Annotated in this window: 120 protein-coding genes and 2 riboswitches (2 of these 122 only partly in view); of the genes, 42 read left to right on the top strand and 78 right to left on the bottom strand. The window is 38.0% G+C overall.

All coding sequences use genetic code 11. The annotated features are described in order from the left end of the window. Positions 1–308 carry the start of a DeoR/GlpR family DNA-binding transcription regulator gene (locus MHB65_RS06500; protein WP_009370726.1) on the bottom strand. The gene continues 451 nt to the left of window position 1, outside the view, so 308 of the gene's 759 nt are visible here — the first part of the coding sequence; it begins with the start codon at positions 306–308; its stop codon lies beyond the left edge, outside the window. A gap of 941 nt (positions 309–1,249) precedes the next feature. Here MHB65_RS06500 and MHB65_RS06495 point away from each other — a divergent pair. The 5 genes from MHB65_RS06495 (at position 1,250) to fba (ending at position 7,533) form a co-directional block, all read left to right on the top strand. Next, a complete protein-coding gene (locus MHB65_RS06495; protein ID WP_205442153.1) occupies positions 1,250–2,707 on the top strand; it encodes a CoA-acylating methylmalonate-semialdehyde dehydrogenase in 1,458 nt (485 codons plus the stop codon). 93 nt (positions 2,708–2,800) lie between these two features. Further along, a complete protein-coding gene (gene iolB, locus MHB65_RS06490; protein ID WP_342442814.1) occupies positions 2,801–3,619 on the top strand; it encodes a 5-deoxy-glucuronate isomerase in 819 nt (272 codons plus the stop codon). Positions 3,620–3,660: 41 nt separating this feature from the next. Then, entirely contained in the window at positions 3,661–4,641 is a 981-nt protein-coding gene (iolC, locus tag MHB65_RS06485) for a 5-dehydro-2-deoxygluconokinase (protein ID WP_205442149.1), read from the top strand. Positions 4,642–4,716: 75 nt separating this feature from the next. Next, positions 4,717–6,630 (top strand): 3D-(3,5/4)-trihydroxycyclohexane-1,2-dione acylhydrolase (decyclizing), encoded by a 1,914-nt coding sequence (iolD, locus tag MHB65_RS06480; protein WP_342442813.1) that lies wholly within the window; start codon positions 4,717–4,719, stop codon positions 6,628–6,630. A gap of 45 nt (positions 6,631–6,675) precedes the next feature. Beyond that, positions 6,676–7,533, top strand: coding sequence for a class II fructose-1,6-bisphosphate aldolase (fba, locus tag MHB65_RS06475; RefSeq protein WP_004232236.1), 858 nt, complete (start codon positions 6,676–6,678; stop codon positions 7,531–7,533). 87 nt (positions 7,534–7,620) lie between these two features. Here fba and MHB65_RS06470 read toward each other — a convergent pair whose 3' ends face one another. Then, complete coding sequence (locus MHB65_RS06470) at positions 7,621–8,484, bottom strand: AraC family transcriptional regulator (RefSeq protein WP_342442812.1); 864 nt, start codon at positions 8,482–8,484, stop codon at positions 7,621–7,623. A gap of 278 nt (positions 8,485–8,762) precedes the next feature. Here MHB65_RS06470 and MHB65_RS06465 point away from each other — a divergent pair, with 278 nt between their 5' ends. Together MHB65_RS06465 and MHB65_RS06460 are read left to right on the top strand one after the other, a co-directional pair. Next, on the top strand, positions 8,763–9,998 hold the full coding sequence (locus MHB65_RS06465) for an MFS transporter (protein ID WP_342442811.1): 1,236 nt from the start codon (positions 8,763–8,765) through the stop codon (positions 9,996–9,998). A 25-nt stretch (positions 9,999–10,023) separates the two neighbouring features. Next, positions 10,024–11,430, top strand: a complete 1,407-nt coding sequence (locus MHB65_RS06460; protein ID WP_342442810.1) for a M20 family metallopeptidase — start codon at positions 10,024–10,026, stop codon at positions 11,428–11,430. A gap of 613 nt (positions 11,431–12,043) precedes the next feature. Here the strand turns inward: MHB65_RS06460 and MHB65_RS06455 are convergent. Beyond that, positions 12,044–13,339 carry an ArsR family transcriptional regulator gene (locus tag MHB65_RS06455; RefSeq protein ID WP_342442809.1) on the bottom strand — a complete coding sequence of 432 codons (1,296 nt, stop codon included), beginning with the start codon at positions 13,337–13,339 and terminating at the stop codon, positions 12,044–12,046. A 132-nt stretch (positions 13,340–13,471) separates the two neighbouring features. Here MHB65_RS06455 and MHB65_RS06450 point away from each other — a divergent pair, with 132 nt between their 5' ends. Continuing rightward, positions 13,472–13,855 carry an NUDIX hydrolase gene (locus MHB65_RS06450; protein ID WP_342442808.1) on the top strand — a complete coding sequence of 128 codons (384 nt, stop codon included), beginning with the start codon at positions 13,472–13,474 and terminating at the stop codon, positions 13,853–13,855. Between the two features lie 48 nt (positions 13,856–13,903). On the opposite strand, the gene MHB65_RS06445 is transcribed toward MHB65_RS06450, so the two are convergent. Together MHB65_RS06445 and glnA (MHB65_RS06440) are read right to left on the bottom strand one after the other, a co-directional pair. After that, positions 13,904–14,089, bottom strand: a complete 186-nt coding sequence (locus MHB65_RS06445; protein ID WP_205442142.1) for a hypothetical protein — start codon at positions 14,087–14,089, stop codon at positions 13,904–13,906. An 88-nt stretch (positions 14,090–14,177) separates the two neighbouring features. Next, complete coding sequence (glnA, locus tag MHB65_RS06440) at positions 14,178–15,512, bottom strand: type I glutamate--ammonia ligase (RefSeq protein WP_205442140.1); 1,335 nt, start codon at positions 15,510–15,512, stop codon at positions 14,178–14,180. A gap of 584 nt (positions 15,513–16,096) precedes the next feature. Here glnA (MHB65_RS06440) and MHB65_RS06435 point away from each other — a divergent pair. From MHB65_RS06435 to MHB65_RS06420, 4 genes are read left to right on the top strand one after another with little or no spacing between them, the layout of a single operon-like run. Then, positions 16,097–17,227: a SpoIIE family protein phosphatase gene (locus MHB65_RS06435; protein WP_342442807.1), complete on the top strand. Its 1,131-nt coding sequence runs from the start codon at positions 16,097–16,099 to the stop codon at positions 17,225–17,227. A gap of 6 nt (positions 17,228–17,233) precedes the next feature. Beyond that, a complete protein-coding gene (locus MHB65_RS06430) occupies positions 17,234–17,653 on the top strand; it encodes an ATP-binding protein (RefSeq protein ID WP_342442806.1) in 420 nt (139 codons plus the stop codon). Between the two features lie 29 nt (positions 17,654–17,682). Then, positions 17,683–19,380, top strand: coding sequence for a methyl-accepting chemotaxis protein (locus tag MHB65_RS06425; protein WP_342442805.1), 1,698 nt, complete (start codon positions 17,683–17,685; stop codon positions 19,378–19,380). A gap of 38 nt (positions 19,381–19,418) precedes the next feature. Continuing rightward, positions 19,419–19,805 (top strand): STAS domain-containing protein, encoded by a 387-nt coding sequence (locus MHB65_RS06420; protein WP_342442804.1) that lies wholly within the window; start codon positions 19,419–19,421, stop codon positions 19,803–19,805. Between the two features lie 54 nt (positions 19,806–19,859). On the opposite strand, the gene MHB65_RS06415 is transcribed toward MHB65_RS06420, so the two are convergent. The 14 genes from MHB65_RS06415 to MHB65_RS06350 all read right to left on the bottom strand — a co-directional run bounded on the left by MHB65_RS06415 (position 19,860) and on the right by MHB65_RS06350 (position 34,996). Then, complete coding sequence (locus MHB65_RS06415; RefSeq protein WP_342442803.1) at positions 19,860–21,206, bottom strand: sodium-dependent transporter; 1,347 nt, start codon at positions 21,204–21,206, stop codon at positions 19,860–19,862. Between the two features lie 241 nt (positions 21,207–21,447). Next, positions 21,448–22,035, bottom strand: coding sequence for an ECF transporter S component (locus MHB65_RS06410; protein ID WP_205442133.1), 588 nt, complete (start codon positions 22,033–22,035; stop codon positions 21,448–21,450). Positions 22,036–22,253: 218 nt separating this feature from the next. After that, positions 22,254–22,440, bottom strand: a riboswitch (FMN riboswitch). Positions 22,441–22,577: 137 nt separating this feature from the next. Next, positions 22,578–23,864, bottom strand: a complete 1,287-nt coding sequence (locus MHB65_RS06405) for an RNA polymerase subunit sigma (protein ID WP_342442802.1) — start codon at positions 23,862–23,864, stop codon at positions 22,578–22,580. Next, positions 23,861–24,415 (bottom strand): RNA polymerase sigma factor SigX, encoded by a 555-nt coding sequence (gene sigX / locus MHB65_RS06400; RefSeq protein ID WP_081011069.1) that lies wholly within the window; start codon positions 24,413–24,415, stop codon positions 23,861–23,863. The genes MHB65_RS06405 and sigX overlap by 4 nt, the downstream gene beginning before the upstream one ends. A 57-nt stretch (positions 24,416–24,472) precedes the next feature. Next, positions 24,473–26,248 (bottom strand): ATP-binding protein, encoded by a 1,776-nt coding sequence (locus MHB65_RS06395; RefSeq protein ID WP_342442801.1) that lies wholly within the window; start codon positions 26,246–26,248, stop codon positions 24,473–24,475. Further along, on the bottom strand, positions 26,241–26,957 hold the full coding sequence (locus tag MHB65_RS06390; RefSeq protein ID WP_004232215.1) for a response regulator transcription factor: 717 nt from the start codon (positions 26,955–26,957) through the stop codon (positions 26,241–26,243). The genes MHB65_RS06395 and MHB65_RS06390 overlap by 8 nt, the downstream gene beginning before the upstream one ends. Before the next feature lie 115 nt (positions 26,958–27,072). After that, entirely contained in the window at positions 27,073–28,254 is a 1,182-nt protein-coding gene (ccsB, locus tag MHB65_RS06385) for a c-type cytochrome biogenesis protein CcsB (protein WP_342442800.1), read from the bottom strand. Further along, on the bottom strand, positions 28,251–29,927 hold the full coding sequence (locus tag MHB65_RS06380; protein ID WP_342442799.1) for a cytochrome c biogenesis protein ResB: 1,677 nt from the start codon (positions 29,925–29,927) through the stop codon (positions 28,251–28,253). Before MHB65_RS06380 ends, ccsB begins: the two co-directional genes overlap by 4 nt. A 6-nt stretch (positions 29,928–29,933) precedes the next feature. Further along, positions 29,934–30,473, bottom strand: coding sequence for a thiol-disulfide oxidoreductase ResA (resA, locus tag MHB65_RS06375; RefSeq protein WP_342442798.1), 540 nt, complete (start codon positions 30,471–30,473; stop codon positions 29,934–29,936). Between the two features lie 302 nt (positions 30,474–30,775). Beyond that, positions 30,776–31,507: a pseudouridine synthase gene (locus MHB65_RS06370; protein WP_342442797.1), complete on the bottom strand. Its 732-nt coding sequence runs from the start codon at positions 31,505–31,507 to the stop codon at positions 30,776–30,778. 301 nt (positions 31,508–31,808) lie between these two features. Beyond that, positions 31,809–32,381, bottom strand: coding sequence for a hypothetical protein (locus tag MHB65_RS06365; protein ID WP_342442796.1), 573 nt, complete (start codon positions 32,379–32,381; stop codon positions 31,809–31,811). A gap of 119 nt (positions 32,382–32,500) precedes the next feature. Continuing rightward, on the bottom strand, positions 32,501–33,571 hold the full coding sequence (locus MHB65_RS06360; protein ID WP_342442795.1) for a serine hydrolase: 1,071 nt from the start codon (positions 33,569–33,571) through the stop codon (positions 32,501–32,503). An 80-nt stretch (positions 33,572–33,651) separates the two neighbouring features. Further along, entirely contained in the window at positions 33,652–34,245 is a 594-nt protein-coding gene (scpB, locus tag MHB65_RS06355) for an SMC-Scp complex subunit ScpB (protein WP_342442794.1), read from the bottom strand. After that, entirely contained in the window at positions 34,217–34,996 is a 780-nt protein-coding gene (locus tag MHB65_RS06350) for a segregation/condensation protein A (protein WP_205442126.1), read from the bottom strand. The genes scpB and MHB65_RS06350 overlap by 29 nt, the downstream gene beginning before the upstream one ends. A 55-nt stretch (positions 34,997–35,051) precedes the next feature. Here MHB65_RS06350 and MHB65_RS06345 point away from each other — a divergent pair, with 55 nt between their 5' ends. After that, complete coding sequence (locus MHB65_RS06345; RefSeq protein ID WP_205442125.1) at positions 35,052–35,558, top strand: DUF309 domain-containing protein; 507 nt, start codon at positions 35,052–35,054, stop codon at positions 35,556–35,558. Here MHB65_RS06345 and MHB65_RS06340 read toward each other — a convergent pair. From MHB65_RS06340 to MHB65_RS06285, 12 genes are all read right to left on the bottom strand, one after another. After that, positions 35,555–35,926, bottom strand: a complete 372-nt coding sequence (locus MHB65_RS06340) for a GNAT family N-acetyltransferase (RefSeq protein WP_342442793.1) — start codon at positions 35,924–35,926, stop codon at positions 35,555–35,557. The genes MHB65_RS06345 and MHB65_RS06340 overlap by 4 nt on opposite strands. Positions 35,927–36,125: 199 nt before the next feature. Then, positions 36,126–37,445, bottom strand: a complete 1,320-nt coding sequence (lysA, locus tag MHB65_RS06335; RefSeq protein ID WP_342442792.1) for a diaminopimelate decarboxylase — start codon at positions 37,443–37,445, stop codon at positions 36,126–36,128. A 224-nt stretch (positions 37,446–37,669) separates the two neighbouring features. Beyond that, positions 37,670–39,118, bottom strand: a complete 1,449-nt coding sequence (locus tag MHB65_RS06330; protein ID WP_205442122.1) for a spore germination protein — start codon at positions 39,116–39,118, stop codon at positions 37,670–37,672. A 15-nt stretch (positions 39,119–39,133) separates the two neighbouring features. Then, positions 39,134–39,925, bottom strand: coding sequence for an RNA polymerase sporulation sigma factor SigF (gene sigF, locus MHB65_RS06325; protein ID WP_009370709.1), 792 nt, complete (start codon positions 39,923–39,925; stop codon positions 39,134–39,136). A 10-nt stretch (positions 39,926–39,935) separates the two neighbouring features. Next, positions 39,936–40,376, bottom strand: a complete 441-nt coding sequence (spoIIAB, locus tag MHB65_RS06320; RefSeq protein ID WP_205442121.1) for an anti-sigma F factor — start codon at positions 40,374–40,376, stop codon at positions 39,936–39,938. Continuing rightward, complete coding sequence (gene spoIIAA / locus MHB65_RS06315; RefSeq protein WP_004232181.1) at positions 40,369–40,722, bottom strand: anti-sigma F factor antagonist; 354 nt, start codon at positions 40,720–40,722, stop codon at positions 40,369–40,371. The genes spoIIAB and spoIIAA overlap by 8 nt, the downstream gene beginning before the upstream one ends. Positions 40,723–40,960: 238 nt before the next feature. Then, positions 40,961–42,211 carry a thymidine phosphorylase gene (locus MHB65_RS06310; RefSeq protein WP_342442791.1) on the bottom strand — a complete coding sequence of 417 codons (1,251 nt, stop codon included), beginning with the start codon at positions 42,209–42,211 and terminating at the stop codon, positions 40,961–40,963. A 15-nt stretch (positions 42,212–42,226) separates the two neighbouring features. Continuing rightward, positions 42,227–43,408, bottom strand: a complete 1,182-nt coding sequence (gene deoB, locus MHB65_RS06305) for a phosphopentomutase (protein WP_342442790.1) — start codon at positions 43,406–43,408, stop codon at positions 42,227–42,229. A gap of 98 nt (positions 43,409–43,506) precedes the next feature. Then, positions 43,507–44,409 carry a site-specific tyrosine recombinase XerD gene (xerD, locus tag MHB65_RS06300; RefSeq protein WP_205442118.1) on the bottom strand — a complete coding sequence of 301 codons (903 nt, stop codon included), beginning with the start codon at positions 44,407–44,409 and terminating at the stop codon, positions 43,507–43,509. 177 nt (positions 44,410–44,586) lie between these two features. Beyond that, entirely contained in the window at positions 44,587–45,051 is a 465-nt protein-coding gene (locus MHB65_RS06295; RefSeq protein ID WP_004232171.1) for a Fur family transcriptional regulator, read from the bottom strand. A 122-nt stretch (positions 45,052–45,173) separates the two neighbouring features. After that, a complete protein-coding gene (locus MHB65_RS06290; RefSeq protein WP_205442117.1) occupies positions 45,174–45,686 on the bottom strand; it encodes a hypothetical protein in 513 nt (170 codons plus the stop codon). Positions 45,687–45,739: 53 nt separating this feature from the next. Further along, positions 45,740–46,297 carry an NUDIX hydrolase gene (locus MHB65_RS06285; protein ID WP_342442789.1) on the bottom strand — a complete coding sequence of 186 codons (558 nt, stop codon included), beginning with the start codon at positions 46,295–46,297 and terminating at the stop codon, positions 45,740–45,742. Between the two features lie 76 nt (positions 46,298–46,373). Between MHB65_RS06285 and MHB65_RS06280 the strand changes: the two genes are divergently transcribed. Further along, a complete protein-coding gene (locus tag MHB65_RS06280) occupies positions 46,374–47,273 on the top strand; it encodes an aldo/keto reductase (protein ID WP_342442788.1) in 900 nt (299 codons plus the stop codon). Continuing rightward, on the top strand, positions 47,270–47,749 hold the full coding sequence (locus MHB65_RS06275) for a VanZ family protein (RefSeq protein ID WP_342442787.1): 480 nt from the start codon (positions 47,270–47,272) through the stop codon (positions 47,747–47,749). The genes MHB65_RS06280 and MHB65_RS06275 overlap by 4 nt, the downstream gene beginning before the upstream one ends. Before the next feature lie 436 nt (positions 47,750–48,185). On the opposite strand, the gene MHB65_RS06270 is transcribed toward MHB65_RS06275, so the two are convergent. The 3 genes from MHB65_RS06270 to MHB65_RS06260 form a co-directional block, all read right to left on the bottom strand. After that, entirely contained in the window at positions 48,186–48,692 is a 507-nt protein-coding gene (locus MHB65_RS06270; RefSeq protein WP_342442786.1) for a GNAT family N-acetyltransferase, read from the bottom strand. A gap of 179 nt (positions 48,693–48,871) precedes the next feature. Then, a complete protein-coding gene (locus tag MHB65_RS06265) occupies positions 48,872–49,138 on the bottom strand; it encodes a YqkE family protein (protein WP_342442785.1) in 267 nt (88 codons plus the stop codon). A gap of 23 nt (positions 49,139–49,161) precedes the next feature. After that, positions 49,162–50,346, bottom strand: a complete 1,185-nt coding sequence (locus tag MHB65_RS06260) for an acetyl-CoA C-acetyltransferase (RefSeq protein WP_205442110.1) — start codon at positions 50,344–50,346, stop codon at positions 49,162–49,164. A 207-nt stretch (positions 50,347–50,553) separates the two neighbouring features. Here MHB65_RS06260 and MHB65_RS06255 point away from each other — a divergent pair, with 207 nt between their 5' ends. Beyond that, positions 50,554–51,525 carry an alpha/beta hydrolase gene (locus MHB65_RS06255; RefSeq protein WP_342443700.1) on the top strand — a complete coding sequence of 324 codons (972 nt, stop codon included), beginning with the start codon at positions 50,554–50,556 and terminating at the stop codon, positions 51,523–51,525. A gap of 49 nt (positions 51,526–51,574) precedes the next feature. Here the strand turns inward: MHB65_RS06255 and MHB65_RS06250 are convergent, their stop codons facing one another. From MHB65_RS06250 to sirA, 3 genes are all read right to left on the bottom strand, one after another. Next, a complete protein-coding gene (locus MHB65_RS06250) occupies positions 51,575–52,045 on the bottom strand; it encodes an S-ribosylhomocysteine lyase (protein WP_205442109.1) in 471 nt (156 codons plus the stop codon). A 145-nt stretch (positions 52,046–52,190) separates the two neighbouring features. Beyond that, positions 52,191–52,409, bottom strand: coding sequence for a YneF family protein (locus tag MHB65_RS06245; protein ID WP_342442784.1), 219 nt, complete (start codon positions 52,407–52,409; stop codon positions 52,191–52,193). A 99-nt stretch (positions 52,410–52,508) separates the two neighbouring features. Continuing rightward, positions 52,509–52,934: a sporulation inhibitor of replication protein SirA gene (sirA, locus tag MHB65_RS06240; protein ID WP_243456062.1), complete on the bottom strand. Its 426-nt coding sequence runs from the start codon at positions 52,932–52,934 to the stop codon at positions 52,509–52,511. Between the two features lie 340 nt (positions 52,935–53,274). On the opposite strand from sirA, the gene MHB65_RS06235 reads away from it, so the two are divergent. The 7 genes from MHB65_RS06235 (at position 53,275) to MHB65_RS06205 (ending at position 58,841) form a co-directional block, all read left to right on the top strand. Beyond that, a complete protein-coding gene (locus MHB65_RS06235; protein WP_205442107.1) occupies positions 53,275–53,631 on the top strand; it encodes an ABC transporter permease in 357 nt (118 codons plus the stop codon). 15 nt (positions 53,632–53,646) lie between these two features. Beyond that, a complete protein-coding gene (locus MHB65_RS06230; protein ID WP_342442783.1) occupies positions 53,647–54,285 on the top strand; it encodes a PspA/IM30 family protein in 639 nt (212 codons plus the stop codon). Positions 54,286–54,510: 225 nt separating this feature from the next. Then, the gene (locus MHB65_RS06225; protein WP_342442782.1) at positions 54,511–55,626 is read left to right on the top strand and encodes an alpha/beta hydrolase; all 1,116 of its coding nucleotides are present in this window, start codon (positions 54,511–54,513) and stop codon (positions 55,624–55,626) included. Positions 55,627–55,689: 63 nt separating this feature from the next. Continuing rightward, on the top strand, positions 55,690–56,373 hold the full coding sequence (liaF, locus tag MHB65_RS06220; RefSeq protein ID WP_342442781.1) for a cell wall-active antibiotics response protein LiaF: 684 nt from the start codon (positions 55,690–55,692) through the stop codon (positions 56,371–56,373). Next, positions 56,370–57,410 (top strand): sensor histidine kinase, encoded by a 1,041-nt coding sequence (locus tag MHB65_RS06215; RefSeq protein ID WP_342442780.1) that lies wholly within the window; start codon positions 56,370–56,372, stop codon positions 57,408–57,410. The genes liaF and MHB65_RS06215 overlap by 4 nt, the downstream gene beginning before the upstream one ends. Further along, the gene (locus MHB65_RS06210; protein ID WP_009370700.1) at positions 57,385–58,017 is read left to right on the top strand and encodes a response regulator transcription factor; all 633 of its coding nucleotides are present in this window, start codon (positions 57,385–57,387) and stop codon (positions 58,015–58,017) included. Before MHB65_RS06215 ends, MHB65_RS06210 begins: the two co-directional genes overlap by 26 nt. Positions 58,018–58,499: 482 nt before the next feature. Further along, entirely contained in the window at positions 58,500–58,841 is a 342-nt protein-coding gene (locus MHB65_RS06205) for a hypothetical protein (RefSeq protein ID WP_259419255.1), read from the top strand. A 237-nt stretch (positions 58,842–59,078) separates the two neighbouring features. Here MHB65_RS06205 and glpX read toward each other — a convergent pair whose 3' ends face one another. The 6 genes from glpX to MHB65_RS06175 all read right to left on the bottom strand — a co-directional run bounded on the left by glpX (position 59,079) and on the right by MHB65_RS06175 (position 64,867). Further along, positions 59,079–60,044, bottom strand: a complete 966-nt coding sequence (gene glpX, locus MHB65_RS06200; protein ID WP_259419256.1) for a class II fructose-bisphosphatase — start codon at positions 60,042–60,044, stop codon at positions 59,079–59,081. Positions 60,045–60,140: 96 nt separating this feature from the next. Next, positions 60,141–60,791, bottom strand: a complete 651-nt coding sequence (gene dhaL, locus MHB65_RS06195; RefSeq protein WP_259419257.1) for a dihydroxyacetone kinase subunit DhaL — start codon at positions 60,789–60,791, stop codon at positions 60,141–60,143. Positions 60,792–60,803: 12 nt separating this feature from the next. Further along, positions 60,804–61,805, bottom strand: a complete 1,002-nt coding sequence (locus MHB65_RS06190; RefSeq protein ID WP_342442779.1) for a dihydroxyacetone kinase subunit DhaK — start codon at positions 61,803–61,805, stop codon at positions 60,804–60,806. Next, positions 61,805–62,275, bottom strand: a complete 471-nt coding sequence (locus MHB65_RS06185; protein ID WP_259419259.1) for an RpiB/LacA/LacB family sugar-phosphate isomerase — start codon at positions 62,273–62,275, stop codon at positions 61,805–61,807. The genes MHB65_RS06190 and MHB65_RS06185 overlap by 1 nt, the downstream gene beginning before the upstream one ends. A gap of 168 nt (positions 62,276–62,443) precedes the next feature. Continuing rightward, positions 62,444–63,715 carry an MFS transporter gene (locus MHB65_RS06180; RefSeq protein ID WP_259419260.1) on the bottom strand — a complete coding sequence of 424 codons (1,272 nt, stop codon included), beginning with the start codon at positions 63,713–63,715 and terminating at the stop codon, positions 62,444–62,446. A 30-nt stretch (positions 63,716–63,745) separates the two neighbouring features. Beyond that, on the bottom strand, positions 63,746–64,867 hold the full coding sequence (locus MHB65_RS06175) for an alcohol dehydrogenase catalytic domain-containing protein (protein WP_259419261.1): 1,122 nt from the start codon (positions 64,865–64,867) through the stop codon (positions 63,746–63,748). A gap of 688 nt (positions 64,868–65,555) precedes the next feature. Here MHB65_RS06175 and MHB65_RS06170 point away from each other — a divergent pair. After that, the gene (locus tag MHB65_RS06170; RefSeq protein ID WP_259419262.1) at positions 65,556–66,335 is read left to right on the top strand and encodes a DeoR/GlpR family DNA-binding transcription regulator; all 780 of its coding nucleotides are present in this window, start codon (positions 65,556–65,558) and stop codon (positions 66,333–66,335) included. 17 nt (positions 66,336–66,352) lie between these two features. Further along, the gene (locus MHB65_RS06165) at positions 66,353–67,120 is read left to right on the top strand and encodes a GolD/DthD family dehydrogenase (protein WP_259419263.1); all 768 of its coding nucleotides are present in this window, start codon (positions 66,353–66,355) and stop codon (positions 67,118–67,120) included. 120 nt (positions 67,121–67,240) lie between these two features. On the opposite strand, the gene tkt is transcribed toward MHB65_RS06165, so the two are convergent. Continuing rightward, entirely contained in the window at positions 67,241–69,241 is a 2,001-nt protein-coding gene (gene tkt, locus MHB65_RS06160) for a transketolase (RefSeq protein ID WP_342442778.1), read from the bottom strand. A 126-nt stretch (positions 69,242–69,367) separates the two neighbouring features. Continuing rightward, the gene (locus tag MHB65_RS06155; protein WP_004232132.1) at positions 69,368–69,601 is read right to left on the bottom strand and encodes a DUF896 domain-containing protein; all 234 of its coding nucleotides are present in this window, start codon (positions 69,599–69,601) and stop codon (positions 69,368–69,370) included. Between the two features lie 187 nt (positions 69,602–69,788). On the opposite strand from MHB65_RS06155, the gene MHB65_RS06150 reads away from it, so the two are divergent. The 4 genes from MHB65_RS06150 to def all read left to right on the top strand — a co-directional run bounded on the left by MHB65_RS06150 (position 69,789) and on the right by def (position 71,896). Then, positions 69,789–70,322, top strand: coding sequence for a GNAT family protein (locus MHB65_RS06150; protein WP_342442777.1), 534 nt, complete (start codon positions 69,789–69,791; stop codon positions 70,320–70,322). 1 nt (position 70,323) lies between these two features. Then, on the top strand, positions 70,324–70,857 hold the full coding sequence (locus MHB65_RS06145; protein WP_131519512.1) for a DJ-1/PfpI family protein: 534 nt from the start codon (positions 70,324–70,326) through the stop codon (positions 70,855–70,857). Between the two features lie 279 nt (positions 70,858–71,136). Further along, positions 71,137–71,328 carry a helix-turn-helix transcriptional regulator gene (locus MHB65_RS06140; protein ID WP_066036592.1) on the top strand — a complete coding sequence of 64 codons (192 nt, stop codon included), beginning with the start codon at positions 71,137–71,139 and terminating at the stop codon, positions 71,326–71,328. Continuing rightward, positions 71,321–71,896, top strand: coding sequence for a peptide deformylase (def, locus tag MHB65_RS06135; protein WP_131519511.1), 576 nt, complete (start codon positions 71,321–71,323; stop codon positions 71,894–71,896). The genes MHB65_RS06140 and def overlap by 8 nt, the downstream gene beginning before the upstream one ends. Positions 71,897–71,926: 30 nt before the next feature. On the opposite strand, the gene MHB65_RS06130 is transcribed toward def, so the two are convergent. Together MHB65_RS06130 and MHB65_RS06125 are read right to left on the bottom strand one after the other, a co-directional pair. Then, entirely contained in the window at positions 71,927–72,592 is a 666-nt protein-coding gene (locus tag MHB65_RS06130) for a recombinase family protein (protein ID WP_004232122.1), read from the bottom strand. Next, positions 72,589–72,903: a LysM peptidoglycan-binding domain-containing protein gene (locus MHB65_RS06125; RefSeq protein ID WP_066036589.1), complete on the bottom strand. Its 315-nt coding sequence runs from the start codon at positions 72,901–72,903 to the stop codon at positions 72,589–72,591. The genes MHB65_RS06130 and MHB65_RS06125 overlap by 4 nt, the downstream gene beginning before the upstream one ends. A 166-nt stretch (positions 72,904–73,069) precedes the next feature. On the opposite strand from MHB65_RS06125, the gene lexA reads away from it, so the two are divergent. After that, positions 73,070–73,687 carry a transcriptional repressor LexA gene (gene lexA / locus MHB65_RS06120; protein WP_004232118.1) on the top strand — a complete coding sequence of 206 codons (618 nt, stop codon included), beginning with the start codon at positions 73,070–73,072 and terminating at the stop codon, positions 73,685–73,687. Between the two features lie 107 nt (positions 73,688–73,794). On the opposite strand, the gene MHB65_RS06115 is transcribed toward lexA, so the two are convergent. The 10 genes from MHB65_RS06115 to MHB65_RS06070 form a co-directional block, all read right to left on the bottom strand. Next, positions 73,795–74,517: a gamma-glutamyl-gamma-aminobutyrate hydrolase family protein gene (locus MHB65_RS06115; RefSeq protein ID WP_342442776.1), complete on the bottom strand. Its 723-nt coding sequence runs from the start codon at positions 74,515–74,517 to the stop codon at positions 73,795–73,797. Between the two features lie 33 nt (positions 74,518–74,550). Further along, on the bottom strand, positions 74,551–75,303 hold the full coding sequence (locus MHB65_RS06110; RefSeq protein ID WP_342442775.1) for a prepilin peptidase: 753 nt from the start codon (positions 75,301–75,303) through the stop codon (positions 74,551–74,553). Between the two features lie 65 nt (positions 75,304–75,368). Beyond that, a complete protein-coding gene (locus tag MHB65_RS06105) occupies positions 75,369–76,061 on the bottom strand; it encodes a hypothetical protein (protein WP_342442774.1) in 693 nt (230 codons plus the stop codon). Next, on the bottom strand, positions 76,058–76,651 hold the full coding sequence (locus tag MHB65_RS06100) for a hypothetical protein (RefSeq protein WP_205442093.1): 594 nt from the start codon (positions 76,649–76,651) through the stop codon (positions 76,058–76,060). The genes MHB65_RS06105 and MHB65_RS06100 overlap by 4 nt, the downstream gene beginning before the upstream one ends. Next, complete coding sequence (pilM, locus tag MHB65_RS06095) at positions 76,651–77,625, bottom strand: pilus assembly protein PilM (RefSeq protein ID WP_205442092.1); 975 nt, start codon at positions 77,623–77,625, stop codon at positions 76,651–76,653. Before pilM ends, MHB65_RS06100 begins: the two co-directional genes overlap by 1 nt. Positions 77,626–77,755: 130 nt before the next feature. Further along, positions 77,756–78,235 carry a prepilin-type N-terminal cleavage/methylation domain-containing protein gene (locus MHB65_RS06090; RefSeq protein WP_342442773.1) on the bottom strand — a complete coding sequence of 160 codons (480 nt, stop codon included), beginning with the start codon at positions 78,233–78,235 and terminating at the stop codon, positions 77,756–77,758. A gap of 92 nt (positions 78,236–78,327) precedes the next feature. After that, entirely contained in the window at positions 78,328–79,533 is a 1,206-nt protein-coding gene (locus tag MHB65_RS06085; RefSeq protein WP_036080216.1) for a type II secretion system F family protein, read from the bottom strand. After that, positions 79,530–80,576 (bottom strand): type IV pilus twitching motility protein PilT, encoded by a 1,047-nt coding sequence (locus MHB65_RS06080; protein WP_016991992.1) that lies wholly within the window; start codon positions 80,574–80,576, stop codon positions 79,530–79,532. The genes MHB65_RS06085 and MHB65_RS06080 overlap by 4 nt, the downstream gene beginning before the upstream one ends. An 11-nt stretch (positions 80,577–80,587) precedes the next feature. Next, positions 80,588–82,252, bottom strand: a complete 1,665-nt coding sequence (locus MHB65_RS06075; protein WP_342443699.1) for a GspE/PulE family protein — start codon at positions 82,250–82,252, stop codon at positions 80,588–80,590. Positions 82,253–82,275: 23 nt separating this feature from the next. Further along, positions 82,276–83,607 carry a G5 domain-containing protein gene (locus MHB65_RS06070; protein WP_342442772.1) on the bottom strand — a complete coding sequence of 444 codons (1,332 nt, stop codon included), beginning with the start codon at positions 83,605–83,607 and terminating at the stop codon, positions 82,276–82,278. A gap of 570 nt (positions 83,608–84,177) precedes the next feature. On the opposite strand from MHB65_RS06070, the gene MHB65_RS06065 reads away from it, so the two are divergent. From MHB65_RS06065 to MHB65_RS06055, 3 genes are read left to right on the top strand one after another with little or no spacing between them, the layout of a single operon-like run. Continuing rightward, complete coding sequence (locus tag MHB65_RS06065) at positions 84,178–84,642, top strand: prepilin-type N-terminal cleavage/methylation domain-containing protein (protein WP_342442771.1); 465 nt, start codon at positions 84,178–84,180, stop codon at positions 84,640–84,642. A 1-nt stretch (position 84,643) separates the two neighbouring features. Continuing rightward, on the top strand, positions 84,644–85,078 hold the full coding sequence (locus tag MHB65_RS06060; RefSeq protein ID WP_342442770.1) for a prepilin-type N-terminal cleavage/methylation domain-containing protein: 435 nt from the start codon (positions 84,644–84,646) through the stop codon (positions 85,076–85,078). Beyond that, entirely contained in the window at positions 85,078–86,748 is a 1,671-nt protein-coding gene (locus MHB65_RS06055) for a pilus assembly PilX N-terminal domain-containing protein (protein WP_342442769.1), read from the top strand. Before MHB65_RS06060 ends, MHB65_RS06055 begins: the two co-directional genes overlap by 1 nt. A gap of 201 nt (positions 86,749–86,949) precedes the next feature. Here the strand turns inward: MHB65_RS06055 and MHB65_RS06050 are convergent, their stop codons facing one another. Next, positions 86,950–89,037, bottom strand: coding sequence for a DUF2339 domain-containing protein (locus MHB65_RS06050; protein WP_342442768.1), 2,088 nt, complete (start codon positions 89,035–89,037; stop codon positions 86,950–86,952). An 81-nt stretch (positions 89,038–89,118) separates the two neighbouring features. Beyond that, positions 89,119–89,370: a phage holin gene (locus tag MHB65_RS06045; protein ID WP_016991985.1), complete on the bottom strand. Its 252-nt coding sequence runs from the start codon at positions 89,368–89,370 to the stop codon at positions 89,119–89,121. Positions 89,371–89,608: 238 nt separating this feature from the next. On the opposite strand from MHB65_RS06045, the gene MHB65_RS06040 reads away from it, so the two are divergent. The 5 genes from MHB65_RS06040 (at position 89,609) to MHB65_RS06020 (ending at position 93,403) form a co-directional block, all read left to right on the top strand. Next, positions 89,609–90,610, top strand: coding sequence for an acyltransferase family protein (locus MHB65_RS06040; protein WP_342442767.1), 1,002 nt, complete (start codon positions 89,609–89,611; stop codon positions 90,608–90,610). A gap of 116 nt (positions 90,611–90,726) precedes the next feature. Next, positions 90,727–91,089, top strand: a complete 363-nt coding sequence (locus MHB65_RS06035) for a GntR family transcriptional regulator (RefSeq protein ID WP_342442766.1) — start codon at positions 90,727–90,729, stop codon at positions 91,087–91,089. After that, positions 91,090–91,953, top strand: coding sequence for an ABC transporter ATP-binding protein (locus tag MHB65_RS06030; RefSeq protein WP_342442765.1), 864 nt, complete (start codon positions 91,090–91,092; stop codon positions 91,951–91,953). Continuing rightward, a complete protein-coding gene (locus MHB65_RS06025; RefSeq protein ID WP_342442764.1) occupies positions 91,950–92,645 on the top strand; it encodes a hypothetical protein in 696 nt (231 codons plus the stop codon). The genes MHB65_RS06030 and MHB65_RS06025 overlap by 4 nt, the downstream gene beginning before the upstream one ends. 26 nt (positions 92,646–92,671) lie before the next feature. Beyond that, positions 92,672–93,403 (top strand): CPBP family intramembrane glutamic endopeptidase, encoded by a 732-nt coding sequence (locus tag MHB65_RS06020; RefSeq protein ID WP_342442763.1) that lies wholly within the window; start codon positions 92,672–92,674, stop codon positions 93,401–93,403. A gap of 15 nt (positions 93,404–93,418) precedes the next feature. Here MHB65_RS06020 and MHB65_RS06015 read toward each other — a convergent pair whose 3' ends face one another. The 3 genes from MHB65_RS06015 to MHB65_RS06005 all read right to left on the bottom strand — a co-directional run bounded on the left by MHB65_RS06015 (position 93,419) and on the right by MHB65_RS06005 (position 96,444). Further along, positions 93,419–94,774, bottom strand: coding sequence for a YjiH family protein (locus MHB65_RS06015; RefSeq protein WP_205442078.1), 1,356 nt, complete (start codon positions 94,772–94,774; stop codon positions 93,419–93,421). A 423-nt stretch (positions 94,775–95,197) separates the two neighbouring features. Beyond that, complete coding sequence (locus MHB65_RS06010; RefSeq protein ID WP_342442762.1) at positions 95,198–95,506, bottom strand: monooxygenase; 309 nt, start codon at positions 95,504–95,506, stop codon at positions 95,198–95,200. A gap of 14 nt (positions 95,507–95,520) precedes the next feature. Next, complete coding sequence (locus MHB65_RS06005) at positions 95,521–96,444, bottom strand: DsbA family protein (protein ID WP_342442761.1); 924 nt, start codon at positions 96,442–96,444, stop codon at positions 95,521–95,523. Positions 96,445–96,612: 168 nt separating this feature from the next. Between MHB65_RS06005 and MHB65_RS06000 the strand changes: the two genes are divergently transcribed. Then, a complete protein-coding gene (locus MHB65_RS06000) occupies positions 96,613–97,185 on the top strand; it encodes a TetR/AcrR family transcriptional regulator (RefSeq protein WP_342442760.1) in 573 nt (190 codons plus the stop codon). A 142-nt stretch (positions 97,186–97,327) separates the two neighbouring features. On the opposite strand, the gene MHB65_RS05995 is transcribed toward MHB65_RS06000, so the two are convergent. From MHB65_RS05995 to MHB65_RS05975, 5 genes are all read right to left on the bottom strand, one after another. Beyond that, the gene (locus tag MHB65_RS05995; RefSeq protein ID WP_342442759.1) at positions 97,328–98,095 is read right to left on the bottom strand and encodes an IucA/IucC family C-terminal-domain containing protein; all 768 of its coding nucleotides are present in this window, start codon (positions 98,093–98,095) and stop codon (positions 97,328–97,330) included. Continuing rightward, positions 98,092–98,919, bottom strand: coding sequence for an ABC transporter ATP-binding protein (locus MHB65_RS05990; RefSeq protein WP_205442072.1), 828 nt, complete (start codon positions 98,917–98,919; stop codon positions 98,092–98,094). Before MHB65_RS05990 ends, MHB65_RS05995 begins: the two co-directional genes overlap by 4 nt. A 48-nt stretch (positions 98,920–98,967) precedes the next feature. Next, complete coding sequence (locus MHB65_RS05985; protein WP_205442071.1) at positions 98,968–100,008, bottom strand: iron ABC transporter permease; 1,041 nt, start codon at positions 100,006–100,008, stop codon at positions 98,968–98,970. Further along, positions 100,001–101,017 (bottom strand): iron ABC transporter permease, encoded by a 1,017-nt coding sequence (locus MHB65_RS05980; protein ID WP_342442758.1) that lies wholly within the window; start codon positions 101,015–101,017, stop codon positions 100,001–100,003. Before MHB65_RS05980 ends, MHB65_RS05985 begins: the two co-directional genes overlap by 8 nt. A 133-nt stretch (positions 101,018–101,150) precedes the next feature. Next, positions 101,151–102,161: an iron-siderophore ABC transporter substrate-binding protein gene (locus tag MHB65_RS05975; protein WP_342442757.1), complete on the bottom strand. Its 1,011-nt coding sequence runs from the start codon at positions 102,159–102,161 to the stop codon at positions 101,151–101,153. A gap of 640 nt (positions 102,162–102,801) precedes the next feature. On the opposite strand from MHB65_RS05975, the gene MHB65_RS05970 reads away from it, so the two are divergent. Next, positions 102,802–103,107 (top strand): CotD family spore coat protein, encoded by a 306-nt coding sequence (locus MHB65_RS05970; protein ID WP_016991980.1) that lies wholly within the window; start codon positions 102,802–102,804, stop codon positions 103,105–103,107. Between the two features lie 100 nt (positions 103,108–103,207). Here MHB65_RS05970 and glnA (MHB65_RS05965) read toward each other — a convergent pair whose 3' ends face one another. The 3 genes from glnA (MHB65_RS05965) to MHB65_RS05955 form a co-directional block, all read right to left on the bottom strand. Then, positions 103,208–104,542: a type I glutamate--ammonia ligase gene (glnA, locus tag MHB65_RS05965; protein WP_205442068.1), complete on the bottom strand. Its 1,335-nt coding sequence runs from the start codon at positions 104,540–104,542 to the stop codon at positions 103,208–103,210. Positions 104,543–104,597: 55 nt separating this feature from the next. Continuing rightward, positions 104,598–104,975: a MerR family transcriptional regulator gene (locus MHB65_RS05960; protein ID WP_004225812.1), complete on the bottom strand. Its 378-nt coding sequence runs from the start codon at positions 104,973–104,975 to the stop codon at positions 104,598–104,600. Positions 104,976–105,129: 154 nt separating this feature from the next. Then, positions 105,130–106,383, bottom strand: a complete 1,254-nt coding sequence (locus tag MHB65_RS05955) for a methionine gamma-lyase family protein (protein WP_342442756.1) — start codon at positions 106,381–106,383, stop codon at positions 105,130–105,132. A gap of 343 nt (positions 106,384–106,726) precedes the next feature. Between MHB65_RS05955 and MHB65_RS05950 the strand changes: the two genes are divergently transcribed. Then, the gene (locus MHB65_RS05950) at positions 106,727–107,332 is read left to right on the top strand and encodes a trimeric intracellular cation channel family protein (RefSeq protein WP_205442065.1); all 606 of its coding nucleotides are present in this window, start codon (positions 106,727–106,729) and stop codon (positions 107,330–107,332) included. A 51-nt stretch (positions 107,333–107,383) separates the two neighbouring features. On the opposite strand, the gene cobT is transcribed toward MHB65_RS05950, so the two are convergent. Together cobT and MHB65_RS05940 are read right to left on the bottom strand one after the other, a co-directional pair. Further along, complete coding sequence (cobT, locus tag MHB65_RS05945) at positions 107,384–108,439, bottom strand: nicotinate-nucleotide--dimethylbenzimidazole phosphoribosyltransferase (RefSeq protein ID WP_342442755.1); 1,056 nt, start codon at positions 108,437–108,439, stop codon at positions 107,384–107,386. Between the two features lie 87 nt (positions 108,440–108,526). Beyond that, positions 108,527–108,703: riboswitch (cobalamin riboswitch) on the bottom strand. A gap of 84 nt (positions 108,704–108,787) precedes the next feature. After that, entirely contained in the window at positions 108,788–109,642 is an 855-nt protein-coding gene (locus MHB65_RS05940) for a DMT family transporter (protein ID WP_342442754.1), read from the bottom strand. A 258-nt stretch (positions 109,643–109,900) separates the two neighbouring features. On the opposite strand from MHB65_RS05940, the gene MHB65_RS05935 reads away from it, so the two are divergent. Continuing rightward, positions 109,901–110,302: a hypothetical protein gene (locus tag MHB65_RS05935; RefSeq protein WP_342442753.1), complete on the top strand. Its 402-nt coding sequence runs from the start codon at positions 109,901–109,903 to the stop codon at positions 110,300–110,302. 240 nt (positions 110,303–110,542) lie between these two features. Here the strand turns inward: MHB65_RS05935 and MHB65_RS05930 are convergent, their stop codons facing one another. The 6 genes from MHB65_RS05930 to glpK all read right to left on the bottom strand — a co-directional run. After that, positions 110,543–110,845 (bottom strand): rhodanese-like domain-containing protein, encoded by a 303-nt coding sequence (locus MHB65_RS05930; RefSeq protein WP_009371183.1) that lies wholly within the window; start codon positions 110,843–110,845, stop codon positions 110,543–110,545. Positions 110,846–110,941: 96 nt separating this feature from the next. After that, positions 110,942–111,172, bottom strand: coding sequence for an RNA chaperone Hfq (gene hfq / locus MHB65_RS05925; RefSeq protein ID WP_205442062.1), 231 nt, complete (start codon positions 111,170–111,172; stop codon positions 110,942–110,944). A 97-nt stretch (positions 111,173–111,269) separates the two neighbouring features. Further along, a complete protein-coding gene (gene miaA / locus MHB65_RS05920; RefSeq protein WP_342442752.1) occupies positions 111,270–112,172 on the bottom strand; it encodes a tRNA (adenosine(37)-N6)-dimethylallyltransferase MiaA in 903 nt (300 codons plus the stop codon). Further along, positions 112,159–113,076 carry an alpha/beta fold hydrolase gene (locus MHB65_RS05915; protein ID WP_342442751.1) on the bottom strand — a complete coding sequence of 306 codons (918 nt, stop codon included), beginning with the start codon at positions 113,074–113,076 and terminating at the stop codon, positions 112,159–112,161. The genes miaA and MHB65_RS05915 overlap by 14 nt, the downstream gene beginning before the upstream one ends. Positions 113,077–113,079: 3 nt before the next feature. Then, positions 113,080–114,726, bottom strand: a complete 1,647-nt coding sequence (locus MHB65_RS05910) for a glycerol-3-phosphate dehydrogenase/oxidase (protein WP_342442750.1) — start codon at positions 114,724–114,726, stop codon at positions 113,080–113,082. 18 nt (positions 114,727–114,744) lie between these two features. Beyond that, positions 114,745–115,343, bottom strand: the 3' portion of a protein-coding gene (gene glpK, locus MHB65_RS05905; protein ID WP_342442749.1) for a glycerol kinase GlpK. 895 nt of this gene lie beyond the right edge of the window; 599 of the gene's 1,494 nt are visible here — the last part of the coding sequence; the start codon falls outside the window, past its right edge; it ends in the stop codon at positions 114,745–114,747.

Here is a 115,343-nt window from a genome sequence, read left to right as displayed (position 1 = left end):
AGTGTTGTTGTACCAGAATCAATAAAAATAATATCGTTATCCTCCACAAATTGTGCTGCCAGCTGCGCTAATTGTTTCTTTTCATGAAGTTTTTTCACCTTACGATCTTGATAAGGCACCGTTTGAGAATTAGAAATCGATACACCTCCATGTATTTTGGTAATTTTTTCAGTTGCAGCTAACTCTTGAATATCGCGTCGAATGGTGTTTTTGGAAACATTAAATACTTCCACTAGCTCATCGATTGATGCAGATTCTTGTTGCCTAACATAGTCTAAAATCGCCTTTATCCTTTGTGACTTCATCATAGGGCATTCTCCTCTTTTATATATTATTTACTACCAAAATGCACTCATTTGTTTACCAATTTCTAATACCTTTAGTAGCTTTTATTATTTTACATACTATATCATAGAATAAAATTGACAATCATCTATATTTTTATTTCTTTTCTCCAAATAGCCTATTATTATGCAGTTATGTTCTAGATGCACTTTCTGTATCTATTAAATTTTTTACAACTCACTGCTATCAAATATATCCAAAACATATCCAAATCGTTCAATTACCTCCCCTTTAAAAATCTCTAATCCTCTATTAATTATTAAAGTTTACCACAATATAATCAAATTTAACCCAAAATATATCATTAAGTAATCATTTTATTGTTAACTTTTTGAATTTTATATGCTATACTCGTCTCAAGAAACAAGAAAACTGAATTTAAAGTCAATAATAAATATTCTGTTTTATCTTGATTCGCTAGATGCAATGATTATTGTTTGCCTCTTAGAATGTAGTAAGGGAGTGGGGAAATACCTTTAGTTAAAACAAAAAGCGAACTTAAGTAGCGTTAAGACAACTTTGAGATGTAACAATCACGTTAGTTTAAAAGCATTTCAAGATCATAGAACATCCAATATCAAATTGTTACACAACACGATCCTACTAAAATGGTTATTGACGATATGGACTTGAATTAAACGAAATGATAAAGTCGTTATCTTTACCATCATCGTACACATAAGATGGGAGAGAATTCCATCTATTATTTATTAACATCAGCACTCAAGGTTAATAGTGTCATTTACTCAAAAATGTAATGATAACTTTTGTTACTATTGGTGCAGGTAAATGGCACATCGATTTTGAAAAAGTGCTGTTTTTAAATGATGTACGATGATTGAAATATTTTAAAACATTCTATATAAAAAATACTAATTTTTTTGAATAAGAGGAGGTCCTTATCATGTCAAGAAAACTGAAAAACTTTATTAATGGTGAATGGATAGAAAGTAGAACAGATAAATATGAAAATGTATACAATCCAGCAACGAAAGAAGTATTAGCACAAGTACCACTTTCCACTTCAGAAGATTTTGAAGAAGCTGTTCAAAAAGCACAAGAAGCACAAAAAAATTGGGGGAAAACACCTGTTGTACGTCGTGCGCGTATTTTGTTCAAATACCATAACTTATTACAAGAACATCAAGAAGAACTTGCTACTTTAATCACAAAAGAAAATGGTAAAAGTTATACAGAAGCGCTTGGTGAAGTTGGTCGTGGTATTGAAAATGTAGAATTTGCAGCAGGTGCTCCTACTTTAATGATGGGTGATTCTCTTGCAACAATCGCTTCTGATATCGAGGCAACAAATTATCGTTACCCTATCGGTGTAGTTGGCGGTATTGCACCATTTAACTTCCCAATGATGGTTCCATGTTGGATGTTCCCAATGGCAATCGCACTTGGTAATGCATTTATTTTAAAACCATCTGAAAAAACGCCATTACTTGCTGAAAGATTAGCACAACTATTAGATGAGGCTGGTTTACCAAAAGGTGTATTTAGCATTGTTCATGGTGCTCATGATGTTGTAAATGGTATTTTAGATCATCCAGTTGTGAAAGCTGTATCATTTGTTGGTTCTAAGCCAGTTGGTGAATATGTTTATAAACGTGCAAGCCAAAACTTAAAGCGTGTACAAGCTTTAACAGGTGCAAAAAACCATACAACTGTACTAGCTGACGCAGATTTAGATTTAACTACAAAAGAAATTATTAGTGCTGCATTCGGTTCTGCTGGTGAACGTTGTATGGCTTGTGCAGTTGTTACTGTAGAAGAATCAGTCGCTGACGAGCTAATAGCTAGACTAAAAAAAGCAGCTGATGAAATTACAATGGGTAATGGTTTAGATGATGGTATCTTCCTAGGTCCTGTTATCCGAGAAGAAGCGAAGCAGCGTACATTAAATTACATTGAAAAAGGTATTGCTGAAGGAGCAAAGCTTCTACGTGATGGACGTGGTGAACAAAATGAAGACGGCTACTTCTTAGGTCCTACAATATTCGAAAATGTGACACAAGATATGACGATTTGGAAAGAGGAAATTTTCGCACCAGTGCTATCAATCGTACGTGTGAAAAACTTAAAAGAAGCCGTTGAATATGCTAACCAATCAGAATTCGCTAACGGAGCATGTCTATTTACGACAAGTGCATTATCTGTTCGTTACTTCCGTGAAAATATTGATGCAGGTATGTTGGGTATCAACCTAGGCGTACCAGCGCCAATGGCATTTTTCCCGTTCTCCGGTTGGAAGTCTTCATTCTACGGAACTTTACATGCAAACGGAAAAGACGGAGTAGATTTCTATACGCGTAAAAAAGTAGTAACTGCTCGTTACAACGAACCCGATTTTTCATAAATGAAACAAAAAAAGAAGGGAAGTCTCTCCCACTTCCCTTCTTTTTTCTACAGGTTAATTGGAAACCCTTTCTAAATAGGAGGAAGACGATAAATGAGTCAATTACTTAGAAAACCTGACAATAAAATAATTGCTGAAGGTGTAACTTTAGTGCATGAGGTAACAAAAGAAAACTCTGAATTAGTATATGTTGGTTTTAAAATGCTAGATTTAGAGCCACACGCAGTTTATAAAGAAACATTAACGGATTTAGAACTATGTATTGTAGCTTTAACTGGAAAAATCACTGTAACAGATGGCCAAGACAGCTATAAAGAAATTGGAACACGTCAATCTGTTTTTGAAAGAATACCAACAGATAGTGTTTATATTTCACATAATAAATCATTGAAAATCACAGCGAACACAAAAGCACGCGTCGCTCTTTGCTATGCCCCATCTGATCAAGAATTACCTACAAAATTCATTAAAGCATCTGATAATGGTATCGAAAATCGCGGTAAATACAATAATAAACGTTTAGTTCATAATATTTTACCTGATTCAACTCCATCAGCAAATAGCTTGCTTGTTGTAGAAGTAATTACAGAAACAGCTAATTGGTCAAGCTACCCTCCCCATAAACATGATCAAGACAATTTGCCAGAAGAATCATTTTTAGAAGAAAGCTATTACCACGAAATCAATCCACAGCAAGGTTTTATTTTTCAACGTGTTTACACTGATGACCGTTCATTAGATGAAACAATGGCTGTGGAAAACGGGGATGTGGTCCTTGTGCCAAAAGGTTATCACCCTGTAGGAGTTCCTGATGGTTATACTTCTTATTACTTAAATGTTATGGCTGGTCCAACTCGTATTTGGAAATTCAATAATGATAAAGATCATGAATGGATTATTCACCGTCCATAAAACTGTATTATTTATTTCATCTAATAAAAGGAGAGACCCCAATGGTACTGATATTTAATCAAAATAGAGAATTTGATATTATTGCAATTGGCCGTGCCTGTATCGACTTAAATGCAAACGAATACAATCGCCCAATGGAAGAAACGATGACTTTTACAAAATACGTTGGCGGTTCACCCGCCAATATCGCAATTGGTAGTAGTAAACTTGGCTTGAAGGCTGGATTTATTGGTAAAATCCCGCAAGATCAACATGGTCGTTTTATTAAACAATATATGAGTGAAAAAGGTGTGGACACTTCCAATATGGTGTTTGACACAGAGGGCCGTAAAGCAGGTTTAGCTTTCACAGAAATTCTTAGCCCTAGTGAATGTAGCATATTAATGTATCGTGATCATGTAGCGGACTTATATTTAGAGCCTTCTGAAGTAAACGAAGATTACATTAAAAAGACCAAAATTTTACTTGTTTCAGGTACAGCTCTTGCACTTAGCCCTTCTCGTGAAGCGGTATTCAAAGCAATTAGCTTAGCTAAAAAACATGCTGTTAAAGTTGTTTTCGAATTAGATTATCGTCCTTACACTTGGCATTCACAAGAAGAAACTTCCATTTACTATTCCTTAGTAGCGCAGCTTTCAAATGTTGTGATTGGTACTCGTGATGAGTACGATGTAATGGAGAATTTAGCTACACCAGGTAACAATGATGACACCGTAAAACATTTATTTGCACATGATGCAGAATTAGTTGTCATTAAACATGGTGTTGATGGCTCTTACGCTTACGAACCAAACGGAGCCACATATCATGGTCAAGCTTATAAAACCCAAGTATTAAAAACATTCGGTGCTGGTGATTCATATGCATCTGCTTTCTTATATGCCGTCGTTAACGGAAAAGATTATGAAACCGCCCTAAAGTATGGTAGTGCTTCCGCTTCAATAGTCGTTAGTAAGCATAGTTCATCTGAAGCCATGCCAACAGTACAAGACATTGAAGATCTTATTAAAGATCGTTCTTAATTAAACTAGTATGCCTCAGAGTAGTAGATTGTCATCTTTATTTGCTTATTAATTTTAGAAAGAAGGTTTTAATATATGAAAGAAAAGATTCGTCTAACAACAGGGCAAGCACTAGTAAAGTTTTTGAAACAGCAATATATCCATATTGATGGAAAAGAATTTCGATTCGTAGATGGAATCTTTAACATTTTTGGGCACGGCAATGTTTTAGGAATCGGACAAGCATTAGAACAATATGGGGAAGATTTAAAAATTTATCAAGGAAAAAATGAGCAGGGCATGGCACATGCAGCTATTGCCTTCAGTAAACAAAAGCTGCGTCAACAAATTTACGCAGTGACTACTTCTGTAGGCCCTGGTTCTGCAAACCTTGCAGCAGCAGCTGGAACAGCGTTAGCAAATAATATCCCTGTACTCTTTCTTCCTGGTGATGTTTTCTCCAGTAGACAGCCAAATCCTGTTTTACAACAAATAGAACATGAGCACAGTGCAGATATTTCTACTAATGATGCATTACGCGCTGTTTCCCGCTATTGGGATCGTGTTACACGACCAGAACAATTGATGTCTAGCTTAATTCGTGCATTTGAAGTAATGACAAATCCAGCAACTGCAGGCCCAGCAACTATTTGTATTGGACAGGACGTAGAAGGTGAAGCATTCGATTACGATGAAGCATTCTTTAAAAAGCGAGTCCATTATTTAGATCGTAAAGCACCAGTAGCACGTGAAAAACAAGGTGCCCTCGAGCTTATTAAAAAAAGTAAACGACCAGTCTTTGTAATTGGAGGCGGCGCTAAATATTCCGAAGCTCAAGAAGTATTAGCGCGTATATCCGAAAAATGCCATATCCCCTTAGTTGAAACACAGGCTGGTAAATCGACTATTGCTGCAAATTTCGCTAATAACCTAGGTGGCTTAGGTGTTACAGGTACTCTAGCAGCAAACAAAGCTGCCAAAGAAGCTGATCTAATTATTGGCCTAGGGACCCGTTACACAGATTTTACGACAGCATCAAAAACGGCATTTGATTTTGATAACGCTAAGTTTTTAAACATTAACATTAATCGTTTTCAAGCTTATAAATTAGATGCCTTCCAAGTTGTAGCAGATGTTCGCGCAACACTTGAACTGTTAGAGGCAGAATTACATGATTACCAATCCACTTTCGGCACACGAATTGTGGAATTAAAAGAAGAATGGACGAAAGAACGCAATCGCCTAAGTAATGTGACATATACACGTGAAGGTTTTGATCCAGAAATTAAAAACCATTTCTCACAATCTACTATTAATGAGTATGCTGATGCATTAAATACGACATTCGCTCAAACTACTGCATTATGCACGATCAACGATGCGATTGATGATGCTGCCATCGTGGTGACAGCTGCCGGCTCTTTACCAGGTGACATGCAACGCATTTGGAATCCTAAGTCAGCAAATACTTATAACGTGGAGTATGGGTACTCTTGCATGGGCTATGAAATTGCAGGTGCATTAGGTGCTAAACTAGCAGAACCTACCAAAGAAGTTTATGCAATGGTTGGTGATGGCAGTTTCCTTTTACTCCATTCAGAACTTGTAACCGCTTTGCAATACAATAAAAAAATTAATGTAATGTTATTCGATAACTCTGGCTTTGGCTGCATTAATAACTTACAAATGGGCCATGGTAGCGGTAGCTTCTTTACTGAATTCCGTACAGCTAATAATCAAATATTAAATATTGATTATGCAAAGGTCGCAGAAGGATATGGCGCAAAGGTTTATCGTGCTAACACGGTAGAAGAATTGAAATTCGCAATCGAAGATGCTAAAGAGCAAACTGTTTCCACGTTAATTGAAATGAAGGTATTACCAAAAACAATGACAGATGGCTACGAATCTTGGTGGAATGTTGGTGTAGCTGAAGTATCAAACAATGAAAAGATTCAAAAAGCTTATGAAGAAAACCAACATCATCGTGAAGCAGCACAACAATACTAATTTTTCAAAATAAATAATAGTTTTTTAGAAGACGAGGTGAATGTTATGGGATTTGTCACATTAAAGGATTTATTGCCACAGGCAAAAAAAAACCATTATGCTATTGGACAATTTAACATTAATAGTTTCCAATGGATAGAAGCCATATTACGTGCTGCTGAACAACAAAAATCACCTGTAATTTTAGCATCATCAGATCGAATCGTTGATTATCTCGGTGGTTTTAAATTAATCTCTGCTACAGCCGATAGAATGATAAAAGAGATGAACATTACAGTACCCGTAGCCCTCCATTTAGATCATGGTTTTACAGTTGAACGATGCATGGAAGCCATTGATGCAGGCTATAGTTCTGTTATGTACGATGGCTCTAAGCTTCCCTTAAAGGATAATATCACTACAACTCGTGAAGTTGTCGATTATGCCAAAAGGTATAACGTTTCAGTAGAGGCAGAAATCGGTTCTGTCGGTGGAACAGAAGATGGTGTTACTTCAGGTATTAAGTATGCAGATCCAAACGAATGCTATCAGTTAGTTGAATCGACAAATATCGATGTACTAGCAGCTGCATTAGGCTCAGTTCACGGACCTTATCAAGGCGAACCACAGCTTGCCTTTGATTTAATGAAAGAAATTTCTGAACATCTAAACGATATTCCTTTATCTTTACATGGCGGCTCCGGTATTCCTGAGCATCAAATTATTCAAACGATTGAATATGGCCATGCTAAAATAAACGTAAATACTGAATGTAATCAAGCATGGGCTCAAGCTATTCGTGAAATACTTACAAATAATCAAAATTTATATAACCCACCAGATATTTTAAAGACAGGTATGGATGCTATCGAAAGAGTTGTGTTTGAAAAGATACAATTATTTAATTCATTTAATAAAGCTTAGCATCTTGTATTGAACTATATTCCATAAAGCATCATTACAACAAAAATGGATTTGGTCAACTATTCGTTGACCAAATCCATTTCATCTTTACTTTATTGGAATCCAAATTTCTGAGTATGAATCAGGGCTGTAGGCGTCCTCTTCAGGGTAAACCTCAAGCTCCGCTGTTCCTGCTGGTTCGTATGGATTGGATGGGAACCACTCTGAATAAATTTGTTTCCACGTATTTTGCATCGCATCTGGCATAGGGCCATGTACCTCAAAGATAACCCATTTGGATGGAGGTACTTCCATTGTTAAGAGATCTTCTCCTACTTCTCCTACATGATCAGCAGCAATCCAATAATCAATGAAGCCTTTTTGTCCCTGGCTTGTATTTGGTACACAAACACCTAGTACGCCATTGATAGTGCCATTATTTAATTGATATAACTGATGGTCAAAGCCACTTTGATTCACTTCATGCCAAAATAGAGGGATTTCCCGTGTATTCTCTCCATTTTGACAGTTGTACGTTCTTTTTACACCAACAATTTGAAACTTGTCTTTTTCTACAATTTTATACTTCATTGGTTCTGCTCCCTTCAAGCTTACCTGTATCACCAGGCGATTGTATGATTGTAATGGTCCTTGCTTCTTTCTTGCTTCACTGGGCGTTACATAATGCTGTTTACGAAACGCTTTGGTAAAGGCTTCAGGAGTTTCATAGCCGTATTTGTAGGCGAGATCGATTATTTTTTGTTCCGTACCCATTAATTCTTGTGCAGCTAATGTTAATCTTCTTCGACGTAGATAATCTGCAATAGACATATCTGTTAAAATGGCAAATGTTCGTTGAAAATGAAAGACCGATGAATTAACCTCCTGTGCAATCTGTTCAATCGTAATATCCTCTAATAAATGATCCTCCATAAAATTAATGGCCTTTTGAATCGACTCAATCCAACTCATTGCTCTCACTCCTTGATCCCATCATAAAATAGATATTGCTGTATAACCTGTCTTTTTATGCTAACTTTGGACAGGTTATAAGGGAAGTATTTTTTATGGACTACTCTCCTTGCTTAATTTCGTCCTTTATATACACTTTTTTCTCTTTCTCCTCTAAATTTCATTGTACTCGAAATCAAAATATATTGAAAAATAACAATAATGTATTTATAATAACGGACAAGACCTTTATTGTCCTTAAATAAAAATAAAGAGTCTTAAAAAGGAGGAAGAATTGAATGAATGATTTACATACGCAACTGAGTGTTGGCAAACGAAATTTTATCTTTTCACTACTATTTCTAGCATGGCTAGTCGATTCATTAACATTGTTCGGCATGAATGTGGCCATCATCCCCATCAGTAAAGAATTGCATTTAACACAAACACAAAGCGGGATGGTCATCAGTAGCTTTTGGCTAAGCAGTGCACTGATGACATTGCTAGCAGGTTGGGCATCTGATAAGTTTGGCTCAAGGAAAATAATTGTTATTGCTGTATTCATGATTTCCCTCTTCTCCCTACTGACTGGGATGATTGGCTCTTTTATGGCTATTTTAGCTATTCGTTTTATTCTCGGTCTTGGTGATGGTGGTTTGCCGACAGGTAGTGGTGTTGCCATTACGGAAATTTTCAAAAAGGATGTTCGTGCACGAGCTAAATCGATGCTACTAGCAGCTCAATTAATTGGTGGCGTTCTTGCTTTATATTTGGCTGGTTTAATTGCTGATACTTGGGGCTGGCGCGCAATGTTTTACATCATTGGTGGTGTAGGCTTAATTGTCACTCTTTTATTATTTAAGTTTTACAATCCACCAAAGCTTGTCAAACAACAGGCAACAGCAGCAGAAACTTCGGATGGTCGTCCAATGAAAGAGCTCTATAAAAGTTCATTTTTATGGGTTCTTGTCGTGATGTACTTTTGCTCAAGTACAGTCCATTGGGGATTCTCCTCTTGGCTACCCTCCTATTTGGAACAAACTCGGAATTTAAATTTACGAGAAGTAGGATCACTTGCTATGATTCCACAGGCTTGTGGATTAATCGCAGCTATTATCACAGGGTTTTTAATCGACAAGGCACTGGCCGGAAAAGAAAAAGTAATTGTTTTTGTTGGTGCCATTGTTTCGGGCCTATGCTTGTATATGATGTTCAATGCATCAAGTATTCAGTTAGCTATTTCCTATCAAAGTATCTTTTCAATCGGTGATGCAGCCATCTCAATGGCAATCTTAGCCATTCCACTTAAGTATGTTTCTCAAAAAATCATAGGCTCGTTTTTAGGTATGATGTATTTCGCTAGTGGTATGGCAGGTTTTATTGCACCAACAGCCATGGGTGCCCTTATTGATGGTTTTGGTGGTTCATTCCAAGCAGCATTCTTCTTCCTGATCGGCGCCCTAGTCATCGTTGTAATTTGTGCGGTAATCTATAGAATCCCATCAAAGAATAGTAGTTTAATTGATCATGCTTAAAAAAGAAAGGTAAGGGTGAGTTTATTTGACTAAACATAGTAGACTATCTCAAATTATTGAAGAAAAACGAGAAAAATTAATTGAAGTGAGCAATCAAATTTGGCAGTATGCTGAAACAGGATTTGAAGAGTTTAAATCTGCTGAACTATTATGCAAGGCACTAGTGGATGAAGGATTTGAAGTGGATAAAGGTGTTGCCCAAATTGAAACCGCCTTCATGGGAACTTGCGGTAGCGGCAAACCTATCATCGCATTTCTTGGAGAATTCGATGCGCTTACTGGCTTAAGTCAAAGTGGTGGTATCGCACTGCCGAATCCACAACAAGTAGGAGGCAACGGTCATGGCTGCGGACACAATTTATTAGGTACAGGTTCACTTGCTGCTGCTATTGCATTACGTGATTACATGCAAGAGCACAATATCAAAGGGACTGTTCGCTATTATGGTTGTCCTGGCGAAGAAATTGGCGGTGGTAAGACCTTTATGGCAAGAGAGGGCGTTTTTGATGATGTCGATATTGCTTTGACTTGGCATCCAGGAACAACGAATAATATCATGTCGGTTGCTACACTTGCTTGTTACGAAGTATATTTTAAATTTAAAGGCAAAAGCGCCCATGCAGCTGCTAGCCCACACTTAGGGAGAAGTGCTCTTGATGCTGTGGAGCTGATGAATATCGGAGTAAACTATTTACGGGAGCATATCATTCCAGAAGCACGGGTCCATTATGCCCTTACAAATACAGGCGGTTCTTCTCCAAATGTTGTACAAGCAGAGGCAGAAGTATTGTATTTTGTAAGAGCCCCAAGAGTTTCTCAAACGGAGGATATCTACCAACGTATTTGTGATATTGCAAGAGGTGCTGCTCTGATGACAGGTACTGAGGTAGACATTGATCTAGCCTCAGCTCTTTCTAATGTGATACCTAATACAACATTAGAACAGGTTATGCATGAAAACTTCGTCAAATTAGGTGTACCTTCTTATACAGATGAGGAACTACAATTTGCAAGGGCTATTCGTGAAACATTATCGGAAGAGGAAAAAAAGGTGGATGTGCAAAGAAATCGTGAATTAGCTGGAAAAGATATGGCGGATGTCATTGACCCATTCAAGCCAGATGAATTTATGGCTGGGTCTACAGATGTTGGTGATGTTAGCTGGCTTGTTCCAACTGCACAATGTATGACGGCATGTGAACCACTTGGAACCCCTCTTCATACATGGCAAATTGTAGCGACAGGAACAACTTCCTTAGCACATAAAGGCATGCTTCACGCAGGTAAAATTATGGCTTCCACAGCACTGGATGTTCTTCTACAACCAGCATTAATTGAACAAGCGAAGGCAGAATTAATTGAACGTCGAGCTGGTGAGGTGTACACTTCCCCACTCCCATCAGACGTCAAGCAATACAAAATTCGCTCGTAGCATAAAAGAGAGTCCGTATTATGGACTCTCTTTTCATGTTGTTGAAAAAAGATGATGTCAACGGCAGAAAAAGCAACTTTGCAAGGTGAGGGGTTGATTTCCGTTCCGCCAGCGTCCTTTCCAGGGGGCGTCCGAGGAGCCGCTTCACTCACTTTCGTTCGCTCCAGGGTCTCCTCTGTGACGCTAAATCCCCTAGGAGTGACGCTGGCTCCACTCCAATCAACCATGTGCAGAAGTGTCTTTTCCTTATCTTTCATACTAGCCGTAGCGATCAAAATAGCCCATGATTTGTATAATTAGATAGGCTCTTATTTTCAATGTAGTGACAACACCCCTTCATAAAGAGTAGTGAACACCTTCACTTTATTTGAAAACCTTTGCTAAAAAGGTAACACTTTTGTGGGTTGGAGTGGAAGGCTACTTGACTCCCGTGGGATAGCGAGACAGGCGAGCCCCTGCACGGAGCGGTAGCGGAGGAAGCGGCTCGGCGCTCGCCCACAGGAAAGCAAGTAGCCTGCAACGGAAACCATTTTCACCTTTCACAAAAATTCTATTGATGGTTTTGTTTTTCAACAATATGAAATGAGAGTCCATGTAATTATGGACTCTCTTATTAGAATGGAGAAATTTTATAAACCTTCCGTGGACGTCCGCGTGTGTGGGGTTTTTCCTCTGCAACTACTTCAGCGAATCCTTTTTCCTCAAGGGTTGTTAATATTCGGCGTGCACTTCGAGCTGGTATTTGCATATATTTAGCTAGCTCATTAGCATTCAGCTCATCACTTGCTAATTTTTTCAATGATGACTTTAACTTATTTAATGTCATCACACTTAAGGAGGTTTCTTGACTTAAAGCCTCTAATTCTTCTGAGGTATAGGAATATGTAAGTTGTTCAGGCTTTCCAAGGGGTCCAGCGATTTTTTTATCATCAAAACAAACCATCCATGATCCCTTACCACAGTCCTTTGCATGCAATAAGGCATTTCCAGCGTTAATTTCTGCGTCATATACTGTTTGACCAATTCCAATTCCACAAGTCATGGCCTCTTGATCTAGTTGTGTGAAATCTTCTATATCAGGTATTTGGCTAAAATTCTTCGTGATGTCCTCCATTAAACCTCTCGTCGTGAAAATCACATAACGCCCAAATCTTGTAGATTTAATGGAACCATGAATGCTTTTTGTATATGTTAGCAAATGCTCCATAATCTTCAGTTCCATTCTAAACAACTCATCTGTAGAAAAATTATTTTTTGCGATTCCTGAAAAAGGATCAATTTCGATAATTTGCACAGCAATTTGCGTCGCCTTATAACGTAACATTTCATATGTTCGTAGCATATTCGTAATAACGGCTTCTACTGCCATTGAGGATGGGAACAGTCGATAGGTTGGAACACCTAGCTGTTGTAGCTCATGATGAATGGGATGACCTGTAATGGCCGCCTTTGTTTGGCCACTTTCCCAAAGCTTAAAATGGTAGTGTACAAGCTCATTTAAGGAGATCGTCTCAGATTCCACAAATTTAGGCTTCACTTCGATTCCTGCCTCCACCAAAGCTTGCTCCCATGCATCACTATTACCAGCATCATAGCTAATCTCATTCACTTCGATTTTGTGTTCATACAATACCCTTAACACCGTTTTATATAAGGAAGATCCTTTATACATAACATAAAAAATGGGTGTCTTTAGCTGATTCCAACTTTGCACAATATCATAGGTGATTGGCCCTGTACACAGCCACATATCCATTTCTTCTTGCAATAGAGGTGTCACTTTTTCATCTAAATCCGCTTCTGCGAGACATTCTATCGAGGTACATATAAACTCTGGCCAATTTTTCAAGACCGCTTCGACAAATTCAATTGAGTCTGAAGGGCCAAGAAGACCTAACCGTATTTTCAAGTACACCCCTCCTCTGTTCAATTAACATGATAATTTTATTATAGCAAAAGTATATAGAATTTTTCAGAAATCCATCTGTTTTTTACAATTACATACTTCATAGGTAAAAATAGATAAAAAGGGGTTTTACTTGTGAAATGGCAAGGTGCTGCCGCTATTTGTTTGAACAAAGACAATCAATTATTAATGGTTTTGCAAGGGAATAAGGATGAAGAAAAAACATGGGCTGTTCCATCAGGTGGTAAAGAGGCAACGGAAGATTTTAGGGCTTGCTGTATTCGAGAGGTTTATGAAGAAACAGGCTATATCGTAACGATTCTTAAAGAAATTCATCATAAGCAGAATGAAATTGTGGAGGTATATTACTTTGAAACTGTCCTGGCTGGCGGACAAATGCTAATTCAAGATCCTGACGAATTAATTTATGACATCGCATGGAAATCTAAGGACGAAGTTGCCCGATTACCATTAACCTTTCTAGAAGATCGAGTCTTTCTATTATCTTTATTTATTTGAATAAAAAAAGTCACGTCTCATCGACATGACCCCATCTTGTTAAATGTTCTAATCATTTTGCTGATAAATAATTAAAGCAGAATGGATGACTGTCTGTTCTCCAATAAAGAGCGTATTGTATTTGATATCAAGTATTAAAAAGCCTTTTAAATCTACTAAAGCCCGGTTAATATCAAGTTCAAATTGCACAATATCATTGTTTTGAATTGTCACAACTTGAGTTATTTGTGTCATTGCCCACACTCCTTTAATCTTATGATAGAGCAAAAAGAAGTTCATGTCACATAAAAAAGTTGGGGCAAAAAACAGCCCCAACTTTTTTTTAGTACATCTTTAAATACTCCTCACGCTCCCAATTATGGACACGTGTGCGATATTTATTCCATTCAATCTCTTTTGCAGCTGTAAATTTATCGTAAATATGGTCACCCAGTGCATCACGAACAATGGCATCCATCTCTAATTCGATTAGCGCAAATTCCAATGAGGATGGTAAACTGTCAATCCCATTCAACTCCCGCTCCGCTGCTGTCATTTTATAAATATTACGATCTACCGCAGCTGGTGGCGTTAAATCTTTACGTATGCCATCTAGTCCAGATGCTAGAATAACAGCCATTGCTAAATACGGGTTTGCTGCTGGATCAACTGAACGCAATTCAATCCGTGTAGATAGTCCACGTGCTGCTGGAATACGAATTAGTGGTGAGCGGTTTTGAGCTGACCATGCTACATAGCAAGGTGCCTCATAGCCAGGTACTAATCGTTTATAGGAATTGACAAGTGGATTCGTGATAGCCGTAAAGCCATGCACATGCTTCATGATCCCTGCCATAAAGCTACGTGCGGTTGCACTTAATTGTAAGTCAGCATGTTCATCGTAGAAGGCGTTTTTATCACCTTCAAATAACGATAAGTTAAAATGCATTCCTGACCCATTGACCCCAAACAGTGGCTTTGGCATAAATGTTGCGTGGAGGCCATGCTGTGCAGCAATGGTTTTTACGACTAGTTTAAATGTTTGAATATTATCACATGCCTCAATGGCACTGGCATACTTAAAGTCAATTTCATGCTGGCCAGGTGCTACTTCATGATGAGAAGCTTCAATTTCAAAGCCCATTCCCTCTAACTCTAAAACGATGTCACGACGACAGTTCTCCCCCAAATCAGTTGGCGCTAAATCAAAATAGCCCCCACTATCATTTAATTCCAGTGTTGGGTGTCCCTTTTCGTCCAGCTTGAACAGGAAAAACTCAGGCTCTGGTCCTAAATTAAACGAAGTAAAGCCTAGCTCCTCCATTTCCTTTAATACACGTTTTAAATTGGAGCGTGGGTCTCCTTCAAACGGTGTACCATCTGGTCTCGCAATATCACAAATAAAGCGAGCTACTTTCCCTTTTTCAGCAGTCCAAGGAAAAATTACGAAGGTATCGATATCGGGCTTTAAATACATATCTGATTCTTCAATACGTACAAAGCCCTCGATTGAAGAGCCATCAAACATGACTTTATTATCTAACGCTTTCTCTAATTGACTGACAGGCACTTCCACATTTTTAATTGTTCCTAATATATCTGTAAATTGTAGGCGAATAAATTTCACATTTTCTTCCTTCACTCGGCGTACAATATCTTCTTTTGTATAATGTTTCATTCTTCACCACTCCAATGTAATTTTAGTTAACACGTTTTTTATTACTGTTCTTAAAATACATTAAAAATGGAGAATACGCAATATGTATGTAAGGTTTTATAACATGCATATTATCGAATATATTAATCCCTTTTTTAGATTAATTTTTTTATCACATTTCCTTCTAAAATAGCGTTCTTTCATCTTAAATAAAGGACAAAATTACTACTTTCTACAAAAGGTCTTTAGTCTTACAAAAATCCTTTGTCTGTCTAATGATTGGACAGTTTATTTGCATGATTAGGAGCGAAGCGTTTTCTACATCTTCATGCAGCAAATGCATATAACACAAGAACATTGCTAAAAACATAACCTTAGAACACTCTTCATGAGCTTGGATGTCAAAAACCCTATTGATTAAGTTTTACTTTATATCACAAAAGCCTTGTATAATGCCATATTTATTGGTAAATTTATAGCAAATTAGAATTTTAATTTATTCATATTATAAGTAAATACGGAGTATATATTATGGTTAGAAATCATTATGTTGGCTTCCAGGAAATATTTAGTTATAGATACATAAGGCGGTGAATTGAGTAGGCATGTCAGTATTAATTATTGGCAGCGTAAGTAATGATGTGCTGCGTCTGCAAAAATATTTTCATCGTATCGGCATCCCAAATATTCATTGCTTTTCAACAACGGAAGCAGCAATGAATTATTTAGTAGATTCATCTTTGAAAGATGAGCTAGAATTAATCGTACTCGACACTAAAATGACACTCAGAAATTGCGAGGAAATTTGTCAGCACATTCATGTACTTAAAAATTGGATAGAAATCCCTATCCTTCTATCTACTACCTACGAAAAAACCATAACAATTGATAGGGTATTTGAAGCTGGTATTTTCGACTTTATTTTAAAACCTTTTGATTTCACTCAATTTAAGACTCGTATTCAAGTAGCCTTAAAATATCAGAGGGAAGCCACGCTTCGAAAGCAGCAGGAAAGTATGATTCAAAAAGATTTGTTTGTTGCAAAAAAATTCCAAAAGAATGCACTATCTCCCCCATTAAATCTTGAGCATATACAGGTTGATGGTCTTTATGTAACATCCAATACACTAGGAGGTGACATGTACTGCTGGTTTAAAATTAATGAACATTTAACCGCCATTCTTCTGTATGATGCAATGGGGCATGGTATCGCTGCATCACTCGTTACTATGTCTATTAGATCCTTATTAAAAGGAATGATTACGAAGTTAATTGATCCAGTAGCAGTAATTCAAGAACTTAACCGCCAAATATACGAGCTATTTTCTGATGATATGGACCGTTTTTTAATGACGGCAATCTACATACTTCTAGATACAAAAAACGGAACTTTGCACTATGTGAATGCGGCTCATCCTTCTGGTTTTTTATTTGGAAAATATGGAGAAACAGTCTTCCTCCCAGCGAATACGCCTATCCTCGGACTATTCCCTACTATTCAAATAAATAAAAAAACAATACCTTTATCAGGCTGGCACCGCATTATTCTTTATACGGATGGATTATTAACATTAAACGAGCAAAATTCAATTGATATGGACTTTTTCTACAGTTATGCTTCACAGGATAATAGCTATGCACTACAAAAGTTTTCTCAAAAATACAATTTATTTGATAATGATTACAGTGATGACATCACAGTCGTTTCAATAACAATTACATTAAAGGGTAGGTGATTGAAGATGGAATTCACACTCAATGTAAATCCTGATACACAAGCTATAGCCTTTATTGATCAAGTAATGGAGAATTATACAGAGTTATATAATCTACCTTATAAACGAGAATTACGATTTGTTGTACATGAATTAGTCATCAATGCCGTAGAGGCTATGGGGAAAATTGACACACCCTCTCAAAAGGAGATCCAAATACTTGTAACGCAATCATACGAAGAAATAAAAATAACAGTCACTGATGAAGCAAAAGGTATTGCCGAAAATGACTGGGACAAAGTTCTTCAATTCGATTTAGACGAACTTGATTATTCTGATCGTGGACGCGGTTTATTTTTTGTCAAAAATATGGTCGACCATATTTGGTTTGAAAATATTTCAGAAACAAAATTTTTAGTTGGTATTTCAAAAAAGATTCATATATAAAGTAAACGTAAAATTGGGGGCGTGTTTTAATGAAGTTATCTATACGAAAAAAAATGAATCTGCTTATATTTGGTTGTATTATCTTACTTACTTCCCTTTTAGCAGGAGTCAATTTTTTTGTTGCCAAGAACAATCTATTAGAAAGTGCTGATACAAAGCTTCTATCAGATATACAGGTAAGCTATGAATATTTAGACGCTAAATATCCTGGAGAATGGTCCATTAAAAACAACCAACTCTATAAGGGCGATATCAATATGGTAGAAAATTTTGAGGCAGCTGATAAAGTTGGAGAACTCACAAACGGGAATGCTGTATCCATCTTTCAAAACGATACTCGTATAAGTACCAATATAGTGGATAACGGTCAACGCGCTTTAAATACAAAGGTTTCTGACGAGGTTGCTACTGTTGTGCTAGGAGAAAAAAAGCGCTTTATCGGTTCTGCCAATGTCTTAGGAAGTTTACATCAAGCAGCCTATGATCCTATAGTAAATAGCCAAGGGGAGGTTATCGGCGTATGGGCAACCGCTGTCCCTACCGCTCCTTATATAAGCATTGCCACAAAATCAGCACTGGAGAATGTAGCCATTTCCTTAGTGATTGCCATTGTGATGATTGGAGGAATTAGTTGGTTCTTACAAAAACAAATTGTTAATCCGATTAATATTCTAAGTACAAATGCCAAGGAGCTAGCAGAGCTAAACTTAAATGTTAAACTGTTAAACCCGAAAGGCAAAGATGAAATCGCTGAACTAGCACGCGCATTTAGTAGTATGAAAAATCATTTAACAGAGACGATAACGATTGTGGCTGGCAGCGCACATCAAATCGCAAAGTCGTCACACACTTTAGCAGAATCATCCCATCAAACAAGTGAAGCATCTAACCAAATCGCATTGACAATGAATGAAATTGCTGTTGGTACTACGACTCAATCCGACCAGGCTGAACGAATCGTTTCCATGATGCAAAAAACGATTGAGGAAGTATCAAAGAGCTTACAAAAGGCCGAAATCACTTTAAATAGCGCTATTGAATCAACTCATATCGCACGTAAAGGAGAAGAAGCCATCAATGAAGCGATAATGCATTTAGGTGATGTAACGAAAACTGTGTCTTATGCAACTGATTCTATCCAGAAGTTAGGCAAGCGCTCTGAAGAAATTGGTGGTATTATTACCGTTATCACAGGCATTGCTGAGCAAACGAATCTGTTGGCACTCAATGCAGCCATCGAAGCAGCACGAGCAGGTGATCAAGGAAAAGGCTTTGCTGTCGTTGCATCAGAGGTTCGTCAGCTAGCAGAACAGTCAAGTTTAGCAGCAGGTCAAATTACAAATCTCATTAATGATATCCAGGCCGAAACTTCTGTGACGGTAAGGACGATGGAAAGCAATCTATTGGCGGTCGAGGAGCAAGTAACAATCATTAATAAAGGTGGAAGTGCCTTAAAAGAAATCGTGGAGAAAGTTGTCGAAACAGAAGAAGGTGTCGAACAAATGAAGGTTGCATTTACACATGTTAACGACAACTCCTTAGGTGTGCAACAAGCTATCCAAGATATTTCACGTATTATCGAAGACGCTGCAGCAGCTACAGAGGAGATTGCCGCGACTTCTGAAGAGCAATATGCGACAGTTGCAGAAATTACACAAAGTTCAGATGAGCTATCATCAATTGCTGATAATTTACAAAATGAAGTTAATAAATTTAAGTTTGAATAAATCCCCAAACAAGTAAAGAAAAATGGAGGCGCTATAGGATGAATCAGAAGAACATTGCAATGAATATTGACACAAAGGCTGATTATATTGTGATTGCGTTTACTGGCGATTTAGAATACGGGATAATCGAAGATATAAAGTCAGAGCTGCAAACACTTAGCTTGGACACAAAACACGGATACATTATCGATATGCAAAGGGTTACAAATATTGATAGCACTGGATTCGGTATGATCGTCAATTTCGCTAAGAAGGTGTCTGTAAAAGATAAAAAAATTGCCATTATTGTCGTCGATGATTTCATTCGCAACTTATTCGCTATTTCACAGGTTGATAAAGTATTCCCTATTGCCAAAAGCGAAGAACAAGCAAAGAAAATTATTAAAGAAGATTGGCTAGGAGAGCTATCACTTAACGAGTATTAATCCTTGTCATACTAAAAAAAGGTGTATTCCTGTTAGATGGAATACACCTTTTCTTTAATATTGCAGTAGCATATTAACAAACACGACAAGAATGATAATCGGTACGACAACTAACATTAACATACGATATGATGAATAATAGCCTTGTCCCATTTGACTACCCATTAACAATTCTCTTTTCACAAATTCTTTATCCACTACATGGGCAATAAAGATAGCAATGAATAAATTTCCTAATGGAAGCATGATGTTTGACACTAGAAAATCGGTTGCATCAAAAATACTTTTCTCAAAAATCGTTACATCCGATAGAACACTAGAAGAAAGTGCTGCTGGAATAGCTGCAATAAATACGACTATACCAAGTAAAAGTGTCCACATTGGACGGGATTTCTGACTATGTTCCATAAATGCCGCGACAATAATTTCATATAAACTAAATGATGACGTTAATGTGGCAAATAAAAATAGTAATAAAAACATCGCTAAAAATACTTCACCGAATGGCATTTGACTGAAAGCTGTTGGTAGCACCATAAATAGCAAGCCTGGACCCGCTGCTGGCTCTAAATCAAAAGCGAACACAACAGGGAAAATCGCTAATCCTGCTAAAAATGAGACTAGCACAGTTAACAGCACAACAGAACCTGCTGAATTTGGCAGACTTACATCCTTTTTTAGATAGGAACTATATGTAACAAGACAAGAGAATCCCACTGCTAACCCAAAGAACGATTGCCCCAGCGCTTCTAATAATGCCTTTCCAGTAATATTTGAGAAATCAGGCCATAAGAAGAATTTTACGCCCTCCATTGCCCCATCCAATGTAACAGCACGCACAACAAGGACAATGAACATTATAAAGAGTAGCGGCATCATCCATTTATTGGCCTTTTCGATCCCATTTTGTACACCTAACGAAATCACAAGTACATTGGCTAATGTAAACAATACTAAACCAACTAGCGTAATCCAAGGCGTACCTATAATTTTTCCAAATAGTTCAGCAGGATCTACTGCTGGATCGATTACAGCGCCAGCAACACCGAGCCCGCTATAAATAAAGATCCAACCTCCAACTACACTATAAAAAGTTAATAATAAAAAACAACCTAGTACACCCATTCGACCAATCCAAGCCCAGCTTGGCTTTGTCGGAGCAATTTTTTTATATGCCGTTACAGCCTCCGATTGTGTACCACGCCCCAAAACATACTCGGACAATAGCATTGGTAACCCTATTAACAAGGTAAATAACACAAAGATTAGGAAAAACGCTCCCCCACCACTTTGTCCCGTTACATAGGGTAGTTTCCAAATTGCCCCTAGTCCAATTGCAGCACCCGCTGATGCTAGAATAAATCCTAATTTACTAGACCACTGTCCCTTTTGTTCACTCATCTCTTCAAACTCCTCAAACATTCTAAACTCTTCCCTATTTTACATGAAAATATAGCTTTCGACTAGGTCATAATGATAAAGTACTAGATAGCTTGCTTACTCCATTACTTTTTTCTATGTTTATCCGTTAGTTTTGCCTTTCTTTCCGTTCCTTTTAGTAATTTATCCGTTACACCTTAAACCCTATCCATCATTCCTTCAACAAAAAACCTCGGGTATATTCACCCGAGGTTAGCGTATATTATTTTGATATATAGATAGAACGCTGACGGTCGATCCATTTGCGCATTGTTGTAAATAAAAACGCCATAATAGCCGTTAATAAAATACCTTTCACAATGTTAAATGGTAAAATCCCAGCGACAATCATTTTATAAAGTGAGTCACCTACAACAGGTTCCATTCCTAAGAAGTATGTGTACATTGGTAAAAATACTACATAGTTTAAAATACTCATGCCTACTGCCATAACGACTGTACCTGTTGCTAAACCTCCAACAAGACCAGCAATTGTTTTAAAGCGATTAAAAATAAAGCTTACTGGTAAAATAAATAAAATGCCTGTTGTAAAGTTAGCAATATGACCTACTGGCACACCTGTTGGCGTTCCTGAGAAAATCCAATCCAATACATTTTTAAATAACTCTACTAAAATACCAGCTACAGGCCCCATTGTGATGGCTGCTATTAATGCAGGCATATCACTAAAGTCCACTTCCAAAAATGCTGGGAACGGCGGAATCGGGAAATTAAAAAGCATTAATAAAAACGAAATACTGCTCAGCATACCAATCGTAATAAACGATTGAAGTTTAACATTCTTCTTCATAGAAAACTCTCTCCTCTTTGCTGATTCAATCTCGCAAGAAGAAAGGTGACGATCTTTCAATTGTTAGCATGAAAAAACCCTTATGCATGAAAAAGCACAAGGGAGAAAGGCATGACGAATAAGCGTCAATATAAACTATTTTTTGAGCACTGTTTAAAAAGCTCTACAAAAAAGCGCTCGGCTATAGTTCACTTCATAACAATGAATGACGATCGTACCTCCATCTTCTCCCATCCAGACTTTAACTGTCGGCCTTGGAATCACACCAAGTCAGCCATGCAAATAAATTTGCACAGGTCGCGGGCTGAAGAGTGTAGCATAAACCATTCGAGTTAATGAAAAACATTAACGGTTTACCACTCTATTACCGCCGGTCGGGATTTTCACCCTGCCCCGAAGATGAATCATATTATTTTATACTACAACCTTACTATAATTAATTATCAAGAAAAAGTAAATAGTTCTGCTTAAAAAAATCCGATTAGATTTGTATGTATTATAAAAATGGAGCATTCCATGCTACAGGAATGCTCCATTTTTGACTAAGGCATATATTGTTTATTTGGCCCCACAGGCTTTGGCAAATACGTTTTCAAATCGAATCCTTCCCAGCTTTCTTGGACCACATTATCTAAGCGTAATTGTTGGCCAAAGCCAGCAGCAGTTAACATCATGGCCTCAATCAATTGCGTGGCGCGGATTGGCTCCATCGATGCTAAATCTAAGGGGATATCAAATGTAACGACGACACCTTCCGCTTCCTCTTTCACGGTATAAGTCACGTTTTCAGGAACAACTGTTACATAAACATCATCATTTTTGTTTTTCATGAGTGTAAGTGCCTCTGTAACATTTGCAAATGTTTGACGGAAATCTGGTGACAGATATTCCGCACCATTACCATCTTGGTATAAATAATAATTAAAATGTTTGGCGTTTGTTAATGACATAGCTTGGCTTGGCTCGCCCTCTTGAGAAAACTCATAAGGTGTGCCATCTTCATTTTGAATCTCCACTTCCGTATATTCAGAATCTGAGAATGTATCTTCCAAAGTTCCTTTATACTCATTGACGGTAGCTGAAGCAACATCATAGTCATTGTCCTTTGGTAAAACGTGGACAAGCTTGTCTTCCTTCTCCTTCAGTTCACCTTTAAAAGGATGATAATCTGTAAACCCTTTGGCTTCTTCATCAATTTGAGGAGCGTATTTCTCATACATCTGTAGAGTAGAAGGTTTTTCTGTTCCAAAATCAGTTGCTACACGCTCATTTGGTATCACATATGTCATTGGCACACTTTCCGCATCACGTCCTGCTAAACCAATACGGAAAACGACAGCATCTTTCACATCTTCCTCATAGACAGATGACCGTAAAGATAACATGCGCTCATGCTCCGATACAATACTGGATTGAAGCGCTTCATCCTGCGTAGCAGCGTCTTTAGCAGAACGATCTTCCTGTAAAGTAGCGTAATTAGCCGTTTCTGGAGTACTAGCTAGATCTTTTTGGCTAGCATCATTATTCATGAACATGGAGCCAACGAGTACCGTTAGCGCGAAAACTGCTGCTACACTCGTAAAAATCGGCATTCTTCGGAACTTAAATCGTGATGGTCGTTCATCTTGGATCAAAGGTTTACTTTCTTGTTGTGCTTCTTCATTCTCTATAGGTTGTTGTATCGCTTCTTGAAGGTGACTATTATCCTGCAAGCGAGCATCTGCCATTAACCGATTTAATATTTCTTCTTTTGAACGGTGGTCAGAAAGCTTAGGGGCATTGTTCAATACATATTCAAGCTGTTCATCATCAAATGGCTTATGCGTCATTGCCGTTTCGCCTCCTGTTCTCTAATCGGCTGTAGCTGTTGCCTTAAAAATTTAATGGCTCGATGCTGGGTCGTTTTTACCTTAGCTTCTGTCCAATCTAGTATTTGCGCTGTTTCTGCGATCGATAAGTCCTGAAAATAGCGCATTATAATGACCATTTTTTGGTCGCCTGTACAGTTTTCAAGTGCTGATTCTACCTGCATAAATTCATCACTGGCCTGTAGCATATCTTCCGGTGATGGTGTGGTTGAATGGAGCTGTTCCGTTTCCCAGTCAAAGAAATCATGTGAATGCTTTTGGCGTACAGCTTGCTTTCTAAAATGATCAATCGCTACATTTTTGGCAATAGCAAATAGCCATGTTTTCTCACTACTATTCCCTGCAAATTGATCATATGAGCGCAACACTCGTACATAAACTTCATGTGCTAAATCTTCGGCAAGTGTACGGTTTTTTACTAAATATATTAAAAACTGAAACACGTCTTGGTGATATGCATCGTATAGTCGATGGAACACGGAGTCATTCAAAGCACTCCACCCCCGTTCTATAATATTTGTCGTCTTACATTCATAGAAGTTACAGCCAATTAATAGCAATACATGTTATTAATCGAACGGTAAATAAAACGTGAAGGTCGTACCCTCTTTCAGCACACTGTCTACCATAATATTACCTGAGTGTGCCTTCACAATATTTCTAGCAATGGCTAAGCCGAGACCAGTTCCGCCTTTGGAACGGGTACGTGCCTTATCGGCTTTGTAAAAGCGTTCAAAGACATATGGTAAGTCATCCTGAGGAATGCCATGCCCTGTATCTTGAACAGATATTTTAGCAAATGTCGGCTCCTGCTCGATTTTTACAGTCACAGACCCTTCATCTGTATGTCTAAGTGCATTATCGACTAAATTTGTAAGCACTTGTTCAATCCGATCCTCATCAATATTAATCATGGCCTCGTCATTAAATTCACTGTCAAATTGCAGACGAACGTGCTTTTCCTTTGCTACCTGAGCAAATTTTTGTGTAATACGCTCGAATGTCGAATTGATCGGTAATTCATCTTTATAAAGCGTCATATGCCCTGATTCCATGCGTGCCAAATCTAATAGATCTGTCACAAGGCGACCCATTCGCTTCGATTCATCATAAATGATTTTGGTAATCTCATTACGCTCTTCCTGATCCTGAATAAAATCATCGTCCATTAATGCTTCAGAGTAACCTTGTAGCATAGCAATCGGTGTCCTTAGTTCGTGAGAGACATTGGCTATAAAATCGGATCTTAGTTTTTCTAAGCGATGTTGTTCAGTCATATCACGAATAACAGCCACAGCCCCACGTATCATTTCACCACTATAGAGAGGACTAATCGTAAATGTGTAGTAGTTGCCGTCCATTTCAATTTCCTCTTCTAGTTTATCCTCAAACATCAGCACATGATCAAGCATATGATACAGCTCTGGAGGGATAGGCTTTGCACTTTGCGAGCCTTTATTCACAAACCACTTTTGCATTAAACGTTCTGCTGGTGGGTTACTTAATAATATTGTACGATCACGGTTAAAGGTAATCACTGCATCTGTCATAGAAGTCAAAATATTCGAAAGCTGTTCGTTTTCTTGATTAATAACCTCTAAATTATGCTTTAATTGACGGCCCATTTGATTGAAGGCAACGGCAAGTTGACCAATTTCGTCATTTTGCGTTGTAGGCATTTTCGCTTCAAAATTCCCTTTCGCGATTTCAAAAGCCAACTCACGCATTTTTCTTAATGGCGAAGTAATACGTGAAGAAAGGAAAAATGCGAAGAATGTCGTCAGCACAAATGCTATGAAGGCAGCTAAAAAGACAATTTTCGTTGTTTCCTTAGACGTTTTATGTAGCGCATCTGGGCTTTGATAGATGAAGACAGCTCCATGTACTGTATTTTCAACATTTAGGGGGAAACCAAGTACGACATACGATTCCATCTTTTCTTGATCAGTAGAAGAAGGCATCATCATTTCTTTAATAATGGGTTCATCTGATTGAAACACTTCATGAAAAGATTTATTGGCTAAAATAGTATCTTGTATTTCTTTTTTGTTGACACCCTCCTGCATTGCAAAGGATACTTCAACATGGCTTATCGCAATCAATGCATTGGTCCCTGTAGGTAAAATATCTTTTAATAATTCCGAAGTAGATTCTGCTGTTTCATTGTCATCTACTATACTTGCCACTGTTGCAGCTGTCTGACGCAATGAAATTTCTGCTTGCTGCATATGATAATTTTGAAGAAATTCAAGCATTAATACCGTGAAAACAAATAATACAAATGAAACGAGAAGCAATATGGTTACCCATAGCTTCCCGACAACACTATTCCATATTCTATTCATTGACAACCTCAAATTTGTATCCAACGCCCCAAACTGTCACAATCATTTTAGCAGCGTTTTCAGAAACTCGGTTGAGCTTTTCACGTAACCGTTTTACGTGTGTATCCACTGTACGTAAATCACCAAAGAAGTCATAATGCCATACTTCTTTTAGTAGTTGTTCACGGTCAAATACTTTGTCTGGCGATTTCGCTAAGAAATACAGTAATTCATACTCTTTTGGTGTTAAATTGACCTCAATCCCCTCTGCTGTTACACGGTGTGCATCGTGATCAATCATTAAATGCTGGAACACCACCAAATCTTTTGAAGAGGATGCATTCGTCGTTGGTGAGAAAGCTTGTGAACGGCGTAAAATAGCCTTCACACGTAAAACAACCTCACGAGGACTAAATGGTTTTACAATATAGTCATCTGCGCCAAGCTCAAAGCCTTGTACACGATTCGCTTCTTCGCCTTTTGCAGTTAATAAAATAATCGGTGTTGCTGCGCGTTCTCGAATTTCCGCACACACTTCTAGCCCATCTTTTTCAGGCATCATAATATCAAGTAAAATACAGTGATACTCTTTTTCTAAAGATTTCTCGATCGCTTGTTCACCATTTTCTGCCTCGTCAACAAGGTATCCTTCTCGCTCTAGATACATTTTTAATAAGCGGCGAATACGATCCTCGTCGTCTACTACTAATACTGAAATATTTTCTGACACTTTCACGATCCCTCTCTTCCAATCTTTCTCTACCTTCTATTGTACATGCTGTGACACATATTGAAAAGAAAAGAAAGCCTCTTCGCTACAGCGAAAAGGCTTGTTGTTTCACAGGTTACGCGTAGGAGTGTAAACCTGCAAGGATTAAGTTAACAGCAATTAGGTTGAATAAAATAATCCCGAAACCAATTAATGCTAACCAAGCAGATTTTCGACCTTCCCAGCCTTTTGATAAACGTAAATGCAGGAATGCTGCATAGAATAACCATGTAATAAGAGCCCATACTTCTTTTGGATCCCAACCCCAGAATCGACTCCAAGCAATTTGTGCCCAAATCATCGCAAAGATTAAAGCACCTAGGGAGAATACAGGGAAACCAATCAACACTGAACGATAACCAATTTCATCAAGTAATTGTAAATTGACACGTTTAACTAGTGGTTGGAAAATGGCACTAATTCGACGGCGAGCGATTAAACGAATTAATAAATACAAAATAGATCCTATCATTAATGACCAAACAACAGTTGTTAATTTTTTAGCATTAATTAATGCTGGCATTTCTACTAATGGTGACATGCCATGTTCTTCAACCACTTCATATTCATTCATACCGAAAATCGGAGGTAAATTGTAAATAATTTTACGAGTAGTTCCTTCTTTATCCACATAATTATAGCTAGACTCATAATCCATAGCACTAAATGTAGATGTTACCGCAACAAACCCAATAACTACTACAAGACAGTACATCACGGCCTCTAACCAAAAACGTTGTTTAGAACGCTTCGTTAAATCTACTACTTTTAATAAGTAAATAAGTCCTGCCACAGCACTAATAGCTAAAATAGATTGCCCTAATGCTGCTGTAATAACGTGAATCGTTAACCAATAACTTTGTAACGACGGCACTAATGGACTTACTTCTTTCGGGAACATTGCTGCATAAGCGATAATTAAAAGTGCTACAGGCAATGCCACTAATCCAAGTGCAGTCAAACGATAAATAAAATAAATTAAGATAAACGCACCGACAATGAACATACCAAAGGCAGTCGTAAATTCAAACATATTACTTACTGGCGCATGTCCAGTATAGATCCAACGCGTAATAAAATAGCCAAGCTGTGATAGGAAACCAATAATGGTAACCACAATGGCAAGCTGGCCCCATTTGCCAGTATTCTTACCAGTAGCATTAGCTTGCTTAATTGAACCACCAAATAATAATGTCGCAACTAAATAAGCAATAAACGCTACAAATAATAAGTTTCCACTTATATCAATCAAACTCATAAGGTGTTGTCACCTTCCTTTTCTTTAATGCCACCATTTGTGGACTCTTCGCCAGCCTCATCTTTCTCTAACTGATCTGTATACGGAGGCAATGCAGCAAATGTTGTGACAGCATCTAAATCCTTTTTCATGCTGAACATATTTTTGTTGACATGGGCAGCCATTAACACACGGCCGTCTGGTTCCACTTGCAGCCATAAACGACGATGATTCCAATAAGAGCCAATCGCAACACCGATCATAAAGATGACACCCCCAACAAACAGAATAGGGATGGTACTATCTTTACGTACCGTAATACCTGACATGTCACGCATTTCTGCACTAGCAAACTTCATTCTGTATTTATTTTCACCAAGTGGTTCTAAAGGAGGTTGCATAATTTCAACAAAGCTTACTTCTCCTTCTGGTGTTTCTGGTGTTGTCATTTTAAATAAAAACGCGGGATTATTTGGAATTGATGTTTTTGTTTGTGGCTCACCATTTTCAAACCCATCAAAATCTGGTGTATACACTAGTATTTGAACGGATGAACCATTGCCTAAATCATATTCTTTTTTAGGGTTTGTTAAATCAATCTCTACCTTACCTAATGATTTCTCCGTCGTCTTATTAATTAATTCAAAATTCATTTGTTTTAATTCATTTAGACGATAATCCATCTGGTAAAGAGCAAAGCCATCTTCTTTCAAAGGGTGGTTTACACGAATGGAATAGTCTTTTACTTTTTCTAGATTTTCCGTATCCCCTGGTAATGCGTCTTTAGGCTGCTTGTACAGTGTAATATCGGTCTGGAAGTTTTTAGCTACTACATTCACACCCTGTTTAACTTGCTCTCCTTGAGGTGTATTATCATGTGTTTCTAAAATAAAGTCACGGTTTTCAATGAAATAACCTTCCATCCCACTGATCGCTCGTGTTTCACCTTCACGCACCCATATCGATTCATCCACATAGAATCCTGGGATTAGACGTAGCATGACCCCACCTAAAAAAATGATGAGACCTACATGGTTTATGTACGGGCCGTAACGAGAGAAGCGTCCTTTTTCAGCTAAGAGAGCGCTACCATCTCGACGAACAGAATACTTCATCTCAGTCATTTTTTGAGCCACTTTATCAAGCGTTTCATCCGCACTCGCCGTCACTTGTCCTTCTGCAACAATGCGCTGACGCTTCATAAAGCTTTCATGTCTTTTAACACGTTGATTCTTTAATGATTTATAAAGCGGAATGCCTCGGTCAAGACTTGCCACAATAATCGATACTGCCAGCATACCAACTAAAATTTGGAACCACCATGAGCTATATAAATCTGAAAGCCCCAACGTATAATAGATTTTTCCGAATGTACCATATACGTCTGCGTAATAAGCTCCTTTCTCCATATCAGAAGCTTTTACGTAAAACTCTTGCGGTAGTAATGTTCCGATTGAAGCAGCAATTAATGTGATAATAATTAAGGATATACCTACTTTAACACTCGAGAAGAAATTCCATATTTTATCGATGAAAGATTTGTTATATGTTTTGGAGCGAATGGCCATACCATCATAGCGCATATCAACAACCTTATTTTGTTTTTCTTCTTCGGTTAAAGGACGACCACATTTCTCACAAAGCTTCGTGCCGTATGGATTACTATGACCACAAGCACAAATGATTTTTTCCATCGTCATTTACTCCTTATCTGGCTTCACTAATTCCATGTACGAAGCAATATTTTCCTCCGTCATTTCACCTGTAATAATTTTGGCTACTTTGCCTTCTGGATCAACTAGCACTGTTGCAGGTAATTGACCTACATTATAAGCAGTCATCACACTTTTTGTTTTGTCGATAACTACAGGAAATGACAACTCATATCGATCGACAAAATTCTGTACTTCAAAATCTGTTTGAGCAATATTGACCGCTAATGTTTGTACACCCTGATCTTTATACTCTTGATACTGATTGTCCATCGCAGGCATTTCCTTCTCACAAGGCTTACACCAAGTTCCCCAGAAGTTTAAAAATACCCCTTGTCCTTTATAATCCGACAATTTATGCTTTTCACCGTTTAAATCTACTAACGTGAAGTCAGGTGCTTTAGAGCCCACTGCTACTAACTCTACTTTTTCCTTTGTTGCTGTTCCATATACTGTGTACCCGATTGCCAATGCTAACACAGCTAAAATGACCGTTCGCAGTACAAGACGTTTTTTCTTTTTCTCCAAGTTAATAAACCCCCTATCAATTACGGCTTGCGTATGCTTCTACATAATGAAGATACAAATAGAACTTTTTCATGCTCTATACGTCTATAAGTATGTAAAAACTTCTTTCACACTGACGTCAACAATACCGAATTAAATGTGTTACAGCTATAGTAGGTGTACTATTCTCACCTATTATAGCAAAATGATACAAAAACACTTAGCTATTAATTATGAATGATTTATGAACGATTTCACCACAAAGAAAGTGTAAACATCCAAATACCTCTTGTGGTATCCACACTTTCTTCTGGCAAATTTCATTAATCCAGCTTTCCTGTCTCTGCTAACACACGTAGTTGCTTGACTTCATGCTTTGTTAATTCACGGTATTCTCCTGGAGAAAGGCCGAATAAATCTAAAAAAGCAAAGCGTTCACGTTTTAATTTGACAACGGGTGTCCCAATCGCTTCGAACATACGACGAACTTGGCGATTACGGCCTTCATGAATCGTGATTTCACAAATGGCTTTGCCAGCTTTTTCGTCAAAGGATGTCATACTTACCTTAGCTGGTGCTGTCTTACCATCCTCTAATTTGATCCCTCGTTGAAGCTTTTTAAGCCCTTCAATTGTTGGCACACCTTTGACACGAGCGATATATGTTTTGTCAATTTTAAACTTCGGATGTGTCAACATATAGGAAAATTCTCCATCATTTGTCAATAGCAATAATCCAGATGTATCATAATCAAGACGACCAACTGGGAAAATACGTTGCGGAATATGATGAAATAAATCTGTGACAGTTTTGCGTCCTTTATCATCTGTTACAGCAGAAATTGTTCCACGTGGTTTGTAAAGTAAGTAATATACCTTATCTTCTTTTTCTAATTTCACACCTTCTACTTCAATTGTATCGGAATTAGATACCTTTGTTCCCAACTCACGAACAACTACACCGTTTACTTTAACTTTGCCTTCTAAAATCAATTGCTCTGCCTTGCGCCTTGAGGCAACACCTGCATAGGCAATGACCTTTTGTAATCTTTCCATTTTTTCACCTCTAGTTTTCTTTCACAATAACACTTTCTTCATCATTCGATTTCGATCCAATGAATAGGGTTATTTTTTCCCGCTAATCTGTGAAAATTATGTCATACTTTTAGACATTATTAAAGAAAAACAAATTTCACATTTTTTATTTGAGTATTCCAACTAATTTCGCATTAGCTAATTTCTTAACATTTGAACCTGCATTTTGTTTTGTTTACTAGCAGTATACTCAGTTAGCAATAATGTGAATCGATTGTAAAATCTTTATTTTAACAACAAAAAAGCTACCATTCGGCAGCTTTTATTTGTATACATTTTCAATTGTTAGGCCACGTTGGTTTAACTCATTGGCTATATAGTTTTTAGCCAGCATCATGTTGCCTGCCAAAGATTCTTCAATTGTGGAACCATCTTGAAATTTAAAAACCAGATGATCAGGCTTTGTCACACCACTTTTTTCTAGATTCACTTGCTCCACTTTCACAACTTCTTCCCACCCGACAAAATCAGCTTTTAAACTAAAAATTGGACTCCTATAGATACCGTTTGAATCTATCAATTTATAGGTATTAAAGCTTAATGCGATGAAACCTAAAGCAATTAATAAGGAAGCAGACACTAGACCACGTTGAATATTCTTGCTTTTTTTCGTTTCAGGTATGATCAAATAATTGATTAGTAGTACAAGAGCCATGACAAATAAAGAGGCCATAAAGATAATATAAGCATTAAAATAAGGTGCAAAATAATAAAATTCTTTTGGTCGATATAGCATCTCTTGAATTGGATATAGTAGAATGACAGGGACAATTAAACTTGATAAGAATAAGACAATTATTAGCCCAAATTGAATTTGTCTACCTTTACTTTCCATGGAAGCATTCCTCAATTTCCTCACCCCTTTTTTCGAAAATTAAGAATTCAACCTTCATTATCATTTTACCAAATTTAACATCAATTAATCAAATAATGTAAAAAATCAGCAAATCGTTTTTAACGATCCGCTGATTCAACTTTTACTGGCATTGCATAAATACGTTCTTCGCCTATAAAGATCGACAAGACTGCTTCTTGACGTTTTCTTGAAACATGTAATACTTGCCGAACTTGTTCTTTTTCCTCTTTATTTAATTGTAGGCGAACGGGCTCTTGTAAACGAATAGCCAACTTTTTATTGACATTGTATTTACCCTTCTTCACTACTGTTTCAAGACGATAATCTTGCCATATTTTATTGGATAAGCCTCGATGTACATTCCAATCATCGGATGCATTTAATGTGACAACAATGCAGGTTTGCCCGTCCTTTTGAAAGGCCGTTGCAAGTGTTCGTCCAGCAACCTTGGTAAAGCCCGTTTTTCCAGCAAAAGCAGTACCAGTGGCTGACTTTAAGGAACTAACAGGTTGCTCTGTCTCATCATCTATATCTGCCGCCATTCCCGAACCTTCTCTTAATAAACGGTGTTTATTTTCCCATAGCATTCCGTTTACTGTATTCGCCCGGTAAAGAATCGTTGAAGCAATTTTCTCAAACGTTTTATTTTGCAAAGCAAGTCTTAACATCTCAGCAGTATCTCTCGCTGACGATAAATGCTCATCATGATGGAGACCAGATGGATTCATAAAGACGGTATTGGTAAGACCTGCAATAACGGCTCTTTCATTCATTAATTTGACAAAGCCCTCTACAGAACCCCCTACATGTTCGGCTAAAGCTGTGGCAGCATCATTGCCTGACCGTAGCATTAAGCCATACAATAACGTTTCGACTGTTACCGTTTCACCAGCCTGTAGGTAAATAGAACTTCCCTCAGCCATAGCAGCCTTTGGGGATATAACGACTTCATCCTGCAAGTCACTATTTTCGATTGCCACAAGTGCTGTCCAAATTTTTGTTAGGCTAGCAATAGGTAATCGTTCATCGCTATTGGACCCTATTAAAACCCGACCTGTATCGCCATCCAAAACAGCATAGCCGCTTCCTCCTCTTGCAAAGCTAGTTTGAGGAAGCATTACCATGAACACAATGATCATGAACAGTGTTAAACGAAATAACCGAAGCAACGAGCCACTCCTTATTCAATGTGATAGGAAATTATAGATTTAAATTTATGTTGAAGGCTACACATTATACCTAATTACCATTATTTTGCCCCGCTAAAAGTCTCTTGGAACTTCGTCATAAATAAATCTGTTTCTTGTTCTGTATCAACAAGGTCCTCATCAGGTAGAGGAGGCATTTCTTCTATATTATTTAAGCCAAAATAATGTAAAAACTCTTTTGTTGTTCCATATAAGATGGCACGTCCAGTTCCTTCTGACCGTCCTACCTCTTTAATTAAGCCTCGTGAAACTAACGTTTGGATTGGTCGTTCACACTTGACGCCACGCAAATCTTCTATCGCTACACGGGTAATGGGCTGTTTGTATGCAACTATCGCTAACACTTCGAGGGAGGCTTGAGATAAGGATTGTGAGGTTGGATTTTCTACTAATCTTTGAATTGTATCGGCAAACTCAGATTTTGTAATGAGCTGATAGACGCCTGCAATTTCTTTCACCGTAATTCCTCTTGCTAAATCTTCTTCATAGGTTTCTCTCAATGTATTCATTGTTTGCAGAATCAACTCTTCCTGCTCTCCTAAAAGTTGTGATAGTTGTTTAATCGTTAAGCCATCATCTCCCACAACAAATAATAAGGCTTCAATTCTACTCTGTAACATCAATGTTTTCGTCATCTTCCCATTCCTCCTTCTGTAAGGTAACCGTTAATTCTTCAAAGTTACCATCTTGCTCTACGATGACGATCTGACGTTTCATCAGTTCAAGAAGGGATACAAACGTCAGAATAAGTGTTGGCTTATCTTCATAGGGAAAAAGCTCGAAAAATGATGCACGTCCACCTGTTAATCGTAAAGAATCCACAACAGAACGCATTTGATCTTTTACTGATCGTTCCTGCCTTGCTACAGTTGTTTTTAATGGTTTCTTTAATTTTTTACGACGCATCAATTTTTGAAATGCGCCAAGCATATCATAGATATTCACATTCAAATCAAATAAAGCCATCTGTTCTTCTGAGGCTAATCCTGTTAAATCCGCAGGAGGCCTTGTAAATACTTGTGCTCTGTCTGTTTCAAGCTCTTGCAAATTACTTGCTGCTTCCTTGTATTTTTTATATTCGATTAAGCGTTGCACCAGTTCTTCACGAGGGTCAGGTCCGTCCACTTCTAATTCTGCGTCCTCCATCTCTCCTTCGTGAATCGGCAATAACATGCGGCTTTTAATTGCCAGCAAGGTTGCTGCCATTACTAAATATTCACTTGCTTCATTTAATTCCAGTACTTGCATTGCATGTATATGGTCGATATATTGTTGTGTAATTTCAGCCATTGGGATATCATAGATATCAATTTCCAATCTGTGAATTAAATGCAATAATAAATCAAGAGGCCCTGAAAAGGCTTCTAATTTTACTTCATAAGACATTATTTTACCACCCTGAGATTCTATGTTCTTTTAGTATAGTGGAAAGGAGTCCAAAATGCATCCGCAGCATCATACTTTATTTATAGATTACTGTGCCTATTTTAATGGCAATCAAGATTTTTTTGAATGCCATGAAGTGCTAGAGGAATATTGGAAGGAAATTGCACCTGGTGATAAAATGCATCCACTTGTCGGCTATGTACAGCTGGCAACAGGTTTCTATCATTGGCGACGTGGTAACAATACTGGTGCTAAACGAATTTTAGAAAAAGCACTTCATAATTTTCAAGTAAATGAAGGGCATATTTTTTTCCAAGAAATTGATTATCATGAACTCCTAACACAAATGACAATAGCTCTTACTTCGATAAAAACGGGCAAGTCCTTTCAAACTTTCCAGCTCCCTCTTTCACCTCACTTGCTGGAGTTAGCCATAGCACGTATAAAGCTTTTGCCATCGAACAGCTCAAATTATCTTCTTCATAAACATATGCTACGAGATCGCTCACATATTCTTGCAGAGCGACAAGAAAGCAAACAAAGAAAAAGCAGACGGTGTTAATCGTCTGCTTTTTCATCGGTACAATGAATACATTTTCGAACGAAACTACGTGTTTCATCTGTAGCACGTACACTTTCATATTGGCCAAGTTCCGCCACTTCTTGAAGCATCTCGGTTGCTACACCCTCGCCCCTATAGGAAGGGATCACCGACACGTGCTGGATCGTAGCTATATTATGCTCATCAACAACAAGCCCTACTATGCCAACATATTCATCATTCTTTTTCCATAAGTATAAAACCCAATTATCATCATTTTCATAGGAGTGGATGGTTTCTGTAAGCTTTTTTACGTCTTTTTCGTTAGGCATAAACGAAAGTAGCCCCATTGCTATTTTCTCTAAAGCTTTTTTATATCGAATTAACATATTTGTCTATTCCCTCTTTTTCTAGCTGTACATAATCTTTGACTATCCTACACGATTTGTACTTTTACCGCAAGCCAATTTCTGTCTTACGAACCAGGTCCGAGAATACCTTTCGACGCCAACACCCAATAGACTACGCCCCATAATAAAATAAATGTTGTAATGGACGCTAGTAATACCCACTTATTTTTCCTCAAATTTACTCACCCTTTTTTAAAGTTAGCGGGAGATCGTTTTGCACAATATCTTCATAACTTTCGCGGCGAATAGCTAGTTGATGCTGTCCATCCTCTACAAATACAACAGCAGGTCTTGGCACACGATTATAGTTACTAGCCATTGAATAACCATACGCACCTGTACAGAAAATGGCTAACACATCACCTGAAGCAGCATCTTGTAGTTTAGCATCAATAATTAATTTATCGCCAGATTCACATAATTTACCAGCAACTGTATAGAGTTCATCTTTCGGCTCATTCGCCTTACTTGCGATGACTGCCTCATACTTAGCGTCGTATAGTGCTGGGCGGATATTATCACTCATACCGCCATCAACCGCAATATATTTGCGCACATCTGGCACTGTTTTTTGTGAACCGATTGTATAAAGAGATGTTCCTGCATCACCTACAAGTGATCGACCTGGTTCAATCCAAATTTCCGGCATCTTCAGTCCAAGAACAGTTGCTTTATTTTTGACAACTGTAATCATATCCTCTACATATACTTGTGGTTCAAGCGGTGCATCTTCTTCAGTATAACGAATACCAAAGCCCCCACCTAAGTTTAACACAGTACATGTAAATCCGTGAGTCTTGTTCCAATCAGAAATTTTGTCAATCAATTTTTCTCCAGCTAAGCCAAAACCAGCAGTGTCAAAAATTTGTGAGCCAATATGACAATGTAAGCCTAGTAACTCTAGGAATTCATGGCTAAATGTTTGTTGGAATGCTTCATCCGCTTGACCATTGTTTAAGTCAAAGCCGAATTTTGAATCTGCTTGACCTGTCGTGATGAAATCATGCGTATGTGCTTCAACACCTGGTGTAACACGTAATAATATACGCATTTTTTGCTGACGGCGCTCCGAAATTTCTTTTAAAAGCTGTATTTCATAGAAATTATCTACAACAATACATCCAATCTTGGAGTCAAAAGCTAGCTCTATTTCAGCAATGCTTTTATTGTTACCATGAAAATGAATGCGCTCTGCAGGGAAACCTGCCTTTAATGCAGTAAATAACTCCCCACCAGATACAACATCCAATGATAAATTTTCTTCTGCTGCTAATTGATACACCGCTACACATGCAAATGCTTTTGAAGCATAAGCTACTTCTGCTTTTACGCCTAGTTTTTTAAACGTATCGATAAAGCTGCGTGCACGCTTACGAATAAGTGCAGTATCATACACGAAAAGTGGTGTACCATACTCTTTTGCTAGCTCTAGTGTGTCTACCTGTCCAATTGTTAAATGACCATCTTCAGAAATCGCTTGTGTTCCATATAAATGCATGTGCATCTCTCCCTTTTCACATCGTTCCATCTTGTTATTTTTACGGCTTGATAGTGGAATCATTCTTTACCATTTAAAGCCATCCCATCAAGAAATTATTTCCATCAAACATAAAAAAACAAATGTATAATACTTGCTTTTTCTTGAATGAAAATAATTTTTGCAAAAATCACAAAATACTATATGTGAACTTTATCACATGAAAAAAACGAGTGCAACGGCTCCTATGATCTTTTTCGCTGTTTGGAAGCGACTACATAAGGTCTTAATGCATCAGAAGTCATTGGGAAACGAATGATGACACGAAGCATTGCCGTTGGAAAGAATGGAACAAGCGGCCATAAATAAGGTGCCTGCATTGGTCGCAATGAACATAAATAGGTAAACAATAAAAATAAACCAATAAATAACCCATTGACACCCCAGAGACCCGTCATCAGCAGTAACAGTAACCTAAAAATTTTAATGGAGATACTGAGCTCATAGGACGGAATAATGAAAATAAGAATAGCTGCAACTGCTGTATAGAGGACCACCTCTGAAGAGAATAATCCAACATCAATCGCAATTTGACCAATGATTACCCCCGCAACCAATCCCATCGCTGTCGATAATGGTGACGGAGTATGAATGGCGGCCATCCTCAAAAACTCGATGCCAATATCTGCAATCAGTATTTGTAGTAACAATGGTACATGTGATTTCTCCTCCGTACCTAAAAAGGAGAGGGCATCCGGAAGTAAGGATTCATTCGTTGCAAATACATACCACAATGGCAATAAAAGTAAACCCATAACGGAGCCAAAATATCGCATTAAACGTACAAACGTCCCTACAGTCGGTGCCTGTCGATATTCCTCCGCATGCTGTAATAAATGAAACATGGTAACAGGCACTAAAATAACGGATGGAGAGGTATCGACTAATATAGCTATGTGCCCTTCAAGTAGATGGGCAGCTGCAATATCAGGTCTTTCCGTATAACGTACAAATGGCACTGGATGGAACTTTTGTTTAAAAAGCCATTCTTCTAATGATTTATCGGCCATCGTCAAGCCATCATGATTAATTTGTCCAAGACGCTGTCGTAAACTTTCGAGCATATCTTCATTGGCAACATCCTTCATAAACGCGATCGCCACGTCGGTTTGACCGATTTTGGATATTTTATGTAGCTCGAAACGTAAATTACTATTGCGAATTCGCCTACGTATTAAAGCTGTATTTTGAGAAATTCCTTCTGTAAAGCCATCCCTTGAGCCACGGATAACTTTTTCATTATCTGGCTCTTCTGGAGAACGTCCTGGATAGTTTCTAAGCTCTGCAACGTAGCAATAGCCACTTTTGGTAATAAAGGTGACCTGTCCACTTAAAATGGCTAGTAAATAGGCTTTACGCTCTGTTTCCTCTGAACGTCCATGGAAATTAAAATAGGACTCAAAGTATTCCTTCTCATCCTCTACTTCAATCTCAACGTCCTCATCTGGGAGCATACTAGAAAGTAACTGTGTTAAAGCTTCTCCATCTACAAGCCCACTAATATATGCACAAAGGACCGGCAAATCTTTGACAAATAAGTGTTTAATCCCAACGTCAAATGATTCGCCGTCACCAAAATGTTCTATAAGAAAATCTTCGGCTTCTTCTAAGCTGTTAAATAATTTATTTGTCATGCTGTCACCATTTTCTTAGATGTCTTTTTTTATTACTTCCTGCTCCACTGTTGCACTTGTTGCCATCCAACTTTTCAGCTGGGCAAGAATTTTTTTCTCTAATCGGGATACTTGTACCTGAGATATACCTAATCTATTTGCAATTTCAGTTTGCGTGCAATCTGAAAAATAGCGAAGATATATGATAGACTGCTCTCTCGGCTCAAGTCTCGTTAGTACTTCTTTCAGTGGGATATAATCAAATGGTTGCTCTGATTTCTCATCCTTCATTTGATCCATTAATGTAATGGAATCCCCCTCACTTTCATACAATTGCTCATGAAGAGAGGCTGGGTCTCTCAGCGCATCGGATGCGGTGACAATTTCCTCGGTTGTCACACCAAGCACCTGAGCGAGTTCTTGAATAGTTGGAGGATGTTCGTTCTTTTTAATAAATTCGTCAGTAGCATGACGGATTTTAAAATTGAGCTCACGAATAGAGCGGCTCACCTTCACCATGCCATCATCCCTTAAAAAGCGTTGAATTTCTCCAATAATCATCGGTACGGCATAGGTTGAAAATTTCACATCATATGTTAAATCGAATTTATCCACAGATTTCATGAGCCCTATGCAGCCAATCTGGAATAAATCCTCAAGCTCAACACCTCTCGTTGTAAAACGTTGAACAATGGACCACACAAGTCTCGTATTGCCTTCTACCATTCGTTTACGAGCCTCATGATCGCCCTGCTGTGCGCGTGCAATTAAATCACGCATTTCCTCCTGAGACAAAAGCTTATCGGACGACTGTTCTAACGGCTTCACGGGCTTAACCTCACATTACCGCTGTGCGAACTGTGTAAAATTTCTTCGTGAATGTTACAGTTGTTCCTTCTTGCCATTTTGATATAACTGTCAGCTGATCCGAAAAACTGTCCATAATAGTGAAGCCCATACCTGAACGTTCCATCATACTTTTCGTTGTAAATAACGGCTCCATCGCTCGACTAACATCCTCAATTCCTACCCCTTTATCCATGACAGATACTGTCACAATATCATCCTCACGTTTAGCATGAACTGTCACAACACCCTTACCATCTTCTTCATAGCCATGAATAATGGCATTGGAAACCGCTTCTGAGACAACTGTTTTAAATTCTGATAGTTCATCAATAGTTGGGTCTAATTGTGCAATAAAGCCTGTAACTGCTACACGCGCTAAAGCTTCATTTTCACTAATTGCCAAAAAAGTTAATGTCATTTCGTTATCCATTTACAATCCCCCTTACGCGATCAATCGCTTGTTCCTCTGTTGCATCCATCATCCATGGCCCTAATCCTGAAAATTGAAATACTTTTCGCATTGTTGGCGATGGATTCAATAAAATAGTTCGCCCAGCAACTGCTTCTAACTCACGCATTCGACCAAGCACTAAGCCAACTCCCGAACTATCCATAAACGATAGCCCTTCTAAGTTCCAAATGATGGTCGTCACAGTGCCTTGAAAAATTGCTGCAGAAATTTTCGCTCGAATTTGTTCTACTGCATGATGATCGAGCTCCCCAAACAAACGTATAACGACTGTCTCTCTTGTGACCATTTCTAATTGATAATGCATGAACATCGCCTCCTCCTCGTGCAATTCCACATTCAATATGGTGAATCCTTGCGGCTGACAGAACTAGTGCAAAGTCTTCCGAAATAGTGTCTAATCGACATACTTATAGCTTTTTAGGTTAAGTGCAGTATGGGATAAATCAACAATTTCTAAACGCTATCGATTGCTAAAGTTTGGCGATTCATGGAACACAAAAAAGCGAGAGCCCTCTTAAAGTGAGGGCTCTCGCTAAGGATCTTTATGCAATTGTATAAGCTTGTTGAATTTTATTAATTGTTTCTTCATCAATTGGTTGATTTGAATATAAATAAGCAATCGTATCGCCAGTATGGACATGGTCACCTTTTTTAGCAATAAGCTGAATGCCTGCATCATAATCTAGCTGCGATTCCTTCGTTAAACGCCCAGCGCCTAGACTAACACTTGCTTCCCCAACTAATAAGGCATTAATAGTTTCCACAGTGCCCCCTGTAATCGCTGTCACTGCTACTTTATGAGCTGTTTCATTTTGAACAATATCAGAGACTACTCCACCTTGCGCCACAATAAACTCCTCGAATTTTGCAGCTGCAGAGCCATCTGCAAGTACTCGCTTCACCGCAGCAGTCGCTTCCGCTTCATTCACGCCAGCAGCGATTTGGTACATTAAGGAAGAGATGACAACACATTCATCAACCAAATCCTCATGCGTTTCTTCCAAGCGTCCACTTAATAAGGCATATGCCTCGACAACCTCAAGCTTATTACCAATCATTTTCCCTAATGGATTATCCATATCACTAATATGTGCGATGACTTTACGTCCAAGTTTTTCTCCAATAGCCGTCATTGTATCCGCTAAACGCTGTGCTTCTTCCTGCGTCTTCATAAACGCACCTGAGCCACATTTTACATCGAGTACAATACCATCGGCACCGCTTGCAATTTTTTTACTCATAATCGATGCTGCGATTAATGGAATAGAATCGACAGTACCTGTCACATCACGCAATGCATACAATTTTTTGTCGGCTGGTACAAGATTACCTGTTTGTCCAGCAACGGCAATTTTATGCTGATTGACATTATCAATGAACTCTTGTGATGAAAGTTCTGTTTTGAAGCCCTGAATGGATTCCAGCTTATCGATTGTTCCCCCAGTAATCCCTAAACCTTTACCGCTAAATTTCGCAACAGGAATTCCTAGAGCAGCAATAATTGGTGTGACAACAAGTGTGACCTTGTCACCAACTCCTCCTGTTGAGTGTTTATCAATTTTAAAGCCTTCAATAGATGTTAAATCAATGACATCGCCTGATTCGATCATTGCCTTTGTTAAATAAAATGTCTCATCATCAGACATGCCCAGTAAACGTATCGCCATTAATAAAGAACTTGCTTGATAATCTGGGATTGAGCCTGTCGTATAGCCTTCAACAAAATACTGAATTTCAGCTTGAGAAAGCTCTAATCCTTGTTTTTTCTTTTCAAACAATTGAACCATATTCATACGAAAAAAACCCCCTTATTTCAAATCATGTAAGAAACTTTTACCGAATGGTGGTGCTTCTACATGAAAGTTTTCTGCAACTGTTGCTGCAATATCTGCAAAAGTTTCACGAAGCGCAAGTTCCGCCCCACCGTTAAAACGTGGTGAATAGACAATTAGTGGTACATATTCACGTGTATGATCTGTCCCTGGGAAGGTTGGATCATTGCCGTGATCTGCTGTAATAATTAATAAATCGTCTTCTGACATGGCTTCTAGAATTTCTGGTAGGCGTGCATCAAATTCTTGTAATGCTTGTCCATAACCTAGTGGATCACGACGATGGCCAAAATTGGCGTCAAAGTCCACTAAATTTAAGAAGCTAAGTCCGCGGAAGTCACGACGTACAACTTCTGCAAATTGATCCATACCATCCATATTATTTTTTGTACGGACCGAATCTGTCACACCTTCACCATTGAAAATATCTGAGATTTTTCCAATGGCAATCACATCTAATCCCGCGTCCTTCAAAACGTTCATCGTTGTACGACCAAATGGCTTTAACGCATAATCATGACGATTGGATGTACGAGTAAAGTTTCCAGGCGTACCCACAAATGGTCGGGCAATGACGCGACCTACTAAATAGTCAGGCTGTAATGTTAATTCACGAGCAATTTCGCAAATTTTATATAACTCTTCTAGTGGAATGATTTCCTCATGAGCCGCAATTTGTAAAACAGGATCGGCTGATGTATAGACAATAATCGCTCCAGTTTCCATATGCTCCTTCCCGAAGTCTTCAATCACTTGTGTACCACTTGCTGGCTGATTGCACAGTACTTTACGACCTGTACGTTTCTCTAGCTCATCAATTAGCTCCGCTGGAAACCCATCTGGATACACTTTAAATGGTTTATCAATATTTAACCCCATGATTTCCCAATGGCCTGTCATCGTGTCTTTACCAACTGATGCTTCTTGCATTTTACCGTAGTATGCTTTAGGGTCAGTAGTTGCATGCATTCCATGCAATGGTTCAATATTCGCTAAACCAAATGACTCCATTACTGGCATTGTAAGCCCATTCATTTTTTCAGCGATATGTCCTAGTGTATGTGCGCCAACATCACCGAAATTGGCAGCGTCTGGTGCTTCACCAATACCTACGGAGTCCATGACAACGACATGGATTTTATTAAATGGTTTATTCATAATGGTTGCCTCCTAATCTCATGACTCTATTTTACCAAAAAAATGCGAAAAATAAAGGTCAGACATCCGACTGAAATATAATTTTTTCCTATGATGTTTTAAGCACGTGGATGGAATTGCTTATAGACCTCAGATAATCTTGTTTTGCTAATATGTGTATAAATCTGCGTAGTAGAAATATCTGCATGACCAAGCATCTCCTGTACCGCTCGTAAATCGGCTCCATTTTCAACCAAATGAGTGGCAAAAGAATGACGCAATGTATGTGGTGTTAATTCATGTTGGATGCCTGCCTTTAATGCATGCTCCTTCATTAATTTCCAACAACCCTGCCTTGTTAAACGTTTCCCTCTTTGATTAATAAAGAACGCATCTGTTTTAGGGTGCTTTCCCTGTAATTGACCACGAGCACCGTTTAAATAGCCATTTATTGCCGAAAGTGCGCTTTTGCCGAGTGGAATGATTCGCTCCTTGCCGCCCTTCCCAAATACACGTACAAAGCCCATGGTTAAATGAATATCAGCTAAATCCAGTGCAATGAGTTCACTGATACGCATACCAGACCCATACAATAACTCCAGCATGGCAAGATCACGTATGCCTTGTGGCTTACTTCGATTCGGAGCTGTTAGTAAAGCTTCAATTTCTTCGATAGATAAGATATTAGGCAATTTTTGCTCAATTGTCGGCATTTCCAAATGAACTGTCGGATCAGTTTCTGCACGCTTTTCTCGTAGTAAAAATTGGTGGAAACTCCGAATAGATGAAATATGACGGGCAACTGTACGACTTGTCTTCCCCTGTGCCCGCAATTGCTCTAAATGGCGTAATATAGTTGTCCGTTCCACACGACTAAAATCAGCCATACCCTCTGCTTCCTGTAAAAAATGAACATAGCTTTCTAAATCTCGGCGATAGGATGCTAATGTATTAACAGATAACTGCCTTTCCACCTGAATAAAATGGATATAGTCCTCTACTGCATATTGAAATTCATTCATCACAACGCCCCCTTACTGTCAATTATTCTCTATTTTAGCATGGCCTTAAGAAATGTGCTAAAGCACCCTCCGTTCGACATAAACCACCAACCATAATAGAATTTGTACTTCATTTTTATAAAAACAAAAAACTGCCCGATTCAATCTATACCAAAGATTAAAACAGACAGTTTTTTGTTATTTTTCTTCATTCGATTCGTCGTTTTTATCATGACAGCGCCAGCATATGCCGTGGAAAGTTAGTCGGTGATCTTTTATGATAAAGTTCCAACGTTTTTCAACAACGGCTTCCACATCTTCAAGTAAATCTTCTTGAATTTCATCAACAGCACCACATTCGATACAAACAAGATGATGGTGGAAATGGGCAGCTCCCTCTTGGCGTAAGTCATAGCGCGATACGCCATCGCCAAAGTTGATTTTGTCGACAATTTTGAGCTCCGTTAATAATTCTAACGTTCTATAAACAGTAGCTAGACCAATCTCTGGTGCTTTTTCCTTTACTAAAAGATAAACATCTTCAGCACTTAGGTGGTCCTCTTCGTGCTCAAGCAAGACAGCAACTGTCGCTTCTCGCTGCGGCGTCAGCTTGTAACTAGCACTATGCAACTGTTTTTTTATACGATCAATTCGGCTCTCCATGTGACGCCCCCCTAAACTCTTTCCATTATACCAAAGGAGTAAATCCTATTACAAGATAGTGAATAGATTTCTAACCTGCTTCTACTTTTTTATCTGATCACAATTTTTGTCTATTCAATCCATCATTTTAACACATATGAAATAACAATAAACTCAGCAACTATTATGATGAAAAATGCGATAAAATTCAACAAAATTGTCCGACCAGATACTTGTTTCCCGATTTTTCGCTTTGACCAAGCGGGTACAAGTAAATTGCATAGGACTAGCAACAATATACAATAGATGAGCTGAAATGGAAACCACCAAATCGTATAAAGCCAAAAAGCTTCAAGTTTTTGTAATAAAAAAACCGAACTAAAGCCAAAAAAAGTGGCACGCATGGCTACGGTCACACGCACTAACACCTTTAAGACGCTATGTGTTGCTAGTAATAATACAAGACCTATGGAAATAGCGACAGGCAGCACTAAACGAAAAATGGATTGCCTGTCCCCATCTGCTAAACGAGGCTCTATAAATAAAATAAAGGGTTCCGCTTTCGGTCCACCAATAATATGAAAGAAAATAACGCCACAAACAAAACTTACCGCAATGATGGAAGCGTGATAAAAAATAGACACCGTACGAGACATAAACATGCTCCTTTTCTATCAAGGTTTGTACAGCTTATGCTCGTCCGTCTCTATTATGCTAAAAGATTCTTTTCTAAATTTGCAGCCAGCCACAGTACTGCAAATGCTGTTTTAGCATCATATATACGCTGGTCAGCCACCATTAATTGTGCTTCTTCCAACGAAACTTCTAAAAGTTCGACAAATTCATCCTCATCTAAATCTGCTTTATTGTCTATTGTATATAATTCCTTGGCTACAAACAAATGAATGACTTCATCCGCAAAGCCTGGTGATGTTGCAAAGGTTTGTAAAAAACTAAGTTTATGCGCTCCATAACCTGTCTCTTCCTCTAATTCTCGGCGTGCTGTCGCCACAGGTTCCTCACCAGACTCAAGTTTTCCAGCCGGAATTTCAATAATAGAACGCTCCAGCGCTTTACGATATTGTTCTACTAACACTAGTTTCCCCTCGTCCGTAACAGCAATCACTGCTACGGCACCTGGGTGCTTAATTATTTCACGTTTTGCAACCTGTCCATTTGGTAATGTAACATCATCAATTTGTAGTTTTATTATTCTTCCGTCATAGATTGGTGTCGATTTCGTTGTTTTTTCCTCAAACTTTTTCATTGACGATTACCTCGCTTGTTCTTCAGATATGTTCATTGTACCATTACAAGTAGAGAAATCGAAGGAGGTCATTCGTATGAAAAAAAGACAGCTTGGTACAAGCGAATTGTTTATTTCAGAGATTAGTTTAGGAGGCATGTCTCTTTCGACAGATAAAACACAAGCAGCTGCCATTGTCGATATGGCACTAGATGCTGGTATTAATTATATAGATACAGCTGATTTATATGATTATGGTGCTAACGAAGAGATTATTGGCACAACATTAGGTAAACGTCGTCAGAATGTCATCTTAGCAACAAAAGTAGGTAATCGTTGGGTAGAAGGTGTAGATGGCTGGCAGTGGGATGCATCACCATCCTATATAAAAGAAGCTGTCCATGCTAGCTTACAACGTTTAGGAACGGACTATATTGATGTATATCAATTACACGGTGGCACAATCGAGGATGATTGGGATGGAATTATTGACGCTTTTGAAGGATTGAAAAAAGACGGGCTCATTCGTGAATATGGCATTTCCTCTATTCGTCCAAATGTTTTGCAACGGTTTTTACCTGCAAGCTCAGCAAAAAGCGTTATGATGCAATATAGTGCTCTAGATCGCCGCCCTGAAGAATGGCTTGAGTTTATTGCGAATCAAGGTGCATCTGTTGTAACACGTGGCACAGTGGCAAAGGGCTTATTAACGAATAGCTGGCAACAACGTCTACAACAGGTTAATGGTTTTAACACCTATACAGCTGAGGAGTTAACAACAACGTTAACAGACTTAGCTTCACACTATGATGATTTGCATGCATTGGCTACCGCTTTTAATCTGAAAGAGCCGACAATCGCTTCTACGGTCATTGGCGCAAGCTCACAACAACAGCTAGCTCAAACACTTGCTGCCTACGAGAAAATCAATTCCATAACAGATTTTAAGTTAGCGAATGAGCGAACAAAAAATGAGATTTATCAAGAACATCGATGAAAAAATGGCTAATTTTTATCATTTGTCTAGTCGTACTAGTAATCTCCTCTAGTATGACCTATGAGCAACAGAGCATATTACCAGAATTAGAAGATTTACTTGCCAATAAACCTTTTGAAAAACAACTATCTATTTTAAAAATTCCCTATTGGGGAACCATTGTTTCCGTTGAAGAACGTGGTTATTTTCCATTTGTAGAGTTTTTAATTCGTAAATTGACACATTTCATGGGATTTGGCTGCATCGCACTTGGTCTATATTTTGCCTGGGGAAAACGACGTTTTGCAGCAAGTATTGCCATTGGTGGAACAGCTATGATTGCTACGCTTGATGAATTTCGACAAAGCTTTACCCCAGGTCGTACAATGAGTGCTCAGGATGTACTTGTCGATACAGCTGGAGCCATTGTTTTTGTTAGTATCGCTGTAGCAATGAGAAAAATACTCAAAAATAAAAGACAAAAGGCATTATCCTAGCCTTTTGTCTTCATCGTGTTGAATAACAAAATATCCATAGAATATAAAGTAAAAAAGGTTTGCCGTTCCGCAAAAGAGCGCTCTTTTTTACAAAGGTTTCACAAATAAAATGAAGGTGTTCACTACTCACTTTATTGATGGTCGTTGTGATGAATCCCTTCTCTACTCTCTAAAAATATTTTATTCACTACTGGTACTTATGAAGGACCCTGAAGTGGCACTTTTGCAGCATGGTTGATTGAATGGAGCCAGCATCACTCCTAGGGGATTTAGCGTCACAGTGAAGCGGCTCATCGGACGCCCCACGGAAAGATCTCTGGCGGAACGGAAATCAACCCCACGCCTTGCTAAAAAATCTTTTTCTTGTGACATTACCTTTTTTCAACAACATAAAGACAAAAGGTACAATCATAGCCTTTTGTCATAGCCATTTATTTCAAAGTTGGAACCTCCAAAAATAGAGGGAGTTTGTTTCTTTATACAAGGCAGCTCCCGCTTTTTCTAAAACTCGATGGGATGCCACATTATCTTTTTCGGTATCTGCAATAACGTATTTTACATTTGGCTGATGAAGTAACCAGTTTTTTAGAGCTATGATTGATTCGGTCATATAGCCCTGCCCCTGATAATAAGGAAAAGTATAATACCCAATCACAACTTCCCCTCGCTCATTTGGCATACCTTTAAGCATTATGCCACCAACAGCGCAATTTTTTTCTGTTAACACAAGTAACCAATTCGTATGCCACAGATAGTTTTGCTCATCTTCTACTACTTTGGAAAGTCTAAAATAAAGCGCTTGTTTAAGCTCGCAATCTAAACTCCCTACACCTTTAGACAATGACAACTCCTCCGCCATTTGCTCCTCATGCTCTATTAGTAATTTTAGATACTTGGCGTTTAAAGGAATTAAACTTATTCTTTTTGTCTGTAATTCTACCATGTTGTTCTCCTAACATAATTTAATCGATACTAAACTACAATTAGGTATATGTTATTGGCAGCGTCTCCCGTTCCATTGAATTCAAAAATCTCTCTTTATATATCGACTATAACGACATAATTTTAATGCTGTAAAAGACAAAACAGTGAACCCACCTGTGTGAATTCACTGTTTTTTTCTTAAAATTTAGAGCCTTTATCGCCATATTCGTTTAGTAGTTCTTCAAACGATTTATTTTTTTCACGTTGTTTACGTTCAAAAGCTAGTTTTGCTTGGCGTTCTTCTTCTGCTGCCTGCTCTTTCGCAGTTAAATCTTGCTTCGCTGCTTTTAATTTTGCTAGCACATCGCCACCTAGCTGATCTGCTAATGTGACCGCCTCTTGCTTAGGTAGGCTGGCTGTTAAGCTATTGTCTGTATGTTGTTGCTGTTTTCTTTTCTTTCCCATTTCTATTCACCTTCTTATAGACATCAAGGGCGCTTCACTACTGTTGCTACGCCTTGTCCCCCACCGATACATAATGTGGCTAAACCCGTTCTCACATCACGCTTTTCCATCTCATGTAATAGCGTTACCAAAATACGAGCACCACTTGCACCGATTGGGTGACCAAGAGCAATAGCACCCCCGTTAACATTTAGTTTATCATGATTAAAGCTTAATTCACGATCTACAGCAATCGATTGTGCTGCAAATGCTTCATTTGCCTCAATTAAATCGATATCGTTTAAAGTAATCTCGGCCTTTGTCAGCGCTTTTTGTACTGCTTTTACAGGACCTGTTCCCATAATAGCAGGATCTACACCAGCACTAGCATTCGCTGTAATAATCACCATCGGTTGAATACCTAGCTCTTGTGCTTTTTCCTTTGACATCACCACTACCGCTGCCGCACCATCATTAATACCAGACGCGTTCGCTGCTGTCACAGAGCCATCCTTTTTAAATGCTGGTCGTAGCTTAGCTAAGGACTCCGCTGTCACACCTGCTCGTGGGAATTCATCTTGATTGAAAAGAAGTGGCTCTCCCTTACGCTGTGGAATTTCGACAGCGACGATTTCATCTTCAAACTTGCCAGCTGCAATCGCTGCCTCTGCACGTTGCTGAGAACGAGCTGCAAAAGCATCCTGCTCTTCTCGAGAAATTTGATACATATCACATAAATTTTCAGCTGTAATCCCCATATGATAATCATTAAAAGCACACCATAGGCCATCATGAATCATTGTATCTACTACCTTTTGATCGCCCATTCGGAAGCCTTCTCGTGCATTTTTTAAGACATATGGAGCCTGACTCATATTTTCAAATCCACCTGCAACAACAATCTCAGCATCTCCCGCTATAATCGCCTGTGTTGCTAAATGAACAGCCTTTAAACCTGATCCACATACCTTATTAATTGTTAATGCAGAAACCTCATGTGGTAAACCAGCCTTAATTGCTGCTTGACGAGCTGGATTTTGTCCAAGTCCAGCCGCTAAAACATTCCCCATAATGACCTCATCGACGTGTTCCCCTGCTACGCCAGCACGTGCTAATGCCTCTTTAATGACAATGCTACCTAACGTTGTCGCTGGTACGTCTTTTAATGTCCCCTGAAATGAGCCGATAGCTGTACGCACCGCACTCACGATTACTACCTCGTTTGTCATAATCATTCTCCCCTTTTCCCCGTTCAAAAATCAACACTGCATGCATATGCTACTAGCAGATATGTATATTTTAACAAATATTATGACGATTTTCGATAATAGAAATAATCGCAGTTTTGCCAAAGATATTGTAAAATGTTGACGTGTTTTAAACAATCTTAGTTGGGAACATTACAAATAAGAAACAGCATGTGGAGGTGTTTTATGATGAAAAAGAAGATGCTTTTATTCTCTGGTATTACAACAACGCTAGCCGCAGCTGCAACAGGTCTGTTCGGCTTCGCGCTTTCCAATAAATTAATGTATATCCAACAAAAAGACCCTGAATTTATTCGGGAACGAGAAACGACTGCAAAGCGCTTTGATGAAGCTTGGTACAATAAAAACTTGAAATGTGAGCTGAATATTGATTCCCCAAATGGCTACTCAATTCGAGGCATTATGTTTCAGCCTTTGCAAACCAATAACACCATCATCATTTGCCACGGGGTTACCGAAAATAAAATAAATTCCGTGAAATATGCTCGCCTATTTGAAAGACTTGGCTATAATTCCGTTATATTTGACCACCGTCGCCATGGTGAATCGGGAGGCAAGACAACCAGCTATGGCTACTATGAGAAAAACGATCTTGATGCCGTTGTGAAAACAGTAAAAGCCATGATTGGCGAGGATGCTATTCTTGGCATTCATGGTGAATCGATGGGTGCTGCAACCATGCTCCTCTATGCAGGAACGGTTGAAGATGGAGCTGATTTTTATATCTCAGATTGTGCATTCTCTGATTTTTCTATGTTGCTCAAGCAAATTGCGAAAACTGAATTTAAATACGGCTCGATTATTCCTATTCGTTTTGCCGACTTTTTTGTTCGTCTCCGAGATGGTTACTCATTTAAAAGTGTAACACCTGCAGAAGCTGTCACACATATTGAAAAACCTGTACTCTTTATCCATAGCATTCCAGATACATTTATTCCAGCCTCCATGTCACTAGATCTTTACAATAAAAAAGCAGGCCCAAAAAAATTAAAACTTTTTGATACAGGCGCACATGCACAGTCCTTTAATGAAAATATGGATGAATATGAGGATTTAATTCATGATTTTTTAGAAAATTTTATTTATCAAAAAATCAATCGGGATTCTTCCTCCTCCAATGTCATCCCATTCCATTTTTAGTGCGTATAAAAACCTTGCGGAATTTTTTATCGCAAGGTTTTCATTTTGTTTATTCTTCAAACACGATATGCCATTCATCACGTTTTGCTAAAAATTCTTGCGCTAATGCTTGTGCCCCTTCTAAGCTATGGCTAGCTGCCCAGCCACATTGCACTTCATTGCAGGCAGGTACGGCTGTTGCCTTTGTCACGTCTGTAAAGGTTTTTTCTAAAATAGTTAATAAATCCTCATAATCATTATGATTGATCAATGATACATAGAAGCCTGTTTGACAACCCATTGGACTGAAATCAACAATATGATCTGAGTAATTACGGATAATGTCAGCGGATAAATGCTCTAAAGAATGCAATGCAGGCATTTCCATATGCTCTTTATTTGGCTGTTTAAAGCGAATATCGTATTTATATACTTCATCGCCATTTTGGCCCGTTTTCACACCTGCTAAACGAACATAAGGTGCCTTTACTTTTGTATGATCTAGATCAAAACTTTCTACATTTGTTTTTTCTTTTTGCAAAATATACAACTCCCTTCCGTATGGTAATTCTATTATACATAGTTTCCCGATAGAATTGTATGATTTTCAAGAATTTTTTAAATACTGTTAAAAATAAAAAAAAACAACTAGTTATGCTTGAACTAGTTGCTCTGATCATTCCAAATTACTTCTGGAATTTATTCATTTGCGCCATCATTTGACGTACTTGCTTTTCAGACGGCGTACGACCCATTTGTGCCATCATCATACGAATCATTTGCTCATTAATAGGTGGGTTTTCTTTTAAATATTTCATCATAGCTTGACGAGCGAAATAGAAACCAAGTGCCGCGCCCGCTGCTAATGCGATAATTACGATAATAATCCAGCCCCATATAGGCATACAACCAACCTCCTCCACTACAATATACCGAGAAAAAACTCTCCACGCTCCATTATACACGAAATAATAGCGTGTTACTATATATTGTAGTGAATTTTCCTAGTGCATTGTATACTTCATCGGCTTTAACCACCCACACTCATTATCCTGTTTATTAAAAGCAATAAAGCGTTCACTCATTTTAGCAAGCATTTGAAATAAATCTAAATCTAGCATTCGTGAACCTTCACAATAAACACAAATTTTACGATCCACTAAATAAATAGCCATTTTGCCTTTTATCGGATGTTCTAAAAACAAAGCATTGCGAGCTCTTTCTAGGTGTGCATATTTGGAATCAAGTTGTTGCTCTAACATGGCTGCAATCTCCTCAAAACGAACGGATTCACATATATATGCAAGCTCTTTTAAGGATTTCTCGTTGGCATCTTCACAACCTTGCATCATCTCTAATAACTTACGCTCTCTGCCAAAAATAAACGTTAAATGCTCTTCTTTTATCTTATATATAGAATAGGTTCTCACCAGAAATCCTCCTTCGCTCAGTTTCTTTTCCATAAGTATAGCTCATTCAATCTTGTTTATTTGTCAAACGAAGGAGGGATCTCTCTTCTATTTTTGTCGAAAAAATTCTAGTTTCGGATCTATAAATGACTTTATGACAAATGGTAATTATATCCAAGAATAAATAATATTTTTCCAAAAAATAAGAAAAAACCGCTTGTTTAGCACGCCAAAAACCTTCTATTGTGGCTGCTTAGATGAATCTCAGCCTCGAGACCTAGTACAAAATCAATTTCGAGTCCGTTTTAGACAATCTTGTAAACAGGTAACATAAAGGTACAAACGAAAGGAGCTAAAACAAATGAAAAAATTTCTTTTATTAACTGGAGGCGTCATTGCAGCATGTGTTGCACTTGCGTTAATCGGACCACTGGCAGGATTATTATTCTCCGGACTATTTGTAGCACTGGGCATGCACTTCTACATTGCTAGTAAGTCAACATTCGGTAAAATTTTCTGGTTTACAGTTGGTCTAATCGGTGTCCTATCAGCAGTGTCCAACATTCCAGCAATGGTTGGTCTTGCAGCAATCGCCATTATCTATGTTATCTATAAAAAATGGAATGGTGAAGATGTAAAAATCCCAACAATTGAAGAAAAAAAAGAAGAAGATCCGTTTACAAACTTTGAAAAAGAATGGTCAAACTTAACAAAATAAAAGGAGCGAATTTAAATGAACTTATTTCAACGTTTTAGATATACAGTAGAGGCAGACTTACATCAATTATTTGATAAGAAGGAACAAAAAAATCCGATTGCGATGTTAAATCAATACATTCGTGAAGCAGAAAAGCAAACGGAACAAACAGGCAAATTATTAGAGCGACAAGGGCAATTAAAAGAAAAACTAGAGCAAGAATATAAAGAGAACGCGGATTTACTTGCTAAACGTGAATCTCAATTGGCACTAGCAAAAACGAGCGGAGAGCAGGACTTAATTGATTTCGCTACGGATGAAGTAACAGCTTATTCAGCCCGTAACCTTACATTACAAGCTAGCATTGAAGCAAGTACACGTGAATACTTCGAGCTTGAGCGTAAATTTGAAACAATGAAGCATAAAATTAAAGATATGAAAGTGCGTCAATTACAGCTGATGGGGAAAGAAAATGTAACTCGCGCCCATCATCAAATGGATGGAATGATCGCCAAAAACAATAAAACAAACTTTGAAGATTTAGAAGCGTATATCGATAAATTAGCTTATCAAATCGATAAAGATCATGAGCTCACAACTTTTGAGGCAAGACTCGCAGAATTAGAAAAAAAAGCAGTAGAAGATAGCTCACCACTGCTAATTGAAAATAAATAACATGGTATAATATAAAGAGATAAGGGATGCCTCTATTTAGGAAGCATCCCATTTCTTTGAAGAAAAGTAATCTACATTTATAGGACCTTCTCTCTTCCAAATAACAAAAGATTCAATGCAACAGATTTTTCAATAGCATTTTTCCTTGGTGGTTTATTGATATTTGTAGTTACCTTGATTTGGGTATTGTATTAGCGATTAATACTGGAAAAGGAAATTACTAAGATGAAAATTAAAAAGTGGGTCCATCATATGATTAAAATCTGCCTTTTTGCTTTAATTTTTCTCCTCGTACTTTCAATCTGTTTATTGTGTTATCGTTCCATTGTTCAACAACAGATAAAGCAACAAAGTACGGCCATTATTGAAAATGGTGGTATTAGTGAACTAAAAGAAATAACTGTAAATGGAGATAAACAATTTATACTAGTAGAGGGGCAAGATAAAGAAAGACCATTTTGTTTATTCCTTCATGGTGGCCCTGGCTCCCCATTTCCATATGGGGTAAGTGCTAGAACGCTGTTTCCTGAGATTACCGAGAACTGCGTAGCCGTATTTTATGATCAACGGGGTTCTGGTAAAAGTTATAATAAAAACTTATCATTAAACACAATGAACTTAGTTCAATTCACAGAAGATGCTAATAGTATTGTGGATTTTATAAGAGTACATTACAAACAGGAAAAGATCTTTATCATTGGGCAATCTTTTGGAACAGTAATCGGAACACAATTAATAGCTCAATATCCCGAAAAGTTTCACGCTTATCTAGGCATTTCGCAATTAACGAATCCAACAAAGGGACAGGAACTTGGTTATGAGTGGCTAAAGAACGAAGCTCAAGCAATTGACGATGAGAAAACTCTTAGAATTTTGGAGAGTTTTGATAAAAAACCCTATCTTGAAGAAGATGAAGACCAGTTTAGTAAACTTATCAATCAATATAAAGGAATGAATTATTCTGATGATACCATAGAAAAGGTGAACCTTTTTAATTTAATCAAAGGGGCTTTCACTTCACCTGACTATTCTTTACAAGATATTTATCATGCATTTATTTCTGGTCCCCAATTTAGTCTTATCGAAAGCAAGGAATTAAAAAAAGAAATTATCCTTACTAATTTTTTTGAAACTGTTAAAACTATAGAAATCCCTGTTTATCTTATTCATGGAATATATGATAAACAGGCAAATTATGAATTATCTAAACAATATTACGAGATTTTAGATGCACCAAACAGCAAGGAGTTTATCACATTACAACACTCTGCTCACTATCCAAACAAACTTGATGTCACACTAATAAATGACACATTGAAAAAAATGCTTGAAAAATATTAACGCATGAAACTTGTAGAGAAGTTCAGCTTCTCACATCAATTTCTAGAAGGAAGGGTGACCCTCTTGCAAAATTTCACAACAAATAAGCTCACATTTTGGGTACTTTGCTTCTTTTTACTCGTCTTCGTGGAGCTAACTATTTTTAATAACGGTGGTGCCTTCTGTTTATTGATTGGGGCTGTACTTCTTTATTTAAGTTTTTCCAAAAAAGTTCGATTTTTTAAATGGACAGGAATTTTCTTTATTGCCATTGCTTTGTTCACGATGTGGAGCTTACGTTTATTTATCGTCATCATGCTCTTATATATGCTCTATCAATACTTACAAAGAGAAAACGAGCCAAAAGTAGTTGGTGCTGAGCTTTTTGAAAAGCTCCCTGCGACTAAAAATGACTTAATTGGCACAATGCCAGCGCCTACAGAAGCATATAAATGGCAAGATGTACAAATTCAGCGCCTTGCAGGAGATATTACCATCGATACAACGCAAACGATCTTACCAGCTGGCACTAGTTTAATTACAATTCGACAAGGTATCGGTAAAGTTCAAATTTATATTCCTTATGAAATTCCATTCCGTTTACAGTATACGACGTTATTTGGTGAGCTTTCCTGCTTACATGTCGGGCCACAACGTATATTAAATGAAAGTATTACTTTCTCCGATGGCAACCCTGAGGATGCTAAACGTGTATTGATTATTCATGTCGCAACCTGGCTTGGAGATTTGGAGGTGCTACGAAAATGATTGCCTTTATCTCAAGATTATTTACATTATTTTTTATTTTAATGAGTGCTGTTTTCGGTCTTCTTGTTGCACTATGGGGCAATCCTGATGAAAAAACATGGGAGCCCTTATGGCAGCAGAATTACGATAATATCCCTCTAGGTGGCATCATCATAGTTAGCCTGTTTATACTTAGCTTCCTGTTTGCCAGCTGGATCAGTATGACTGCAAGGGCACGAGAAGCGCAGGCAACACGAATAGTGAAACAATTAATCGAGCCTGATTTTGTTTTTCCTCAAAAACAAGCTCTTCCGAAGTCGTTAAAAAAGGCACTTGTCCAAACGAGTGAATTAATCGATACACAACGTAAAAGTTTACAGCGTTTGTCTAATGAACGGGCTGAGGCCAATGATAAGATAATTCAGGAGCGTATTATTGCTGAACGCCAACGTCTAGCTAGAGAACTACATGACTCTGTGTCACAGCAACTATTTGCTGCCTCTATGTTACTATCCGCATTAACTGAAAATGACGAACATGCTACTAGCTTAAAACAGGTGGAGAAAATCGTTCAGCAGGCACAGCTAGAAATGCGTGCATTACTGCTACACTTACGGCCTGTAGCTCTACACAATAAAACTTTGGCACAAGGCTTAGAGGAATTGATTATTGAGCTTCAGCAAAAAGTTTATTTCCATATTGAATACGAGCTAGAGGAAATGGCCTTAACGAAAGCAGAGGAAGATCATTTATTTCGTATTGCACAGGAAGCCCTCTCCAATACGCTTCGTCATGCCAAAGCAAGTGAGGTCGAATTACTGCTTGTGGCAAGAGACGACTTAGCTATTTTACGAATTCAGGATAATGGGTTAGGCTTTGATGTGGAGGCTGATAAATCAACGTCGTACGGCTTACAAAATATAGCTGAACGAGCAGTTGAAATTGGCTGCACCTATAAAATTGTATCAGTGCCTGGTGAAGGAACAATTGTAGAGGTTAAAATTCCTTTACAAAAAGAGGAGGTCAATGTCGATGATACAAGTGCTCATAGTGGATGATCATGAAATGGTACGGATTGGTGTGTCAGCCTATCTTTCAGCACAGCCAGATATTACGGTTGTAGGTGAGGCTGAGAACGGTAAAGAAGCTGTGGAACGTGCCCTAGCGCTAAGGCCTGATATTATTTTAATGGATAATGTGATGCCTGTTATGACAGGAGCAGAGGCAACAGTGGAAATATTAGCAGCATGGCCTGAGGCAAAAATCATGATGGTGACTAGCTTTTTAGATGATGATAAAGTATATCCTGCCTTAGAGGCTGGCGCGGTAAGCTATATTTTAAAAACATCTAATGCCAAACAAATTGCAGATGCTATTCGAAAAACGATGGGTGGCGAAACGGTATTAGAGCCAGAGGTCACTTCCAAAATGATGCACCGCATGCGCCACGGCAATAGTACGCCACTATACGAACAATTGACTGAACGTGAAATGGAAGTATTATTGCTAATGGCCCAGGGTAAAGCCAATCAGGAAATCGCTGATGAGCTATATATTGCCTTGAAAACAGTAAAAACACATGTTAGTAATATTTTAGCAAAGCTAGAAGTTCAAGATCGTACTCAAGCCGTCGTCTACGCCTTCCAAAATGGGCTAGCGAAATAACCATCTATCCATTGCGCTTTGAGGACATGGCGATCTTTCAACAGAAATCTTACCAACTAATCATCCATTTATTTTAGTATGAGCCAAAATAAATGGATGATCCTGCGTAGAAAACGTCCTTGCAACAGACACCCATTGATTTATCTTATCCTATACTCCCCCAAGATGAAAAGGGATTAAAGCAGTAGGTCTTTGCGCTTCAATACTTCTAAACTTACTATATAGAGAACAAGACGAATCCCAAGTGGTCAGACTAGCAACTAAATCGTACTCTCCTCACCACCAATAAATTTGATCGCAATACTCGTAAAATTTTTTAGGCTTCTTACCATATACTAGTTTAACCATGCCTATATATATTCGATGAGATTTAGCAAAATTGATACTATGAAATGAGAAGTCAAAATAATCTTGATAGTACGTTTTGTTAGATAGAACTTTTTATCGTTTGGTACGTTAGTATTTATAAAAGGGGAGCTTTCATGGATAGTCGTTTTACGTATCAGCACTTTATTAAAAATAATGCTTTTGCATTATTGGACCCTGTTTTTATTGTATTGCTGCTGTTCTCCATTGTACTGCTTATCATCGTTTTGCTGAAAAAAGTGCCTGTTTGGGTATGTACTCTTTTTGGTACTTTAACTAGTATTGTAGCCGCACAGCTTCTTTGGTTTTCTGGCATTATTGCTGATGAGCTAGGGATTGGTGGTAGTGCAAAAAGCTTTAATCTTTTTATTAGTATCGTGATTGTGCAGTGTCTTAGTTTATGGGTAACTAGCAAGAAAAACAATAAAAAAATACCGCAACATAGCAGCGTGATGTAAAGTCACGCTGTGTTGCGGTATTTTTATGTAGCTTATAGTGCTTTTACTTTTGCTACAACGTTTTCGACTGTAAAGCCATATTTCTCGATGACTAATTCACCTGGTGCGGATGCGCCGAATTTATTGATTAACTATACAGCTTCTTTATGGACTGCACCCTGCTTTTCAACAGGAGATACTATGTAAGCTCCCCCCTTCGCTACACCCTTATATACGATTTCAATAGAAGCGTGATTGCTAATTAGCCGTTACTAAAATCTCATTTTCTTCATGTTTTGCTTCAACAAACTGTCTATGATTTGGGGCAACAACTAAACTATATGAATGCATTATCGCTTGCTGTTGCATAACCCCCTTTAAAATAAAGCCATCCGTGACACCTGTTGCAGTAAATAAACAATCATCTGTTTGAACAAGTTCATCCAATGTCCAAATTTGATGAGGGTCTTTGATACCCATTTTGACACAGCGGGCATATTCCTCCTCTGTCTCTGGCATCAATTGACCTAAAAAGTCACCACCAAATCCTTTTTGTGCCGCTGCAGCAATAACCCCTTCTGGTGCACCACCAATACCAATAAACAAATCAACGTCACATTGCTCTAATGATGTTGCTAAAACGCCTGTAATATCGACTTCGGCAAAAAGCTTGACCTTAGCTCCTTCCTCTAATACATCCTCAATCCATTGCTGATGACGTGGACGATCTTGAATCATCACCGTTAATGCACGTACAGGCTTATGTAATGCCTTTGCTACACGATGCATATTTTCTTTTAAAGAATCCGTTAAACAAATCGCCCCTTTCGCTTGAGGTCCGCAAGCCATTTTTTTCATATACATATCAGGTGCATGAAGTAATGTTCCTTGTGGTGCTACAGCCATCACTGCCATTGCATCATTCATACCTTTTGCTACTAATGTAGTGCCTTCAATTGGATCTACTGCAATATCAACATGCAAAGCTTCTCCTGTTCCAAGCTTTTCTCCAATATAAAGCATCGGTGCTTCATCCATTTCACCTTCACCAATGACAACTGTAATATCCAATGGTAATTGGTTCAGTTCATTTCGCATCGCATTTGTTCCTGCACCATCAGCCGCTATCTTATTGCCACGTCCAATCCACGGATAGGCGTTCAGCGCTGCCATCTGTGTTACTTTCATAAAATCATTTGCAAAATGCTTAATTTGTACAGTCATTTTCATCATTCCTTTCAAAAAAGGCAATAAAAAACACTCACCCTAAAAAAGGCATGTCCGAAAACATCATTTAAAGCGGATGAATGCTATTTTTAGTTATACACGCATCGTATTTTGTGCGATGTATAAAAATTGCTCCATAATTAATGCTGCTGATGTAGCACCAGGATCTTGCACGCCAATGGAACGTTCACCTAAGCGGCTTGAACGACCTCGTTTTGACAATAAATCTTTCGTTGATTCAGCACCTTCTTTAGCAGCAGCAACAGCTTTTTCAAAGGCTACAGGAAAATCTCCATCCTTATTAAATTCAGCAATTAATGTTTCACGCGCTGGAATAAGTGCATCCATCATCGTTTTATCGCCTAACTCTGCTTGCCCACGCTCCTGTACTCCATCTACAAAGGCAACCCAAAAATCTTTCCATGCTTCATCATTTAACATATCTTTACCTTTTATGGCTTTCGCCCCACGCATAAAGCCTGTTGCATATAATGGACCAACGGATGAACCAACCGCACTTAAAAATGTACGACCAGCAGTTGAACTTACTTTGACACAGTCCTCTTCCTCAGCTAAAGGCCCTTCTAGTTGTTCTTTAACAGCTTGCCAGCCAATAGACATTGTGACACCATGATCACCATCACCTAATTTACGGTCAAGCTCACATAAATAATCTTTTTGTTCTTCAATCATATCCACTATTTTCAATAAAAACTGTTTAAATTGTGTTACCGTGACTTCCATCTCGCTTCCTCCCTATCGCTGTACATACATTGGACAATCTGCTGCAAAATCAATGACTTCCATCAGCTCGTCATCTAATTGTGCAATGGATATAGATGCACCACCCATTTCTAAAGATGTGCTATAATTTCCCACAAATGAACGATGAATGTGAATATTTTTTGCTGTTAAAATTTGTTCAACACGACGGAATAAAATATATAGTTCCATATTCGTTGTTGAGCCTAAACCATTTACTAATACAGCTACTTTGTTACCGCTTTCAATTGGCATATCTTCTAAAATAGCATCTACCAATCTATCTACAACCTCGTCAGCCGTTTGAAGTTTACCTTTTTCAATACCTGGTTCTCCATGATGTCCTAAACCAATTTCCATCTCATCCGCTTCTAATTCAAAGCTTGGCTGACCTGTTTGTGGTAGTGAGCACGGTGAAAGACCAACACCCATTGTACGTGTCACATCGTTCATTTTATTCGCAACACGCACAACCTCTTCTAAACTATAGCCCTTTTCAGAGGCAGCCCCAGCAGCTTTCGTCACGAAAAACTCACCTGCAATACCTCGACGTTTGTGCTGTTCTTCCTTTGGTGCGGATGCAACATCATCTGTTACAATGACACATTCTACAGTAATATCTTCCTCTAAATCGGCAAGCTCTGCTGCCATTCCGAAATTCATTAAATCACCTGCATAATTTCCATAAATATAGACAACACCTTGTCCATTATCAATTTTTTTCGTTACCTCAACAATTGGATCTGGGGAAGGAGAAGCAAAAATATTCCCTACAGCTACACCATCTGCCATCCCATATCCTACATAACCCATAAAAGCAGGCTCATGACCTGAGCCACCACCAATTAAAACACCCACTTTTTGGCTTTCTTCACGAACAGCAACTAAAGCACGTTTATTTTCTGCTAATTGCTGTACATAATTTGGAAAGGCTTTTACATAGCCTTCAATCATTTCATCCACAACATTTGCAGGATCATTCATTAATTTTTTCATTATCTATGTACACCCCCATCAATATAACTTTGTTCTTGGTTCATAATTTGTTGTACTTTACGCGCGGAATTACCACCTGGAAAAGCCGAATTCAAATAGATTTCTACTACTTTTTTTGCTGCTTCTATGCCAATTACTTTTTCACCTAAAGTAATAATTTGTGCGTCGTTACTTTTACAAGCTCGTTCCGCTGAATAAACATCATGTGTTGTTGCTGCACGAATCCCTGGTACTTTACATGCCGCAATCGCCATACCTAGCCCTGTACCACACACTAAAATGCCTCGATCTAATTGATTGTTCATAATAGCTGTGCCTACTGTGAACGCAACACCTGGGTAATCAATTTCTGTACAATTGTCTTTTGAACCATAATCAATCACTTCATGACCTAATTCTTCGGTAATATATTGTTGCAAAACTTGTTTCAAATGATGTGCATTATGGTCTGAACCTAAACCAATTTTCATTATACAATTTCCTCCTACTTGTCATCTATATATATTTGGTATTTTCTGATAAATATAATATTATTCTCACACACAGATTTTCGTTTGTCAATTTTTATTTTCGTTCATTTTCGTTTATTTTCGTTTTTAATTATATAAAAAGGATATTCTTTTCGAATATCCTTTTTATCAATGTCCTGTTACTACCTCTTTCGGTATATCGGTTTGTTTAGAGCCTTTTGGCAGACGAACAAATATCATCAACCCAGCACTTATAATATGCATAGTAACATATGCCCAAATAACACCAACAGCACCAAAACCACCGATTAAAGCACCTGCAACTGCTGGACCGAGAAATGTGCTTAAACCAGCACCCAAGTTAAGAATAGACATTGCTGCTCCACGGTTTTCTGGTGCTAATGATGGCACTAATGCAGAAAGTGGGACATACGCCGCTAAACAGGAGCCGAAGCACATAGCCACAATAATTGTCATCAGATAGTTAGCACCAAGGAAATACGGCACATAATAAAGACCTGCCATAAACACTGCACAACCTAAACCACCGATCCACATAACAGTACGCTGCCAGCCAATTTTATCGGCCACTGCACCCCAAATTAAATTGAAAATAACATTGCTTGCCCATAGAGCCCCATAAATTTGTAGCCATTGTGACATCGTAAATCCAGCATCAATCATATAGGCAGGCAAAAAGACTACTAATCCATATGCACCAGATGTATTAATAGCACGAACAATGCCACCAAGACCTACACGTGGCTTTTCAAATGCAATCGTGATGCCTTTTGTCATTTGCTTCATTGCTTCTTTAATTGTTAAATTTGTTTTTTGTACTTCAGGTTTGCAAAGGATAATACCAAAAACTGCACCGATTGCTGTAAAAATCAATGCACTCCAAAGCGTCATCATCTCGCCTAAAAATGGTAGTGCAAAACTTGAATAATAGGCCCCTAGCATATTTAGACCACCTGCAAATGATACCCAGAACCAACCAACTGCTGTTCCTAATCGCTCAATTGGAGCATAGTACGTAATCCATACTAAAAATGAATACGCAAATAATGGATAGCCTAGCCCACGTAATGCATATGTAGGAAGCATAATAGATAAATTCATCGTTGTAATACCTATTAATAAGAAAATCAACGTTCCTAAAACAAATAAACTCAATCCTATAATCATCATTTTTCTAGGACCATAAATTTCTGCTAACACACCTGAAAGCCAAGAAGCTATAGCTACAGCAATACCATAAAAACTAAGTAATGTAGCGACCTCCTGTACAGTCATTCCATTTTGGGTTAAATAGGTTGAAAGCCAACCTTGTTCTAAACCATCCCCAATCATAAATATCAGGACGCCTAAATAACCCATAAACATTTTTTTATCCATTCCTAGCTTACCAACTGATGTCGCCTGTAAATTTGATTGCATAATATCCCCCCTTGTCTAGCGTTTATCGGCCTATAAATTTGGGTTTAGTACTACTTTTAATGATTCCCGTCCATTTTTCACTAGCTCAAACCCTTTTTCAAACTCTTCAAGAGGTAGCATATGTGTCACAACGCCCTCTGTTGGTAAATCTCCATTCATAATTCCTTTGATAACAGGCTCATAGCAGTACGGCCCTAAATGTGAACCTAATACATCCAACTCTTTACGGTCTGAAATAATAGACCAATCCACTGTTACTGGGTCTTTAAACACACTAAATTCAACGAAACGCCCTAATTTACGAATTAATTTTAAACCCTGCTCGACAGATTTTTGTGCACCTGTTGCTTCAATATATACATCACAACCATAGCCATCGGTTAATTCATCAATAATGCCATAAACATCATCTTTCGCAGGATTTAGTACTATATCTGCACCAAATTGTTTTGCTAATGCTAAACGATCCTCAAATAAATCAAGAACAATTAATTTTCCTGGACCTGATTTTTTTATCGCACCAATCATGCCAAGCCCTAATGTTCCAGCACCTGCTAATACAACAACATCTTCTAATTCAATTTGTGCACGTTGAACAGCATGATATGAACAGGCATATGGCTCAATAAGAATGGCTTTTTCAATTGGTAACTCATTTGGAACATGGTAATTAATGCCCTCCTTTGTAAATTTCATATACTCAGCCATACCACCATTAACATTGTTTTGGAAACCATATAGATCATGCTTTTGACACATCCAATATTGACCACGCTTACAAAAGCGACATTTCTCACAAGGAACTATTTGTTCTGAAATTACACGATCACCGAGTTCAAAATCACCATCTACATTTTCACCAATTGCTACAATATGACCGATAAACTCATGACCAGGAATCATTGGTGCTTTAATGTATGCGGGCTGATCTTCATCGCCCCAAAAGCTTGGCGCACCGTCAAATGCTTTTACATCACCTGCACAAATGCCACATGCTTCTACCTTTATTAAAATTTCACCTTCCCCAATCTTTGGAACAGCTACTTCCTCTAAACGATAATCACCAGGTTCATAGGCAACAACTGCTTTCATTTTTGTTGGGATATTGTCAATAGATTTTGTCACTTTGTCTACTACTTGATTTGAACACATGTATTTCATCCTCCCATTATAAAAAAGCGTTTTCATTTTTCAGATTGTTTTTGTTTTTCTGTTTTTATCGTACCACCCAAACTTTCGAATTTCAATTTTTATTTTTATTTAATTTCGTTATCTATTTTTTACTTTCATTTCATTTATTTTTACGCTACTATGTAAAAGCAATATTTTTTCTGACTTTCTTAATTATCATATTGCTTGTAATTGTAATTTTCTAAATCCTATTGTTTTTACACTATCTAGGTATGATATGATAGTGAAAATAACGAAAAACAATAACAATATGCTCATCACTAAAAGATATGGTTGATATTTTTTCAAATAGTAATTAAAAGATAAGATCCTGGTCACAAAGGCGTTGCTACTATCGCATAGATATAATGTCATAGAACAACCTGATGTGCTTAGCGTGTGTTGCAAGCAAACACTTTCTTTTAGAGCCTTTACTTGTTCAGTGGCGTGGAGGGTACGACTTCAGCGGAAAGCGTCTCCCGCAACGGAAATGGACAAGGTTTTCCTATCATCTGTAAAATAAAGGCTAATCAACACACCTGAGTTCAAAGGAAACTTTACTCTATGTAAAAGAAGCAGCACTTACAAAGTATGCTAGCAGGGTGGCAGTCAACCCCACTTTATGGTGAAAAGCAAAAAATAATATTATAGAAAATTTATAGGTGATGTGATGAAAAAAATGTTTGCACAGGAACGTCAAAAAATAATTTTGGATAAATTAGTTCAACAGAATAGTATTACGATTAAGGAATTGGCTACTTCTTTAAATGTGTCGGAAGCTACTTTACGCACTGATTTAACAAAGCTTGAACAACAAAATCTGTTACGCCGAACGCATGGTGGTGCTATTTTAGTCGATACAGATGAACATGAAACAAGCTTTTCTACGCGTCAGCTCAAAAATAAAACTGAAAAAAATGCGATTGCACGTGCAGCTTTGCAAACGATTTCAGATAATCAATCTATCATGCTTGATGCCAGTTCAACTGCTTTGGAACTAGCCCACTGTTTAAAGGACTTTAATCATCGTCTAACAGTTGTGACAAGTGGCTTAAAAGTGGCAATGGAATTAAGTGATTCTCCTAATATTACTGTTATTTTAATCGGTGGAATCGTGAAGCAAGGTTCAAATTCATTAGAGGGAACACTTGGCGCAGAGATTTTAGATAAGATTCATGTAGATCGCTTATTTACATCTGCCAATGGTTTTAGTAAAGATGCAGGATTTACGGATTTTAGTGTTTATGAAGTTGAACTGAAAAAGCGCATGGTTCAAGCAGCTAAAAAAGTGACAGCCTTGCTTGATCATACAAAAATAAACCGTAGTTCTATTGCAGCCTTTGCCTCCATTGCAGATATTGATACATTCATTACAGATGAACCAGTTTCTGAAGACTATTTCGACCTTTTCCAAACGTATAATGTTGAACTGATTGTGGCAAAAAAATAACAAAAGGTGGGATTCACTTGAAGTTCAAAGGTTTTGATACAAATTTCGGCATTGAAAATAAAGTGGCAGTAATTACAGGCGGTGCAAACGGGATTGGCTATGCTATCGCTCAGCTATTTATTGAAAAAGGGGCATCTGTTGCACTTTTTGATTTAAAAGAAGATGTAGCAGCTATTGCAAAGGAGTTGCACCAGGAGCGAGCAATTGGTGTTCTATGTAATGTAACAGATAATGCAAGTATGGATGATGCCATCAAACAAGCCCATACTCATTATGGAAAAATTGATATTTTGGTAAACTGTGCAGGCATTGCTCTACTCGATGATGCTGAAAATATTTCTGATGACTATTGGCAAAAAACCATGGATATTAATGTAACAGGTACATTTAAAATGGCACAGAAGGTTGGCAATATTTTCATCGAACAAGGCACTGGAGGCAAAATTATTAACTTAGCCTCTCAAGCAGCCATTATTGCACTGGATAATCATGTTGCCTATTGTGCAAGTAAAGCGGCTGTGCTTGGTATTACACGTTCTCTTGCATTGGAGTGGGCACAATTTGATATTAACGTCAATGCAATTTCACCAACCGTTATTTTAACAGAGCTTGGAAAAAAAGCTTGGGCTGGTGAAGTGGGCGAACAAGCTATGAAAGAAATTCCACTTGGACGCTTCGGCTATCCAGAGGAAGTTGCAGCCATTGCTCTTTTCCTTGCATGTGATGCTTCCAATTTAATCACAGGTGAAAATATTGTGATTGATGGTGGAAATACCATTAAATAAAATTGCATAAAAAATACCTCTATCGTTAATTTAAATGAGGCAGTGGGAAGCTCGAATATATCGAGCTTCCCACTGCCTTTTTACTTTATAATGAAGATGTTTTTGCTTGTCTTCTTAATATTATTTGTTTAATGCTTTCACTTTTGCTACTACGTTTTCAACAGTGAAGCCGTATTTTTCCATTACTAATTCACCTGGAGCAGATGCACCGAACTTATCAATTGCTAGAACATCGCCTTCAAAGCCAGTATATTTATGCCAGCCGAAAGATGCCCCCATTTCAATTGCAAGACGTTTTGTAACAGCTTTTGGTAGAACAGATTCTTTGTAAGCGGCGTCTTGTTTTTCGAAGCGATCCATAGATGGCATAGAAACAACTGCTACATCTATACCGTCTGCTTTTAATGCTTTTTGTGCTTCGACAGCAAGCGAAACCTCAGAGCCTGTTGCAATTAAAATAGCATCTGCCACTTCTTTTGTAGCTGGAGACACTGTGTAAGCACCCTTTGCTACGCCCTCACGTACTGTTTCAATAGAAGCGTCAAGAACAGGTAAGTTTTGACGAGATAATACAAGAACAGTTGGTGTTTTTTCTGCTGCTACTGCAAGCTCCCACGCAACTGCTGATTCATTTGCATCCGCAGGGCGAATAACAGATAGGTTTGGCATTGCACGTAATGATGCAAGGTGTTCGATTGGTTCATGTGTTGGACCATCTTCCCCTACTGCAATCGAATCATGTGTGAATACATATGTTACAGGAAGACCCATTAATGCAGATAGACGAATTGCAGGACGAACGTAATCAGAGAATACGAAGAATGTACCACCGAATACATTTAAACCACCGTGAAGAGCCATTCCGTTCATAGCAGCACCCATTGCAAATTCACGAACACCGAACCAGATGTTACGTCCAGCATAGTCGTCTGCTGAGAAATCTCCTGCACCCTTCATCGTTGTTTTATTGGAGCCAGCAAGGTCAGCTGAACCACCAAAGAATGAAGGTGTTTTCTTCGCAATAGCATTAATTGCATCGCCTGAAGAAGAACGAGTTGCTACAGATTTACCAGCTTCATATACAGGTAACTCAGAAGCAAAGTCTTCTGGTAATTCACCATTCATCGCTTTCTCGAATTGAGCTGCTAACGCTGGGAATTCTTCTTTGTATGCAGCAAATTTTGCATTCCAAGCTTCCTCTGGTTGTGCGCCTTGCACTTCAGCAGCCGCATTAAATGTATCGTAAACTTCTGCAGGAATTTGGAATGGTTCATGTGCCCACTCATAGGCAGCCTTCGTTAAGACAACTTCATCTGTACCAAGTGGTGCACCGTGAGAATCTGCTTTACCAGATTTATTTGGAGAACCAAAACCAATCACTGTTTTCACTTCAATTAATGTTGGCTTGCCAGTTGATTTTTTCGCTTCCTCAATAGCAGCATTAACAGCATCTACATCTGTACCATCTGCCACTTTTAAGTAATTCCAGCCATAAGATTCGAAGCGTTTTTGCACGTTTTCTGAGAATGACTTTTCTAAGTCACCATCTAAAGAAATATCATTAGAATCGTAAAGCACGATTAATTTTTCAAGTTTTAAGTGACCAGCTAATGAAATAGCTTCTGCTGCTACACCTTCCATTAAGTCACCATCGCCACATAGCGCAAATGTGTAGTGGTCAACAATGTCATGACCTGGTTTATTGTAAGTAGCAGCTAAATGGCGCTCAGCCATAGCCATACCAACAGTCATAGCGATTCCTTGTCCAAGAGGACCAGTTGTTGCCTCTACCCCTACTGTATGACCGTATTCAGGATGTCCTGGTGTTAATGAATCCCATTGGCGGAAGTTTTGAATTTCTTCCATTGGTAAACCATAGCCTCCAAGGTGCAGTAAGCTGTATAAAAGCATTGAACCATGGCCTGCTGATAGTACAAAACGATCACGGTTAAACCATTTTGGATTTGCTGGATTATGGCGTAATTGTTTTGTCCAAAGCGTATAAGCCATTGGCGCTGCCCCCATTGGTAAACCTGGGTGACCAGAATTTGCTTTTTCAATAGCATCGATTGACAAAGTTCGGATAGCATTAATTGCTAAAAGATCCGCGTGTTGAGTCATTATATTGTGACATCCTTTCTCGTCCTATATATTGTTCTTTTACAGTTTAGTCAACATTGCTTTAGAAAACAATGCTTTTGTTATACTATTTGCGTTTTCATACATACTTTATTGAATTGTGTCACATTAATTTAGAAATTTATTTTTTTGTGCTTGTTTTACCTTCTCAGGAGTTACATCATTTCCTTCTGCATCTACCACTTTAACGTTTTCAATCGTATCTCGCATAGTTGCTCTAAACGTATCTAAATACTCCTTGCGAAGCGCTGTTCGCTCCTTTGCTTCTTCCTCTGTTAATTGTCCGCTTTTTGCTTTAGCAGATAATTCATTAATTCGGTTAATTTTTTCCTTTGATAACATGGTTACACACCTTTCAGTACCTAGCTTAATGACCTCAGTATGCAAAGTATAGCATGGTTTCCCTTAAAATGCAGTTATACCAACCCTTAAAAACACTTCTTAGCCATTATTTACATGACTTCCAGAAGTTAGAGGTGTATAACTAATAATAAAAGGAAAAATTTGATAGATATTAGGAGGAGCTATCATGAACATCACAACACCTAGATTACTTATTCGAACATTTGAAGCCTCAGATTGGCAGGCCGTTTATAGCTATATGTCCGACAAAACGGTCATGCACTATATGCCAGAGGGTGTGTTGAATGAAGATCAGGTTCAAAATTTCATAACAGAGAATAGCAACGAGCAAGCAAAACATTTCGCCATTGTTTTACGTGAACAACAGCGAGTCATTGGTCATCTTGTTTTCCACAAATACTTTGGCGATCATACGTATGAAATTGGATGGGTTATGAATCCTGCCTATCATTATCATGGCTATGCTTCTGAAGCTGCTCAGGCCCTATTAGATCACGGCTTTAATAAAATGAAACTTCATCGAATTATTGCCACATGCCAGCCAGAAAATATCGCTTCTTACCGAGTCATGGAAAAAATCGGGATGCGCCAAGAAGGATTTTTTAAAAAATGCATACCTCATGGAGAGACTTGGTGGGATGAATACTATTACGCTATTTTAGAGGAAGAATGGAACGATTTAAAGGTAAGAGGTGTATGAAATGAAGAAAACTGCGGTGTTATTATACCCACAATTTAGTGAATATGAATTGAGTGTTGCTTTGTCCATATTAATGCAAGGCGGTAAACCCATCATCACACTTGCATCGAATACCAAACCTATCAGAGGAGAATCTGGTTTAAATTGTATAGCTGATTTATCCGTGAATGAGGTAGAGCTTGACGATATTGATAGTCTACTATTACCAGGCTGTATGGATATTTCTACATTACAACTTGAAGAGAGCTTACTAGACTTCATTCATCTTCTATCTGCAAAAGGAGGAATGATTGCAAGTATTTCTAGCTCCCCTTACCTATTAGCAAAAGCAGGGGTCTTAAAGAACAAAAAATATACAGTAGGACTACCTTTAGATGGCATGGAGCAGTTAGGATGCTTTGAACTTCATAACTATTCAGATGAACTAGTGGTACAAGATGGAAATATCATTACAGCAAGAGGAAGAGGTTTTATTCCTTTCGGTATTTGTTTCGGGCATGCGTTAAAGCTAAATTTTGATGAAAATTGGTATTAAGTGATGATTTAAAACCCAAATGTCCAATTAATCGGGCATTTCATGTTGTTGAAAAAGATGATGTCATTAGTAGAATGAGAATTTTTAACAAGGCTGTGGGGTGATTTCCGTTCCGTCTGTGTGCTACAAGAAAGCAAGCAGCCTGCAATGGAAATCCATTTCTCCCCTTCAATTGACTGTTTTGTTTTTCACACCAAAAAATGTCCAATTAGTTGGACATTTTTTAATTCTTATCTTACGATATATGTCTAATACTTTGGACAAAATGGAGGAATAATTCTGAAGAACATCATCAAAATTTTAAGAAAAAAATTAGGCATAACACAAGCTGCTCTTGCAAAAGAGTGTGGAGTTGTGAGACAGACCATTAATAGTATTGAAAATGATAAATATGATCCGACCCTAGAATTAGCTTTTAAGATTGCTAAGGTTCTCAATAGCCGAATTGATGAGGTGTTTATCTATGACTAAATTTCACCCAAATTATATGATTACAATGAAGGACTTCGTGAAAGAACACTCAGCAATTTTAAGAAAACAAACTCAAGAAGTATCGATACCCGTGACCAATGAGGACCGAAATACCCTCCTAGCCATGCTACAATATCTGAAAAATAGCCAAAATCCAACGCTAGCAAAAAAATATAAGCTTCGCCCTGGGAGTGGGCTCTCTGCTAATCAAATTGGCGTAGATAAACGAATGTTTGCTGTACTCTTTGATGACCAAGAAATGATGCTGATTAACCCTAAAATAATGAGTCATTCCCTTAATATGATTTATCTACCGGAGGGAGAAGGCTGTCTATCTGTAAATCGACCTGTCCCTGGTTTTGTACCGAGATATGAGAGAATTAAAGTCAAAGCTTACGACATCGATGGACATGAAATCATTGTACAGTTACAGGGCTATGGGGCCATCGTTGTACAGCATGAAATCGATCATTTAAATGGCATCATGTTTTATGATCGAATAAATAAAGAGCACCCTTTCCAACTGCCTAATCATGTTATCATCGAAAGCTTTTCTTCGCTTCAGTAGTTTTTTACAGAAAAAAAATTAGCAGGAATATTATTTTCCTGCTAATCTTTCTTGGTGCTCTTGGAAACGACGATGTACAGTCGCCTTACTTACCTCAAATCCTAACCCTCTAAGCGTTATAGAAATTTCTTCAAAGGTAAATCCACGTTTGCGGAGCTTCACAATTTCCTCTACAGGTAGATCTTTTCGCTCCTGCCCCTGCGGATTACCTCGGTTCGATAAATTATTTTCTGGACGATAGCCGTTTTCTACAGCACGTCGCATACCTCGTCGAATTTTAGCATTATGGATTCTACGCTGATACTCCTCTACAATCGCTAAAATTTCAAGCAGCATCGTATCCATTTCATTTAATTGAACTGGGCCTGCATCACGCATCGAAAAAACGTCAGTTGCTGACTTTTGTAATAAATGTAATACAGCCATCCTTGCATTGCCTCGTCCTAAACGAGTTTCATCTTGGACAAAAAGAGCATTAATGTTCTTATCTTTTATAAAATCAAGCATTTCTAGTAAGCCTTCACGTTCTACATCATAGCCACTATGTTGATCTTTAAACACGCCCTTCACCGCATAGCCTTGCTCTTTAGCATAGCGCAGCAACTCTTCCTGCTGGCGCTCTAATGAGGAGCTTTGTGTTTCTTTTTCAGTACTTACGCGACAATAGACAACAGCCGATAGTTGATTATTTATCATTGTTCATTTCTCGCAATTTCGATAGTATTGATGGGACTGGCTTGATCACTCACTACAGGAATAACTAGAGATTTTCCCGCTACAATTTTAATATCTGCTAGTTCATTTTCCGTTTTTACAAGCTTTATCCAATCATCAGTACTCATTTTACCACGATATTGCTCAGCTAACGACCACAAGCTATCTCCATGTTCAATTTGAATTTCTGCGTAACTAACTTTTCCTGGATCAGTAATGTAAAGGTATGCTGCAAATAGTAAACAAGCTCCTATTAAAATTGAGATATGTGTGTTTTTCTTCAACCATGTCATAATCATTACCCCTTTTTAAGAATGTTTGTTCGGAATGTATGTTCCCATAATAAAGCGAACAAACGTTTTTGTCAAACACTTTTCGAACCTATGTTTGCATACATGTTCGCATTCTGTTATACTATCAAATAAGTAGAATGATATTAGAAAAAAGAGGTGAGCACGCATGAAAAAAGTTTCGAAAAGACAAGAGGACATTTTAGCTTTCATTAAGGAAGAGGTACGAGCTAAAGGATATCCACCATCAGTACGTGAAATTGGTGAAGCAGTTGGACTTGCTTCCAGTTCAACTGTTCATGGACATTTAGCTCGATTAGAACAAAAAGGCTTTATTCGTCGAGATCCAACAAAGCCACGCGCAATTGAAATTTTAGAGCCTGAAGAATCCATTCAAAAGCAACAGGTGATCCATGTCCCACTTGTCGGGAAGGTTACAGCTGGTTCTCCAATTACAGCAATTGAAAATATTGAAGAATACTTCCCATTACCCGATACGTATGGCACAAGTGAAGATCAATTGTTCATGCTAGAAATCATGGGGGAATCAATGATTGAAGCTGGGATTTTAGATGGAGATTTAGTCATTGTCAAACAAAAGGCAACAGCTAATAATGGGGATATTGTTGTAGCTATGACAGCTGAGGATGAAGCAACTGTAAAACGTTTCTTTAAAGAGAAAAACCATTTCCGTTTACAACCTGAAAATTCTTCTATGGAACCTATTATTGTCGATCAAGTTTCGATTTTAGGACAAGTTGTAGGTCTTTACAGACGTGTACATTAACGATTAAAGCAGGTTTTGAGGATTATGTTCCTTCTAAGAGCATGTATCCTCTTTTTTACGCAAAAAAAGAATCCATATACGATTGGATTCTTTGTATAATGCCCCTTCTAAGCTTCCTTCTTAAATTTTAAGCTCGCTTCAATAAAGGCTGAAAATAGCTTTTGAGCACTCTCATCTCCTGCTATGGCTAGTTCCTCAGGATGCCACTGAACAGCCAAGCAAAATGGCATCTCCTCATGAACTACCGCTTCGATAATACCGTCGCTGGATTTTGCTGCTACTTTTAATTTTTCTGCTAACACATTCACCGCTTGATGATGAAATGAATTCACTGCAATCTTCTCTTGTTCAACGATAGTCGCTAATAGATTGTCAGCAATAACCTGTACAGAATGAGTAGCTACAGCTCGACCTGATTGCTGCGTATGTTGGAGTAACTTGTTACTAAAATGGTCACTATCAATGTCCTGATATAAAGTACCACCTAATGCAACATTTAATATTTGAATCCCTCGACAAATACCGAAAATAGGCATTTTCCGTTGGAATGCAGCTTCAATTAAGGCTAATTCAACCGTATCTCGCGCTGGATGAATTTTTCCAAGCTTTAATGAAGGCTCGGCCCCGAACAGAAATGGATGCACATCATGGCCGCCCGATAACATTAAACCATCTGTCATGGCTAAAATCTGTGCTGCCTCTTCTTCTACTCCAATCGGAATAATCAGTGGAATTCCACCTGCTTCAATAATGCTTTTGCTGTAAGCAGCATTTAATCGAGAGGATAAATCATCCTCCACAAAGGCTGTAATACCAATAATCGGTTTCACTTGCTTCCCTCCACATTCTTGAAGATTAAACAATTACCAAAAGCCTAAATACCAATTGATTAATAGATCGCCATAGAAATAAACAATGACTGCGGCCAGTGCAATAGAAGGCCCAAACGGAATGGGTGTTTTTCTCCCCTGTTTGTTCTTCGATAACACAGTAAATCCGACAATCATACCAATAACAGCAGCTAAAAACAGCGTTAACAGTGTATCAATTGTACCCAGAACGAGACCAATTAAAAAGAATAATTTAATATCGCCTCCACCCATGCCACCGTTCGATAGCACAGCAATTATATATAATATGCCAAAACCAACAACAGCACCCACAAGAGAGTCCCACCAAGGTGTTAATGGTGATAGAACTCGTCCAATAGCAAGCAAGGGTAAAAAGAATAATAGCACCTTATCTGGAATCTGCATATAGGCCAAATCTGACACTACAATGATGACTAATAAGGAGATAAAAACGAAAGCTACTATTAATTCTATGCTCCAGCCTAGCCGCCAATAAGCAAAGGCAAATAATACACCTGTCATTAATTCTATGACTGGGTAAACCCAAGAAATTTTGTTGCCACAACTCCGACATTTTCCTCCTAAAAATACATAGGACAATACTGGCACTAAATCAAGCGCCGTTAGTCGTCTCTGGCATTTCGTACAATGGGAAGGAGGGTGTACAATCGACTCCTTCTGCGGTACACGTAAGCCGACAACATTATAAAAAGAGCCAAAGACAAGTCCAAATAAAAAAATAAAGATCGTATAAGCCATTTCCAATTTTATGTCCTCCTAAACCAATAGGCGCCCATACAAATGAAGTATGGTGCGCCTATCAATAAAGTTTATTGTTGTTCTTCGTAATAGAACGTCGTCACTTGCACTGTTGCCTTTAACGTAAGATCTGCATCTTTCTCTAGCTGTTCCTGCTCTCCAGGTAATTTAAATTCAATCTTATCGGTTTTCATCACGCGCTCTAATTGTTCAACCTCCTGTAAAAAGCTTTCAAGCGAATTAAAATCAAGCGCCCCAACCTCTAAGATAAAAGTAATGAGCTTTAAATTAGCTGGTAAAGAGTCCTTTGAAAGAGAAGCAATCGGTGTAGTGGTCTCCTTGTTCTCCTGATCACCATTGACCTCTGCTTCAGCCTGTTCTAACATATTGAGCTCATTCGATACATCTGAAGGTGTCACAGTGCCATTCTCACCCTGGACAGTTAAAGACTGTATACGAGTTCCTGTCACCTCTTCAATCTCAGCCAAATCGAGAATTATCTTTTCAACGGCTCTTGTTGCAGGTAGCTTTTGTCTTAGCGTTAATATATTAATAGTAGGCTGTCCCTGCTCCTTGTCCAATTGAGCGAGTTGTTCTTTGACACTAGCTAATCCTTGCTGCACCTGCAATACACTACGCTCTTTTTCATTCACTTCATTCAATTTTGGTGATAGCAAATAATAATACAGCGCAAATAAAATAGCAGCTATCAGCGCAAGCAATAAGATGATGGATGAATTTTTACTACTCGTTAATTTATTCATGAGCGTCGTCCTCCAGCTAAATACATAAAGTCGATTGTCGCTGTAATAGACACTGAATAGCGCGGTACTTCTTTAAATTTTTGTTGGGGTGTTAATTCCCTTTGTTCCCCTAGCTCTATATCAAAGTTTGAGACCGTGTTAATTTGAGCGTCTGTAAAATAGCTACTCATTAAAAGTCGCTCCACATATTTCGATATATCTGTCATCGTTTCAAAATCTACTTCAATGTTTACCGTATTCTCCCCGAAAACGTAGCTACGTAAATACGAATGAGTTGGTAATAAAGTTCTCGTTTCATCAATCAACGGTGTTACAGGATAAGAAACACCTTGAATAAATGTCACAGATTCTTCCAACGAACCTTGGTCGACACTTTGTCTTGCATCTAGCTCTTGCTGTAATTGATCAAGCTGTGTCGTTAATGCCTGTTCCTCTGCAGTCAATCGTGCTAAATCACTTTTTGACGTAAAAAATAAAAAAAGTAAATAAGCCACAATGAGTCCAACAATGACTATCACCAAGCTATAAAAAAGCTTTGGAGAGGTCGTTCTTTTTTCAAGTTGTGGTAAGAGGTTTATATCTGGAACCATTAATGAACCTCCTTCAAAGCTAAGCCAAGCAACGTTGAAAATTCTCGCTTAAAGCGAGGAAACAATTTCTCAATTTTTTTCCCATCGACAACCCTCAGTGGTGGTTCTAAATTAGAAGCTAATAAGTTTCCTATTGATTTCAATAATGGGTTATCCCCAAGCATGATAATTTCATCCACTGCTTTTTCACCTTTATGTAAAGAAAACTTAAAGAAATTCATCATTCGATCGATCTCCAAAACCTGATCCATCACGACCATTTGATAATTCTCAGCCTCGCCATTATAGATAAATTGATAGTTAAACTCATTCTCTTTCTTCCCCTGCCATTGCGTCATATCCACTTCAATCGATTGATAGCGCAAAAACTCCACTTGGCCATTGGAAAAAATACTGATAGAGAGCTCATTAATCGACCATTCAGCAATTAAATACGTTTTATTAGGCATTAATAATGACATGTGCTCTAATAAACGTATATTGCATAGCGCTCGAATATCGGCAGCTTCCGGTTCTAATGAAACATCTAGCAGCATCCCTACCATTTTCGTAATCTCTTCAGAGGGCGCAGCAAATAAAATGGCCTTACCATCCTCGGCATCTGCATCATAAACATCAATTAAAGGGTCTTGAAATGGTAAATGAATGGAATGCCCCAATTCCATTTCAGCATATCCTCGTAATTCCTGAGGTTTGACATCTTTAGGGTGCTCAAAGTTTTTTAATAAAACCGTCGTATCAGGTACAAACATACGGACAGCCTGTTTTTTCCCTGTCCATTTCATCACTTGCTCTTTAATAATCTCAAAAAGAGCTACCTCATCGACGATTGTCCCATTTTCAACGATTCCAGCTGTTAAAGGGTATTCATAGCCTTGCCACTGATTAGGCTCTGGTCCTTTCGCCACAATCGCACGCAGCACATAATCCTTCAGTTCAATCGAAACATGCGACTTTCTTTTTCTCTTAAACATGTGAAAAGACCTCCTTATCCTATTCAGTATAAATGATTTTTTCAATTAGTCATCCATTTCCCAGCCAGAAACGCAAGAAAATTTGCGTTTCTGAGTGAGTGGGGAGGACTGATTACTTACTTTCTGTTTATCAAGGAGTTTTTCCAGATACTGTAATTGCACCATCTTTGCTGTCTTTCTTAACTTTTTGATTATCATTGGAAATGTCATCTTGTTTCGCACTACTAAATGTAATTGTATATTTCCCAGCTTTTGCAGTACCACTAATTGTAGTTGCCCCACCAGATGCCTTATTTATCTTTATGTCATCATCTAATGTTCCTTCAGTCTCAAGATATCCTTCCTCTATCAATGTATCCAAATCAACTTCTGTAATTTCTGCACCTTTATCGTCGGTAGGTGTGTCAGTAAAATAAATATTGGCTGAATTTAGTGCCATTATTGCATCAGATTTAGCAGCTTTGTATCGTGAGTTATCAATAATACTGCCAATAGCTGGTACAGCGATAGCAGCGATAATTGCAAGGATAACAATTACAGCTAATAGTTCAATTAACGTTAAACCTTTCTCATTTTTCAATAGTTTTGTATTTTTCCATTTTTTAACCATTGGTAATTCCTCCTTAATAGTTTTATATGAAGTGTGAAAACACGAGCTTCTAATTTAATTCTCCAAACTTTAATTCCTTAGCACTCTGCAAATTACATATTTTCATATAGTTGGAACATTGGTAAGAATATAGCCGCTACAATGACTCCTACAACTAGGGCCAACACCACTATCATTAAAGGCTCAATAAGTGACTTCATTGTATCGACGGCACGGTTTACTTCTTCTTCATAAAAATCAGCAATCTTTTCAAGCATGTAATCCAAGGACCCTGTTTTCTCACCAATTGATGTCATTTGTGTAACAAGCGGTGGAAATAGCCAGCTTTTTTCAAGTGGCTCTGATAATGTGCCACCCTTTTCTAAATTATCGCGGGCTTCTAGTACTACTTTACCCATTACTGGATTGCCGCCAACCTTTTCTACAATTGTTAAGGCTTGTAGAATTGGCACTGAGCTGCTAAAGAGTGTTGACAAGGTTCTTGTCATTCTCGCGATAATATCCTTTTGCAACAGCTGTCCGAAGATTGGCATACGCAGTAAAAATACATTGACGGCATAATGAAACTCTTTATTATTTTTATAGAAATAGTGTAAGCCCACTACTAACACCAATAGTCCCAAAATCACAAGGTACCAAAATTGAATGAGCCAATCACTAATACCTACTACAATGACCGTTATTAATGGCATTTCCAAATTCATTTCTTTAAATGCATCCATAAAGGTTGGCACAATGAACACCATTAAAAACATACCAACCACCAGTGTTAAAAGTGATAAAATCGCTGGATAGGTCATGGCAGATTGAATTTTTTTCTTAATGTTATATTGCTTTTCTAGTGTGCTTGCAAGGCGATCTAATGTATCATCGACGTTTCCTGTAGCCTCACCAGCACGCATCATATTGACAAATAGCAATGGAAACACTTTTGGATGTTTACCTGCTGCATCTGAAAATGCCATCCCATTTCGAATATCCTCTTCAACCTGCATTAATGCTCGCTTCAGTGGTTTACTCCTTGTTTGCTCACCCAAAATATGGGTTGCTTCAACGACAGGAACGCCCGCACGAATTAATGTCGCATATTGCCGACAATAAATAACAAATTCCTGGTGCTTCACTTTTGTCCCAAAAGCAATATCTTTATGTAAAATGCTATTTGATTCCTGAAGTTCTCGTGCATTAATTCCTTGTGCTCGAAGCTTTTCCATGGCTACCTTTTTATTCGGTGCCTCGATAATGCCCTTTTTAGGTGCTCCTGTTTTGGTACGACCACTATAACGAAATATCGTCAACTATAATCACCAGCGTTCATATATGGTCGTGCATCCTCAAGTGAAATCTTACCTGTCGTAATTAAGTGTTGCATCGAATATTCCAACGTGTGCATACCTAATGCTTTACTTGTCTGCATCACACTTGGAATTTGATGGATTTTTTCATTACGAATTAAATTCGAGATGGCAGGTGCCTGTACTAAAATTTCTGTCGCCGCAATACGCCCTTTTACATCCTTACGTACAAATAAACGCTGAGAAACAATACCTTGCAGTACATTCGCAAGCTGCACACGAATTTGACTTTGCTGATGTGGTGGAAATACGTCTATAATACGGTCGATCGTTGTTGGTGCACTACTTGTATGAAGTGTAGCCATGACTAAATGCCCTGTTTCAGCAGCCGTAATAGCCGTTGAAATGGTTTCGTAATCTCGCATCTCCCCGACTAAAATAATATCTGGGTCCTGACGTAGTGATGCACGTAAACCATTTGCAAAGCTCATCGTATCGACACCAATCTCACGCTGATTGATGACAGACTTCTTATGTGTATGCAAATATTCGATTGGATCCTCTAACGTAATAATATGTTTTGATCTCGTTTCATTAATATGATCAATCATTGCTGCCAAGGTAGTTGATTTTCCTGAGCCTGTTGGGCCAGTCACTAAAATTAAGCCTTGTGGTTTTTCCGCAAGCTTATATAACACCTGTGGCATATTGAGCGCTTCAATAGAAGGAATTTTAGCCTCAATTAAACGAGCCGCAATCGTTACTTCATTTCGCTGATGATAGGCGTTGACACGGAATCGACATTTCCCAGGCAATGAAAAGTTAAAGTCCGTTTCACCTTTGTCCTCAAACTCCTGTTGTTTATGGACAGGGAGAATGACCTTTACCATTTCCTTTAAATCTTCTGTTTCTAGCGGCACTGTGCCATAATGCTCCAGTTGCCCATGAATACGATATACTGGTGGAATACCTTTTGTTAAATGTAGATCCGATGCTTTCTCTTCAAATGCACGTGTTAATAATTCAACGATTGAATATGCTGTCATTTCTTTCACCCCTAGTCTGCACTTGCAACACGTAATATTTCTGATGTGGTTGTTTTGCCAGCTACAACCTTTAGTAATCCATCTACTAATAAGGTATGGAAACCTTTCTCTTTCATATAATCACGTAGTACGCTATCACCAACACGATTTAAAATCATATCCTTCATTTGACGATCTACGGGGAGGATTTCATGAATCGCCATACGCCCTCGGTAGCCTGTATGGTTGCAGGCAGGACACCCACGACCTTTTTTACCATGCGTTACGCCCTCCACCCCATTTTCCTCAAGTATTTCAAGTTCACGTGAAGTGAATACATATGGTTCAGCACAATCACGACAAACTTTACGTACAAGACGTTGTGCCATGATTCCTACAAGGGAAGAGGATAGTAGAAATGGCTCAATCCCCATATCATGTAGTCTTGAAATAGATTCTATGGCACTATTAGTGTGCAGCGTACTTAACACTAGATGGCCTGTTAGTGAAGCACGAATAGCAATTTGCGCTGTTTCAAGGTCACGAATTTCCCCCACCATCACAATGTCAGGGTCCTGTCGTAAAATTGATCGTAAACCTACCGCAAATGTTAAACCGACTTCCTCTTTTACTTGGATTTGGTTGATACCATCTAATTGATATTCCACTGGGTCCTCAACCGTAATAATATTGACGCCTTCTTCATTTAAATGAGAAAGTGCCGCATATAAAGTAGAGGACTTCCCTGAGCCTGTTGGACCAGTAATCAACATCATACCGTTTGGATGGGCTATCATTTTCCTAAAAAGTGCCTCATTACTTGCACTAAAGCCTAATTTGTCAATATCATTGGCTGAATTGGTTAAATCTAAAATACGCATAACAACCTTTTCACCATAGACTGTTGGTAATGTGGCTAAACGGATATCGACAGGTCTAAAATTAACATTGGTTTTAATACGTCCATCCTGTGGGATACGATTTTCTGTAATATTTAAATTACCCATAATTTTAATACGAGCCAATACGACATTTTGCATATGCTTGGGCAAGGATCGTTCAGTACGAAGCACTCCATCTACTCGATAGCGGACACGAAGCTCTGTTTCTTGTGGATCAAAATGGATATCACTTGCGCGCTGTGCGACACCATTGGCAATAATTTGATTCACTAAACGAACAATAGGTGAATCCTCATTTTCAATTTCTTCTTGTGTTTCCGTACTAGTCGCAGCTAAATCCAACATGGCCGCATCCATTGATTCCTGTAAATCATAGTACTTTGTTATCGTTCGATATAAATCATCTTTTGCTGCAATACTTGTCTCGATTTGACAGCCCGTCGTCATGCGAACTTCCTCAATGGCGAAATAATCCATCGGGTCTTCCATTGCAATAAACAATTTATTTTTTTCTTTGCGAATCGGCATAATATTTGTCCGCTTTGCCAGCTCCGCAGGAATTAGCTGTAATAATTCGGGACTAATTGAAAACTGATTCAAGCTAATATGAGGAATACCCAGCTGGAATTCTAAGACCTCAATAAGCTGCTGCTCTGTTAGGAAGTTTTCTTTAATAAGGAAATCTCCAAGCTTCTCATTTTTCATCTTAGTAGTTAATGCGTACTCTAGCTGGTCAGCTGTGATAACACCTGATTCAACCAGTAAATCCCCTAAACGTTTACGCCCTGGCTTCATTGCCATAAACATACCTCCAATCGTTATGGACTTGTTTGTACAAAATTGCCACCCTTGTCATAGTAGCCATAGACAATTTCTGGTCCATCTTCTTGCTTTGTTTCCTCTGGTGTTGAAGGTTTCATGTCAGGCAAGCCATTCCCATCTAAATCCACTTCTAAATCAGGATCTGATGTTCCTGCCCCTACGTTTTGAGTAGGTGTTGTGATCGTAACAGGCTCCTGCGATGAACGCGTAACAATTCGATTTTGAGGTGCATAATAATCTCTACTAATGAATTGTTCTTCTGTTGCTCCGTTCTCTACAATGGAACGATACACTTCCACTCTTGAACCCTCTTTACCCTCTTGCTCCACTCGTTCTTGTCCAGCTTTTAAATCCTCCGAATAGCGATAAATAATTCGTGGCTTCACGATTTTATCCTTGCTGACGCGAACTGTAATGTCCTTTTCTTTCGCTGCTGCAAAAACTTCTATCTTTAATTGATTACCTTCCATAGATGCTTTCATTTTACCAAGCTGTTCGGAACGATTTATAAATTGTAAGTCTTTTACTAATGCTGCATTGATATCCGCTTCAATTCCCTGCTGTAAATAGCTTGGATTGATTTCCTGAGAATGTCTTTCAAGAATTTCGTAATCCGTTTGAAGAATGACACTATATAGCATGGACGCGACAAAATCTAAACCTGCATCATTGACAACCCCAGCCTGTTCACCTAATAGTGAAAGCAACGAGATCGATTGATTTGGTACTAGATTGACATCATTTAATAACGGAATGATTTTCGCTACCCCTTGACTATTTGCTGGTAGCTCGGCAATCTGAAAGGCAATCCTTTCCTCGGTTTGCATGGAATCTTCATTGATAACGGCTTCAACCTTATGCTCCTTCAAATAGCTGGCCTGTAAGATTAATTTCTGAAGTGTTTTATCTGTATCCCAAATACCTGCTTCATCTATTTGCTGTGTAATTACTTCATTAACGGTAACAGGAATGGGAATATGAACAATTTTCTCTTTTTGCCAAAATGCATACCAAGGTTTTTTTGTCAGCATTTCGTACTGAGCAATAGCTGCTGATGTATCAAAAACAAATTGTTTCGGGTCGATAGTTTTGGAAATGCCATCACTAACAATTTCTATTTCCGCACCTTGCCATTCTGAGATTGCATTTTGTAAAGTTGTGGCTAAATCTGATGTTTTCACATCATTGATCTCAATACCTCCAATGGTTGAAGATTCGGGACCTTCTTTAGCAAAAACTGTGTCATTTAGCACAAATGATGGAACAAAAAATCCCACAATTAGAACAATTACCAAAAACAAGCTAATTATTTTTATGTATGTTTTCATCCACATCATCCTTTATTTTACTTAGTGGTTTTTCTATTTATATACAAATGATACTACAACTATGGTATTCTGACACTACCAAAATGCAACTTTGTTCCGATTTTGATTAGATAATTCATATGAAAATTCAAAAATAATTCAATGATTAGTCACAAAGAACTATGCATAATCTTAAATTTCATTCAATACATATTTGGATTTTGTTATAATAGCCTTAATCAACTACTTATAATTCATCATCTTTATGAATGTACTTACATAGGCAGAAAATTTTATTTTATAATAAATTAAAGTTAACTATATCTTTAGCATTAAAAAAAACCATGACATTTAGGAGGTTTTACATACCTTACATAAAATCTATGTTTATGAACACCCAATGATGAAAGATTTGTTAGTTTTCAAACGGCTGATAAAGTATTGCTCTGAGAAGTCCTCATTATATAGGAGAGGGCAATGAAATCAATAAAACAAAATAGAATAAGATATAGATGTAAAAGATATTTTTCGGATACTCAAAACAGATCAAACTATTGATATATCAATAGTTATAATAGGGAGGGAATTGATTTGATAAAATACCTGAAAAACAATCAAGGCATGACTTTGATCGAAGTTGTTGCCGCCCTTTTAATAATAGGCATTGTGTTAATTTCATTTTTTGGCTTGCTCGTTCAGTCAAATAAAACAACGCACAAGTCAAATGATATTATGGATGCTACTTATGCGGCACAAAAAAAAATGGAGGAGATTTATAATTCGTCTGGAGGGGCTGATTCTTATGATGATTTAGCAGGGGGCTATACATTGGATGAAGAGAACCCTGGAACGTCCTTGTCTTCTCTACCGACTAATCAAGTGTATAAATATCTACCACATGAAGAAGATCGTTTTACTTACAATTTAACATTAGAAACATTTCCTGAAAATGACACTTATAAAAATGCGGTTTATGTGCACCTAGAAGTTATTGAAAACAGTACAAATAGCAAAGCAACTATGGAAAATGTATATATACTAGGAGGTGTAAAATAAGATGCAATGGCTACGAAATAGCAAAGGTCTTACATTATTCGAGGTGCTTACAGTCGTTGTTATTCTTGCCATCGTATCAATGCTGAGTATTAGTATTGTAACATCTGCTACGAAGCAACAACTCGAGCAAAGTACACATAATCGTGATATTAAGGATATATCCTTTGCATTAAAAGTAATTACGAAGGATTTTCGGAAGAGCGATGTCCTTAAAACAACAGACCCTCCGACAGAACTACACACATTACTGTTAGGTGAAGAAATTGTATCAACTTATAGATTAGAAAATAACCAAATTATTCGAAATTCAAATGGTAATGAAGAAGTCATAGCATCTGGAATATCCAAATTTACGATCCGCGGAGGCACCATTGAAATTATAAGTGAAGATGGTCAAACAGTTACAACAGATATTACCCAAAGGAGAGGAAAATAATGAGTAAACAAATTAAAAATCAACGAGGTTCAGCGCTTGCACTTGCGTTATTTTTAGTTGTGATTATTTCAATCCTTGGTATTTCATTACTCAGTGTCTCTTCTAACAGTCTAAAACAAGTTGACTATGAGCGGAAAGATCAGGCAGTGTTTTATATTGCTGAGGCGGGGGTTAATTTAGCTAAAGAAGAAGTAAAATTTAAATTAAGAAAAATTGAAGATGACGCAATTCAAGAAATGACGAACTGGATTACTGATCAAAATATTTATCGTAAAGCTAATAAATTACCAAAGTTAACAAAGCAAATGGCAATGCAGCATTATGTAGATGTGGTGCTAAAAAAAGAATTTGATAAAGCAATTGATGAGGGATATTTTTCTGACACATCGTTTACTATCTCTACAGGTAAAGTAGCATCTATTGAGCTACAACCAACAAGTGTAGACTTTAAAGTCAAAATCATTTCGACTGGGATAATTGATTCTGCTAAGGAGCGTGTAGTTGACCAAGAAATCAAACTTAGACCTTCCCTATATATGAATTTAGGTGATGAGGAGTGCGATGAGGAGGAGGAAGATTGCAGTAAAAATGATCCTCCACCTCCTGTACCTGGAGGCTGGGAAAACCATACCGTTCTCACATCTGGAGATATTATTTTTAATAGTAGTGGCGAAATTCACGGGGATACATCTTTAAGATATGGGGATATTATTTTTAAGAACTGGTCTGGGAAAATTCTTACTGAAAATGGACAAATGCCACCAACTATTAATATGGATAGTTCAAGACAATCCATAATACCAGTAGATGAGAGTCATCGACTTTATGCACCACACTTTCCTAAAGTAATATCGCCACCACTTGCAATTGATCCAAAGAGTTTTTTGCCTAATGATTTTTGGAAAAGTACAACGGATAAAACAAATCAGTTATCAGTACTTCCATTACTATCAAAATATACACTACCTAATGGAGTAGATTTAGTTTCTAATGGCGTACTTTCAACTGACAACTCTTTGAAAAATAATGTAACATTCAATTTAACATCAGATACACACTTATCACAAATAAGAATTACTTCCAATCGAACAATTACTATAAATGTAGACAGTGAAGTAAATTTATTAGTAGATGATTTTGATGTGAACTATGGAACAATAAATGTTACAGGAAATGGAAAATTAAATTTATATGTTAAGAAATTCACTGCTCTTAACTCGGACAATGGTAAAGGTTTCAATCAAAATACTAGTAACCCTTCAAAAGTAAATTTCTATTACGTAGGGTCACCTCAATTTACCTTAGAGGGTTCTACCCCATTTTATGCAACATTATTTAACCAAAGTGCTAATATGTCATTGGGTGGGAGTTCTAAAGTGTATGGTAATATTATTTCAGGAGGAAGCAAAATCACTTTTTCTGGGAATACACCTTCTACAGGTCAATATGTTATTGCACCAAATGCTGAGTTAATTATTGACGGGAGTGCTTCTATTAGAGGTTCAGTTGTAGCTGACTCTATAAATTTTACTGGTAATGGTAGAATTTACAAGGGCTCTAATTTACCTCCTCTTCCACCGGGTGTAGGACCATCGGATGATTTCGAAGAATTACCTAATCCTGATGGTGAAAGATTACCTCTTGAAGAAGGCTCTATTATAGAAAACTAATAATTTGATATACAACAACGAAAATAATTCATAATGCGAATCTTTATGATTTTCTAGACAATTGAAAACAGCCAATGAGAAATCCAACTCTCATTTGGCTGTTTTTTCATCTTTCCTATTAACATCTTTACAATAAATGGTATACGCTTTGGTGTTTTGTATTTGATGGCTACCTTATACTGACAACCATATCCATTTATTTTACTCCTTTTTCCTCAACAACCTACCCGACAACAGCATCCCAATACCACCAATGGTAATAAATAGAACAGCTCTAATCAATAAATCAAGGGCAGATAAGTCAAAGAAAATTAGCTTAATAAATGCGATGACTAAAATAATAAAGCCGGTTGTGCGCAGTGTTTTTAAATGATGTGTGGAACTAATCCATAGTGAAACACTGGCTGTTAAGAATAATGTAATGGTTGCAAGGGCGATACTTAGCTTCCAATCAAGGACGTTGTTATACGTGAATTGATGGATTAGCCCCCATATGGAAATCATCGTGAGCACGACACCACCGCTTACAATGGCGTCCACATATTTCCCTAGACGATCCTCGTACAATCGATAAATAATTCCTTTTACAAGCACATCCACGATGATTGCTACAATGACTGCTATATAAATTAATCTAGTAATACTATTGAAGCTTTCCAACATTGTCAGTCTAGTGCCGATCATCAAGGAGACTAGTAGGAAAAATGCACCGAGAACTGGCGTTAAAGCACGTCCTTTATAGGTTTCCTCTACAAATAGAGAGCCAGTAAATAAGGCAGCTAATACGATACACACCATGTATGGAATGTCATTTGTTGCTGCAAAATAAACGGTATCTAGTTTGCTAATATAGGCTAAGAAATAGCCAGTTGTGACCACTGCTAAAATATCGATTACATACAAATCCTTCATGACCTTTTCAAAAGGTGAGAGTGTCTCTTTTGGACGTCTTGCATATAAATAAATAATGATGAAATAGATGATTGGCATAAACAAGCTTAAATGATCTATGCTGAAAAATGGACTTGGTTCATGAAAGAAGAAGTTTAGTGTAAATGTCATCACAAGAGAAAGCGAAGTGACGACCTTCATCATACTTGCACGTATTCTTAAACTCATCATCACACCTGCAAATGCGATGAGTGGATACAATAAATCATCCACTTTATTCGGTATGTTCAATAGCAGTATCATATTGCAGAAGGTGATAAACGCAAGTGTCACAGCACTATCCAATACTTCCTGCCATTTTTGGCGATAGCTATAAAACGCTAGTGCTCCAAATAAAACCATTAAGATAAGGAGTAGCATTTCACCATTCTCAAGTGAACGGATGATCAGGTTCAGCAGTAATAAACTAAATGAGCCTAAAGAAAATTGGACGCCGATGTGAAGAGGCTTCCATTTTGATTGTGCATTATACAGTAGGCACCAAATTGCATAAAAGATTGCTAAAATTGCAATCAAACCAAGTGCGAAAACTACTTGCTGATCACTATTCATAAACGCTACAACGCTCACCGCTAGCACCGAAAAGAATGTGGCAATATAAAGGGCTAGCTTTTGCTTGTGCTGATAAATGACCCATTGCAATGCAGCAAACAAGACGATCACAAATAGTAAGATAATGACGGCACTAAAATCCATATATTCTAGTAAATAAGGCAGTAATAATGATGTAAAGGCAACAAAAACAGTTAGTGCTTCATTTTTCTTCATATAGCTAATGGCGATACCATAGGCTATATAAAGTAGCGTAATGCCTAGTGCTGGGGTAAGACCAATGATTTCGTATAAAATGGCACTCGCTGCAGTTGTTAAAATACCAACAATAAATGCCCCACCGTATAAAGAGATCGTTATCGCCGTTGAGCCTACTTTTCTACGTTCTAGTGCATAGGCTATAACCGCTAACCCTACCGATAGTGCATAGGCAAGGATGATTTTCACGCCATTCGATAAATAACCATAATCACTTACAAGTTTTAGACCCCAAAGTACGCCCATTACTAAAATAACCATGAATACTTTTGGAAGTGCCCACATAACACGTTCCTCCATCGATGGCTGTGGTTGCACTTCTTTTTCCGTTACTTTAGTCGGGATAGGCTTCGACTCCAGTACTGGTTTTGGTTTTATTGGTTCTGATTGCTTGATCATCGACTGTCTGGCATCAAGAGTATTTATTTTTTCAGCGCTTTGTGAGCCTTTTAATAAAGACAACTCCTGACGTAAATCTGCCATTTCCTCCTCGAGCTTAGCAATTCTTCGCTCCAATTCAACAGACATTCAATCATCCTCCCCACTTTATCAATTTTCTAACAGTATAACATATTTATCCTTATTGTAAAATTACACTTTTTGTTTATTTTATCTCGGTCTCCGATACATTAAGGCACGCTCACTATCACTGGTGCCCCGTGTGGTTGGATCTACAATGACACCCATTAACACAAGAATGGATAAAACTGTATTTAAAATAGATGACATTTGCTCACTCATCACCCCTGTAAAATCATAGCCAAAAATCGCTGCTACTTGTTGTGCGAGTAGGAGTAGCAATGAAAATAGCCCTAGTAAAAATGGAATATGTTGAAGACGAACCTTCCAATTGATTCTCATAAAAGCTCACCTCCCCCCCTCTTGCCACAGTATATGCATAATGGTTATGTGACACATATGCAAAAATGGAACTCTCGCCATGTTACTAGGATTTTTTAATAATATTTTGTGATGCAAACTATTTTCAGACGTTGAAAGAAAGACAGGTTTTATCATGAATGACATGTTCATATATTTAGTTAGGTTGCATCGCTGTAGCGAGATGTCCACCAATTTACTGAAAATGAGGGTGATGGAGATGGTGTATGAGTGGAACGCAGTAAGGGTAATGGCTTGCTTAAGTATTGTGTTATTACATGCTACAACCAATATTGAAATTATGAATGGCTATATAGAACAGCCATACTACCAGTTTTTTAGATTATTGTTATGTTTCGCTACACCGACTTTTATCTTATTATCCATTTTAATATTAGCGAAACGCTATCAACACCAGCTTCCTCCCCATTTTTTATGGCGTCGTTTTCAGTTTATTGTCATACCGTTTGTAGCAGCTGGCATTTTATATGCCGCTAACGCAGCCTTTCATTATGATGAAAGCTTTTGGGATGCATTATATCGTCATATTGTGTTAGGAGATTTTTCGGGTTGGTTTGTCATGACTATCTTTCAGCTCTATATACTCTTTTTTTTAGTCAAAAAATTTCAGCTATCTAGTATCTGGTTCACGCCTATTATGTTTTTGCTTGGTATTTTCTATATGACACTGGCAAATGTAAAGATAGATTATTTCATCCAGAATGAACATTTTATGCGCCTACTTTTTGTAGGCTGGCTCCCTTATTTTGCACTAGCCTATATGATGGGAAGTCATTATGAAAAAATCGCCCACTATCTCGTCCGATATAAATTTTTCACAGTGCTAGCTGTCCTACTTGCAATGGCGATTTTATATACAAATTATTATTTAGGTGCCCAACAGATTACATCAAGAAGAATTGATATGATGCTATTCGTATTGGCGATGACGTTTTGCATCCTAGCATTTGCACAAATTTTGCCCAAACTCCCTTTTATCCCTATTTTAAGTCGCTATTCCTTTGGGATCTTTTTAATTCACTGGCTAATTCAAGAATATATAGCACCCTATAGCGCATTACTACCCACTCCCTTCCTTCAAGTCACTTCTCTTTTTTTATCCAGTTTACTTGTCTGTATGTTGCTCATCAAAATCATTTCTTTTATTCCTTTCAGTGCCTATCTGATAGGAAAATCTCATCAAAAGCCCTCTCAAGAATGAGAAGGCTTTTTTGATGATTGTGTACAGAATTTTTTTGCCAAGTGATTGACAGTTGACGCCATAAGTTATATGGTTAGTTACACAAGTAATTAACCAACTAACAAGTGAGGTGGATTGTGATTCATTCTTTAAATAACGAAAAGCCCATTTTCCAACAAATTCGCGAAAGAATAGAAGATGCCATTCTAGATGGACAGCTACAGCCTGAAGATCGCATTCCATCTACGAATGACTTTGCCAAAGAATATCAGATTAATCCTGCAACTGCTGGGAAAGGCGTGAATGAATTAGTGGATAAGGGTGTCATTTATAAAAAGAGGGGTGTCGGCATGTTTGTACATGAGGGCGCCAAAGATATTTTAATTACTGAGCGTAAAGAAAACTTCTTCCAGCAACATATTGAACCATTGAAAAAAGAAGCGAGACGTCTAGGCATTTCAGATGAAGAGTTACAACAACTACTACAAGGGGGATCATGAATGAAAATCAATGTGAACAATGTCACGAAATGCTATAAACATAAATCAGCTTTGAAAAATGTCACTTTCACTATGGAGGGTCCAAAAATTATTGGCTTTTTAGGCCATAACGGAGCTGGTAAAACAACTTTTTTAAATCTATTATCAGGACTCATCACTACAACAAGTGGTGAAATTTTAGTTAACGGAGAAAATGTTTTCAATGCCCCTTCTACATTACGTGATATTTGCTTTATCGCTGAAAGTGGCAATTTTCAAGAAGAAATGACCATTGCCCAAACATTAAAGGCCAATCGCTTCTTTTATCCAAAATGGGATGAAGAGCTAGCACAGGAACTGCTCCAAGTATTTGCCCTGAATCCAAAAGATAAAGTGCGGAATCTTTCAAAAGGAATGGTATCTGCACTTGGAATTATTACGGGCTTTGCGAGTTGTGCATCCATTACTATCTTTGATGAACCGTATATCGGTTTAGATGTAGCTGCACGTAATATGTTTTATGATTTGTTAATTGAGCAGCAAACAGAAAATCCTCGATTATTTATTTTATCCACACATTTAATCGATGAGGCGAGCGAGCTATTTGAGGAAATTTTTATTCTACATGAGGGCGAGCTTTTGCTCCAAAAGACCACTGATGAATGGCGAGAGCATATTGTGGCTGTAAAAGGCAATGCCTCAGATGTTGCTGTAGCAATTGGCGATTTACAAGTAATCTATCAGCATACATTTATGCAAGAAATGACAGCTGTTGTTTTTGCAAATGGTCAATCCATAGAAGGTCAAAACATCTCGATTGAATCTGTTTCTCTTCAAGATATGCTTGTCTATTTAAGTAAACAGAAAGTGAGGTTTGGGCGATGAACACAATGAGAGGTAGTTTTTATATCTTATTTCAAAGCTATAAGAAGCAAAATATTATTTTTTGGAGCATTTTATTTTCTATCGTGCTTTTGTCATTTTTCTTAGATGCATTTTTTGGTCAATATGTATCTTTTGCTATGACTATTTCGATTCCAGTCTATATTTTTTACAGTACGATGGCAACAAAGCTTCTAAATAAAACCTTACCCTATTTTTTAAAGCTAGGATTAAGTCGCCAGCAATATATGTTATATGTCGGACTATTTTTCATTAGCTGGAGTCTAATCGGTGCCTTCATTATTGCGAGTGCACATCAAATCATTTCCTATGTTTCTACGCTATTCAATATCAAGGATATTATAATTATCCACCCTATCCTATTTTTTGATATCACCCATTCATTTTTACAAACCGTAGTATTGGATACGGTCTTACTACTATTTTGTCTTAGTTCTGGCCTTCTCCTTAACGTTGTTTTTTATCGCTTAGGCATACTTGGTGGCTATAGCTTAATTGGTTTACTAGCATTGATTCCTATATTAATGGTGATCTTTGAATGGTATTCTCCGTTGTATGAGCTTTTAGCCCAATCATCCATATTAGGCATTTTAGGTAGCCTGTTTATTTTTAGTATCTTACTCTATTTAGTTATTGCAGCTAGCATCCGAAAGGTTTCTGTGAATCCTGTATAAATACAGAATAGGAGGAAGGTAATAGAATGAACAAAAATGTGCTGATGAAAATAATTGCCTTAGAGTTTCTGCTCATATTTTTCTATGTTTTAAACGGTGCCTTTGTTTCCATTAAACAACCTACAAGCCCTTTTCTACAGTTTGCACTGTTAATCCCATTCGCATTGGGTCTCTTCATCTATACAGGAATGAAAAAGAACTGGCAAAAATATTTCTTTCTTCCTATTAAAAAGAATCATTTCTTCATCACCTTACCGCTCCTTATTATTTTATGTATCATTTTAGTGAGTACAAAAGGATTGAATATGACATCTATTAGTGATTTCATTGTCATGTTTATCATGCAAATCTTCATTGTAGCGTTTATAGAGGAGACTGTATTTAGAGGCATTATGCTACGAATGCTATTAACAAAAGGAACATTCACTGCTGTCTGGGTTTCTAGTATATTGTTTGGCATCACACATGCGCTACAATTACTAGGTGGTCAATCTCTAGAAGATACGATTGTTCAAATCATCTATGCCCTTTTAGTTGGCTTTGTTCTAGCATTGCTTGTATTAGATGGTCAATCGATTATCGTGACGATTCTTTTCCATGGCTTGAATAATTTTTTCAATTTTATGGGAAATACGGAAGGCTCCATGTTAAGTGCCTATCTTATCATTTTTGTGCTCTTTATCTACATGCTTCTGTTATGGAAACGTGTAAAGAAAACCAATCACAATCCGTTTACGAAAAATGCCAAGTCCATTTAAAACTTGGCATTTTAGTTAGAAAAGTAAGTGACCTACCAATGCGGCAATTGGAAGAGAAATGAGCGTACGTAGTATAAATAAGACGACTAAATCGAAAAACTTCAATGGAATTTTTGTACCTAAAATAAGTCCACCTACCTCAGACATATAGATCAGCTGTGACACAGAAACAACAGCAATGACAAATCTAGTAACATCCGATTCAATGCCCGCACCTAAAATAGAAGGTAGAAACATATCGGCAAAGCCAACGACCATTGTTTGCGCTGCTTCAGCGGCTTCAGGCAAGCCAAGTACGGTTAAAATTGGCTCAAACGGCTTTCCTAAAATCGCAAAAATACTTGTAAATTCAGCAAGCATTAAGGCAATTGTCCCAAAAGCCATAACGATAGGCGCAACACCTACCCATAAATCAATTACGTTTCTAGAGCCATCTTTTAAAAATTTTCGAGGATCACGATTTGCATGCGCAATAGCAAGTGCATTTTCTAAGCCATGTGAGACGGAATTATAGCCCTCAGGTAATTTCTCACGTGAATAATCTACTGGTGTCCCATCTATATACGTATCCTCCTTCTTCGCAAGTGGATAGATTCGAGGCATAATAATGGCTAATACAATTCCACAAAGGACTACTGTCAAATAATAAGGAATAAAATAGCGTGCCAAATGTACCGTATCCAATACAACGATACAGAATGTGATAGACACTACCGAGAAACTTGTAGCAATAATCGCAGCTTCTTTTTTTGTGTAGTTCCCCATCTCATATTGTTTACTTGTCATTAACACACCTATTGTGCCATCGCCAACCCATGACGTAAGAGCATCAATTGATGAACGTCCTGGACTTTTAAAAAGAGGTCGCATAATTTTCACCATCATTGTCCCGAAAAATTCAAGTAAACCGAAGTTTGTTAAAAATGGTAAAAGAAAACCTGCAAACAAAAAAATGGTAAACAAAAACGTCACAAGTCCCCCATTTGGATCCATTAGGAGTCCACCCGTATTTTCATTATTGATGGCAGAAGGTCCAAAATTGAAGACCACCATTGAAGCAAAGACTAAACCGATAAAACGAGTAATTGTCCAAAACCAATTAACATAAAACAATGTATCTAAAATACTAGGTTCTTTCGCATTTTTACGAGGTATAAATTTCGCTATAAGTGCACCAATTGCAGATATTGCAAACATTATAATTGTAAAATAACTAATGACTGGAGCCACATTACCCGCTAAAATATTGGCTAAAATGGCAATAGGCACTTTCCAGCCCTCTACCGTTAAAATGGGGGTCATAAATAGGAAGATACCAATTAAAGAAGGAATAATGAAATAAAAATATGTAGAAACAGAATATTTTTTCATTTTTTATAAAGCCTCATCTCTATTAATCTCAATAATTTATGTATTTTTCATTACAACAATTCGAATAGTGTTTATAAGAAGCATTTATTTGTCCATCGTTGTACTACTATACAAACAAATATATGTTGTTTTCATTCACTACCTCATTCCTCCTTCTGTTATAGAACGTTTTTAAAAGCTTTGAAGTATGGAGCATTAAACAGAAAAACACTCAAATTATTCATGTTTTTATAACATAAATCTGTTATAAAACTATTGTAAACGCTACACGCTAGTTGGTTCAACCTCGCAATATTCTGAATATTTATATATCCATTGTTTTTTCATTTACTGACCATCCATAATATATAAAAGCCTAACTTCTTTATAAGAAATTAGACTCCTTGATTTAGATAGCAATTCTATTATTGCATCAACGATTTTTTAATGTTTTACTGGACCTTTCGTGATTTCAGTCAGTTTTGAATTGATAGCAAAGATCTTTGCGTTGATATTTGTGATTCCAAATTCAGCTAATCTTTTTGAATGCATTTCTAAATATTGTTCAGCAGCGTGTTTTGTTTCGAACATGTAGATTCCGCCTGCTTCGTTTGTTTCAGGGCTCTCCGTCCAAATTTTCCACAAAAGTCCTTTCTCTTCACTAATACTTCTTGCTAGATCCGAAAATGCTTCTGCCATGTCTTCTCCAAATGGTCCATCCATTTTAAAATCCACCTGTAATACGTATGTCATTGCCATTCTCCTTATTATTTAGTCGTAATATAACATTCACCAAGCATTTCCTTCATTTCATATTGATCTGATGAAAGCTCTTTTTTCACATAAGACGTAACCTCTGATTTTTCCAGATCATACATGACTTCAATTTCTTTCGAAAATAGTAGCTTTTCTTTTTCGAGCAAGCTTAAAAGAGATGGCTGTTGTTTTGGTTGCAGTTCCTCGATATGGAGAACCTGTTTTAGTCCATCCACATAGTTTACAAATGGACGCCCACCAACAATTTTTAAGCCTTTATTGTCCTCATTCATCATAATAATAGTTGGAAACCCTCTAACACCTAGGTTTCTTGTACGGTCAAAATCTTCATTTAATAACTGCTGTCCGGTTGTTTGTTGTGATTCGTTTACAATGGCCTCTCCATCAAGACCAAGTTTATTTACAATGTCAATCATAACGGATTTTTCTGCAATATTTTGATTGAATATGAATAGTGCTTCTCTTGCTCTGCGCAAATATTCATAGGCTATAGCATCATGATGATTTTTTTGAATCACTTTAAATACTCGAGATGGTGGGTAGGATGATTGAACTGGATTGTCAATCATGACTGTTCCATCAATTGGCATGCGGTAATATGCACCAACTTCTCTCCAGTGTCCCACAACATCGGCAGGTCCTGATATTCCATTTGCAGGATCAACTGGACCATCACCCCATTTTTCTAGTAATCCTCCCATTATCGTATGAAAGTTAAAATAGTGGCCGTACTGCTCGATAAAACGGCGAAGAACAGGCTCAAGCGCCCAACAATGAGAGCAAATCGGATCAGTTACATAATATACTTCAACGGATTTCTTTGGTTGATTAGAATCAATCATTCCGAATTCCTCCTCTCCAGCTACTCCACATACACCTGTCTCTAAATCACAAATCATAGGATTGTTCTTCATTTTATTTTCCTCGTTTCTTACCTGAATTAAGCATAGAAATATTACTCTCTCATTTGCCTTACACTTGTATTTTATTCATAATAAAATCATCAAGAAACCAATAATCTATTCGATGCGTTGTTTATACAACACATTTAAGAAATTGTTTAAAAAAGGAGTGACACTAAAATGACCTCACCTAAGACAGACCTTCGCGTTATACGTACGCGTAAATTAATTATGGATTCTTTCATTGAACTTTCTAGTAAAAAAGAATTCAAGGATATTACGGTTAAGGATATTACGACAGAGGCCATGATTAATCGTGCGACTTTTTATTATCATTTCGAAGATATATATGATTTGTTAGAGAAGGTATTATCAGAAGTTTTGTTAGTTAATTTGAATGATGATTTCCTTCAACATAATGAACTTAATGAAGAAGCTTTCGTTATTATCTTTAAAGCAATAACTAATTTTCAAAAGTCATTATCCAATCGGTGTCATAGAGGCTATGAAGAGACGATTGCTCGTATTATTAGAGAACAGCTTGAAATTATTTTTTACAAGATGTTATTGAAACAACATGCAACGACTGAGAACGAAGCGCTAAAAATGACTGCGGTTATATTAAGCTGGGGAATCTATGGTGCTTCTATAGAATGGAAAAATAATCATCAGGAGAGACAGCCCGAAGAATTTATCAAATCTGCAATCCCATATTTATTAGCAGGTATTGATAGTCAAGACAATGTGTTATAGATTAACGTTCACATTTAGAAAGCATTCTGATAAAGAAGTTTTATTGGCATGCTAGATTTTACAAAGATAGAAAAAGTGAATAAACACTTATATGACTTCATCAGTGTTTATTCACTCTTAGTGGTAGAATATTTTGTTGAGGTTATGATTGTCTTTTTATTTTTGGACAGGAGATACAATAATCATTTGCTTCATCAGAGGTATGATAATAGAAACAACATGTTTTTCTAAAGCGTACAGGTTGCTCCGATTCTTTGATGGTCACTTTAGGCCCACAATAGTTCGTCAAAGGATTTTTTCTTTCACCAAAAAGGGTGCCTGGTGCTAGGTTTACAATATAGTGATAATCCTCTTGTATACGAACCTTTTCTTGCTCGCTGGCCCCTTCCCTTATTTTCGTTTCATAGAGCCAATTCACATAAATAGCTGTGTTTTCCCATAAGATTGATTTTGGGATTTTACTTATTTTCGCTAATGACTGCCACACCTTCGCTAAATTATTCGCAAAGATTTCTCTAAGAACCTCATCACGCCATTTTTCACGGTCTTCAGTAGGTATTGACACTGTGCTATCGATTAGCCGAATATTTGGAAGCCATGGCTTCGCATATTCGGCTTCTACCCATGTATTTTCGATTCCACACTGTAGTCCTTTATCGTATCTGGACATAGCATAGAATGCTGAAGCCATCGTTAAGACGCTATAGCGCTTCGCAAATAACGATGCCGTAACTAGTGTAGATGGCGAATGGAAGAAGTGAGCAATTTTTTGTAAATAATCTAGCGCTTGTTCAGTATCCAATAAACTTTGGGCACATATAGAATAAGTAGCGTCTACTGCTGGCTCTATCGTCAATCGATAATCTCGTAGTAGCACGGATGATTCTTCAGCTGACAGTATTAAGCTCAACTGATGCCTACCTCCTCTAGTTCCTTGGTTTGAACTGTTCGTCCCTTGCCATGTGGAACACATAATGGTGTACCAAATATTGGATCTTCAATAATGGTACAATCCATACGAAAAACTTCTTGTACCATCTCAGCTGTCACTACTTCCTCTGGCTTGCCTTGCGCATAGACCTGTTTATTACGCACCGCCACAATATGATGGGCATAGCGACAGGCTAAGTTTAAATCGTGCAATACCATAACGACTGTACGGCCTTCATTTTCATTTAAATCAAATAGTAAATCTAAAATTTCTACTTGGTGAGCCATATCTAAATAAGTTGTAGGTTCATCTAGTAAAATAAGATCTGTTTTTTGAGCCAATGTCATGGCAATCCATACACGCTGCCGCTGACCACCTGATAATGCATCTACTGGTCGATCCGCAAATTCAGTCATCTGCGTTACCTCAAGTGCATTGTTCACAATTTTTTCATCCTCTGTAGACCATTGCTTTAACCAGCTCTGATGCGGATAACGACCTTGTTTAATCAATTGCTGAACGGTTAATCCTTCTGGCGCAACAGGCCCCTGCGGTAGAATAGCTAAACGTTTCGCCACCTCTTTCGTTGAAATGGCATCGAGTTTATTATCATCTAAGAAAATTTCACCCGACTTCGCTTTTTGTAGCCGTGCAAACGTTCGTAGTAGCGTAGATTTCCCACAACCGTTGGCCCCTACTAGTACCGTAATTTTCCCTTTTGGTATTTGAAGATTCAAATCTTCCAATATAAGATTTTCACCATAGCTTACATGTAAATTTTGTGCCTCTAAAACATTTTTCAAAATCCTGTCACCTTCTTCTCACGCTTTTAACTTTTTTATCATGAAGCTTTATTGATTGCGCGTTCTAAATAATAAATAAATAAAGAATGGTGCGCCAATTGCAGCAGTAAAGACACCTGTTGGTAAATCCTTTGGTAAAAAGGCTGTTCGTGCCACAATATCAGCTACAATGACAATGATTCCACCTATAATAGCTGTCACAGGAATTAACCCTGCAAAGGAACGCCCTACAAGCATTCTGCTCATATGAGGGGCCACTAATCCAACAAAGGCAATGCCACCAGCAAAAGCGACAGCAGAGCCAGCTAGCATCACACTAATGAGTAGAAAAAGCAAACGATACACTTGCACTTTTACACCTAGCCCTATCGCTATTTCATCGCCTAATTCCTTCACATTCACCGTTCTTGCTAAAATAAATGTTAGTGGTAATAAAATAACTAGCCATGGTAATAGCAAATAGACATCCTGCATATTCGCCCCATACAAACTACCTGTCAGCCATAAATAGGCCTTCGTTGTTGCGGCTACATTACTGATCACAAGCAACATCGTCACAACGGCCTTTGCTAAGGCTGAAATCCCAATACCAATAAGCACCATACGTATAGGTGTGACGCCTTTTCTCCATGACAGTAGATAAATGATAAAGGAGACAATGCCTGCACCTAAAATAGCAGCTAACGGTAAAAATTGAATGCTGACTGACCCCATAAAGTACACGATAAAGATAATTGCCCCCATGGATGCACCACTCGTTACACCGATAATATCTGGAGCAGCAAGTGGATTACGGATAATCCCTTGTAATATTAAACCGGCAACTCCTAGCGCAGCACCAACTAATAATGCCATCAATACGCGTGGAAGCCTTAATGTATGTAAAACAAAATCATAATCTCCATTGCCATAGCCCAATAATTCTTTCACCACTGTAAAAGGATGGATAAATTCGCTACCCGCAGATAAACCCAGAATCGTTATGATGACTAATAATAAGCTTAATAGTAGTAGTATCCAACCTGTTCTTTTAGCAATTTGAAAAGAGATACGATTAGATTTCGTTCGAACTGTTACATAATTAGGCATTTTTTGCTAACCCCTTTCGTGCAATATAGATGAAGAAAGGAGCTCCGATTAAGGCCGTCATGACACCTATCGGCATTTCTAATGGCATAATCACATACCTCGCCGCAATATCAGCCAACAGTAGCAATATCGCTCCCAACACCGCACTATACGGAATAATCCAGCGGTAATCCGTCCCAACAAGATGGATCGCCATATGGGGGACAATCAAGCCTATAAAGCCTATTGAACCTGCAACCGCTACTGAGCTGCCTGCAAGTATAATAATAATGATGCCTAATGTGATTTTCGTCATCATTGTTCGTTGTCCTAATCCTTTGGCAATATCATCTCCTGATTGTAAAATATTTATCGAACGCCCCATAAATATTGCCACAACAGTAACCACTAAAATAAACGGTAGGACAGGTATGAGCATTTCAATGCTACGCCCCGATACAGAACCCGCTAACCAAAACAGGACACTTTGTAAACCTTGTTCATCAATGACTAAAAGTCCCTGCGTAAACGAGACAAATAGAGCTGTAATCGCTGCACCAGCTAATACTATTTTAATCGGTGTTAAACCATCTCTTCCTAATGAGCCTAGGAAAAATACCATAGCTCCCGCTGCACCTGCTCCTAAAAAGGCAATCCACATATAGCTCATTAAAGATTGAATGGAAAAAAGAGTAATGGCACTGACAATAAAAAATATGGCTCCTGCATTGATACCTAAAATATCAGGAGCTGCTAAAGGATTTCTTGTTAATGCTCGCATTAATGCCCCCGCAATGGCAAGGCTTGCGCCAACTACTGTAGCGATCACAGCTCTTGTAAATCTAGATGTTCGAATAATGACATGCTCCTTATTAGCAGCATCAAAATGAAAAAAAGCATCATAGATTGACGAGAAAGGTATGGGCGTTTGACCAATAGCTATGCTGATTATAAATGCCAGCAAAAGGATCAAACAACTGATGAATAAGCCTATTTGTTTCATCGGGGTACTAGAAAGAATAATTCTCATTTTATGCCAACTTTCTTGATCCACAATTTATCTTATGCATATAGCTGTAGGTTTCAATTATGCTCAAACACTACAATGAGAGGGCTGTTATTCAAGTATTCTCTAACACTTTTAACAGCCCATCCCTCATTCACTATTTTTCTAATTCAAACTTGTCATAAATATCATCTAGCATTAAATTAGCACTAATAATGCCACCTGCTAGATTCCAATTGATTTCATCTACTTGGTAAACTTGATTTGCTTTCACTGCGTCAAGCTCTTTCCATAGTGGATGGTTTGTCCAATCTTCATAAGTTTTTTTCACTGTTTCATCATTTTCCATAAACATATAAATAACATCCGCATTCATTTGTGTAATGCTTTCCTTATCAGTTAGCTTCACAATTTCTAAAGAATCATCTGTTAAATTTTTAGGACCTTGGAATCCAAGCTCAGATAAAATAGAACCCGCATACCCTGTCACATAAATACGAGCATGGTCTGCTCTGAAGTTGACAACGGAAACATGGAATGGCCATTTATCGCCAAGTTTCTCTTTGATTTTTATTTGGAAATCAGCAACTCGCGTATCCCAATTGCCTAGTAATTCTTTCACCTTATCTTCTTGATTCATTGCTTGACCCATCATTTCAGCTGTTCCTTTGAAATCGAAAACTGTTTCATGAGCAACGGTTGGAGCAATCTGTGATAACTGATCATAGATTTCTTCATGACGTACTTTAGAAGCAATAATTAAATCTGGTTTTAGCTTTGCAATTTCTTCAAGGTTTGGTTGTGTTTCTTGTCCCACAATTGCAACGCCATCAAGATCATTTTTCATATAATTATAAACAGGCGCTTCAGCCCAAGATTCTACTACCCCAACTGGCTTAATGCCCATTGCTACTGCAACATCTGTAGCACCTTGATATAGTGTAACGATTTTTGTAGGTGTTCCTTCAATCGTTGTAGTACCCATAGCATGTGTAATCTCGCGACTAGTAGCTTCTGATTCTGTGTTACTTTCTTCTGCTTTGTCATTTTCTTGTGAACTACTGGAGTTCGATGATTTCTCCCCACAACCCACTAATAATAACGCGAAGGTTAATAGCAGTGTGAAAAGTACAAAAAAATTCTTTTTTTGTAGTGATAATTTTGGCATACATTTCCTCCTAAGAAATAGTCGACAACGATAATCATTATCAATTAAAGAGTATACTGTACGTTTGTTTTATTGACAATATGTATTTTTTCAAAAAACATACTTTTTTAATAAAAATTTATTTTAAATTAAAAATTCATGACATTGAACCAATTCGATTGCTCTAGACAATGAGCGAATGACGCTAGGAAGAACGTTTATTATTCAACCTAATCATCGTGTTGGAAAACAAGCAAATAGATGATTGTTATGACTCATTACTTCTTCACATTGAAAATATGTGCCTTCCCTTTCTCTAAAAAGTAGAAATAATGGGCTATTTTGTTCACTACTGTAAGTATGATTTGCAACATGGTTGAGGGGAGGCAGATCATTGCCCACGAAAAGGACACTAGCGGAACGGAAATCACCCCCCTCGCCTTGCAAAATTGCTTTTTTTGTCGTTGACATCATCTTTTTTCAACAACATGGAATGCTTTCATTTCACTCACTGGCGTAGGCAAGTTGATTAAAGATTTTCTAGCATTTTAGTTACTTGTTAGATTTACCTATGCATTAATAGGCAAATAAATAGACCCTATCGACGTATATCTCATATCTTAATAATGAACTACAACTTATCAAAACAGGAGGTAATAACATGTTTCAACGAAGACGCCATCCGGCAAAAGGTCCACACTGCTGTCCGCCCCAAATGATGCCAATGCAATATGATCCACCACAGTTTTTACCACCAGAGCAATATGTTCGCACAAATTATATCCATACGGTTGTTCCCCATGTTCAACCAGCACACGTTACAACGGTGAACAAACATATGATTGATCATCAGTACTATTTCCCATGCACAGAATCTGTTGTTAACGAATGCTGTGAAACACATACAATGTGCGGTATGCCACCTAACCCTTGCCATATGCCACACCATCATAAACATATGCGCTAATCATAAAATAACGATGGGGTTGTCACACGACCCCATCGTTCCTAATAAGTTTAGACAAAAAAACCGAGTAACCTTTATGAGGCACTCGGTATCTTTATGATTAATACATTTTTAAATATTGATCGCGTTCCCATTGATGGACAGTTGTACGGTACATATCGAACTCGATTTCTTTTGCTTCTTTAAAGTTTGCGTAAATATGCTCACCTAAAGCTGCTTGCGCTACTTTATCTTTAGCAAGTAATGTTAGTGCATCATCAAGTGCTGCTGGTAAGTTTTCAATACCATTTGCTTGACGCTCTTCTTCAGACATCACATAGATATTGCGGTTAATAGCTGCTGGTGGCGTTAAGTTTTGACGAATACCTTCAAGACCTGCCTCTAAAATAACAGCCATTGCTAAATATGGGTTTGCTGAAGGGTCCACAGAACGTACTTCTACACGAGTTGAAAGTCCACGTGCTGATGGAATACGAATTAATGGTGAACGGTTTTGTGCAGACCAAGCTACATAACAAGGTGCTTCATAACCTGGTACTAGACGTTTATAAGAGTTAACTGTTGGATTTGTTACAGCAGTGAAACCTTGTACGTGTGCAAGAACACCCGCCATGAATTGCATAGCTGTTTCAGAAAGACCTAATTCTGTAGATTCATCATAGAACGCATTTTCCTTGCCTTTAAATAGTGACACGTTAAAGTGCATACCAGAGCCTGCTTCACCAAATAGTGGTTTTGGCATAAATGTAGCGTGTAGGCCATGTTTACGAGCAATTGTTTTAACCACTAATTTGAATGTTTGGATGTTATCACACGCAGTAACAGCATCAGCATATTTAAAGTCGATTTCGTGTTGTCCTGGAGCTACCTCATGGTGTGATGCTTCAATTTCAAAGCCCATTTCTTCTAGCTCTAATACGATATCACGACGGCAGTTTTCACCAAGATCTGTTGGAGCTAAGTCGAAGTAGCCACCATGGTCATTTACTTCTAACGTTGGCTCTCCTTTTGCATCTAATTTGAATAAGAAGAATTCTGGCTCAGGCCCTAAATTGAAGCTTGAGAAGCCCATTTCTTCCATTTTTTTAAGAATACGTTTTAGGTTGTTACGTGGGTCACCAGCAAACGGTTCGCCTTTCGCAGTGTATACGTCACAGATGAGACGTGCCACTTTCCCTTTTTCAGAAGTCCAAGGGAATACTACGAAAGTATCAAGATCAGGATATAAATACATATCAGATTCTTCGATTCGAACGAAACCTTCAATAGATGAGCCATCAAACATCATTTTATTTTCTAATGCTTTGTCTAATTGACTTACAGGAATCTCAACGTTTTTGATTGTGCCAAGAATATCTGTAAATTGTAAACGAATAAAGCTTACATTTTTTTCTTCGATGAGACGTTTAATGTCCTCTTTTGTGTATTTACCCACAGTTTTCCACACTCCTATAATTTGTCTAGCTTTTATGTTTACCCTACCCTATTTATTAATAGAATCGAGATAAATCCCCTCGTCGGATGGATGATTTTTGCATGCGCTGTGCTTGACGCATTTCTTCGCGCATAATTTGGCGTAATTCTGAATCACTTAAATCTTGTTCATCAGTTGTAGCAACAGGATTTTTCTTTTTAGCAAATATTTTTTTAATCTTCGCCATATTCATACCCTGTTCTAAGTAGTCTTTAACCTCAAGCAATGTATCGACATCATTTAGTGAAAACATACGTCGATTGCCTTCTGTTCGGTGCGGCTCAATTAAATGGTGTTCTTCATAATAACGAATTTGTCTTGCCGAAAGCTCTGTTAATTGCATCACAATACTCATCGATAATAACGGCATAGTTCGTCTAATTTCACGACTCATTTAAGTCCTCCTCCAATACCCGCTTATCATATAACGAAATTTTTTCACTGTCAACCAACCATGTAAGGTTATCTAACATGGTTGGTACTATTTTTTTCAATCTGATAGAAAATTGTAAAAAACTATTCATATTTAGGCTTAATCTATTGTCTTGTTATGATTTTTGAATGGCTTGAACCGCACTACAAATTGCAAATTTAACGTGTTCATATGTTAGTCCACCTTGGATAAAAGCAGTAAATGGCGGTCGTATTGGGCCATCTGCTGTCAGCTCAATGCTGGAACCTTGAATAAACGTTCCAGCCGCCATGATGACATCATCTTCATAACCTGGCATATATGCTGGTTCCGGAGCATAATGGGCATTGATTGGTGAATTCGCTTGTATTTCACGACAAAAGGCAATCATTTGCTGCGCTGTTTGGAAAGACACAGATTGAATTAAATCTGTACGTTTCGCATGATAGCTTGGAGAAGTGTTCATACCGATTTCCTCCAGCATTGCAGCTGTAAAGATCGCACCTTTTAATGCTTGCGATACAACATGTGGCGCTAGGAAAAATCCTTGATAAAAATCACCTAGTGTATTTAATGTGGCCCCCGCTTCTGCACCTATACCTGGAGATGTCATGCGGTAGGCACATTTCTCCACTAAATCTGCTAGGCCAGCAATATAGCCACCAATTTTCGCCAATCCTCCACCAGGATTTTTAATGAGCGAGCCAGCCATTAAGTCAGCACCAACTTCTGTAGGTTCCTGCGCCTCTACGAACTCACCATAGCAGTTATCTACAAAAATAACAGCTTCAGGGGCTAATTTACGTACCTTTGCACACATATCAGCAATTTCATCAATCGTAAAGGATGGACGTGTTGCATAGCCTTTTGAACGTTGAATGGCAATCATTTTTGTTTGTGCTGTAATGGCCGCTTCTACACCTGACCAATCAATGGCCTGGTTATCTAGTAAATCCACATGTCGATAACCGATTTTATAATCTTTCAGTGAGCCTGTATCTTTATCACCACCATCAACAATGGATTGCAATGTATCATATGGCTGACCAGAAATATAAAGCAGCTCATCACCAGGACGCAAAACACCGAATAGACTAAGCGTGATTGCATGTGTCCCTGAAATAATTTGGGGGCGAACAATGGCTGCCTCTGCTCCAAATACTTCCGCATAAACACGTTCTAGATTATCCCGTCCCTCATCATCATAGCCATAGCCGTTAGATGGATGTAAGTGGTAGTCACTCACTTGATGCTTGCGAAATGCTGCTAGCACCTTCTGCTGGTTATAAAATGCCATTTCTTCTACCTTGGCATGATAAGGCCGCACTTGCTCCTCTATTTTTGTCGCTAAGGATAGCGTTTGTGTAGATAAATTTGATGTAAACGTCATTCTTTCTTCTCCATTTCACAATTGTCCCGCATTTCATTCAGTAAGATTTATTGACTATCTAAATTGACATCAATCACTCTAGAATTCCCTAACCAAACACTGGTATATAAATGCTTTTGACGAATGTTTTTCTTTATTTTAATCACATTTTATCAATTTGTATGTGCACCTGTAAAACTTGCCTATTGTTTCTAACGGAATTTTACGCTAAGCTAATGTGCGGACTTATTTCAAGAAGCGTATTTAATGACTGATTTTGGCTATTAAATTCATAGATTCTGTTACGTAAAAAAGTCTTTTAACTTATAAAAAAGTTTATTTATTGATAGAAGGGGTGAAAGGGATGGCTTGGGAGGTTTTTAGTATTATAGGAACAATTGCCTTTGCTATTTCTGGGGCAATCATTGCCATGGAAGAAGAATACGATTTATTCGGTGTATATATACTTGGTATTGTTACGGCCTTTGGTGGTGGAGCAATTCGAAATTTACTCATCGGACTACCTGTCACAACACTATGGGGGCAGGATATGATGTTTCAAATTGCACTGGCTGCAATTACGATATTCTTTATTTTTCCACATCATCTGATTCAGCATTGGCATCGTTGGGGTAACTTCACAGATGCCATTGGCTTATCAGCATTCGCTATTCAAGGGGCACTCTATGCTGTGAAGCTTGATATGCCAATTAGCGCGGTCATTGTAGCTGCAGTTTTAACAGGTTCAGGTGGTGGTATTGTACGAGATTTATTAGCTAGACGAAAACCATTAGTTCTCCGTGATGAAGTTTATGGTGTTTGGGCAGCTCTCGCAGGGCTGATAATCGGATTTGAGGTTTTTACAGGGGACATTTTCCTTTATATTTTATTCGCAGTAATTACAGCGTTACGTATTCTTTCCTATATGATGAAGTGGCGCTTGCCATTACGTAAGTTAAATCGAGCATAAATACCATTCAGCCAATGACCAAAAATTAAGTCATTGGCTGTTTTATTGTTTTTATCTTTTTAACAACTGCATTGATTCTTCTAAAGTCACCATATTTTTCATCATCGAGCAGGCTGCATCTAAAATGGGAAAGGCTAGGGCTGCACCAGAGCCTTCACCTAAACGCATATTCATGTACAACATTGGTTCAATGCCAAGTAATGCAGCGGCAATTTTAGCCCCTGGTTCCTCTGAGGCATGGGAAGGAATAATATAATCTTTTACTTTTGGTTCGAGCTTATAAGCAATGAGCGCGGCAATAGTTGAAATAAATCCATCAATGACAACAGGTTTACGATGGACTGCAGCGCCAAGTATAATGCCTATCATCGCCCCTATCTCTAACCCGCCAACCTTAGCTAGAACATCGATGACATCTTTAGGATTAGGCGTATTTAAGCTAATTGCTTTTTCAATAATCGCCGCTTTATGGGCAATTCCACCTTGACCAACTCCTGCTCCAAATCCTGTTACTTCAATTGGGTCACAGTCAGTTAGAACAGCTAATATCGCTGCACTCGGTGTTGTATTACCGATGCCCATTTCACCTGTACCAAGTACATTGGCACCTTTTCTGATTTCCTCTGTTGCCACACGAATTCCTACTTCAATGGATTGAATAGCCTCTTCTCTAGACATAGCTGGACCTTGTGCCATGTTACCTGTACCATATTTAATTTTATGAATGAGGACACCTGCATCAAGTGGAATATCTTCTTTTACCCCAACATCTACTGTTACTACCTTTGCATTGGTAATGCCCGCAATCGCACAAACACCTGTACCTCCCTTAGGAAAATTTAATGTTTGAAAGACCGTCACATCTTGTGGATTCGTGGTTACACCTTCCTCACAAACACCGTGATCTGCTGCACAAACAATGATGACTTTTTTATCAATCACCGGAAATAATTGTCCAGTTATGCCAGAAAGCTGCACTGCAATGGACTCTAGTTTTCCTAAACTGCCAGGGGGTTTACATAGGGCATCTATACGCTGTCTAGCTTGCTCCATCACCTTCAGGTCAGCACCTTGGATGTTTTGTATCGTGTCTTGTAGTAATTGCATGAAATTGCTCCTCTCTTTTTAAGACAAAAAGAAAAAGTCTGTAGTTTATTGTCATGACAAATAAACTACAGACTTTTCCATCATCTATATCTTCTAAAGCATGTAGGCAGGTCTCCTGGCTCAAGTTCAACATCTCATAGCACCTTCCCAGCAATTTGCTAGTGGCATTCACTATGAAACTCCCTTATACAGTGGCGGGTCCGCTAAAGCTTTTCACTTTATTCCCTATTCTCCCTATTGGGCACCTATTGCTTTTATTCAACTACTTTAAATCTACGACAGCTCACTTTTCCTGTCAATATGTGAAAAGTAAACTTGTAAAACTAAACAGTAACACTATAAAGTGGCTTATGTCTTTTCCAATTCACTTAGTAATGTTGAGCCTAATAGAAGAACAGCCCCTATTATTTGTAGGACTGTCATTTGTTCACCAATAATCATTGTTGAGAGTACTAATGATGTCAGTGGATCAATATAGCTAAGAATGGCTATACTTTGACCTTTTAGCTGAGACATGCCTAAAAAGAACAAAAAGAACCCCACACCTGCATGCACAATACCAAGTACTATCAATACTAGAACGAACCCAAAACTAATTTGCATCACTTGAAAACCCGTAGTCCCTACAATATAGAGACAGAGCAAAAATGCAGCTAAAGAGAGTTGGATAATTGTATTTTCGGGCTCTTTTAAACCACGAATACGTTTATTTGTAAAGGTTAGTACCGTGTAAAAGCATGCTGCGATCAAACCATAGACAATACCGATAAAGTGACCACTGTTCTCCATGTTTTGGCTTTGGACAATCAAAAATAGGCCTATTAATGCTACAGCAACATACACTATTTTTCTCCCTACTAACGTCTCTTTTAAAATAATAGGAGATAAACAGATGACCAGTACTGGCGCAAAATAATAACTTAGTGCTGCATTGGCAATGGTCGTTTCCTTATAAGCCTGAAATAAAAATATCCAATTACCGCATAATGCTAAACTTGAAAGCATTAACGGCCATTTATTTTGGACAATCGTGATCCTCGAAAAGCTTTCCTTTTTATAAACAAATATGGCCAACAAAAAACAAGCGCCAATGATACTCATCCAAAAGGCAATTTCACTTGAGGATAAAGGAATAAACTTCGCAAAAACACCGACAGCACCAAAAATAATCATGGACAATACAAATGCTAATTTTCCGCTCATTACAAATTCCTACTTTCTACGTATATCGTTTTAGCCTATACAGTAGAATCTATCGAAATGAGCAAGCTATTATCGAATGCCTAAACAGTAGATTCTACTGCAAAGACATTGTTGGGGGTGCTATGGATCGAAACATACAAAATCCCTCCTTCATTCACTATAATCATAACATATTTCTGAAAATTCAGGATTTAAAATATTAAAATTAGGGGAAGGTTCAGCAAGTAATAAAACAATGAAAAGTTAGGGGAAGATAAAATGAATGCAAAAGAATTAAGAAATGCCAGTGCTGAAACCTGTGAAACGCATGATAGCCTCTATGCCAAGTTGGTAAAACCGATCAATCAACTGCTAATAAATGTCGACGCTTCTATTAGTGAAGAGACAGCAAATAAAATACTAGAAAACTTAAAGTTATTTCATAGTGGTGATAAATACATTACGGAGTGTCATTTCGAGGAGAGTCAAAATTTCTTGAAAGACGGCATTGAGCTTCTCCAAAAGGGTGATTTGGCGAATGGAGCACTACAAATTTATGGCGCTGGTCTAAACTTTGCTAGCTATGCTTCAAAGGTGCAGGGACAAAAAAATGTTCATCTCTACAAAAATTTTGAGGAGAATTTTAATTTCATCATGGACTCCCTGAAAAAACAAGCATAAGAAAAACAAAACCAGCAATAGCTTTTTTGTGAAAGGTGAAAATGGTTTCCGTTGCAGGCTACTTGCTTTCCTGTGGGCGAACGCTAGTGAGGGAAAGCTCCTCGGACGCCCCCTGGAAAGGACGCTGGCAGATCGGAAATCAACCCCTTACCTTGCCAAAAGGTCTTTTTCTGCTAGTGACACGATTTTTTTCAACAACATAAAAAAAGAAAGAGTATATGCTCTTTCTTTTTTCATGGTTTATTTAAATTCTAATTCTCCATCATAAGCCAGCATGCCGCCTTCAAGGTTTGTTACATCAAATCCTTGTGCCTCTAAGTAAGCACAGGCGTTGGCAGAACGAGCACCAGCCTTACACACAATAATATATGGCTTTTCTACATCTAATTCCTCTAAACGTTCAGGGATTGTTCCAAGTGCAATATGCTGAGCGCCTGGAATCATGCCGTGTGCTACTTCATCTTCTTCACGAACATCAATAATATATAGGTCCTCATTTGCATCTAAAAGATCTAATAATTGTGTTGTTTCCATTGTTTTCATTAACTTTGTCCTCCAAAATATCAAATTCCACTATCATTATAGCTTGTAGCAAAAAAAACAGCCAGTGTGGAGAACACTAACTGTTTAACAATCTTTTTATACTTCTGTCTCTAAAAATTCTATTTGTTTTGCTGGAACGAATGTAGAAATGGCGTGCTTGTAGATTAGGTGCTGCTTATTGTCAGCATCCAGCAGTAAAACTGTAAAATTATCATATGATTTCACAGTCCCTTTTAACTGAAATCCGTTTAACAGAAATACAGTTACAAAAACACTGTTTTTTCGTAGTTGGTTCAAGAACGTATCTTGCAAGTTGATTGATTTCATCAAATAGCCTCCCTACTAACTTTCTACCTCTTCATTCCTATAGTAGCACGTTCTACCAATTTATCAATTAGTAATTTTTAGAAATTTTTCTTTATTCTTATAATCGGTCATCTGGTGTAATAAAATGGATATCCATTTTATTGCGGAAATAAGTAAGCTGTCTTTTTGCATAGCGACGGGAATTTTGTTTTAAGCTATCAATGGCTGCTTCTAGGGTACATTTGCCATCCAAATAATCATATAATTCCTTATACCCAATGGCTTGTATAGACTGCACACCTCGGATATTTTGCTGCCATAATCCCTTTACCTCTTCCAAAAGGCCATTTTCCATCATCAAATCAACACGACGGTTAATGCGGTCATAAAGCACCTCACGAGACATATTTTGACCTAGTCCCAAAATAACATGCTTATAAAGGGGTACTTCCCCTCGATTTTGTGCTTCGGCTGCTTTCGAGACACCGCTTAATTCCAGCATTTCTAATGCACGAATAACACGTCGTGTATTATTTGGATGAATTGTCTCCGCTGCTTGAGGGTCTAGTTGTTTTAATTTGTCATGCATTGCCTCAGGGCCAAGCTTTGCTAATTCCTCATAGTAGGCTTTACGTGCTCGCTCATCTACTTTTTCATCAGTAAATTGGAAATCATAGAGGACAGCTTGTACATATAAGCCTGAGCCTCCTACTATAATAGGTAATTTTTGACGAGATTGAATTTCCGCAATCTTTGCGCGTACCAATTTTTGATAGTCTGCCACTGAAAAAGATGCTGTCGGCTCTAAAAAACTTAGTAAATGATGAGGAATGCCCTCCATCTCTTCTTCCGTAATTTTAGCTGTCCCGATATCGAGCCCTTTATATATTTGCATGGAGTCACCATTAATGACTTCACCGTTATATTTCTTTGCCAATTCAATGCTTAAAGCCGTTTTACCAGAGGCAGTCGGTCCCACAATCGCTATGACCTCTGCCTGCTGTAATTTAATTTCTATCATATTTTTCTAACCACCGTATTAAAACTTGAAAGACTGCTTCTTGATTGTCTTCATTTAAAATTTCATGTCGTTTATCCTCGAATAAATAAACCGTTACATCCTCTATGCCCACCGCTGCTAACTGTTCAGCAACTGTGTAAACGCCTAGCCCCTGTTCACCGACGGGATCTTTACTGCCACTTATCAAGAGAATAGGAAGATCTTTTCTTACTCTTGCTAATTCTTTTTTACGATTTAGTGTTGCAAAGCCCGTTGTTAAATCTACAAAAAATTGATTCGTTGGAATAAAGCCACAATAGGGATCGTCTATATACTTTTGCACCTCTTGTTGAACTGAACATAACCAGTCATAGGCAGTCTTTGGATTCGGAAATTGTTTATTAAAGCTACCAAAACTCAGTTGATTTAACAGCTTACTTTCAGTTTCTTTCCCTAGCCCCTTTGCTAATGCTCTGGCTAAAATATTTCCAACAGCATGTAAGGCTGTCACATTTCCAGTACCACAGAGAATAACATTGTTTACTTGTTCTCCGTATAGTTGAATATAGCGTCTAGTAATGAAAGACCCCATACTATGACCAAAAAGAATTAATGGTACATCAGCGTACGATGCATGTAATTGTGTGATCACCTCATGAGCATCTTTTACAACACGCTCAAAGCCGTTTTCTTCAGCAAAGAAGCCTAATGTTCCATTATAAGCTGCCGTTTCACCATGTCCACGATGATCGTGCATCGTCACGACATAGCCTGCTGCGTTGAGTGTTTTCGCAAATGTTAAATAGCGCCCACTGTGCTCTGCCATGCCATGCAAAATGTGAATATGTCCAATACATGGCGTTGAAGGCTCCAATGTTCGAGTGAAGACAAAATGTTCATCTGACATTTGAATATAACGCTCCATCCCTTACTCCCCTTCTTTCACAAAATTTGTTGCATCGATAATGGCTTGCTCTAATTCAGCAATATACCTATTTTTTTGTTCCTCTGTATAATTCAAGCGTTGTTGCATCACCTGAATCACTTGCTGCTTATAAAGCTTTACTGCTTCAATATCAAAGTATAATAAGCCCGTACGACGAATAAAGAAGTCGCTAGGTGTATAGATCATTTCGGCTTCTATGCCATACAGTAGCATAGCATGTAGGGCAAGAGGCATTGTACTGCCATGTTCATGTAAAAATTTCACACGATCAAATAAGGCATCTACATTCGTGCCATACTTTTGTACAAGCTGTTTGGCTTCATCATAATTTAAGCCGTATTGTACACCTTCTCGTGCTTTATAGGCAATATAATCAGGGAAATTAATAGCGTTGATTCCTTTTGCGCCAGAAAGTGCTAGCTCACGTGTTAAACAGGCACTTGCATGCTTGTAACGACGTGCCTTCACAATTTTATCGACAATTGTTTCAGCCATTTGGCGATAGCCTGTGAGTTTGCCACCAGCAATCGTCATTAAACCACTGGGCGCTGTCCATATTTCATCTTTTCTTGAAATTTCAGATGGGTCCTTGCCTTTTTCATAAATTAGTGGTCGTACGCCTGCCCAGGAGGATTCAATTGTTTCTCTTGTAATAGTAGCTGTTGGAAAGACCTTTTTAGCTGCCTCAATTAAATAATCCACATCTTGCTGTGTTGCCACTGGATGTACAGGATTACCCTCAAAAACAGTATCCGTCGTCCCTACATAGGTTTTACCATCTCGAGGAATAGCAAAGGCCATGCGTCCATCGACAATATCAAAATAAACAGCTTGCTTTAGTGGAAAGTCCTTCTGTTTGAGGACAATATGAACGCCCTTTGTCAGACGTAATTGCTTGTTATCTGCTACTTTATCTTTTTGTCGTACGTCATCAACCCAAGGGCCTGTCGCATTTACAATTTGTGCGGCATGGACATCGAGTATGTTACCCGTTACATGATCCTTCACTTTAATGCCAACAAGCTTTTTCTTGTCGTAGATAAATTCCGTCATTTCTGCATAATTGAGGCAAAGTGCTCCATATTCTGCAGCCTTTTTTAATACTTCAATTGTCAGACGGGCATCATCTGTACGGTATTCTACATAGTAGCCGCCACCAACCAATCCATCTTGATTAAGCAAAGGTTCTAATGCTAGGGTTTCTTGGGCGTTTAACATCGTTCTACGTTCATGTTTTTTGACACCCGCCAAGCGATCATAGACCTTTAGTGCCATAGATGTTGTGAATGGACCAAGCGAACCCTTTTTATATAAAGGTAATAGCATTTTTTCAGGCGTTGTCACATGTACCGCATTATCATAAACGATTTCACGCTCTCGCCCAACTTCCGCTACAACTCCTACGTCAAATTGCTTTAAATACCGCAGGCCACCATGAATCAGTTTGGTTGATCGGCTCGACGTACCAGCTGAAAAATCCTGCATATCAATTAATGCGACAGAAAGGCCTCTTGATGCGGCATCTAATGCAATTCCTGCACCTGTAATACCACCACCAATGACTAATACGTCAAAGCTATAGTGCTCTAGATAATATAAAATTTTTGGTCGCTGCTCAAATGAAAACATACCTTTCTCCCCCAATAGCTATGATTTAAAAATTCGTGTTGCCTCTACAGCCTTCTGCCAGCCAGTGTACAGAGCTGTGGCTTGCACTTCATCCATGTGAGGTTGGTAGGTTTGCCCACTCACCCATAATGTGGATAAAGCCTCTTGATTTGGCCAAAAGCTTGTCGCGAGCCCCGCTAAATAGGCTGCACCGAGTGCTGTCGACTCATTCAGTTTTGCTAGTTCAACTTGTAGCTGTAAAACATCACTTTGGAACTGCATTAAAAATTGATTTTTGACAGCTCCACCATCTACACGGAGTACTTCAATCGGAGTACCCGCTGCTTCCTCCATTGCATCCAGTACATCTTTCGTTTGATAGGCTAATGATTCAAGTGTTGCGCGAATAAAATGTTCTTTTGATGTTCCTCGTGTTAAGCCAAAAATGGCACCACGAGCATCAGTATCCCAGTAAGGTGTACCGAGCCCAACAAAGGCGGGGACAACATAGACGCCATCCGTATTGTCTACTTTTCTAGCATAGGTTTCAGAATCCTCAGCTGTACGAATCATCCGTAGTCCATCCCGAAGCCATTGGATAGCTGACCCTGCTACAAAAACACTACCTTCCAATGCAT

The organism is Lysinibacillus sp. FSL K6-0075 (assembly GCF_038592945.1).
Classification (GTDB): domain Bacteria; phylum Bacillota; class Bacilli; order Bacillales_A; family Planococcaceae; genus Lysinibacillus; species Lysinibacillus fusiformis_F.
The sequence above is the reverse complement of the archived record's forward strand: the minus strand, read 5'-3'. Positions and strand labels throughout refer to the sequence as shown.

Bases quoted from the DNA above. Each gene is read 5' to 3' on its own strand.
- pilM (WP_205442092.1), bottom strand. From the start codon at position 77,625: ATGTTTAAGAGAAAAAGAAAGTCGCATGTTTCGATTGAACTGAAGGAT.
- MHB65_RS06020 (WP_342442763.1), top strand. From the start codon at position 92,672: ATGAACAAAAATGTGCTGATGAAAATAATTGCCTTAGAGTTTCTGCTC.
- MHB65_RS05910 (WP_342442750.1), bottom strand. From the start codon at position 114,726: ATGTTTTCATTTGAGCAGCGACCAAAAATTTTATATTATCTAGAGCAC.
- MHB65_RS06100 (WP_205442093.1), bottom strand. From the start codon at position 76,651: ATGGTTCCAGATATAAACCTCTTACCACAACTTGAAAAAAGAACGACC.
- MHB65_RS06130 (WP_004232122.1), bottom strand. From the start codon at position 72,592: ATGATAAATAATCAACTATCGGCTGTTGTCTATTGTCGCGTAAGTACT.
- iolC (WP_205442149.1), top strand. From the start codon at position 3,661: ATGGTACTGATATTTAATCAAAATAGAGAATTTGATATTATTGCAATT.
- MHB65_RS05970 (WP_016991980.1), top strand. From the start codon at position 102,802: ATGTTTCAACGAAGACGCCATCCGGCAAAAGGTCCACACTGCTGTCCG.
- MHB65_RS06155 (WP_004232132.1), bottom strand. From the start codon at position 69,601: ATGTTATCAAAGGAAAAAATTAACCGAATTAATGAATTATCTGCTAAA.
- MHB65_RS06370 (WP_342442797.1), bottom strand. From the start codon at position 31,507: ATGGAAAGATTACAAAAGGTCATTGCCTATGCAGGTGTTGCCTCAAGG.
- MHB65_RS06190 (WP_342442779.1), bottom strand. From the start codon at position 61,805: ATGAAAAAATTAATGAATGATCCTGCAAATGTTGTGGATGAAATGATT.
- MHB65_RS06175 (WP_259419261.1), bottom strand. From the start codon at position 64,867: ATGTGTTCAAATCAAGTAGTAGACAAAGTGACAAAATCTATTGACAAT.
- MHB65_RS06230 (WP_342442783.1), top strand. From the start codon at position 53,647: ATGAACTTATTTCAACGTTTTAGATATACAGTAGAGGCAGACTTACAT.
- MHB65_RS06180 (WP_259419260.1), bottom strand. From the start codon at position 63,715: ATGCAATCAAATTTACAGGCGACATCAGTTGGTAAGCTAGGAATGGAT.
- MHB65_RS06050 (WP_342442768.1), bottom strand. From the start codon at position 89,037: ATGTCTGTTGAATTGGAGCGAAGAATTGCTAAGCTCGAGGAGGAAATG.
- MHB65_RS06045 (WP_016991985.1), bottom strand. From the start codon at position 89,370: ATGAGAATCAATTGGAAGGTTCGTCTTCAACATATTCCATTTTTACTA.
- MHB65_RS06075 (WP_342443699.1), bottom strand. From the start codon at position 82,252: ATGAAGCCAGGGCGTAAACGTTTAGGGGATTTACTGGTTGAATCAGGT.
- lexA (WP_004232118.1), top strand. From the start codon at position 73,070: ATGAAAAAAGTTTCGAAAAGACAAGAGGACATTTTAGCTTTCATTAAG.
- MHB65_RS06410 (WP_205442133.1), bottom strand. From the start codon at position 22,035: ATGAAGAAGAATGTTAAACTTCAATCGTTTATTACGATTGGTATGCTG.
- tkt (WP_342442778.1), bottom strand. From the start codon at position 69,241: ATGACTCAACACGCGGATCTTTTAGCAATTAATGCTATCCGAACTTTG.
- MHB65_RS06405 (WP_342442802.1), bottom strand. From the start codon at position 23,864: ATGACGCATAAGCCATTTGATGATGAACAGCTTGAATATGTATTGAAC.
- MHB65_RS06430 (WP_342442806.1), top strand. From the start codon at position 17,234: ATGGAATTCACACTCAATGTAAATCCTGATACACAAGCTATAGCCTTT.
- MHB65_RS06025 (WP_342442764.1), top strand. From the start codon at position 91,950: ATGAACACAATGAGAGGTAGTTTTTATATCTTATTTCAAAGCTATAAG.
- MHB65_RS06285 (WP_342442789.1), bottom strand. From the start codon at position 46,297: ATGAAAAAGTTTGAGGAAAAAACAACGAAATCGACACCAATCTATGAC.
- MHB65_RS06255 (WP_342443700.1), top strand. From the start codon at position 50,554: ATGAAAAAGAAGATGCTTTTATTCTCTGGTATTACAACAACGCTAGCC.
- MHB65_RS06010 (WP_342442762.1), bottom strand. From the start codon at position 95,506: ATGACATACGTATTACAGGTGGATTTTAAAATGGATGGACCATTTGGA.
- MHB65_RS06310 (WP_342442791.1), bottom strand. From the start codon at position 42,211: ATGAATATGGTTCAATTGTTTGAAAAGAAAAAACAAGGATTAGAGCTT.
- MHB65_RS06445 (WP_205442142.1), bottom strand. From the start codon at position 14,089: ATGACACAAATAACTCAAGTTGTGACAATTCAAAACAATGATATTGTG.
- MHB65_RS06275 (WP_342442787.1), top strand. From the start codon at position 47,270: ATGAAAAAATGGCTAATTTTTATCATTTGTCTAGTCGTACTAGTAATC.
- MHB65_RS05975 (WP_342442757.1), bottom strand. From the start codon at position 102,161: ATGCCAAAATTATCACTACAAAAAAAGAATTTTTTTGTACTTTTCACA.
- MHB65_RS05985 (WP_205442071.1), bottom strand. From the start codon at position 100,008: ATGCCTAATTATGTAACAGTTCGAACGAAATCTAATCGTATCTCTTTT.
- MHB65_RS06235 (WP_205442107.1), top strand. From the start codon at position 53,275: ATGAAAAAATTTCTTTTATTAACTGGAGGCGTCATTGCAGCATGTGTT.
- MHB65_RS06260 (WP_205442110.1), bottom strand. From the start codon at position 50,346: ATGACAAACGAGGTAGTAATCGTGAGTGCGGTGCGTACAGCTATCGGC.
- dhaL (WP_259419257.1), bottom strand. From the start codon at position 60,791: ATGGAAGTCACGGTAACACAATTTAAACAGTTTTTATTGAAAATAGTG.
- MHB65_RS06105 (WP_342442774.1), bottom strand. From the start codon at position 76,061: ATGAATAAATTAACGAGTAGTAAAAATTCATCCATCATCTTATTGCTT.
- MHB65_RS05960 (WP_004225812.1), bottom strand. From the start codon at position 104,975: ATGAGTCGTGAAATTAGACGAACTATGCCGTTATTATCGATGAGTATT.
- MHB65_RS06080 (WP_016991992.1), bottom strand. From the start codon at position 80,576: ATGACAGCATATTCAATCGTTGAATTATTAACACGTGCATTTGAAGAG.
- MHB65_RS06425 (WP_342442805.1), top strand. From the start codon at position 17,683: ATGAAGTTATCTATACGAAAAAAAATGAATCTGCTTATATTTGGTTGT.
- def (WP_131519511.1), top strand. From the start codon at position 71,321: ATGACTAAATTTCACCCAAATTATATGATTACAATGAAGGACTTCGTG.
- MHB65_RS06205 (WP_259419255.1), top strand. From the start codon at position 58,500: ATGGATAGTCGTTTTACGTATCAGCACTTTATTAAAAATAATGCTTTT.
- MHB65_RS06350 (WP_205442126.1), bottom strand. From the start codon at position 34,996: ATGTCTTATGAAGTAAAATTAGAAGCCTTTTCAGGGCCTCTTGATTTA.
- MHB65_RS06170 (WP_259419262.1), top strand. From the start codon at position 65,556: ATGAAAAAAATGTTTGCACAGGAACGTCAAAAAATAATTTTGGATAAA.
- MHB65_RS06245 (WP_342442784.1), bottom strand. From the start codon at position 52,409: ATGCCTATATGGGGCTGGATTATTATCGTAATTATCGCATTAGCAGCG.
- MHB65_RS06345 (WP_205442125.1), top strand. From the start codon at position 35,052: ATGCATCCGCAGCATCATACTTTATTTATAGATTACTGTGCCTATTTT.
- MHB65_RS06000 (WP_342442760.1), top strand. From the start codon at position 96,613: ATGACCTCACCTAAGACAGACCTTCGCGTTATACGTACGCGTAAATTA.
- MHB65_RS06125 (WP_066036589.1), bottom strand. From the start codon at position 72,903: ATGACATGGTTGAAGAAAAACACACATATCTCAATTTTAATAGGAGCT.
- miaA (WP_342442752.1), bottom strand. From the start codon at position 112,172: ATGATAGAAATTAAATTACAGCAGGCAGAGGTCATAGCGATTGTGGGA.
- MHB65_RS06015 (WP_205442078.1), bottom strand. From the start codon at position 94,774: ATGAAAAAATATTCTGTTTCTACATATTTTTATTTCATTATTCCTTCT.
- MHB65_RS05955 (WP_342442756.1), bottom strand. From the start codon at position 106,383: ATGACGTTTACATCAAATTTATCTACACAAACGCTATCCTTAGCGACA.
- MHB65_RS06495 (WP_205442153.1), top strand. From the start codon at position 1,250: ATGTCAAGAAAACTGAAAAACTTTATTAATGGTGAATGGATAGAAAGT.
- MHB65_RS06225 (WP_342442782.1), top strand. From the start codon at position 54,511: ATGAAAATTAAAAAGTGGGTCCATCATATGATTAAAATCTGCCTTTTT.
- MHB65_RS06185 (WP_259419259.1), bottom strand. From the start codon at position 62,275: ATGAAAATTGGTTTAGGTTCAGACCATAATGCACATCATTTGAAACAA.
- MHB65_RS06150 (WP_342442777.1), top strand. From the start codon at position 69,789: ATGAACATCACAACACCTAGATTACTTATTCGAACATTTGAAGCCTCA.
- MHB65_RS06215 (WP_342442780.1), top strand. From the start codon at position 56,370: ATGATTGCCTTTATCTCAAGATTATTTACATTATTTTTTATTTTAATG.
- MHB65_RS06295 (WP_004232171.1), bottom strand. From the start codon at position 45,051: ATGGAGAGCCGAATTGATCGTATAAAAAAACAGTTGCATAGTGCTAGT.
- MHB65_RS06330 (WP_205442122.1), bottom strand. From the start codon at position 39,118: ATGACAAATAAATTATTTAACAGCTTAGAAGAAGCCGAAGATTTTCTT.
- lysA (WP_342442792.1), bottom strand. From the start codon at position 37,445: ATGCATTTATATGGAACACAAGCGATTTCTGAAGATGGTCATTTAACA.
- MHB65_RS06380 (WP_342442799.1), bottom strand. From the start codon at position 29,927: ATGGAAAAAATCATTTGTGCTTGTGGTCATAGTAATCCATACGGCACG.
- MHB65_RS06265 (WP_342442785.1), bottom strand. From the start codon at position 49,138: ATGGGAAAGAAAAGAAAACAGCAACAACATACAGACAATAGCTTAACA.
- MHB65_RS06070 (WP_342442772.1), bottom strand. From the start codon at position 83,607: ATGAAAACATACATAAAAATAATTAGCTTGTTTTTGGTAATTGTTCTA.
- MHB65_RS06270 (WP_342442786.1), bottom strand. From the start codon at position 48,692: ATGGTAGAATTACAGACAAAAAGAATAAGTTTAATTCCTTTAAACGCC.
- MHB65_RS06465 (WP_342442811.1), top strand. From the start codon at position 8,763: ATGAATGATTTACATACGCAACTGAGTGTTGGCAAACGAAATTTTATC.
- fba (WP_004232236.1), top strand. From the start codon at position 6,676: ATGGGATTTGTCACATTAAAGGATTTATTGCCACAGGCAAAAAAAAAC.
- spoIIAA (WP_004232181.1), bottom strand. From the start codon at position 40,722: ATGCATTATCAATTAGAAATGGTCACAAGAGAGACAGTCGTTATACGT.
- glnA (WP_205442140.1), bottom strand. From the start codon at position 15,512: ATGAAACATTATACAAAAGAAGATATTGTACGCCGAGTGAAGGAAGAA.
- MHB65_RS06090 (WP_342442773.1), bottom strand. From the start codon at position 78,235: ATGGTTAAAAAATGGAAAAATACAAAACTATTGAAAAATGAGAAAGGT.
- spoIIAB (WP_205442121.1), bottom strand. From the start codon at position 40,376: ATGGATAACGAAATGACATTAACTTTTTTGGCAATTAGTGAAAATGAA.
- MHB65_RS06395 (WP_342442801.1), bottom strand. From the start codon at position 26,248: ATGAATAGAATATGGAATAGTGTTGTCGGGAAGCTATGGGTAACCATA.
- MHB65_RS05915 (WP_342442751.1), bottom strand. From the start codon at position 113,076: ATGGAGCGTTATATTCAAATGTCAGATGAACATTTTGTCTTCACTCGA.
- MHB65_RS06415 (WP_342442803.1), bottom strand. From the start codon at position 21,206: ATGAGTGAACAAAAGGGACAGTGGTCTAGTAAATTAGGATTTATTCTA.
- MHB65_RS05940 (WP_342442754.1), bottom strand. From the start codon at position 109,642: ATGAGCGGAAAATTAGCATTTGTATTGTCCATGATTATTTTTGGTGCT.
- MHB65_RS05930 (WP_009371183.1), bottom strand. From the start codon at position 110,845: ATGAAAACAATGGAAACAACACAATTATTAGATCTTTTAGATGCAAAT.
- MHB65_RS06420 (WP_342442804.1), top strand. From the start codon at position 19,419: ATGAATCAGAAGAACATTGCAATGAATATTGACACAAAGGCTGATTAT.
- ccsB (WP_342442800.1), bottom strand. From the start codon at position 28,254: ATGAGTTTGATTGATATAAGTGGAAACTTATTATTTGTAGCGTTTATT.
- hfq (WP_205442062.1), bottom strand. From the start codon at position 111,172: ATGAAATCAATCAACTTGCAAGATACGTTCTTGAACCAACTACGAAAA.
- MHB65_RS06040 (WP_342442767.1), top strand. From the start codon at position 89,609: ATGGTGTATGAGTGGAACGCAGTAAGGGTAATGGCTTGCTTAAGTATT.
- iolB (WP_342442814.1), top strand. From the start codon at position 2,801: ATGAGTCAATTACTTAGAAAACCTGACAATAAAATAATTGCTGAAGGT.
- MHB65_RS05980 (WP_342442758.1), bottom strand. From the start codon at position 101,017: ATGAGAATTATTCTTTCTAGTACCCCGATGAAACAAATAGGCTTATTC.
- MHB65_RS06290 (WP_205442117.1), bottom strand. From the start codon at position 45,686: ATGTCTCGTACGGTGTCTATTTTTTATCACGCTTCCATCATTGCGGTA.
- iolD (WP_342442813.1), top strand. From the start codon at position 4,717: ATGAAAGAAAAGATTCGTCTAACAACAGGGCAAGCACTAGTAAAGTTT.
- MHB65_RS05950 (WP_205442065.1), top strand. From the start codon at position 106,727: ATGGCTTGGGAGGTTTTTAGTATTATAGGAACAATTGCCTTTGCTATT.
- MHB65_RS06365 (WP_342442796.1), bottom strand. From the start codon at position 32,381: ATGGAAAGTAAAGGTAGACAAATTCAATTTGGGCTAATAATTGTCTTA.
- MHB65_RS06145 (WP_131519512.1), top strand. From the start codon at position 70,324: ATGAAGAAAACTGCGGTGTTATTATACCCACAATTTAGTGAATATGAA.
- MHB65_RS06210 (WP_009370700.1), top strand. From the start codon at position 57,385: ATGATACAAGTGCTCATAGTGGATGATCATGAAATGGTACGGATTGGT.
- cobT (WP_342442755.1), bottom strand. From the start codon at position 108,439: ATGCAATTACTACAAGACACGATACAAAACATCCAAGGTGCTGACCTG.
- scpB (WP_342442794.1), bottom strand. From the start codon at position 34,245: ATGACGAAAACATTGATGTTACAGAGTAGAATTGAAGCCTTATTATTT.
- MHB65_RS06055 (WP_342442769.1), top strand. From the start codon at position 85,078: ATGAGTAAACAAATTAAAAATCAACGAGGTTCAGCGCTTGCACTTGCG.
- MHB65_RS06280 (WP_342442788.1), top strand. From the start codon at position 46,374: ATGAAAAAAAGACAGCTTGGTACAAGCGAATTGTTTATTTCAGAGATT.
- MHB65_RS06435 (WP_342442807.1), top strand. From the start codon at position 16,097: ATGTCAGTATTAATTATTGGCAGCGTAAGTAATGATGTGCTGCGTCTG.
- MHB65_RS06030 (WP_342442765.1), top strand. From the start codon at position 91,090: ATGAAAATCAATGTGAACAATGTCACGAAATGCTATAAACATAAATCA.
- glpX (WP_259419256.1), bottom strand. From the start codon at position 60,044: ATGACTGTACAAATTAAGCATTTTGCAAATGATTTTATGAAAGTAACA.
- MHB65_RS05935 (WP_342442753.1), top strand. From the start codon at position 109,901: ATGAATGCAAAAGAATTAAGAAATGCCAGTGCTGAAACCTGTGAAACG.
- MHB65_RS06340 (WP_342442793.1), bottom strand. From the start codon at position 35,926: ATGTTAATTCGATATAAAAAAGCTTTAGAGAAAATAGCAATGGGGCTA.
- MHB65_RS06470 (WP_342442812.1), bottom strand. From the start codon at position 8,484: ATGAGTTGGATTGAGTCGATTCAAAAGGCCATTAATTTTATGGAGGAT.
- MHB65_RS06060 (WP_342442770.1), top strand. From the start codon at position 84,644: ATGCAATGGCTACGAAATAGCAAAGGTCTTACATTATTCGAGGTGCTT.
- xerD (WP_205442118.1), bottom strand. From the start codon at position 44,409: ATGAATGAATTTCAATATGCAGTAGAGGACTATATCCATTTTATTCAG.
- MHB65_RS06005 (WP_342442761.1), bottom strand. From the start codon at position 96,444: ATGAAGAACAATCCTATGATTTGTGATTTAGAGACAGGTGTATGTGGA.
- deoB (WP_342442790.1), bottom strand. From the start codon at position 43,408: ATGAATAAACCATTTAATAAAATCCATGTCGTTGTCATGGACTCCGTA.